104 protein-coding genes, 1 tRNA gene, 1 pseudogene and 1 riboswitch (1 of these 107 only partly in view) are annotated in these 102,218 nt (G+C 59.5%); of the genes and pseudogenes, 55 read left to right on the plus strand and 51 right to left on the minus strand.

Going from position 1 to position 102,218, the window contains the following annotated elements:
- Positions 1 to 3,953: the 3' portion of a DUF6543 domain-containing protein gene (locus M5B42_RS02545; RefSeq protein WP_248744937.1), read on the plus strand. The gene continues 1,102 nt to the left of window position 1, outside the view; 3,953 of the gene's 5,055 nt are visible here — the last part of the coding sequence; its start codon lies off the left edge, out of view; the stop codon is at positions 3,951 to 3,953.
- Between the two features lie 63 nt (positions 3,954 to 4,016).
- On the opposite strand, the gene M5B42_RS02550 is transcribed toward M5B42_RS02545, so the two are convergent.
- The gene (locus M5B42_RS02550) at positions 4,017 to 4,280 is read right to left on the minus strand and encodes a DUF4404 family protein (protein ID WP_152737431.1); all 264 of its coding nucleotides are present in this window, start codon (positions 4,278 to 4,280) and stop codon (positions 4,017 to 4,019) included.
- 124 nt (positions 4,281 to 4,404) lie between these two features.
- Positions 4,405 to 5,016 (minus strand): HAD family phosphatase, encoded by a 612-nt coding sequence (locus M5B42_RS02555; RefSeq protein WP_248744938.1) that lies wholly within the window; start codon positions 5,014 to 5,016, stop codon positions 4,405 to 4,407.
- 197 nt (positions 5,017 to 5,213) lie between these two features.
- Between M5B42_RS02555 and M5B42_RS02560 the strand changes: the two genes are divergently transcribed.
- Positions 5,214 to 5,900, plus strand: a complete 687-nt coding sequence (locus M5B42_RS02560) for a VacJ family lipoprotein (protein WP_152737433.1) — start codon at positions 5,214 to 5,216, stop codon at positions 5,898 to 5,900.
- Positions 5,901 to 5,963: 63 nt separating this feature from the next.
- Here the strand turns inward: M5B42_RS02560 and M5B42_RS02565 are convergent, their stop codons facing one another.
- The gene (locus tag M5B42_RS02565; protein ID WP_103495768.1) at positions 5,964 to 6,260 is read right to left on the minus strand and encodes a PilZ domain-containing protein; all 297 of its coding nucleotides are present in this window, start codon (positions 6,258 to 6,260) and stop codon (positions 5,964 to 5,966) included.
- Between the two features lie 277 nt (positions 6,261 to 6,537).
- Between M5B42_RS02565 and rssB the strand changes: the two genes are divergently transcribed.
- Both rssB and rssC read left to right on the plus strand, forming a co-directional pair.
- A complete protein-coding gene (gene rssB, locus M5B42_RS02570) occupies positions 6,538 to 7,719 on the plus strand; it encodes a two-component system response regulator RssB (protein WP_248744939.1) in 1,182 nt (393 codons plus the stop codon).
- Complete coding sequence (rssC, locus tag M5B42_RS02575) at positions 7,719 to 8,201, plus strand: anti-sigma factor antagonist RssC (RefSeq protein ID WP_103495766.1); 483 nt, start codon at positions 7,719 to 7,721, stop codon at positions 8,199 to 8,201. Before rssB ends, rssC begins: the two co-directional genes overlap by 1 nt.
- Before the next feature lie 182 nt (positions 8,202 to 8,383).
- Here the strand turns inward: rssC and dusA are convergent, their stop codons facing one another.
- Positions 8,384 to 9,385, minus strand: a complete 1,002-nt coding sequence (gene dusA, locus M5B42_RS02580; RefSeq protein WP_248744940.1) for a tRNA dihydrouridine(20/20a) synthase DusA — start codon at positions 9,383 to 9,385, stop codon at positions 8,384 to 8,386.
- Positions 9,386 to 9,740: 355 nt separating this feature from the next.
- On the opposite strand from dusA, the gene M5B42_RS02585 reads away from it, so the two are divergent.
- From M5B42_RS02585 to M5B42_RS02595, 3 genes are all read left to right on the plus strand, one after another.
- Positions 9,741 to 10,250: an antitoxin Xre/MbcA/ParS toxin-binding domain-containing protein gene (locus M5B42_RS02585; RefSeq protein WP_152737435.1), complete on the plus strand. Its 510-nt coding sequence runs from the start codon at positions 9,741 to 9,743 to the stop codon at positions 10,248 to 10,250.
- Entirely contained in the window at positions 10,247 to 10,735 is a 489-nt protein-coding gene (locus M5B42_RS02590; RefSeq protein ID WP_177102194.1) for an RES domain-containing protein, read from the plus strand. Before M5B42_RS02585 ends, M5B42_RS02590 begins: the two co-directional genes overlap by 4 nt.
- A 130-nt stretch (positions 10,736 to 10,865) precedes the next feature.
- Positions 10,866 to 11,921: a hypothetical protein gene (locus M5B42_RS02595; RefSeq protein ID WP_248744941.1), complete on the plus strand. Its 1,056-nt coding sequence runs from the start codon at positions 10,866 to 10,868 to the stop codon at positions 11,919 to 11,921.
- Positions 11,922 to 12,517: 596 nt separating this feature from the next.
- Here M5B42_RS02595 and M5B42_RS02600 read toward each other — a convergent pair.
- A complete protein-coding gene (locus M5B42_RS02600) occupies positions 12,518 to 12,829 on the minus strand; it encodes a helix-turn-helix domain-containing protein (protein WP_121138781.1) in 312 nt (103 codons plus the stop codon).
- Positions 12,816 to 13,136, minus strand: a complete 321-nt coding sequence (locus M5B42_RS02605) for a transcriptional regulator (protein WP_177103536.1) — start codon at positions 13,134 to 13,136, stop codon at positions 12,816 to 12,818. Before M5B42_RS02605 ends, M5B42_RS02600 begins: the two co-directional genes overlap by 14 nt.
- Positions 13,137 to 13,700: 564 nt before the next feature.
- Between M5B42_RS02605 and M5B42_RS02610 the strand changes: the two genes are divergently transcribed.
- The gene (locus tag M5B42_RS02610) at positions 13,701 to 13,988 is read left to right on the plus strand and encodes a hypothetical protein (RefSeq protein ID WP_248744942.1); all 288 of its coding nucleotides are present in this window, start codon (positions 13,701 to 13,703) and stop codon (positions 13,986 to 13,988) included.
- Positions 13,989 to 14,094: 106 nt separating this feature from the next.
- Here the strand turns inward: M5B42_RS02610 and M5B42_RS02615 are convergent, their stop codons facing one another.
- Positions 14,095 to 14,343, minus strand: a complete 249-nt coding sequence (locus M5B42_RS02615; RefSeq protein WP_177103534.1) for a plasmid stabilization protein — start codon at positions 14,341 to 14,343, stop codon at positions 14,095 to 14,097.
- 194 nt (positions 14,344 to 14,537) lie between these two features.
- On the opposite strand from M5B42_RS02615, the gene M5B42_RS02620 reads away from it, so the two are divergent.
- The gene (locus M5B42_RS02620) at positions 14,538 to 15,506 is read left to right on the plus strand and encodes a hypothetical protein (RefSeq protein WP_248744943.1); all 969 of its coding nucleotides are present in this window, start codon (positions 14,538 to 14,540) and stop codon (positions 15,504 to 15,506) included.
- The gene (locus M5B42_RS02625) at positions 15,506 to 15,880 is read left to right on the plus strand and encodes a hypothetical protein (RefSeq protein ID WP_248744944.1); all 375 of its coding nucleotides are present in this window, start codon (positions 15,506 to 15,508) and stop codon (positions 15,878 to 15,880) included. Before M5B42_RS02620 ends, M5B42_RS02625 begins: the two co-directional genes overlap by 1 nt.
- Positions 15,881 to 16,021: 141 nt before the next feature.
- Here the strand turns inward: M5B42_RS02625 and M5B42_RS02630 are convergent, their stop codons facing one another.
- Complete coding sequence (locus M5B42_RS02630) at positions 16,022 to 17,086, minus strand: carotenoid 1,2-hydratase (RefSeq protein ID WP_248744945.1); 1,065 nt, start codon at positions 17,084 to 17,086, stop codon at positions 16,022 to 16,024.
- Between the two features lie 487 nt (positions 17,087 to 17,573).
- On the opposite strand from M5B42_RS02630, the gene M5B42_RS02635 reads away from it, so the two are divergent.
- From M5B42_RS02635 to M5B42_RS02655, 5 genes are all read left to right on the plus strand, one after another.
- Complete coding sequence (locus M5B42_RS02635; RefSeq protein WP_103495755.1) at positions 17,574 to 17,876, plus strand: antibiotic biosynthesis monooxygenase family protein; 303 nt, start codon at positions 17,574 to 17,576, stop codon at positions 17,874 to 17,876.
- Positions 17,877 to 17,995: 119 nt separating this feature from the next.
- Positions 17,996 to 18,271, plus strand: coding sequence for a hypothetical protein (locus M5B42_RS02640; protein WP_248744946.1), 276 nt, complete (start codon positions 17,996 to 17,998; stop codon positions 18,269 to 18,271).
- Positions 18,272 to 18,704: 433 nt separating this feature from the next.
- Entirely contained in the window at positions 18,705 to 19,673 is a 969-nt protein-coding gene (locus M5B42_RS02645) for a hypothetical protein (protein ID WP_248744947.1), read from the plus strand.
- Positions 19,673 to 20,038 carry a hypothetical protein gene (locus tag M5B42_RS02650; RefSeq protein ID WP_177103532.1) on the plus strand — a complete coding sequence of 122 codons (366 nt, stop codon included), beginning with the start codon at positions 19,673 to 19,675 and terminating at the stop codon, positions 20,036 to 20,038. The genes M5B42_RS02645 and M5B42_RS02650 overlap by 1 nt, the downstream gene beginning before the upstream one ends.
- 303 nt (positions 20,039 to 20,341) lie before the next feature.
- Complete coding sequence (locus M5B42_RS02655; protein WP_103495754.1) at positions 20,342 to 20,860, plus strand: GNAT family N-acetyltransferase; 519 nt, start codon at positions 20,342 to 20,344, stop codon at positions 20,858 to 20,860.
- A 68-nt stretch (positions 20,861 to 20,928) separates the two neighbouring features.
- Here the strand turns inward: M5B42_RS02655 and M5B42_RS02660 are convergent, their stop codons facing one another.
- Positions 20,929 to 22,506: a sensor domain-containing diguanylate cyclase gene (locus M5B42_RS02660; RefSeq protein ID WP_248744948.1), complete on the minus strand. Its 1,578-nt coding sequence runs from the start codon at positions 22,504 to 22,506 to the stop codon at positions 20,929 to 20,931.
- A gap of 119 nt (positions 22,507 to 22,625) precedes the next feature.
- Positions 22,626 to 22,787, minus strand: coding sequence for a hypothetical protein (locus tag M5B42_RS02665; RefSeq protein WP_248745021.1), 162 nt, complete (start codon positions 22,785 to 22,787; stop codon positions 22,626 to 22,628).
- A 312-nt stretch (positions 22,788 to 23,099) separates the two neighbouring features.
- Between M5B42_RS02665 and M5B42_RS02670 the strand changes: the two genes are divergently transcribed.
- Both M5B42_RS02670 and M5B42_RS02675 read left to right on the plus strand, forming a co-directional pair.
- The gene (locus M5B42_RS02670; protein WP_248744949.1) at positions 23,100 to 23,762 is read left to right on the plus strand and encodes a hypothetical protein; all 663 of its coding nucleotides are present in this window, start codon (positions 23,100 to 23,102) and stop codon (positions 23,760 to 23,762) included.
- Between the two features lie 59 nt (positions 23,763 to 23,821).
- A complete protein-coding gene (locus tag M5B42_RS02675) occupies positions 23,822 to 24,763 on the plus strand; it encodes a 2-hydroxyacid dehydrogenase (RefSeq protein ID WP_248744950.1) in 942 nt (313 codons plus the stop codon).
- 39 nt (positions 24,764 to 24,802) lie between these two features.
- On the opposite strand, the gene M5B42_RS02680 is transcribed toward M5B42_RS02675, so the two are convergent.
- Entirely contained in the window at positions 24,803 to 25,615 is an 813-nt protein-coding gene (locus M5B42_RS02680) for a polysaccharide lyase family 7 protein (RefSeq protein ID WP_248744951.1), read from the minus strand.
- A gap of 178 nt (positions 25,616 to 25,793) precedes the next feature.
- On the opposite strand from M5B42_RS02680, the gene M5B42_RS02685 reads away from it, so the two are divergent.
- The 4 genes from M5B42_RS02685 (at position 25,794) to M5B42_RS02700 (ending at position 33,230) form a co-directional block, all read left to right on the plus strand.
- On the plus strand, positions 25,794 to 26,411 hold the full coding sequence (locus M5B42_RS02685; protein WP_248744952.1) for a LysE family transporter: 618 nt from the start codon (positions 25,794 to 25,796) through the stop codon (positions 26,409 to 26,411).
- Positions 26,412 to 26,501: 90 nt separating this feature from the next.
- On the plus strand, positions 26,502 to 26,750 hold the full coding sequence (locus M5B42_RS02690) for a plasmid stabilization protein (RefSeq protein WP_248744953.1): 249 nt from the start codon (positions 26,502 to 26,504) through the stop codon (positions 26,748 to 26,750).
- Positions 26,747 to 27,166 carry a type II toxin-antitoxin system VapC family toxin gene (locus M5B42_RS02695; protein WP_248744954.1) on the plus strand — a complete coding sequence of 140 codons (420 nt, stop codon included), beginning with the start codon at positions 26,747 to 26,749 and terminating at the stop codon, positions 27,164 to 27,166. The genes M5B42_RS02690 and M5B42_RS02695 overlap by 4 nt, the downstream gene beginning before the upstream one ends.
- A gap of 229 nt (positions 27,167 to 27,395) precedes the next feature.
- Entirely contained in the window at positions 27,396 to 33,230 is a 5,835-nt protein-coding gene (locus tag M5B42_RS02700) for a DUF3320 domain-containing protein (RefSeq protein ID WP_248744955.1), read from the plus strand.
- 67 nt (positions 33,231 to 33,297) lie between these two features.
- Here M5B42_RS02700 and M5B42_RS02705 read toward each other — a convergent pair whose 3' ends face one another.
- A complete protein-coding gene (locus M5B42_RS02705; RefSeq protein ID WP_218226754.1) occupies positions 33,298 to 33,474 on the minus strand; it encodes a DUF3606 domain-containing protein in 177 nt (58 codons plus the stop codon).
- A 235-nt stretch (positions 33,475 to 33,709) separates the two neighbouring features.
- Here M5B42_RS02705 and M5B42_RS02710 point away from each other — a divergent pair, with 235 nt between their 5' ends.
- Positions 33,710 to 34,078 (plus strand): hypothetical protein, encoded by a 369-nt coding sequence (locus M5B42_RS02710; protein ID WP_248744956.1) that lies wholly within the window; start codon positions 33,710 to 33,712, stop codon positions 34,076 to 34,078.
- 103 nt (positions 34,079 to 34,181) lie between these two features.
- On the opposite strand, the gene M5B42_RS02715 is transcribed toward M5B42_RS02710, so the two are convergent.
- A complete protein-coding gene (locus M5B42_RS02715) occupies positions 34,182 to 35,102 on the minus strand; it encodes a LysR family transcriptional regulator (protein WP_248744957.1) in 921 nt (306 codons plus the stop codon).
- Positions 35,103 to 35,344: 242 nt separating this feature from the next.
- Between M5B42_RS02715 and M5B42_RS02720 the strand changes: the two genes are divergently transcribed.
- Positions 35,345 to 35,560: a hypothetical protein gene (locus M5B42_RS02720; RefSeq protein WP_248745022.1), complete on the plus strand. Its 216-nt coding sequence runs from the start codon at positions 35,345 to 35,347 to the stop codon at positions 35,558 to 35,560.
- Between the two features lie 64 nt (positions 35,561 to 35,624).
- On the opposite strand, the gene M5B42_RS02725 is transcribed toward M5B42_RS02720, so the two are convergent.
- From M5B42_RS02725 to M5B42_RS02735, 3 genes are all read right to left on the minus strand, one after another.
- Positions 35,625 to 36,815, minus strand: a complete 1,191-nt coding sequence (locus M5B42_RS02725; RefSeq protein WP_248744958.1) for a cyanate transporter — start codon at positions 36,813 to 36,815, stop codon at positions 35,625 to 35,627.
- A gap of 85 nt (positions 36,816 to 36,900) precedes the next feature.
- Positions 36,901 to 37,440 carry a G/U mismatch-specific DNA glycosylase gene (mug, locus tag M5B42_RS02730; protein ID WP_248745018.1) on the minus strand — a complete coding sequence of 180 codons (540 nt, stop codon included), beginning with the start codon at positions 37,438 to 37,440 and terminating at the stop codon, positions 36,901 to 36,903.
- A gap of 45 nt (positions 37,441 to 37,485) precedes the next feature.
- Entirely contained in the window at positions 37,486 to 38,109 is a 624-nt protein-coding gene (locus M5B42_RS02735) for a TetR/AcrR family transcriptional regulator (protein ID WP_103494998.1), read from the minus strand.
- A gap of 219 nt (positions 38,110 to 38,328) precedes the next feature.
- On the opposite strand from M5B42_RS02735, the gene M5B42_RS02740 reads away from it, so the two are divergent.
- The 5 genes from M5B42_RS02740 (at position 38,329) to M5B42_RS02760 (ending at position 44,506) form a co-directional block, all read left to right on the plus strand.
- Positions 38,329 to 39,465, plus strand: coding sequence for an HlyD family secretion protein (locus M5B42_RS02740; RefSeq protein WP_248744959.1), 1,137 nt, complete (start codon positions 38,329 to 38,331; stop codon positions 39,463 to 39,465).
- Complete coding sequence (locus tag M5B42_RS02745) at positions 39,462 to 40,934, plus strand: DHA2 family efflux MFS transporter permease subunit (protein ID WP_248744960.1); 1,473 nt, start codon at positions 39,462 to 39,464, stop codon at positions 40,932 to 40,934. Before M5B42_RS02740 ends, M5B42_RS02745 begins: the two co-directional genes overlap by 4 nt.
- Positions 40,935 to 40,953: 19 nt before the next feature.
- Positions 40,954 to 42,402 carry an efflux transporter outer membrane subunit gene (locus M5B42_RS02750; protein ID WP_248744961.1) on the plus strand — a complete coding sequence of 483 codons (1,449 nt, stop codon included), beginning with the start codon at positions 40,954 to 40,956 and terminating at the stop codon, positions 42,400 to 42,402.
- Between the two features lie 132 nt (positions 42,403 to 42,534).
- Positions 42,535 to 43,476, plus strand: coding sequence for an aldo/keto reductase (locus M5B42_RS02755; RefSeq protein WP_248744962.1), 942 nt, complete (start codon positions 42,535 to 42,537; stop codon positions 43,474 to 43,476).
- A 100-nt stretch (positions 43,477 to 43,576) separates the two neighbouring features.
- The gene (locus M5B42_RS02760) at positions 43,577 to 44,506 is read left to right on the plus strand and encodes a LysR family transcriptional regulator (RefSeq protein WP_103494993.1); all 930 of its coding nucleotides are present in this window, start codon (positions 43,577 to 43,579) and stop codon (positions 44,504 to 44,506) included.
- A gap of 67 nt (positions 44,507 to 44,573) precedes the next feature.
- On the opposite strand, the gene M5B42_RS02765 is transcribed toward M5B42_RS02760, so the two are convergent.
- From M5B42_RS02765 to M5B42_RS02790, 6 genes are all read right to left on the minus strand, one after another.
- Positions 44,574 to 44,846 carry a DUF2790 domain-containing protein gene (locus tag M5B42_RS02765; protein ID WP_103494992.1) on the minus strand — a complete coding sequence of 91 codons (273 nt, stop codon included), beginning with the start codon at positions 44,844 to 44,846 and terminating at the stop codon, positions 44,574 to 44,576.
- A gap of 228 nt (positions 44,847 to 45,074) precedes the next feature.
- Complete coding sequence (locus M5B42_RS02770) at positions 45,075 to 45,866, minus strand: ATP-binding cassette domain-containing protein (RefSeq protein WP_152737459.1); 792 nt, start codon at positions 45,864 to 45,866, stop codon at positions 45,075 to 45,077.
- An 18-nt stretch (positions 45,867 to 45,884) separates the two neighbouring features.
- On the minus strand, positions 45,885 to 46,622 hold the full coding sequence (locus tag M5B42_RS02775) for an ABC transporter permease (protein ID WP_103494990.1): 738 nt from the start codon (positions 46,620 to 46,622) through the stop codon (positions 45,885 to 45,887).
- Between the two features lie 21 nt (positions 46,623 to 46,643).
- Positions 46,644 to 47,360, minus strand: a complete 717-nt coding sequence (locus tag M5B42_RS02780) for an ABC transporter permease subunit (RefSeq protein ID WP_100942876.1) — start codon at positions 47,358 to 47,360, stop codon at positions 46,644 to 46,646.
- A 67-nt stretch (positions 47,361 to 47,427) separates the two neighbouring features.
- On the minus strand, positions 47,428 to 48,285 hold the full coding sequence (locus M5B42_RS02785; protein ID WP_178129759.1) for a transporter substrate-binding domain-containing protein: 858 nt from the start codon (positions 48,283 to 48,285) through the stop codon (positions 47,428 to 47,430).
- A gap of 628 nt (positions 48,286 to 48,913) precedes the next feature.
- Positions 48,914 to 50,455 carry a histidine ammonia-lyase gene (locus M5B42_RS02790; protein WP_248744963.1) on the minus strand — a complete coding sequence of 514 codons (1,542 nt, stop codon included), beginning with the start codon at positions 50,453 to 50,455 and terminating at the stop codon, positions 48,914 to 48,916.
- A gap of 169 nt (positions 50,456 to 50,624) precedes the next feature.
- Here M5B42_RS02790 and M5B42_RS02795 point away from each other — a divergent pair, with 169 nt between their 5' ends.
- From M5B42_RS02795 to M5B42_RS02810, 4 genes are all read left to right on the plus strand, one after another.
- Complete coding sequence (locus tag M5B42_RS02795) at positions 50,625 to 51,569, plus strand: LysR substrate-binding domain-containing protein (protein ID WP_248744964.1); 945 nt, start codon at positions 50,625 to 50,627, stop codon at positions 51,567 to 51,569.
- Positions 51,570 to 51,683: 114 nt separating this feature from the next.
- Positions 51,684 to 52,736 carry a LacI family DNA-binding transcriptional regulator gene (locus M5B42_RS02800; RefSeq protein ID WP_103494987.1) on the plus strand — a complete coding sequence of 351 codons (1,053 nt, stop codon included), beginning with the start codon at positions 51,684 to 51,686 and terminating at the stop codon, positions 52,734 to 52,736.
- A 263-nt stretch (positions 52,737 to 52,999) separates the two neighbouring features.
- A complete protein-coding gene (locus M5B42_RS02805) occupies positions 53,000 to 54,316 on the plus strand; it encodes an MFS transporter (protein WP_103495016.1) in 1,317 nt (438 codons plus the stop codon).
- Positions 54,317 to 54,355: 39 nt separating this feature from the next.
- On the plus strand, positions 54,356 to 55,516 hold the full coding sequence (locus tag M5B42_RS02810) for a mandelate racemase/muconate lactonizing enzyme family protein (RefSeq protein ID WP_248744965.1): 1,161 nt from the start codon (positions 54,356 to 54,358) through the stop codon (positions 55,514 to 55,516).
- 66 nt (positions 55,517 to 55,582) lie between these two features.
- On the opposite strand, the gene M5B42_RS02815 is transcribed toward M5B42_RS02810, so the two are convergent.
- Both M5B42_RS02815 and M5B42_RS02820 read right to left on the minus strand, forming a co-directional pair.
- A complete protein-coding gene (locus M5B42_RS02815) occupies positions 55,583 to 56,179 on the minus strand; it encodes a plasmid pRiA4b ORF-3 family protein (RefSeq protein ID WP_248744966.1) in 597 nt (198 codons plus the stop codon).
- A gap of 255 nt (positions 56,180 to 56,434) precedes the next feature.
- A complete protein-coding gene (locus M5B42_RS02820; RefSeq protein ID WP_103494984.1) occupies positions 56,435 to 57,364 on the minus strand; it encodes a response regulator in 930 nt (309 codons plus the stop codon).
- Here M5B42_RS02820 and M5B42_RS02825 point away from each other — a divergent pair.
- The gene (locus tag M5B42_RS02825; RefSeq protein WP_103495015.1) at positions 57,341 to 57,868 is read left to right on the plus strand and encodes a winged helix DNA-binding protein; all 528 of its coding nucleotides are present in this window, start codon (positions 57,341 to 57,343) and stop codon (positions 57,866 to 57,868) included. The two genes, M5B42_RS02820 and M5B42_RS02825, sit on opposite strands and share 24 nt — an antisense overlap.
- Positions 57,869 to 58,002: 134 nt before the next feature.
- On the opposite strand, the gene M5B42_RS02830 is transcribed toward M5B42_RS02825, so the two are convergent.
- Positions 58,003 to 58,227, minus strand: a complete 225-nt coding sequence (locus tag M5B42_RS02830) for a hypothetical protein (protein WP_103494983.1) — start codon at positions 58,225 to 58,227, stop codon at positions 58,003 to 58,005.
- A 212-nt stretch (positions 58,228 to 58,439) separates the two neighbouring features.
- Here M5B42_RS02830 and M5B42_RS02835 point away from each other — a divergent pair, with 212 nt between their 5' ends.
- Positions 58,440 to 58,811 carry a hypothetical protein gene (locus M5B42_RS02835; protein WP_103494982.1) on the plus strand — a complete coding sequence of 124 codons (372 nt, stop codon included), beginning with the start codon at positions 58,440 to 58,442 and terminating at the stop codon, positions 58,809 to 58,811.
- A 3-nt stretch (positions 58,812 to 58,814) separates the two neighbouring features.
- On the plus strand, positions 58,815 to 58,997 hold the full coding sequence (locus M5B42_RS02840) for a DUF1289 domain-containing protein (protein ID WP_248744967.1): 183 nt from the start codon (positions 58,815 to 58,817) through the stop codon (positions 58,995 to 58,997).
- Here M5B42_RS02840 and M5B42_RS02845 read toward each other — a convergent pair.
- Positions 58,994 to 59,836, minus strand: a complete 843-nt coding sequence (locus M5B42_RS02845; RefSeq protein ID WP_248744968.1) for an oxidoreductase — start codon at positions 59,834 to 59,836, stop codon at positions 58,994 to 58,996. The genes M5B42_RS02840 and M5B42_RS02845 overlap by 4 nt on opposite strands.
- Before the next feature lie 252 nt (positions 59,837 to 60,088).
- Between M5B42_RS02845 and M5B42_RS02850 the strand changes: the two genes are divergently transcribed.
- Both M5B42_RS02850 and M5B42_RS02855 read left to right on the plus strand, forming a co-directional pair.
- Positions 60,089 to 60,994 (plus strand): AraC family transcriptional regulator, encoded by a 906-nt coding sequence (locus M5B42_RS02850; RefSeq protein WP_218171403.1) that lies wholly within the window; start codon positions 60,089 to 60,091, stop codon positions 60,992 to 60,994.
- Between the two features lie 215 nt (positions 60,995 to 61,209).
- On the plus strand, positions 61,210 to 62,523 hold the full coding sequence (locus tag M5B42_RS02855) for a PAS domain-containing methyl-accepting chemotaxis protein (protein WP_248744969.1): 1,314 nt from the start codon (positions 61,210 to 61,212) through the stop codon (positions 62,521 to 62,523).
- Between the two features lie 71 nt (positions 62,524 to 62,594).
- On the opposite strand, the gene M5B42_RS02860 is transcribed toward M5B42_RS02855, so the two are convergent.
- From M5B42_RS02860 to M5B42_RS02870, 3 genes are all read right to left on the minus strand, one after another.
- Entirely contained in the window at positions 62,595 to 63,008 is a 414-nt protein-coding gene (locus M5B42_RS02860) for a hypothetical protein (protein WP_248744970.1), read from the minus strand.
- Positions 63,009 to 63,221: 213 nt separating this feature from the next.
- Complete coding sequence (locus M5B42_RS02865; RefSeq protein ID WP_248744971.1) at positions 63,222 to 63,836, minus strand: LysE family transporter; 615 nt, start codon at positions 63,834 to 63,836, stop codon at positions 63,222 to 63,224.
- A 73-nt stretch (positions 63,837 to 63,909) separates the two neighbouring features.
- Complete coding sequence (locus M5B42_RS02870) at positions 63,910 to 64,701, minus strand: AraC family transcriptional regulator (protein ID WP_248744972.1); 792 nt, start codon at positions 64,699 to 64,701, stop codon at positions 63,910 to 63,912.
- A gap of 338 nt (positions 64,702 to 65,039) precedes the next feature.
- On the opposite strand from M5B42_RS02870, the gene M5B42_RS02875 reads away from it, so the two are divergent.
- Together M5B42_RS02875 and M5B42_RS02880 are read left to right on the plus strand one after the other, a co-directional pair.
- Positions 65,040 to 65,675, plus strand: coding sequence for a lytic polysaccharide monooxygenase auxiliary activity family 9 protein (locus tag M5B42_RS02875; protein WP_248744973.1), 636 nt, complete (start codon positions 65,040 to 65,042; stop codon positions 65,673 to 65,675).
- 106 nt (positions 65,676 to 65,781) lie between these two features.
- Positions 65,782 to 66,726 (plus strand): annotated as a pseudogene (locus tag M5B42_RS02880) (chitinase); the annotation flags it as partial.
- Positions 66,727 to 66,827: 101 nt separating this feature from the next.
- Here the strand turns inward: M5B42_RS02880 and M5B42_RS02885 are convergent.
- The 6 genes from M5B42_RS02885 to M5B42_RS02910 form a co-directional block, all read right to left on the minus strand.
- On the minus strand, positions 66,828 to 67,040 hold the full coding sequence (locus M5B42_RS02885) for a YXWGXW repeat-containing protein (protein WP_152737471.1): 213 nt from the start codon (positions 67,038 to 67,040) through the stop codon (positions 66,828 to 66,830).
- 86 nt (positions 67,041 to 67,126) lie between these two features.
- Positions 67,127 to 67,606 carry a periplasmic heavy metal sensor gene (locus tag M5B42_RS02890; RefSeq protein ID WP_103494974.1) on the minus strand — a complete coding sequence of 160 codons (480 nt, stop codon included), beginning with the start codon at positions 67,604 to 67,606 and terminating at the stop codon, positions 67,127 to 67,129.
- Positions 67,603 to 68,037 (minus strand): hypothetical protein, encoded by a 435-nt coding sequence (locus M5B42_RS02895; protein ID WP_103495013.1) that lies wholly within the window; start codon positions 68,035 to 68,037, stop codon positions 67,603 to 67,605. Before M5B42_RS02895 ends, M5B42_RS02890 begins: the two co-directional genes overlap by 4 nt.
- On the minus strand, positions 68,037 to 68,615 hold the full coding sequence (locus M5B42_RS02900) for an RNA polymerase sigma factor (RefSeq protein ID WP_248744974.1): 579 nt from the start codon (positions 68,613 to 68,615) through the stop codon (positions 68,037 to 68,039). Before M5B42_RS02900 ends, M5B42_RS02895 begins: the two co-directional genes overlap by 1 nt.
- 77 nt (positions 68,616 to 68,692) lie before the next feature.
- Entirely contained in the window at positions 68,693 to 69,016 is a 324-nt protein-coding gene (locus tag M5B42_RS02905) for a YXWGXW repeat-containing protein (RefSeq protein WP_103494972.1), read from the minus strand.
- A gap of 399 nt (positions 69,017 to 69,415) precedes the next feature.
- A complete protein-coding gene (locus M5B42_RS02910) occupies positions 69,416 to 69,655 on the minus strand; it encodes a hypothetical protein (protein WP_248745023.1) in 240 nt (79 codons plus the stop codon).
- An 83-nt stretch (positions 69,656 to 69,738) separates the two neighbouring features.
- On the opposite strand from M5B42_RS02910, the gene M5B42_RS02915 reads away from it, so the two are divergent.
- Positions 69,739 to 70,611: an undecaprenyl-diphosphate phosphatase gene (locus M5B42_RS02915; protein ID WP_152737474.1), complete on the plus strand. Its 873-nt coding sequence runs from the start codon at positions 69,739 to 69,741 to the stop codon at positions 70,609 to 70,611.
- Between the two features lie 33 nt (positions 70,612 to 70,644).
- Here the strand turns inward: M5B42_RS02915 and M5B42_RS02920 are convergent, their stop codons facing one another.
- The 5 genes from M5B42_RS02920 to M5B42_RS02940 form a co-directional block, all read right to left on the minus strand.
- On the minus strand, positions 70,645 to 71,835 hold the full coding sequence (locus M5B42_RS02920) for a DUF2252 family protein (RefSeq protein ID WP_248744975.1): 1,191 nt from the start codon (positions 71,833 to 71,835) through the stop codon (positions 70,645 to 70,647).
- 334 nt (positions 71,836 to 72,169) lie between these two features.
- On the minus strand, positions 72,170 to 72,742 hold the full coding sequence (locus tag M5B42_RS02925) for a GNAT family protein (RefSeq protein ID WP_248745019.1): 573 nt from the start codon (positions 72,740 to 72,742) through the stop codon (positions 72,170 to 72,172).
- A gap of 126 nt (positions 72,743 to 72,868) precedes the next feature.
- A complete protein-coding gene (locus M5B42_RS02930) occupies positions 72,869 to 73,348 on the minus strand; it encodes a YbaK/prolyl-tRNA synthetase associated domain-containing protein (protein WP_152737476.1) in 480 nt (159 codons plus the stop codon).
- 24 nt (positions 73,349 to 73,372) lie between these two features.
- A complete protein-coding gene (locus tag M5B42_RS02935) occupies positions 73,373 to 74,137 on the minus strand; it encodes a TSUP family transporter (RefSeq protein WP_248744976.1) in 765 nt (254 codons plus the stop codon).
- A 4-nt stretch (positions 74,138 to 74,141) separates the two neighbouring features.
- The gene (locus tag M5B42_RS02940; RefSeq protein ID WP_248744977.1) at positions 74,142 to 75,227 is read right to left on the minus strand and encodes a TauD/TfdA family dioxygenase; all 1,086 of its coding nucleotides are present in this window, start codon (positions 75,225 to 75,227) and stop codon (positions 74,142 to 74,144) included.
- 111 nt (positions 75,228 to 75,338) lie between these two features.
- On the opposite strand from M5B42_RS02940, the gene M5B42_RS02945 reads away from it, so the two are divergent.
- The gene (locus M5B42_RS02945; protein WP_248744978.1) at positions 75,339 to 76,268 is read left to right on the plus strand and encodes a LysR family transcriptional regulator; all 930 of its coding nucleotides are present in this window, start codon (positions 75,339 to 75,341) and stop codon (positions 76,266 to 76,268) included.
- Positions 76,269 to 76,275: 7 nt separating this feature from the next.
- Here M5B42_RS02945 and M5B42_RS02950 read toward each other — a convergent pair whose 3' ends face one another.
- The 4 genes from M5B42_RS02950 to M5B42_RS02965 all read right to left on the minus strand — a co-directional run bounded on the left by M5B42_RS02950 (position 76,276) and on the right by M5B42_RS02965 (position 80,686).
- Complete coding sequence (locus tag M5B42_RS02950; RefSeq protein ID WP_248744979.1) at positions 76,276 to 77,607, minus strand: MFS transporter; 1,332 nt, start codon at positions 77,605 to 77,607, stop codon at positions 76,276 to 76,278.
- A gap of 115 nt (positions 77,608 to 77,722) precedes the next feature.
- Positions 77,723 to 78,916, minus strand: coding sequence for an L-2-hydroxyglutarate oxidase (lhgO, locus tag M5B42_RS02955; protein ID WP_248744980.1), 1,194 nt, complete (start codon positions 78,914 to 78,916; stop codon positions 77,723 to 77,725).
- A 107-nt stretch (positions 78,917 to 79,023) separates the two neighbouring features.
- Entirely contained in the window at positions 79,024 to 79,734 is a 711-nt protein-coding gene (locus M5B42_RS02960) for a FadR/GntR family transcriptional regulator (protein WP_248744981.1), read from the minus strand.
- A gap of 46 nt (positions 79,735 to 79,780) precedes the next feature.
- Positions 79,781 to 80,686 carry a LysR family transcriptional regulator gene (locus M5B42_RS02965; protein ID WP_248744982.1) on the minus strand — a complete coding sequence of 302 codons (906 nt, stop codon included), beginning with the start codon at positions 80,684 to 80,686 and terminating at the stop codon, positions 79,781 to 79,783.
- 114 nt (positions 80,687 to 80,800) lie between these two features.
- Here M5B42_RS02965 and M5B42_RS02970 point away from each other — a divergent pair, with 114 nt between their 5' ends.
- Genes M5B42_RS02970 through M5B42_RS02980 form a run of 3 tightly spaced genes read left to right on the plus strand, consistent with a single transcriptional unit; the run spans position 80,801 to position 83,785 of the window.
- Entirely contained in the window at positions 80,801 to 82,093 is a 1,293-nt protein-coding gene (locus M5B42_RS02970) for a citrate:proton symporter (protein WP_248744983.1), read from the plus strand.
- Positions 82,094 to 82,109: 16 nt separating this feature from the next.
- A complete protein-coding gene (locus M5B42_RS02975; RefSeq protein ID WP_248744984.1) occupies positions 82,110 to 83,462 on the plus strand; it encodes an acyclic terpene utilization AtuA family protein in 1,353 nt (450 codons plus the stop codon).
- Positions 83,459 to 83,785 (plus strand): hypothetical protein, encoded by a 327-nt coding sequence (locus tag M5B42_RS02980; RefSeq protein WP_177103485.1) that lies wholly within the window; start codon positions 83,459 to 83,461, stop codon positions 83,783 to 83,785. The genes M5B42_RS02975 and M5B42_RS02980 overlap by 4 nt, the downstream gene beginning before the upstream one ends.
- On the opposite strand, the gene inhA is transcribed toward M5B42_RS02980, so the two are convergent.
- On the minus strand, positions 83,782 to 84,471 hold the full coding sequence (inhA, locus tag M5B42_RS02985) for an isonitrile hydratase (protein ID WP_152737485.1): 690 nt from the start codon (positions 84,469 to 84,471) through the stop codon (positions 83,782 to 83,784). The genes M5B42_RS02980 and inhA overlap by 4 nt on opposite strands.
- A 107-nt stretch (positions 84,472 to 84,578) precedes the next feature.
- Between inhA and M5B42_RS02990 the strand changes: the two genes are divergently transcribed.
- The 3 genes from M5B42_RS02990 (at position 84,579) to M5B42_RS03000 (ending at position 87,707) form a co-directional block, all read left to right on the plus strand.
- Complete coding sequence (locus M5B42_RS02990; protein ID WP_248745020.1) at positions 84,579 to 85,559, plus strand: GlxA family transcriptional regulator; 981 nt, start codon at positions 84,579 to 84,581, stop codon at positions 85,557 to 85,559.
- Positions 85,560 to 85,751: 192 nt separating this feature from the next.
- Complete coding sequence (locus tag M5B42_RS02995) at positions 85,752 to 86,750, plus strand: response regulator (RefSeq protein WP_103494958.1); 999 nt, start codon at positions 85,752 to 85,754, stop codon at positions 86,748 to 86,750.
- Between the two features lie 3 nt (positions 86,751 to 86,753).
- Positions 86,754 to 87,707 carry a diguanylate cyclase gene (locus M5B42_RS03000; protein WP_248744985.1) on the plus strand — a complete coding sequence of 318 codons (954 nt, stop codon included), beginning with the start codon at positions 86,754 to 86,756 and terminating at the stop codon, positions 87,705 to 87,707.
- A gap of 26 nt (positions 87,708 to 87,733) precedes the next feature.
- Here M5B42_RS03000 and M5B42_RS03005 read toward each other — a convergent pair whose 3' ends face one another.
- The 3 genes from M5B42_RS03005 to M5B42_RS03015 form a co-directional block, all read right to left on the minus strand.
- Positions 87,734 to 89,653 carry a methyl-accepting chemotaxis protein gene (locus M5B42_RS03005; RefSeq protein WP_248744986.1) on the minus strand — a complete coding sequence of 640 codons (1,920 nt, stop codon included), beginning with the start codon at positions 89,651 to 89,653 and terminating at the stop codon, positions 87,734 to 87,736.
- Positions 89,654 to 89,768: 115 nt separating this feature from the next.
- Positions 89,769 to 90,389 carry a LysE family translocator gene (locus M5B42_RS03010; protein ID WP_248744987.1) on the minus strand — a complete coding sequence of 207 codons (621 nt, stop codon included), beginning with the start codon at positions 90,387 to 90,389 and terminating at the stop codon, positions 89,769 to 89,771.
- A 176-nt stretch (positions 90,390 to 90,565) separates the two neighbouring features.
- Complete coding sequence (locus M5B42_RS03015; protein WP_248744988.1) at positions 90,566 to 91,204, minus strand: YebB family permuted papain-like enzyme; 639 nt, start codon at positions 91,202 to 91,204, stop codon at positions 90,566 to 90,568.
- A gap of 113 nt (positions 91,205 to 91,317) precedes the next feature.
- On the opposite strand from M5B42_RS03015, the gene M5B42_RS03020 reads away from it, so the two are divergent.
- Both M5B42_RS03020 and M5B42_RS03025 read left to right on the plus strand, forming a co-directional pair.
- Complete coding sequence (locus M5B42_RS03020) at positions 91,318 to 92,073, plus strand: helix-turn-helix transcriptional regulator (protein ID WP_248744989.1); 756 nt, start codon at positions 91,318 to 91,320, stop codon at positions 92,071 to 92,073.
- 149 nt (positions 92,074 to 92,222) lie between these two features.
- Positions 92,223 to 92,297: transfer RNA gene (locus M5B42_RS03025), tRNA-Gln, on the plus strand.
- A gap of 21 nt (positions 92,298 to 92,318) precedes the next feature.
- Here M5B42_RS03025 and M5B42_RS03030 read toward each other — a convergent pair.
- Positions 92,319 to 92,792: a helix-turn-helix domain-containing protein gene (locus M5B42_RS03030; protein ID WP_103499529.1), complete on the minus strand. Its 474-nt coding sequence runs from the start codon at positions 92,790 to 92,792 to the stop codon at positions 92,319 to 92,321.
- A 114-nt stretch (positions 92,793 to 92,906) separates the two neighbouring features.
- On the opposite strand from M5B42_RS03030, the gene fabF reads away from it, so the two are divergent.
- A complete protein-coding gene (gene fabF / locus M5B42_RS03035; protein WP_248744990.1) occupies positions 92,907 to 94,175 on the plus strand; it encodes a beta-ketoacyl-ACP synthase II in 1,269 nt (422 codons plus the stop codon).
- Between the two features lie 132 nt (positions 94,176 to 94,307).
- Here the strand turns inward: fabF and M5B42_RS03040 are convergent, their stop codons facing one another.
- Positions 94,308 to 95,204: a DMT family transporter gene (locus M5B42_RS03040; protein WP_248744991.1), complete on the minus strand. Its 897-nt coding sequence runs from the start codon at positions 95,202 to 95,204 to the stop codon at positions 94,308 to 94,310.
- 92 nt (positions 95,205 to 95,296) lie between these two features.
- On the opposite strand from M5B42_RS03040, the gene M5B42_RS03045 reads away from it, so the two are divergent.
- On the plus strand, positions 95,297 to 96,628 hold the full coding sequence (locus tag M5B42_RS03045) for a PLP-dependent aminotransferase family protein (protein ID WP_248744992.1): 1,332 nt from the start codon (positions 95,297 to 95,299) through the stop codon (positions 96,626 to 96,628).
- Between the two features lie 279 nt (positions 96,629 to 96,907).
- Here the strand turns inward: M5B42_RS03045 and yghX are convergent, their stop codons facing one another.
- A complete protein-coding gene (gene yghX / locus M5B42_RS03050) occupies positions 96,908 to 97,795 on the minus strand; it encodes a YghX family hydrolase (RefSeq protein WP_248744993.1) in 888 nt (295 codons plus the stop codon).
- A 204-nt stretch (positions 97,796 to 97,999) separates the two neighbouring features.
- On the opposite strand from yghX, the gene metE reads away from it, so the two are divergent.
- The 4 genes from metE to M5B42_RS03070 all read left to right on the plus strand — a co-directional run.
- On the plus strand, positions 98,000 to 100,288 hold the full coding sequence (metE, locus tag M5B42_RS03055) for a 5-methyltetrahydropteroyltriglutamate--homocysteine S-methyltransferase (protein ID WP_248744994.1): 2,289 nt from the start codon (positions 98,000 to 98,002) through the stop codon (positions 100,286 to 100,288).
- Positions 100,289 to 100,385: 97 nt separating this feature from the next.
- A riboswitch (cobalamin riboswitch) is annotated at positions 100,386 to 100,519 on the plus strand.
- A 33-nt stretch (positions 100,520 to 100,552) separates the two neighbouring features.
- Positions 100,553 to 100,765, plus strand: a complete 213-nt coding sequence (locus tag M5B42_RS03060) for a CbtB domain-containing protein (RefSeq protein WP_103499523.1) — start codon at positions 100,553 to 100,555, stop codon at positions 100,763 to 100,765.
- Between the two features lie 15 nt (positions 100,766 to 100,780).
- Entirely contained in the window at positions 100,781 to 101,512 is a 732-nt protein-coding gene (locus M5B42_RS03065) for a CbtA family protein (RefSeq protein ID WP_103499522.1), read from the plus strand.
- 223 nt (positions 101,513 to 101,735) lie between these two features.
- The coding region (locus M5B42_RS03070) for a POTRA domain-containing protein (protein WP_283099660.1) at positions 101,736 to 102,218 on the plus strand (483 nt) is incomplete at its 3' end.

Here is a 102,218-nt window from a genome sequence, read left to right on the forward strand (position 1 = left end):
CCGGAGATCCCTTCTTCGAGTTCTATGTGCAGCACACCGACAAGATGCTCGATGATGCCCGGATGCTGGCGGTGTCGACGGATGCGGAGGACAAGAAGAGCCGTAGCGCTCGCTGGCATGCCTTTCTGGATTGGGGCGTCAACCTGCTGTTTTTCGTGCCGGGCCTTGGCGAGGCGATGCTGGCGCTGGCCGGTGCCCAGATGCTCGTCCAGCTCTATGAGGGGGTCGAGGAGTGGGAACACGACGACAAGAAGCAGGCCGTGCTGGTGTTTCTCGGCGTGGTGCTGAACCTGGAGCTCGGGGCCTTCATGCAGGTCTTGGCGCGCGACGATGAAGCGGCGGCTTTTATTGACTCCCTCAAGCGGGTCAAGCTGCCGGATGGAGGAGAGCGGTTATGGAAAGCCGACCTGGCGCCCTATCGACATCAGCCGACCTTGCCCGCGGGACTCAAGCCCGACGAGTCAGGGCTGCATGTGCGCAATGGCAATACTTTCCTGGATCTGGACGGCGACTACTACAAGCTCAAGCCCAGCCGTGTCAGCCATGAGTTCCGCGCCGAGCATCCCGCCCGGGCGACCTATTCGCCCCTGTTCAGCCATAACGGCTCAGGTGCCTGGACCCATGAGTTGGAGGCACCGTTGCGCTGGGATGCATTCAAGCTGTTCAAACGCCTGGGGCCTGATCTGGCGGACTTCTCCCCGGAGCAGGCGACTCGAATCATGACCATCAGCGGCGTGGAGGCCGATCAGTTGCGTCCGGTCTACCTGGACCAGATAAGCCGGCCGGCGCTGCTGAGCGATACGGTGGAGCGCTTCAGGGTCGATGCCGATATCCAGCGGTTTATCGAGACCGGCACCACCAACGGCGGTGTTGTCGATTGGCGTATCCAGGAACAGTTGCTGGAGGCCTTGTGGCCGCCGACCAAGGTCTTGCGCTTCGTCAATGGCGAAGGGCGGGTGTTGAAGGAATACGGCCCGGTGGCTAACGCGGGGTTGCCGGTGGTGATCGTCAGCGAAGCCCAGATCCATGACGCCGAACTGTTGAACGTGGTGTTGCAGGGGCTTGATCATGACGACGTCAATCTATTGCTCGGGCGTCGGCCGGGTGAGGCGCGGTTGACCAGTACGGAACAACTGTCGGCGCTGAACCGGCGACTGGCCGTCGAGGCGCAGAACCAGCGCAGTGCGTTGTTCGAGGCCTATTACGAGTTTCGTACCCGTTCGCGAAATGCCTTTGTCGCCGTGTTCAAGCAAGATTTCCCCAGCTTGCCGACGGTGATTGCCGATGAGTTGGCCAGTGCGGCCAACAGCTATGAGGTCGCGTCGCTGGAGGCGGGGAGGGTGCCGCTGCGGTTGGCGGAGGAAAGCCGTTGGTATGCGCAACAGGTCCGTATCGCACGGGCCTATGAAGGGTTTTTCATCGAATCGTCGGTCAGTCTGGATGCTGATCGGTTGTTCCTGCACTCACTGGAAAACCTGCCGGGCTGGTCGAAAAAACTGCGCATCGAGCTGTATGAGCCTTCCGTACTGGCACCGGGCGGGCGCCGCCTGGTCGACAGCCTGGGGGCGACCTCATCCGAAGCACCGCTAGAGTTGCTGCGCAAGTCGGGGGGCTATGAGATCGAAGCGCAGGACTTGCCTGGCAACCTCCAGGTGACGCTATTGCAGGCTCTGCCGAATAACCAGCTCCGGGCACTTGGATTCTCGCGTACAACCCGCCCGGAGCTGTTCAAGCAGGCGGTGGTGAACCACCTGATGCTGTCCCGTCCGCGCATTCGCGCGTTGCTGAACATACAGGCGATCAAGCCCGGGTTCAGGTCGCCAATGCGTTTGAGCGATGGGCGATTCGGTTATACGCTGGGTGGGCAGCCGGGGGCGCAGGCGGTGTCGCCGAGTCATTTGTGGCTGCTGGTGGACAAGCTTTATCCCGGCAAGGATCTGGACACGGTTCGACAGTTCCTGTCGCTCGAAGGGCAGAATGACAAGGCGTTCCTGAAGGTCCTCAAGAAGCAGCAGGTCGAGTACCACAAGCTGAAACTGGCGCTCGAATACTGGCGCATCGACAGTGAGTATGAGCATGGCGGTAGCGGCACAGGCAGTTGGCTGGTCAGCCGGGCTTCCAAGTCACGGGTCGCGAGCCGGATAAAAAAGTGCTGGCGCCGGGAATCGCAGTTGCTGCTCGACGCCAGTGGCCAACCGTTGGGGTATGAGCTGGACCTGTCGAGTGAGCGCCTGCTGAAGTTGCCTGAACTGGAAGAAGGCCGCTTCGAGCATGTGGTCTCATTGAAGCTGACCTTGGTCGGACGTCGGGATCGGCGTGACTTCGATGCCTTTCTCAAGCGTTTTCCCAAGTTGCGTGAGTTGCAGATCACCGGGGGCAGGTTGACGCAGTTGCCTTCGAGCATGGGCGCGATGGGTGAGCTGCGCAGGTTGCAGCTCAACGACAACCGGATCGCCTGGACCTCGTTACTGGGGCAGCAATTGCGCAGTATGGCGCGCCTGAAGCGGCTGAACCTGAATGGCAACCCCCTGGGGCTGTTCAGTGCCAGGGGCATGCTCCAGTTGCAGGGGCTGCAGTTGCAGCGTACCGAATTGTCCGCCTGGCCGACCGGGGTACTGGAGCTGCTCGATCTGGCGGTGCTGGATTTGCAGGGCAACCAACTGACCTCCATCCCCTGGAGCTTTTTCAGCCTGAGCAGTCGCAGGATGCGAACGGTATTGCTCTACGGCAATCCGTTTGATAACACGACGCTCTATACGATTGCCCAGTTCATGGATCGACCCTCGATACGTTTCGCCTTGCCGGGGGACACCGACATCCCGGAGCAGGGGGTGCCGAAGCTGACGCCTTTCGTGGAAAGCTGGCTGGACAGCAGTTATTCGATTGAGGAGCAGGAGCGCAAAAGGGCGTTGTGGGAACTGGTCGCCCAGGAGCCTGGAAGCGAAACCTTCCTGGAGTCCATCGCCGCACTGCGCACCTCGGCGGACTATCGCGTCGAATACCGGGGCCAGTTGAGCCGACGTGTCTGGCGAATGATCGAGGCGGCGACTGCCAGCACCACCTTGCGTCAGATCCTGTTCGACTGGACGACCGACCTGGACACCTGTGCCGATGGCTTTACCGAGGTGTTCAGCCGGTTGGGCGGCGAGGTATTGCTCTACGAGGCGAATCAACTGGTGGGTGATGCCAGGGAAGCGGCGTACCTGGCGTTGGCCCGGGGACGCTCGCGGTTGGCGCGACTGAACGATATCTCCAAAGTCGAAACCTCCAGCCAGGAGATTGCCAGGGCCGCCCGCATCGACGACGCCAGGGCCCAGGCCATGGCCGCGGCGCGCGAGCGGCACCAGAGCGAGGCCGATATCGAGATGGCTGGGCGTGTGGCTGCCGAGGCCGCCGATGAACGCTGGCCCCATGTCGATGAGGTCGAAATCTATCTGGCCTACCGTGTCGATCTCGCGGTACGCCTGGCGCTCCCTTGGCAACCTTTGGCCATGCTGTATCGGGGTTCCAGCAATGTCACCCGGGATATGACCCAGGAAGCGGGTGATCGCATCCTGGCGGCCGAGAACATACCCGGCAAGCAGGTCGAGCTGCTGCTTGAGCAGCCGGTGTGGAAAGATTACCTGAAGACCCTGCCCGAGACGGAACGCCATGGGGTCGTTGCACAGGAGCAGTTGCAAACCCTGGAAGAACTGCGTGAGGCGCTGGAAGAGCTGGCACGCCAGCCACAAGCCTCGACGCGAGACATCACTCGTTGGACCGAGACGGTGCGGCAGGGGGCGAGTGCCTTGGGGATCGCCGAAGGGGACATTCCCATGGGCCGGGAAATGAGCGATACGGTGTATGAGCAGGCGCTCGAAAAGATCGATCGTGAGCGAAAGGCCGGAGAGGTGCGGATCACCCAGAGCGCGCTGGACCGTGCGCAGCAGGTGCCCGAGAGTTCAGACCTGTGAAGCCCGTCCCTTGAACACAGCCGCTGCTGCGTCGGAGGGGGACGGGCCGGTGCATGGCCCTGTTCAGATACCGATATTGCCCAGGGTTTGCACGATGTTGCGCAAGGTGCCGGCGATGGCGGGGTGTTTGATCTCGAAGCGCTCCACGGCGAGGTTGACGCCGTCCGCCAGGCTGGCGTCCTGGCTCAGGGTTTCCAGTTTGATTTGTGCTTCGATCTGCTGCATCAGCACGTGCAGGTGTTCACGCTCTTCCGGTGAGAGCGGTGGGTTCTGCTCCAGTTGCACGCGCAGGGTATTGAGTTGGTCTTGCAGTTCGCGGGCAGGCATTGTGGTACTTCCTCTTTGGATAATCTCTGGCACATAGACCGCCATGTGGCGATAAAGGTCTGTACCTGATGTCAGAGTAATCCACTCGCGCGCGGCCTGCATGACCTTGATCAAGATCGCCGCGTCAGGGCTTCTCGCCCTTGAGCCGGCGCAGGGCGATATCGTCCAGGCAGGTCGCCAGTTCCCCCAGGTGATCGATCACCGAGTGCACGCCCAGGCCGAACAGCTCGACGGTGGCCTTGCCGCGTTTGCGTTCCCGTTCCTTTTGCGGCAATGCCTGCCACTCCACGGGCGACAGGCCGCACAAGGGCCCGCAGGAGGCCAGGCCGATGGTCCAGAGCCCGGCATTCAGGCCCGATTGCAGCAGGCGCGGCTCACCGCTGACCAGCACACAGCCGTCCAGTTGACCCACGCCGAGGGTCATCAGCGCATGCCAGCAGGCGTTGGGCGCCGGCCATTGAACGCAATTGGCCGGGGGGCGGGAGGCTTTGACCCAGTGCGGCAGGGTTGCGGCAAGGGGGGCGCTGAGGCTGTGGGGCAATTCATCCAGCCAGGCGCAGGGTACGCCGCGTTGTTGAAGGCCTTGGAGTACTTCCAGGGCGCCCGGTGTCGCGTGGTTGTGCTCGCCCGGGTCCAGGTGAGGTCGGGCGCGGGCGCCGAAGTCCACCAGGCAACCGCTCAGGCCAAAGAGCAGGGCGGTGGGCGCGGGCAGCGGTACGGCGGCGGGTAATGGCATGGCAACGTCCCTGAAATGACTCCGCAGGTTAAGACACTGCCATGACAGTAGGATGACGGCGGCCTGCCCCCGTGTCATCTGTAAATCTTTGCAGGACTTGTCTCGAGCAGACTGCCTAATCGAAGTTATCCGCTTTATACTGGCCGCTTTTCGAGGGTGCGGTTGCCCAGCCCCGTGTTATCCAAGGAGTTCTTTTTATGCGCTGGATCAATCGTCTAGCTCAACTGTCCCTGTGTGCCGGCGTTGCGCTGGTGCCATTTGCCGCACAGGCGGCAGACGAAGATCCATGGGAGAGCGTCAACCGCCCCATCTTCAAGTTCAACGATGTGCTCGACACCTACGCACTGAAACCTTTGGCCCAGGGCTACCAGGCGGTGACGCCGCAGTTCGTGGTCGACGGCATCCACAACATGTACCGCAACATCGGCGATGTGCAGAACCTGGCCAACGACGTGCTGCAGCTCAAGCCGCACGCGGCGGGCGTCGATACTTCGCGGATCTTCTTCAACACCATCTTCGGTGTCGCGGGTTTCTTCGATGTCGGCACCAAAATGGGGCTGCAGCGTAACGACGAAGATTTCGGCCAGACCCTGGGGCACTGGGGCGTGGGCAGCGGTCCGTACGTGGTGATCCCGTTCTTCGGCCCGAGCACCCTGCGTGACGCGCCGTCCAAGTACGTCGACACCTACACCCAGCCCTGGCGCTACATGAACGACATTCCGGCGCGCAACATGGCGCTCGGCGCGGAAGTGATCGACACCCGCACCAGCCTGTTGTCCAGCGAGAAGCTGATCACCGGCGACAAGTACATCTTCATCCGCAACGCCTACCTGCAGAACCGCGAGTTCAAGGTCAAGGACGGCAAGGTTGTAGACGATTTCTAAGGGCTTGTCGGGTAAATGAAAAAGGCGACCTCACGAGGTCGCCTTTTTTGTGCCTGGCGGGCCTCAGTTCATCTTGAGGATATGCAACCCCAGCCGCTGGCCGCCGCCTTCGTCTTGGACCCAGACCACCTCCGTCTCGGCCTCCAGGCCCTTGAGCGCCGGATGGTCGGAATCAATACGCACCAGCAACGTGTCGCCGGCCTTGAAGGCCCGTGGCGCGGCGATCTGCATGCCGCTGCTCGACAGGTCCAGGCAGGTCGCGGAAATCTCCAGCCCGGCATGGATCAGCGTCACATCGGCGTCGACGCGCATACGGATGTAATCGCGCTTTTCACTATAGTCCTGATCGGTTCGGCTCATCACTTCTGTCCTTCGATTCCGTTGTGGTTTGCACTGTTCTTATAACTCCCGGTGATTTGAGGTGTAAAGACGTCAGGCGACCATCGGCATGAGCTTGAAACGCCCGGCGGATGGGAGTACCGTCTGCGCCTTAGAAGGGCACCTCTGATACCGATGCACCGGACGTGATCGTCCGACCCGATTCGGGGCAGAGAGGCTAGAAAGCGAATCCAGTAGTACGAGTCGGGCACGTTGCCTTGCTGTCTACGCCAACCTAATTCTGGCGCCGTTTGCCCACATGCAAAAAACCAGTGCCACGCTGCTGATAATTGATGACGACGAAGTAGTGCGTGCAAGCCTTGCGGCCTACTTGGAAGACAGCGGATTCAGCGTCCTGCAGGCCGGCAATGGCTTGCAGGGTCTTGAGGTATTCGAGCAGTCCAAGCCTGATCTGGTGATCTGCGACTTGCGCATGCCCCAGATGGGCGGCCTCGAGCTGATTCGTCAGGTGACCGACCTGTCGCCGCAGACGCCGGTTATCGTGGTGTCCGGCGCGGGCGTCATGAACGACGCTGTCGAAGCGTTGCGCCTGGGTGCCGCGGACTACCTCATCAAGCCCCTTGAGGACCTTGCCGTCCTGGAGCACTCCGTGCGCCGGGCGCTGGATCGTGCGCGGCTGCTGCTGGAGAACCAGCGCTACCGCGAGAAGCTGGAAACCGCCAACCGCGAGCTCGAAGCCAGCCTGCACCTGCTCCAGGAAGACCAGAACGCCGGTCGCCAGGTGCAGATGAACATGCTGCCGACCAGCCCGTGGAGCATCGACGACTTCCAGTTCGCGCACCAGATCATTCCGTCGTTGTACCTGTCGGGCGATTTTGTCGACTACTTCCGCGTCGATGAGCGCCGCGTGGCGTTCTACCTGGCGGACGTGTCCGGCCATGGTGCGTCATCGGCGTTCGTCACCGTGCTGCTGAAGTTCATGACCACGCGCCTGCTGTTCGAATCCAAGCGCAACGGCACCTTGCCGGAGTTCACCCCGTCGCAGGTGCTGGGCCATATCAACCGTGGCCTGATCAACTGCAAGCTGGGCAAGCACGTGACCATGGTCGGCGGCGTGATCGATGAAGAAACCGGATTGCTGACCTACAGCATTGGTGGGCATTTGCCGTTGCCGGTGCTCTACACCCCGGACAGCGTGCGTTACCTGGAAGGGCGTGGTTTGCCGGTGGGCTTGTTCAACGAAGCCACCTATGAAGATCACATCCTGGAACTGCCGCCGACGTTCAGCTTGACGCTAATGTCTGATGGCATTCTGGACCTTTTGAAGCAAGATACACTCAAAGAGAAAGAGGCTGCTTTACCTGAACTGGTAAAAACAGCCGGGGGCAGCCTGGATGGCTTGCGCCAGGTCTTTGGATTGGCCACGCTAGGGGAGATGCCGGATGATATCGCCCTGTTAGTGTTGAGCAGGAACATTTGATGAGTACCGGTAGAATCCAGTTCGCCGAGCAGGATGGCACCTTCGTTCTGAAGTTTGTCGGTGAAGTTCGCCTGACCCTCTGTTCAGCGTTGGATGCAACAATTGAAAGGATCTTCACGGCGCTGAACTTTTCGGCGATCGTGATCGACCTGACGGAAACCCGCAGCATCGACAGCACCACGCTGGGTTTGCTGGCCAAACTGTCGATCTTGTCGCGGCAGAAGGTGGGCTTGTTGCCGACCGTGGTCACCACCCACGAAGACATCACCCGGTTGTTGCAGTCCATGGGCTTTGACCAGGTCTTCAACATCGTCAACCATCCGATCCCGTGCACGGATTGCCTGACCGACCTGCCGTCGCAGGACCAGTCGGAAGAGGTGGTGCGGGTCAAGGTGCTGGAAGCGCACAAGATCCTGATGGGCCTGAACGACTCGAACCGCGAAGCCTTTCACGACCTGGTGAATGCGCTGGAGCGTTCCTGACCGATTGACGCCGAGCGCGTACAAAAAAGGGCGACACCCTCCCAGGTGCCGCCCTTTTTGCGCTTCTCTCGAACCTGGAGCCGGCTTGAACCGGCGATAAACGACAATACGGTCCTACGCGGTCCCCTGTGGGAGCGGAGCTTGCCCGCGAAGAACGATAACGCGGTCCCTAGCCGATCGCGTTACCGCCCCTCCAACAACTCCCCAGCCTGATCCAGCAAAGCCAGCGGATCCTTGGCCTTGTGAATATCCACCGACAGCAACTGCCGAAACCGCCGCGCCCCTGGAAACCCGGTACCCAGCCCCAGCACATGCCGGGTGATATGGTGCATCGCACCGCCATCGGCAATATGCGCCGCCACATAAGGCCGCAACTGCGCCAACGCTTCCGCCCGTGAAATCACCGGTGCTTCACTGCCAAACAACTGCTGATCCACCTCAGCCAGCAGATACGGGTTGTGATATGCCTCACGGCCCAGCATCACCCCATCAAACGTCTGCAAATGCTCGTGACACTGCTCCAGCGTCTTGATCCCGCCGTTAAGGATGATTTCCAGCCCTGGAAAGTCCCGCTTCAACTGAGCGGCCACGTCATACCGCAGCGGTGGAATATCCCGATTCTCCTTCGGCGACAGGCCTTCCAGAATCGCGATCCGCGCATGCACGGTGAAGCTGCGGCAACCGGCTTCCTGCACTTTACCCACGAAATCGCAGAGTTCGGCGTAGCTGTCACGGCCGTTGATGCCAATACGGTGTTTCACCGTGACCGGAATCGACACGGCATCGCGCATGGCTTTCACGCAATCGGCCACCAGCTCCGGATGCCCCATCAGACAGGCACCAATCATATTGTTCTGCACCCGGTCGCTGGGGCAGCCGACGTTGAGGTTCACTTCGTCGTAACCGGCGTCCTGGGCCATACGGGCGCAGGCGGCGAGATCAGCCGGCACACTGCCGCCCAATTGCAGGGCCAGTGGGTGCTCGGCTTCGTTGTGACGCAGGAACCGTTCATGGTCGCCATGAAGGATGGCGCCCGTGGTGATCATTTCGGTGTAGAGCAGGGTGTGCTTGGAGAGCAGGCGTAGGAAGAATCTGCAATGTCTATCAGTCCAGTCCATCATGGGGGCAACGCTAAAGCGTCGAGATGGCTCGGGGCGGGAAGGTGTAGCGTCGTTCAAAGGCATGGAAGGTCTGTCGCTGTAGGCGCAGCCGGCGCGGATGGGGCAGGGCGCGGGCTTGAGTGGCGTGAGGCTGAATGGGGCGCAGTTTATCAGGAAATGGGGTTGATCGCCGGGGTGGACAGGGGCAGCAGGCGTTTGAAATGTTTCGCTTCAAATGCTGGCTTGAGCGCTTCGAGTGCTCCACTACCCTTATTGCTGCTGCCCATTCTCCCTTCTGCTGTATTGCGCGAAAGCACTCTCCTTGGATGCCGCGCTGGAAGCAGATGAAGAACGCGCCGCTTAGGCGGATAAACTCAGCTGCTCGCATCGCGACATTTGGCGCTATGATTGTGCCAAATGTCGTAGGGAGGTCACCGCCATGTCCGCAGCGAAGCCAGCTAACAAGCCAACCGTTAAATCCACAGGAAAAACAGAGAGGGTGCCCGGGACAGCGAGCGTCACCAGAAAACCTACTGAGGTGCTATTACATGGCCGCAAAGGTGATGAGCGCATGCTGATTATCCGGTACACGCAGGAAGGCTTTGACCTGAGTGACGTCAGGGACATGCTTTCAACATCCGCTTTGTACATGGAGCACGACCTGGTTCAGCGCATTACAGGGAAGTCTGTCAGGACCGTCCAGCGTTTGGCGAAAGAGACCAAGCCGGTACGCCTGAACCAGCAGCAAAGTACGGTTGCGTTTCAGTATGCCCAGACCTTGGAGCACGCCACCAACGTGTTTGGCAGCCAGCAGTTGGCTGAGGATTGGCTGAAGAAACCCTGCAAGTACCTGGACGGTAATGTCCCGCTGGAACTGATCGAGAACTCGCTTGGCTTCCAGATGGTGGAGGATTACCTGACCCGGATTGAACACGGGGTCTACCAATGAATCCATTGCCCTGGGACGGGCGGTGGCACGCTTGGCGTCTCGACCGCGAGATCTACAAGGACACGTGGGACAGTGGCATTGGTGCGCAACGATCCGGTGGCCGATGGAACCCACCCGGCCGTCGGGTGATTTATGCGTCGTCCGACCCGTCCACGGCTATTCTGGAAGTTGCGGCCCACTTGGGGTTTGATGCACTGGATAGGGTGCCCCATGTGCTGACGTGCTTTGAGGTGCTGGATTCATCGCTTATCAAGGTTGTGCAGCCAGAAGATGTGCCGAACCCGAATTGGCTTGTCCCTTCGTTACCCTCGCCCAATCAGCGACAGTTTGCTGATGAGTTGTTGGCGCAGCATCCCTTCGTGCTGATCCCTTCGGCGGTGACTCGGCATTCCTGGAATTTGCTGGTGAGCTGCGATTTGGCGGCTGAGCAGTTCAGGCTTGTGTCGCAGGAGCAGTTTGGGCTGGATACTCGGTTGCTTAAGTAAGCAGTGTTTGGCAAGGGGGGGGAGGGGGATGCGTTATTTTAAGTTTGCTGGTTCGTTGGTCATACTGCAATTGTTTGGGTTGACAAGCTGTAACATAGGGGCGGCATGATGCAACTTGTTGGAGGAAGATATGCAGTGCATTTTTTGTTGTGAAGAAAAAGACATGCTCACCGACGAGCACATAATTCCTAAAGCTCTTGCCAGTAATTTTCTCTTGAAGCGCGCATCATGCCATGGATGTCAGACACGTTGTAACTCCTCTTTCGAACAGCAATTTTTGAAAGGATCGAATTTCATTTCGATGATACGGGCTCAACTAGGATTGCGAGGACGACGTAACGCTCCTATTTTTGGGTTCGACCAACATGGGCATCCGCTGAGTCTAGAGATTCAGCCTGGATTTCCACCGATCCGATTGGGGTTAGGGGCATCGGGACTTTATCGGCCGCCACAGGTGATTTTGACCAGTGCCGATAAAGCGCCGATCAGCTATTTTTTTCTTCCTGATACCCTCTCGCGCCCGCTCGCTCTAGACTTCTTTGATAAGGTCGTGAATGACGTACCAGAGACGGCGGTCGGCGTCGCGTTTTGGGCCGACGGCGACCTCATAACGGCTAACGGCTGGCGTGACCTTTTAGAAATGTTCGTAGCTTGGGCGAATCGGCGTCAGCTCTTAGCAATGGCAAGTTGCTTAGCTACAGGAAATGCTTCTATGAGTTTTTCTTTGGACTGGAGTGTCGGCTATCGTGATCGAGGATTATCGAAAATAGCGTTCACTTACTTGCTCAGCGTACTTGATGAAAGCCGCCGCTTTGGTGATGAGTTCGAGTCTATGAGGCAATATATTCTTAACGGGAAAATCGATTCGTCGATGGCGTGGAATGGGCCGATATTGCAGTTGAAATTGTTGCCTACCGCTTTCCCCGTAGAATTGAATTTTAGCTATCTTCTTGCAACAGTGTGCGTTGCAAGCGATGTTTATGTTCTCGTTCAGTTGCATATGATGGGGATGTTTTGTGTGAAAATAAATGTCGCTGATAGTGATCTTGTTGTTCCCGATACATTGATGACTTTTGATCTCGATAAAGTCGGCGATAATTATGTCATGCGCAGAACATCTCATGTTGGAGCAAGCCTGGAGGATCTCGCATCCGGTGTTCGTGAAAGTGTGGGCGCGTTGGGCTGATACAGCCTGAGTTAAATAAATCCGTCCCCATTTCCTATTTTCTTTCGACGGCTTGAATTTTCTTTAGATTGAGCCATCGTGTTTGATGCCAATGACGGCAGATAAGGGATTATGAATATGGCTAACGTGTATGTGGAGCCGCGTCCGAAGGGCAGGTCAGACGGCGCGGCAATCGACCATTATGTGCTTGAGCATGCCGGTGGAACGAGCGTTGATGGGATTCGTCACGGAACGCAGGAGGCCGCCATTAAAGCGGCTAAAGCCCTGGGGCACAGCCCCTTGGTAGGGCGTGTACGTGATACCAGCAAAGGTAACCCTGACCACTGGAGGTCAGCATAGCTGAATTGAGTGGTCAAAACGATTAGAGCAAAACTAGGGTAGATTCTAGCCCGGTAAGGGCTTATGGTTGAAAATGCCCATTTCGCCAGCCTGTGACGGTCTGGCGTAGCGTAAGGATGGGCTCGAAGTCCTGATTCACGACACGTTTTCCCTCATGCCAAAGCTCTGTTGTCCTCATCGGGCAACAGGGCTTCCTATATCTAGGGGCGTGGCGCACAGGCACCGCAATCTACTAGGCTACCGGGCTCGCTTTTAACTTAGCTTGCTAATACGTCCCGAAAAACATCAGGTCGAAGTGCCGCGATATGCAGCAATGATCTGGCAGCACCAGACGGAGAGCGTCGCCCTTGCTCCCATTCCTGAAGCGTTCGCACCGACACGCCTAGCAGTTCGGCAAATTTGGGTTGTGACAGCCCCGTCTTGCTGCGTGCTTCGGCGGCCTCGGTCACTTCTACCCGATGCACTTCACCATGGCGGCCGGCCTTCACATCAATGATGGCGGCTAACAGCTCTTCGCCTAGGTTGCGTTTGGCATCACGCGCCAAGAGTTCTTTTTCAGTCAGGACCATGATTCATCTCCTTTGCGATTTTGCGCAGGACATGCGCCGGTATGTTCTCGGTAGCACCTTTGCCGTAGATCAGCAGGGCAACCAATGCTCCGCTAGCGAGTTGCGTGGTATAGATCACCCTCACGGCACCGCTTTTGCCACGGCCATCCATGCTCCAGCGTACTTTTCGGCAACCTTCAGAACCGGGTATGACCGCTCCCGCATCCGGGTTGTTGGCCAGATAGGACATGAAGGCACCACGTTCTTCTTCAGTCCAGTAATCGGGCCAAAGCTTGCTAAACAGTGGGGATTCGATAATTGTCAGCATGCGCAGATCATACGTCTTTGACGTAGTTTTCTGCAAGGGCGTCTATTTTTGAGTGAAAGCCCTTGCTTAAAAATTGCTACATCAGACTTTTTCAGGCGGGAAAACATCAATAGGTATTGGGATGGCTAGGCTAGTCCGCCCAATCCATCATCGGGGTGATGCGGAAGCGTCGAGATGGCTCGGATTGGGGGGGGAGTTCAAAGGCATGAACGGCCCGTCGCTGTGGCACAGTCTGTACTCGGCACGGGCTTGCGTGGCGAATGAGGCTCAGGTTTTGAGTGTTGCCGAAGATTGCTGCTTCACCACTTTCGGTTGCATAGGCACACTCCGCGCCCTATAGTCGAACTTCGCAGCAAATTCTGCGAGCGACCTTGGCCGGTCGGAATTGCAGCAGGCGCACCAGCGCCCAACTCACCCTTGCAGGCGCTTTTTTTATGCCTGTGATGTGGTTTCATGGCGGCTGTGCGCGGGACACCTTCGGGTGTGCCGGGACCTGTTGCCCTGGTCGGCCAACCCGTGTACAGCTGCCACCCTCACTCGCTTGGCCGCGAATGGTGGTAGCTCTTGGTAATCAACAGGAGCTTTACCAAATGGACTACACCCCCCCTCGATTCATCCAAACCCACCGAACACACCATCCTTTTCATCGACAGACAAGCCCCACTGCATGATCTGCTGGCCTGTGCCGCCCAACGCATTACGTCTGCGCGGGATATGCTGGACAGCGTGTCGTGCATGAGCACTCATCACTCGGATGGTATCGATTTGATGCGTATTTCTGGCGTGGCCGCGCTGTTGCTACAAGATGGTTGTGATGTGCTGCGGGTCGTTGAGCAGCGCTTAATGGCCTGACCCTGTATCGGGTGGCGTGTCGCTCAACGAAATGATCAGGTGTTATCTGATGGCGATCGGGCAGGCACGCCCCCTTGGAAAACCGTCCTCTTTTCAGAGTTCCGGTTCATAGATCATCAAGGGAGATCTTTATGGTTGGCGCGTTCTCACGTTCATGGCAGATAGCGACCAGTTCCATGTCCTCCAAGAGCTCCATCATAGCCTCATACTCTGTATCGGGAACGCAGTAGAGTGCTGGCTCGTTGCGATTGATGGGGGACACAGGGACGTTGCCGTCAGCCGTCACGGAGTCAATTGGATTTTTCTTCAGGTTGGAGATTCTTGCGACCGTTTGTGACAGCAAAATATGAGTCACGAAAGAGCTCCTTGCGGATATTAACGGAGGATTGGCTACCATTCTTGTCAGCCTACGGGAGCTTAACTTTTCTAGTGTGTGGGATGTTTCTGGTGGTCGTCTAGGAACTGTCTCAAACAGCGGTATCGCTCTTCTTTTGGTGTTTATCTGCCTTTATATCTAGCGCTATTTTTCATACATCAAGGATGTGAAATATGGCGCACGGATTCATCAATGAAAAGACCACTCATTACCCCAGTATAAAAAGCCAGCTGCTGATACAGCGCGGCTCACATGCGCTCACCAAGTTCGACACGATCAATAGTCACCTGCGCCGCTCGATGGTGACCCCAGGGCAACTGGTGATCGTACCCGACGACAGCACGGCGTCCTGCACCTTTGAAGAGGCCTGGTTGATGACACGGGCCCGGGAAGTCGATCTGGCCCTGAGTCTCGACCCCAGGGCGGGTGTCGAGATCCTGAACAACTATGATTTGTTGCAGGGTTTGCTGGGTTACAGCTCGATCGGCATCGGTAGTTCCACTGCGGCCTGGGGGCGGCATTTGACCGGGGTTGAGGGCACCTTGAAGGAGATCGAAAAGCTGCATCAGCAGCATCTGAAAGGCGGCGCTTCGACCAGGTCCGAGTTCATCGCCAAGCGGCAGGCGTTGTTCCAGAAGTTGGACACACAACTCCAGGGCGTCGGCCATTACGGCACCAGCCTGCGGCACAACAAGTCGATCAAGAAAATGCTCGGTATTTCCACCCGACGCTATCTGCATCGCCAGGACATCGACGGATATGCGCAGCGGATTAACAAGATTGCCAATACCTCCCGTGTTCTGAGCAAAGGCGGCTATGTAGGTATGGCGCTTGACGTGGGGGCTGCAGGATTGGCCATTCAAGAGGCGTGTTCGATGGGGCGGGAGGAGCAGTGTAGAAAAGCCTGGTATGTGGAGGGCGGTAAAGCGGCGGGAGGGATTGCGGGGTCTTATGCCGGAGGCAGGTTTGGAGCCCATGTCGGGGGTATTGTATGCGCCGTTGGGTTGGGTGTCGTTTCGGGAGGATGGGGCGCTTTGAGTTGCGGGATTATTGGCGGAGCTGTCGGTAGCTATGCCCTCGGGACGATGAGTGGCGGTTGGGGGGAGCGTGCCGGTGATTTAATTTATGAGGGAGCACGCTAATGATGACATTGAAGAACGTGGCCGCTGTTCTGTTCCTGTTTTTGAATTTTTTTAGTATTGGTTTGTTGGCCTATCTTGCCAAAACCAAACTGGATGTAGCCGAGGCATACTTCAAGGATAATGCCTGGATGACCGGTCATCACCGATGGTGGGGAGGCAACTCCTATGACAGTCGAATTATGAGGGTGCTTTTTGTCGGGTCGTTCTTCATGTTTCCGAAGCTTTATATACGGCGAGGATGGCTCACCGAACAAGAACTTGAGCCTGTTCCAATAGCCTTGCAGAGATGGTTCAAACTCCCCCAGTACTTGGGGATACTATTTGTTTTGCTCTGCATCTTTCATCTGGTGGTGCCCGTCACCGATGAATTGTGATGAGGGAAAAGGGGGCGCCGTTAGCATTCTTGCCGGCCAGCCGGATGCAAAACAGACTCCAGACGCCCGACAGTTTTTCGCCTTGCAGGTGTAGGCAAGACCGGCCCCAATGTCTGAAACAAAGACATCAGGGCCATCCCCCTATGACTGTTGCTCGTTCCAGGCCGTACCCTGCACCGGCTTGCCTTTGAAGGTACCGCTGGCCTTGGCCACGCCTTCATAGGTATCACTGGGCTTTGTGCCAGGAAGCGTGGGGAAGGGAAAGTCTTGCGCATCCACCAAACTGACCACATGGAGCACGGCATCGAACGATGGAATCTCGACCTTGAACTCCATGAAGAACACCACGCCGGTCGGACCGGTCCAGGTTCTTCCGGTCGGCGTCATCGTGCAATCCGTCTGGAAGTAGGTGGTTCCATCGGGGAACTCGATCGTTGCCTTGCTCGGCACCGGCACATCGAGCTTTGGCGCAGGAGCACTCTTGCTGAATGTCGTGTAGTGCGAGATGTGCACTCCGTTGTCCAACTGCATGGCCTGCAGGAACCACATGACCGGGTGGGCAGCGTCTCCGAAGTTGCCATACTCGTGGTCCATCCACGTAAGCCCCTCCACAGCAAACTTATCGTCACCGACGGTCAGTGTCCCCTCCGTGTGTATCCGTGTCAGCGAGTAGTAGTAGTTGTTCTGCTTCAGGCCGCCCGGTTTTTCCGGGTAGTCCCGCACACCATGGCCCCATACAAACAGCGGACGTCCTTCCTGTGACATCTTCAACGAAAACTTCACGACCGTCTTGGTGTCCGTGTCCACGATCACGGCTTCTACCTGCATGTTTTTGGTCGGGTCAGCCTGCGGGGCTTTCATCGTCACATAGGACACGCCGTCGAGGCCTGTCTGTTTCACCCACCAGTCCTTGCTCGGGTCGCTTTCCGCCCAATCCTTGATACCCGGAATCAAGGAGGTCAGTTGATAGTGCTTCTGGTTCTCTACATCCGTCAGCATCACCTGGAAGAATCCCAGGGGATAGAACGCCGCCGTGTTGATCTCAAAGCCGAAGACACGCTCGCCTGCCTTGAGCGTGCCGGTGTGCCACCACCATTCAGTCGGTGCGCCGACGTGCAGGTACTGGTCCTTGGGAAGGTGGAGGACCACTTCGGACGGGGGAATGGGAACAGGAACAGGAGGATGCGCAAGCTGCGATAACTTCATGATGTCGCCTCTCTCTATGGAAACCAGATGGTGGGTGTCGACCGCGCCTGTACCCGCGCACTGCTGTGCGCCTGTGCAGGAGAAAGAAATCTACTGTCAGCGAAGGCCGGGGCAACCCGGCTCGGCAGGGGAAGGGCTGTCAGGGCGAAGGAGGGGTGTCGCACACTCGAGGTGACACCTGGGCTGGTCATGTCTTCTTCCATGAAAGAGGAGCATCGTTATGGGCCGGCTATTGGGGCCGAGGTTTCAAACGTCCTGGCCGATAAGGCTAGCTGACAATTCTGAAGCTGCAATATCAATTTGATGTCATTGGTTATTCAGGGCTGGATGCCGAAAAGACATTGCCAGCATGGCCCCCAAGGGCAAGTGCTACTCCGACCCGGCTTGCTGTACGGGCGCCAATCATGCTTTCCTGCCATGTCCGTGGGATCGGTGGCATTACCGCAATGTGCAATCAAACTTCTGAATACCAGCATGGGGCCTGTTTATGTCGAGTGAAGTGAAGCTGGTTGTTTTGATTTCCACCCAGGCAGGGCGAGGGCAGGCGCAGATTGATGCATTTGAAAAGCTTGCCCCACTGGTCAGAAATGAAGAGGGATGCCTGCAATACGATCTTCATCGGGTTGCTGGCAATGATGACCAGTTTGTTTTGATGGAGCGATGGGCATCGACATCAGCCCTGGCGGCTCATGACCTTACGCCTCATATGATTGCGGCGGGTACACACAACCCTACCTTCAGGGCTGGTCCCGCAACCGTTTTGCACCTTGGTCCAACGATTCCAGCCTAGCTGACTCTGTATTGGTGTCAGCGGAAAGCGCTATGTAACGCCTCGAAACGAAAGGCTCCAACCCATCTAGTTCTCAGGCGTTATTCTGGTGGCAATCAGCATTGTCCCATTGGTTTTACATGTCTAAAAATCGTGGAAATGGATACCGCTACCAGATCCTCCGACCGGCCGCCTTGTTATTGCCGTTGAGCAGTAATGCTATTCCATCAAATCTCATGACCCGTGAGGTGTCTATGAAAAAGCCTAGGCATGAACCCAAGCCGATGATGGCCGCTCGCTTCCAGGCTGAGGCCCGTGCCGCATTGGTCAAGCGCTCTGACAAGCGCAACCGTTTCCTTGACGTTGCCCTTGCTCAGGGTGCCGAATTCGAGCCTGTCGGCCGCCTTGCCGGCTGAAGTACCTTTGAATCAGCAAAAGCTGCCCTAATCGGCGGTTTTTTTGTACACCCTGACATAGGAACGCCAATGCTTTGGGGACACTACAGATCTCCGAGGGTAGGGCTTTGGTGTTCAGTCCCGGAGTGAGGGGGGGATTTGAAACGATCCAGGATTGAGTCTGCAAGCTGGTTGTGATGTGTTGTGGTTTGTTGAATCGCGCATAAGGCCCTGACGCGGCATGGCGTGGCGTTCAACGAAATGATCACGGGCTATTTGATCGCGGTCGAGCGAGCACGCTCCTATTTTGTAAGGTATTATCAGTATTGGCTGATTAGTAGGATTTTTCTGATAATTAGTTAGGATCTGTATTAAGCAGCGAAGCTGCTCTTTTTTTCAGTGTTTATCTGCCCTTATATCCATCGTCATCTTTCACACATCAAGGATGTGGAGCATGGCGCACGGATTCATCAATGAAAAGACCACCCATTACCCCAGTCTAAAAAGCCAGTTGCTGATACAGCGCGGCTCACATGCGTTCACCAAGTTTGACACGACCAATAGTCACCTGCGCCGCTCGATGGTCACCCCAGGGCAACTGGTGATCGTACCCGACGACAGCACGGCCTCCTGCACCTTTGAAGAAGCCTGGTTGATGACCCGGGCCCGGGAAGTCGATCTGGCCCTGAGCCTCGAACCCAGGGCAGGTGTCGAGATCCTGAACAACTATGATTTGTTGCAGGGGTTGCTGGGTTATAGCTCGATTGGCATCGGCAGCACCACGGCGGCCTGGGGACGGCATTTGAGTGGGGTTGAGGACACCTTGAAGGAAATCGAAAAACTGCATCAGCAGCATTTGAAAGGCGCTGCTTCAGCCAGGGCTGAGTTCATCGCCAAGCGGCAGGTACTGTTCCAGAAGTTGGACACGCAACTCCAGGGCGTCGGCCATTACGGAACCAGCCTGCGGCATAACAAGTCGATCAAGAAGATGCTCGGTATTTCTACCCGACGCTACCTGCATCGCCAGGATATCGACGGGTACGCGCAGCGGATCAATAAGATTGCCAGTACTTCTCGTTTCTTGAGCAAAGGCGGCTATGTAGGCATGGCGCTGGATGTGGGGGCGGCGGGGTTGGCGATTCAGGAGGCGTGTTCGATGGGGCGGGAGGAACAGTGCAGGAAGGCGCGCTATGTGGAAGGGGCCAAAGCGGCGGGCGGGATTACGGGCTCTTACTACGGAGGAAAATTTGGAGCACGTGCGGGGCTGCTGGTTTGCGGCCTTGGATTGGGCATCGTATCAGGGGGATGGGGAGCGTTGAGTTGCCGAATCATTGCTGGAGCCGCAGGTGGCTATATCGGCGGACTGCTCGGGGGAGGAGCGGGAGAGTTTACAGGGGATGTGATTTATGAGAGGGCACATTGATGATGACGTTAGAGATCGCGGGTGCTTTTCTAGTTCTGCTCCTGAATTTCTTTGGTCTCGGTCTTTCGGCCTATGTCGCTAAAACCAAGCTGGATCTGGCTGAGGTTTACCTCAAGGATAATGTGGTGGTGATGGCGGAACGCCGATACTGGAGAGGTAACTCCTATAACGACCGAATGGCGAGGACGTTTGCCATCGGTGGGCTTTTCGTGTTTTCAACGCGTTGCATACGACGTGGGTGGCTTACCGAGCAAGAGTTGGAGTCCATTCCAATAACCCTCAGGCGCTGGTTCGTCGTCCCTTTTTACTTAGGGATGCTGTTTTTATCGATTGCTATCATTTATTGGGGATGGCAACAGTTTTAATAAATGCCTTCTTATGGAGGTGTATCAAATTGTAGCTATTTTTGACACATTTTTTCATGTTCCCTGGTGTCGATTTGTGCATGCTTGAGCAACTTCCATAAGCTTCTCCTGAGCGACTGATCGGTCCTTTCGCCTGCTCGAAAAGTTTCATGTTCGAAAGCTTGAGGTGTTTCAACGCATCAGCGAATATCGCCGGTCTCAGCTATACCCCTATATAGAGTCCTCAGACTCAACAGCCAGGCACCCGGCCTGACACAGCATGCCGGAACTTGACTTTCAATTCGCAGAAGAGGTTTCGCGTCTATGCAAGACAGCCATATCATTATCAGGCCGCTGTCGGAGATTGATGCGCAACCGTACAGGGAAATCCGCCTTCGCGCGATTGTCGATGCCCCCTCCACCATGTGGCCAACGGCCGAGGAAGAGCTGGCGTGGCCGGTGGCGCAAACCGAGGCCCTGCTTCATGCCACTGTGCATGAGATTGTGTTCGGGGCCTTTGCCGGAGAACACCTGATAGGGGTCACCAGCCTGCACCGTGAGCCTGTTCGACAGGCCGAGCACACCGGCTTTGTATGGGGCGTCTTTGTTGATTCGGCTTATCGTCGACAAGGCGTCGCGCGCAAACTCTTCGAAGCCGTCGTCGCGCAGGCCAGGGCGACTGGCGTCATTCAGCTCCATCTGTCCGTCAATACCGAGAACTTCGCCGCCAGCAACTTCTATCGCTCGCTTGGCTTCGAGTCCTTCGGCATCAAGCCCCGCGTGCTGTGGGTCGGCGGACGCTTTTATGATGAAGAGCAAATGGGGCTGCGCCTGGACGACTGACGCAGAGATGTACCCTGATGGCGGCCAAGTGTGCCGAGCAACGATCACGTGGTCGGCCCGGCGCCAGTCTAGGTTTTCTCGGGTAGCTCCGCTTCTTCCACCATCACGCAGTTGCGGCCGTTCTGCTTGGCCCGGTACAGCAGCTTGTCCGCCTTCTCGAATACGGCGGCGACGGATTCCCTCTCTGGCGTCCAGAGGGCAACGCCGAACGAAACCGTGATGTGTCCGACGGTATCGATGGCTTTGCTTTCGATCGAGGCCCGAAGCCGTTCGGCCACTTCGGCCGCCGTCTTGAGCGAGCTGTCCGGGAGCAGCAGCACAAACTCTTCACCGCCCACCCGGCAGGGCAAGTCGTTCGCCCGTGAGTTCTGTTTCATCAGGTCGGCGACGATTCGAAGGGTTTCATCGCCCGCACCATGACCGAAGGTGTCGTTTACCCGCTTGAAGTGATCGATGTCCAGGGACACAACGGCAAATGAATGACCGGTTTCCTCCCAGAGCGTCAGCGCATCTTGCATGGCCCGGCGATTGGCCAGCCCGGTCAGCGCATCGCTCTGGGCCTGCCGGTTCAGCCGGCTGATCTTTTCCTGCAGCAGGCCGACGCTGAACAGCAGGGCCCGACGGATTTGCCAGGCTTCGTTGAAAAAGGCTGAAACCGCACTGATGCGCTTGTAGCTGTCAGGCGCATCCAGGCGTTTCGCATACCTGGCCAGCAGGGAAAGGGGGCTGGCTATCTTCGTCCCCGACCACCAGATGAGCACGAGGCCGAGCAGTCCCAGGGGGGCGATTCCCTTGCCGACTTTGATCATCAGGTGATTCAGCGTCGCCAGGGTATTGTTGAGCGGCTGTTGTGAAACCACGCCCCAGCCGCTGCTGGACACGGTTTCGAAGCCGGCAAGCATTTCGATGCCGTTGGCATCGTGGGACTGGAGGCTACCGTTCCTGTTTTGCAAGGCGGCATCCACGATGGGGTCATCTCCCACGATGGTGCCGATGTTGTCGGGTCGAGGGTGATAGAGCACGCGACGTGTTTTGTCGACCAGATAAACATAGGCCCCGTCATGGCGGACATGCTGATCGACCAGGGTGTGCAGGGCGTTTTCCTGGTCGAGCCGGACGGTCCCGCCGATAAGGCCCAGGTATTCTCCCCTGGCGCCGAATACGGGATAAGAGATGAAGATCACGAGATTGCCGGCGATCGACTTGAATGCGTTGCTGATCTTCGGCTCGCGGCTTTGCAGGGGCTCTGTGTTGCGCAGCGCCTGGCCATTGATGTTCAGACTCTCTGGCGCCGATGCCACGACCGTGCCGGAGGCGTTGGCCATCAGGATGGAATTGAAACTGTTGTCCTGATTCAGCAATCGCAGGGCTTCGTCACCCAGGCGTCCCTGGTCGTTAAAACCCTTGCCGATAACACTGGCGCTGTATTTGAGCTTGTCGATGTCGGAGCTGAGGACTTGCTCGATACCCGCGGCGATTCTTGAGGCATAGTCCTTGTTGTTATCGAGTGCGTGGGTAATCAGTTCCTGTTTCTGAACCTTGTAGATAACCCAGAAACTGTTGGCCAGGGTGGTGACTGCGGAGAGTAGTGCAATCAGCAGGATGAGAGTGCGCAGGTTAAGCGTTGGCTTTGGCCGGGTGGGCATTTGATGAGATCCGGATAGACATGGGAATACCTGTAGCGTGGGTGAAGCACGGGGACGATGGGCGCGCGTGGCTTACGCGGCCCTATCGTTCCCGGGGTCTGCTATTGCTGGGGGGGCCTTCAACCGCGGCGTGTCAGCCCCGTTAGTGTATCGGCAATTGTCTTGGTCCGCCGAGAGGTCCCTTCGGTCATCTGGCCGGAGTCTTCCAGGGCATCGAGCAAGCTGCGCAGGGTGCCCGACGACGAGGGGTGGGCCCGGTTGAGCAAATGAGAGAGATTCATCAAGCACTACCTCAGGATAAACCGCGGATTGTTATTGTGGATAACAGCGGTCCTTTGCCGTAGGGGTGGCTTGCAGGGCTTGGCGATGCTGATTGGAGCGTTGCCCCGGCGGAACCCCTGCTGTTCAGCGTGATATCAATGTGATTTCAGATGTTGATTTTGGTCAATGAAACCGCTCAGGGGGCTTTTGCTGGTTGCCTCTGCGGGCATGGTCAAACTGGCGTCATTGTGGGATTGAGGAAGACAGAGAAAGGCCAAGGTTGGTAGCATTCGGCCACTGTTGACTCTTTGATCGCATAGAGATGTGAATTGATGAAAAAGAAGCTACTGGCAGGCCTGTTCGTGGGTATGGGGATGGCGGCCTGTTCGTTGAGTGCCATGGCCGGCGACAACCTCTTCAAAAGTTATGTGTATGGAACGCCAATGGCCGATTACAAAGCGGCTGATGGTTACTACGATTGCTCTGCCGAGATTGGAGCAACAGCGCTTTGCCTTGATAATGTCGACTTCATTGAACACAAGTTTATGGCAGCGTTGGTGTTTTCCGGCGCCAAGTTGATCATGGTTTCCCTGGTCAGTCCTTTTGATCAGGATTTATATGCGAGTGTTGCCGGGACGCTGGGCAAGACGTTCAAATTGTCTGCCCTGTCGGATGGTAAGTCGCAGTTGGATGTGATTCAGCTGGCCGCGACCGCCCCCAGTCGAGATGTGTTTGCGTCCAAACTTCAAAGTTATGAGTCTGGAGGCCTGAGTGGCGGCACGTTGAGCTATACCTTTATCGAAGGTGTGGATCGAGAGAAGAAGTTTTCCAATATTGCCGCGCAGTTGGCGGCGTTGCCAGACAACGTTCGCTCGGCGGAGCTTATGTTGACAGGGGAGGGCGCTGACTCGGCACTGATTATCAGATTCAGCTTCCCAAAGCTTGAAGCTAATAAGGTGGCTGAGGCCGCCAAAAAGCCAGTCGAATCCTTCTAGGAACAAGAGGGACGGGGGGCACCCCAAACCCGCACAGGCTAGGCCGAGAGGAGCTGTCCATGGTCCGAGATCTCCTGGTTCTGATCGAGCTGGCCCCCGAGAGTCTGGCTCGACTGGAAACCGCCGGCTTCAAAACCCATGTGGCGTTGTCGGCTGAAGCGAAGGCCGGCACGCTCAAGGCGCTCGGCCCTCAGATTCAAGCCGTTCTGACAAACGGGTCTACGGGACTCTCGGCCGACGAAATGGCCTCCCTGCCTCAACTCAAGATCATCTGCGCCCAGGGCGCGGGCTACGAAAAGGTCGATCTGGTTGCGGCTCGTGCACGCGATATCGTCGTGACACACGGTCCTGGCACCAATGATGCCTCGGTCGCTGACCATGCGATCGCCCTGTTGATGGCCATTGTCAGAGGCATACCACAGGCCGACGCCGCCGTTCGTCACGGCCAATGGGCCCACTCCAGACAGCCACGTCCCATGCTCTCGAAAAAGAAACTGGGGATCCTGGGGTTGGGCAATATCGGGCAGCAGATTGCCCGGCGCGGCGTCGGCGGATTCGAGATGTCGGTGGGGTATCACAGCCGTCATCCGCGACACGACTCGCCCTTCACCTATTTTGATACGCCGGTGGCCTTGGCAAGCTGGGCCGATTTCCTGATCGTGGCCACGCCCGGTGGTGCGGGGACATTTCATCTGGTCGACACCACGGTACTGAAAGCCCTTGGCCCCGACGGCTATCTGGTCAATATCGCCCGAGGCAGCGTTGTGGATACCGCTGCACTTATCTCGGCACTGACAAACAGGGAAATCGCCGGGGCGGCACTGGATGTCGTGGAAGGCGAGCCTGAGGTGCCGGCGGCATTTGCCAACCTGAATAACTTGATCCTGACGCCGCATATAGCGGGGCGCTCACCGGAAGCGGTCACCGCCACGCTGCAACTGGTCATTGAAAACCTGACGGCGTATTTCTCAGGAAGCCCCGTCCTGACACCGGTGCCCTGATACTGGCCGCTGTGCCAATGTTTGCGCTTCTTCCATTTTTTATTCGTAATTAATATTCAGGGCGCTGTACGCCACAATAGCTACATCCCCGGTGGTGTCAGAGGTTTGATTGTAATTCCCGGCTTTGAAATACAAATTTACGCCGTCCCATCCTGACTTCGGAAAGATGAACGTCTTGCTTGATGTTTGACCCGCCGCTGTCACCTTAACCCGCAAGGTCATTTCATTGTCAGAGCCTTTGGCTTCTATCGTGTAATCTATTTTGTCGTTAAGGCTGATGCCGGATAACAAGGTTGATCGGCTCTCTTTGTCGCCATAGTGCGTTTTTGTTCCCGCAATAATGGCGCCGTCCTTCCAGCGGAGCTTGAGCAGCTCCGATCCACCTGGTTTATCCCCATGAATCTGCGCGAAGATAATGGACTTGGTGTGTGGGTTCTGCACGATATAGGCTTCACCGGATTGGCTGGCATTCAGTGGGCCGCCGATGGTGAATTCTCTCTTGGCTCTCAGCTCAACGCGGGGGTAGTCGCTGTGGGCGGTGGCTTTGAGTCCTGAGGGTGTGCTGAAAATGATGGCGCCCTCAGGCACGCCTTTGTGGCAATTGTTTGATGTGTAGCAGTTTGTGTAGAAATATGAATTCTGCAAGTTGTCGGTTATCGATATTTCTTCTGGCAGGTTGGCGTCATTGAAATCCTGGAGAAGGTACGAGCTGGTCAGCGTTGGAAAGTTATGGCCTGGTGCTTTGCTGGCATCGAGTGAAAAGGCGTAGGTGCAACTGAGTGTCATGGTGATAGCGGCTGTGAAGTTGATAATGGATTTGGTGCTGATCAGTTTGTATGGGCTCGCCATCATCTTCTGTTACTCCAAGTGTTGATTTGGATTGGATCACTTTAAAAGAGCAGGGCTTTAGAGCGCTACGATAGCGTGTCGGGTCCCGGCCACCCAATGAAATATGAGTCATCAGCGTTTCTGGTCCGCAGGCTATTCGTTTATGATCACGCTAACTTTTACGTTTTCCAGAGGATTGGCCATGGCGGAACTCTTGGCGGTGATCTCCATTACCCTGTTGGCTGTCATCAGCCCTGGCCCCGATTTCGCCATGGTGACGCGTAACAGCCTGATGTTGTCCCGCCGAGCGGGCGTGCTCACGGCCCTGGGCATCGGGCTGGGCGTGCTGGTCCACGTCAGCTACACCCTGATTGGCCTGGGACTGCTGATCCAGCAGTCGCTGTGGCTGTTCAACACCATCAAGCTGGCGGGGGCTGCGTACCTCATCTGGCTGGGGGGGAAGATGTTGCGGACCCAGCCCAGTGGAACGCTGGCCGAGAGCGCTGTTGCACCGCTGTCGGATTTTGCCGCGCTGCGCACGGGTTTCCTGACCAATGTCCTGAATCCGAAGACGACGATCTTTATCATCAGCCTGTTCATGCAGGTGGTTCGTCCCGATACGCCGATGGCCGTGCAGATCGGTTATGGGGCTTTTATCTCGGGTGCGCATATGGCCTGGTTCAGTGTGGTGGCCTTGTGCTTTTCGGCGAGCGCCGTGCGTGAACGGTTGATGGCGGTGCGTCACTGGATCGACCGCGCGTTCGGCGGGTTGCTGGTGGGTTTTGGTGTTTTGCTGGCTGTTGCCAGAGGGGTGCGCTGACGGTGCATTCAAGGTCGCCGGACCTTAAAGGAATTGCCCTGATTGCAATCAATGCTTAAAATGCAATCATTGATGAATGGGAGGTGTGTCATGGCCAGCATGACGATTCGTAATGTTGATGAGCAGTTAAAGGCGCGCTTGAGAGTACAAGCGGCACTACATGGTCGCTCCATGGAGGAGGAGGCTCGCGATATCCTGCGTTCGGCATTGTCAGCAGTGTCCGGGCGCTCCGGCTCGCTAGTCGAGACCATTCGTGCACGGATTGAACCTTTAGGCGGCATGGAGTTGGACATTGCGCCACGCGAGACTATGCGTGAACCACCGGATTTCGATGCATGATCATTCTGGATACCAATGTCCTGTCCGAAATCATGCGACCTGTTCCTGCAACTGGGGTCGTGGGATGGCTACTGAAGCAGCCTCGCGCCTCATTGTTTACCACCACGATTACTCGTGGTGAGATTCTTTATGGTTTGCGCCTGATGCCCGAAGGACAGCGACGTGACCGTTTGTGGGGCGTGGCTTTGGATATTTTCAATATCGACTTTTCCGGTCGATTGCTTGGGTTCGACAGTGATGCGGCGGATGCCTTTGCCGAAATATCCGCATTACGCCGCCTTGCAGGCGCTCCCATCAGTCAGTTTGATGCCATGATCGCTGCGATGGCATGCTCGCGGGGGGCGATATTGGCAACCCGCAACGTCAAGGATTTTGTCGGTTGTGGCGTCGATGTCGTGAACCCTTGGGATTGTTAGCGATTGCTTTGAGTCCTCACGGCTTCAACCATGGATAGCTTGGCCGCCCTGCTGATTGTATGCACGGGCTGGGGTCGGATATGAAGTAAGGTCGAAATAACGTTAGTTACGATTTCCTTTGCCCCTGTCGATAAAGCAATTCCAAATCCATGAGCACTCATGGACTATAGGCGTCATTTACTCGCCCCCTTCGCTTGGGGCGTGCGCATGCCGCTCAAGGAGTCCATGGATGAGCATCAAGATCGAGGCAGTGATTGCCCGCAAGATTGGCTTCGCCTCTCACCAGAACTCCGTGCCTCTGGTGCGTGAACTGAGTGTCTGGAATCAGGGCGAACAACCCTTTCAAGACTTGGTGCTGACCCTCGGCACCGACCCCGCTTTCGTTGAAGCTCGGACCTGGCGTCTCGATCGCCTCAATCCTGGCGATAACCTGCGTATCACCGAACGCGACATAAAACTCAATGCAGGCTATCTCGCGGGTCTCAGTGAGAGTCTTTGCGCCGACGTGGTGTTGCGCCTGACTCATGGCGACATTCTGCTGGTCGAGCAGCGTTTTGCCACAGAACTTTTGGCGCGCACGGAGTGGGGCGGTCTGAGCGCTATGCCTGAGTTGCTGGCTGCGTTCTGTATGCCGAATGATCCTGCGGTCGACCGCGTACTCAAGGCCGCGTCACAGGTTTTACGTCGGGCCGGCAAGAAAGATGGTATCGATGGTTACGAAAGCAAGTCACGTACACGTAGCTGGGAGTTGACCTCAGCCATCTGGTCGGCGGTTTGCAGTTTGAAGCTGAGCTATGCGCTACCGCCTGCCAGTTTCGAGCAACAAGGTCAAAAGGTCCGGCCCCCAAGCTTGGTGCTTGAGAACGGAGTTGCAACCTGCCTGGATACGGCATTGCTGTTTGCCGCAGCGCTGGAGCAGGCGGGGTTGAATGCCTTGTTGATCATGACCAAGGGACACGCCTTCACTGGGGTCTGGTTGCAGCCCCAGGAATTTTCTCAGTTACTCACCGACGAGGCGTCGGCGGTACGCAAGCGCCAGGATCTCAAGGAAATGGTGGTGTTCGAAACCACCCTGGCGACTCAGGCGCCAGTCCCAGGCTTCAACCAGGCGGTAGCTGCCGCCGAGCGGCAGTTGGTTGACGAACAGTTCATCATGGCCATCGATCTGCACCGTGCACGGATGCAGAAAATTCGCCCGTTGGCGCTAGCAGCCGGATTGCCGGCGGGTGATGTGCCAGACGAAGTGCCACAGTCCGAAGAAGGTCTGGAAGAGGCACCGGCGCTACCTGGCTTCGATGTGGAGATAAGCTTGGGCAGTGAGGGGCCGGCTGGCAAGCTGACCTTATGGCAGCGCAAGCTGCTCGATCTCACCACTCGCAACCGCCTGTTGCACTTGCCTGATAGTGCCAAAGGGGTGCGCTTGCTCTGTGCCGATCCGGCGGTGCTAGAGGACGTGCTCGCCAGCGGCCAGAAAATTCGCGTGGTTCCAGTGCCTGACCTGGAGAGCGGCGGGCGTGACCCTGCCCTCTATGAGCAGCAAAATCGTGAAAGCCTGGTGGATGAAGTCGCCCGCCAAGCACTGGGCCGTGGAGAAGTGCTTGCAAGTCTGGAGAAGGTCAAACTTGAAGCGACGTTGATCGACCTCTACCGCAAAGCACGTAGCGATTTGGAAGAGGGTGGGGCGAACACGCTCTTTCTGGCGATTGGCTTTCTCAAATGGAAGAAAAGTATCGATGACCCCAAGTCTTACTCGGCACCCCTGATCCTGCTGCCAGTCAAACTTGAACGCAAAAGCGCGTTGTCAGGCGTGACCCTGAGCTTGCTGGACGAGGAGGCGCGCTTCAACCTAACTCTTCTGGAGCTTTTGCGGCACGACTTCGAACTCGTTATTCCAGGGCTGGAAGGCGAGTTACCCAGTGATGAAAGTGGCATCGATGTGCCTGAAATCTGGAACATGGTGCGCCGCGCGGTTCGTGATGTACCAGGATTCGAAGTCAGCACCGAAGTCGTATTGGGTACCTTCTCTTTTGCCAAATACCTGATGTGGAAGGACCTCGCCGCAAACGCTGAGCAACTGCTGAAAAGCCCTCTGGTCAAACACTTGCTTGAGCGTGACCCGGGAGGCGAAAGTTTTGTTGGCTCTGATGATTTTCCCCGTCCGGAGCAACTCGATGCCACCGTCACACCGGCACAATTGTTCACCCCGTTACCGGCAGACTCTTCTCAGCTGTCCGCAGTAGTTGCCTCGGCGGGCCATCACAGTTTCGTGCTCGACGGTCCGCCTGGTACCGGGAAATCGCAAACCATCGCCAATATGATCGCCCACAACCTCGCCCTTGGCCGGCGCGTGCTGTTTGTGGCTGAGAAGCGTGCGGCGCTTGATGTGGTTTATCGGCGACTGGCTGAAAAAGGTCTTGGCGAATTTTGCCTTGAACTGCATTCCAACAAGGCTTCCAAGGTCGAGGTGCTTAAGCAACTCGACCGGGCCTGGGACGTTCGCGATGGTTTGAGCGCCGAGGACTGGGAGCGCGAGGCGCACAAGTTGCAGATGCTACGTGTACGGCTCAACCAGATGGTTGAGGTGCTGCATCGACGCTGGCATAACGGTTTGTCATTGCATCAGGCTATCGGTCGTGTGGTGCGCGACCATGTTCCGTCGACGCCGCGGCTGGTATGGCCGGCAGGTACGGAACATGATCGGGCCGAGTACAACGCGTTGCTGGATATTGCCCGGCGTCTGGGTCTTAACGGCGAGGCCGCTCGGGACTTGTCGAGCGGATTTGGGGTGTTGGCTCAAACTCAATGGTCCAACGCCTGGCAGGCGCAGATCGCGAGCAGTGCCCGCGAAGTCCCCCAAGCCCTTGATGCCTTGAATATTGCTAGCGAACGGCTGCTCACCCTGACACATTTGCCCTTGCCTGTGACGGAAGTGGCTCAGATCCAGCAGCTAAGCGAGCTGGTGAGCTTGCTCGGCGAATGCCATGGCCTGAACTTGGCCTTTGCCTTTGCCCCTGATGCCAGTACTCGCATAGACGCTGCTCGACGCGCGTGCCAACTGATCGAGGGTTACCGCGAATTGCAGCAAAGCCTCTCGGTGAGTTATGCCGAAGAAGCTTGCCGCCGCATTCCCTTCGAAGCTATGCGCCAGGAGTGGCAGGAGGCCGAGGGTAAATTCTGGTTTTTTGCCAGCTTGGCGAAGAAAAAGGTAGCCAAGCGTTTAGCCTCTGCCGGTGGTGCCACGGGGCTACCGGATCCCTTGAGCGATCTCGCCACCTTGGAGCGCTTACACACCCAATTGCTAGAGCTGGACAGCCTCGCGGGTGATCTGCAATCGATTCCCGGTTGGCAGGGGCTTGCCAGTGACAGCGCACGTCTGCTGCAGGTCATCACACTGGCTGAGCGTCTGCGCAACAAGCTCAGTGTGCTGGCCGAGTCACCCGATCACTTGATCACCCTGCGCAGCGCAGTGGCGCGGTTAGTCGTCGAGGCTAACGACATGCTGGGTGCTGACGGTCAGATAGGCGTCGCCCTGGTGACGTTACAACAGGCTATGACCCATTACGACGAGGTGGCTCGGCTGTTCGCTGGTCTGTCGGTGACGAGCGGCGAAACGCCTCTCGCTGTGTCCACTTTGCGCACCACATCGGCCTCGATCCAACGTCAGGAGGAACAACTCAAGGCCTGGTGTGACTGGTGTCGAGTGCGAGAGCAAGCTCGCGCGGCAGGTCTTGCCCCCTTGGCCCAGGCGTTAGAAGAGGGGGGATTGATACCTTCGGCCACCGAAGAAACGTTTGTCACCGCCTACTCCCACTGGTTCGCCACTCAGGGTATCGACGGCGAACCGTTGCTGCGCACTTTCGTCGCTGCCGAACATATGAGTGATATTGCCGCCTTTAATCGTTTGGACGACGAACTGGCGAAACTCACCGTTCGCTACATCCGCGCACGGCTCTGCGGGCTGATTCCCTCGAAGAACGACATCGCCAAGAACAGCGGTTTTGCCATCCTTAAACATGAGTTGCAGAAATCACGTCGGCACAAGCCGGTCCGCCAATTAGCGATTGAGATGGGTGATGCACTGAATCGTCTGGCTCCATGCATGCTCATGAGTCCGTTGTCGATTGCTCAGTTCCTTCCTGCTGATCAACCATTGTTCGATTTGGTGATTTTCGACGAGGCGTCGCAGATTGCGCCCTGGGACGCTATCGGCTCGATTGCCCGTGGTAAGCAGGTAGTGATTGCCGGTGACCCTCGACAGATGCCGCCGACCAACTTCTTCAATCGTGGTGCGAATGCGGGTGACGACGACACTGCTGAAGACATGGAAAGCATCCTCGATGAATGCCTTGGTGCTGGCGTGCCCAGTCATAGCCTCAGTTGGCACTACCGCAGTCGTCATGAAAGCTTGATCGCATTCTCCAACCACCGCTACTACGACAGTAATCTCATTACGTTTCCGGCCTCCGAGACTCGCGCCAGCGCGGTCGAATGGCGCCGTGTCGAAGGTGTTTATGCCAAGGGAAAAGGGCGTTACAACCAGGCGGAAGCTGAAGCAATCGTCAAGGAAACCGTCAAACGCCTGACTGATCCCGCATTCGTTGCAGCCGGTCATTCCATCGGCATCATCACTCTGAACTCCGATCAGCAGAAGCTCATCAATGACCTGTTGGACGCGGCTCGCCAACAATATCCTCAGATTGAACCGTTCTTTCAGGACAGCCAGGCTGAGCCGGTGGTGGTGAAAAACCTGGAAACCGTACAGGGCGACGAACGCGACCTGATTATGCTCGGCATCGGCTATGGACCTACCGAAGCCGGAGCACCAGTGATGTCGATGAACTTCGGACCGCTCAACAAGGACGGTGGCTGGCGTAGACTGAACGTCGCCATTACCCGTTCGCGTCGGGAGATGTTGGTGTTCTCCTCTTTCGATCCGTCGATGATCGATCTCAACCGTACCAATGCTCGTGCCGTGCGTGACCTCAAGCATTTCATCGAATTTGCTCAGCGCGGTCCCAGGGCCTTGGCCGAGGCCGTGCAGGGATCGGTGGGTGGCTACGACTCACCCTTTGAGGAAGCCGTGGCCCAAGGGCTGAGAAGTCTGGGATGGCAAGTTGTACCGCAGATCGGTGTGTCGCGTTTTCGTATCGATCTGGGCATCGTCCATCCGGACCGGCCAGGTGATTACTTGGCGGGTGTCGAGTGTGACGGTGCGACCTACCACAGCGCAGCGACTGCACGCGATCGCGACAAGGTCCGCGGAATGATTTTGCGTGGTCTCGGCTGGGATCTGGTACGGCTGTGGTCCACTGAGTGGTGGGTCGATAAGGACGGAGCGCTGCAGCGTCTGGACGGTGCGTTGAACCGTCTTTTGCTGCAATCACGTGCTACGCCGCTGCCCGAGCCTGTTGCTGAACCGGTGGTGGCGTCGACGGTGATCGACTTTCCTCAGCGCACTGATGTGGAGGAGAGATCACCCGAGGTTCCGGTAACGCCTCCGGCCGAGGTGTTGCTTGAGGCATCCGATCTCCGTATCGCACGCGCCTATAGCACTGATGCTGGTTCGACCGTGCAGCGCGGCGAGTACCGTATTGCCGACCTTTCGGCTCTCGAGTCGGTGATTGACGCCGAGCAGTTCCATCTGCCGACGTACACTCCGGTATTGCGCGATATCATCGCAGAAGTATTGCGCCAGGAAGCGCCAATGCTTGACGCGCTTCTGGTTCAGCGGATTGCTCGATCCCACGGTTTCCAGCGCTCTGGCCGGCTGATTCGTGATCGAGTGCTCGAACTTGCTGAACAGCATCACCATGTGCAACAGGCGGCGGGCGACGAGGCCTTCGTCTGGCAGACCAAGGATGATGTGTTGGGCTGGTCGACCTATCGGGTTCCAGTGTCGGCTAATGACGCGCGCTCGATTGAGGAAATTTGTGCTGAAGAGCTGCGTGTTGCGGCAGGGATCATCGATGCAGCGGATCCGGCGCTGGAGGTGGCGCGATTGTTGGGCGTCAAGCGTCTTACGGGGATGGCACGCGAGCGTATCGAGCGGATTTTGCAAGGGTAGCGACATAGCGGAGTTATGAAGAAATGCGTGCTTTACCCATGAGCAGGTAGAGCACGCAATCATTCACTTACTTCCCGAGGTGCTTCTTGACGTCATCTGCATAAACGCCTGCGGTTTTAACTGCGGATTTGAGTTGTTCCTCGGTTACGCCAAATTTCTTGGACCAGTCGCGAACTTCGTACGCTTCGTGAACGTTGATCTTTTTTCGATCAGGGTTGCCAGTTTTCTTGAGGTCGTCTGACATTTCTTCTGCTCCGTTTTGTCAGATTGAATCTGACGGGGTTTGGCCTGCATCAGCCAGAAACGTTGATCAAAGCAGAACTTCAGGTTTCGTCAATTTTGGGAGGGGGATTCATTCGGATAAAGTGATACTAAAAGTTTCTTTGAGCATGAAGGCGACTCAAAGGTCAGTTATGGTTGTCCTCAAGATCCTCCTGCCCTAGAGTAAATAAGGTGTTTATTGATATAAGGAGTAGGTAATGATTTTCTTTACCCTATTAGCTGCTGTGGCATCGGTTTCGGCAATTTTCGGAAGCTATGTTAATTGGATCGATAAAAGTGAAGAGACAAAAAATAGAGTCAAGACGCAACTCAAAAAACTTGGCTCAACCGCATATATGTCTTTGGCGATAATCGCTGGATTGGGAGCGTCAGCTGCCAACATTAGCCAGATCGTCGACTTTGCTACAAGCTCTGCTCCGCTCACGCGACCAGACGTATTGAATCTCCTGATGTATGTCTGGAACTCTTTTGCCTATGGTTTCTTTGGCCTGATTGCCCTGGGCGTTTGGATCAAAGACATGCTAGATAAGAAAAAATCCGCAATCGAAACAAACGCAAAAACCTAGCGGAAGGCAAAAGAGGGGCGGTGGTCCCTTGCTGATGCTGAATGGCTGTCTGTAGGGTTAAATAAAAAAATCTCTATTCTGTGTTTCGATCCTTACATTATAGCTAGGCACAGACCTTGGCAATCTGCTCGCGCAGCCAGGTATTGGCAGTGTTTTGCTCGGCTTTCCTGTCCCACAACATGTCGATGGTGAAACTGGGCAAACCCGCCGGCGGCTTGCAAAACGCGAACTTGGTTTCGTCACAGATCCGCTTCTGGAGACGGCGAGGCAACATCAGAACGAGATCGGTTCCACTGAGCATTTCAAGTGCCGCCACATAACTGTTGGCGCGGGCGACTATCTGCCGGGTATAGCCCTGTTTGCCGAGCCAGCCGTCCACCATGTTGGTGTCTGAGGTCCAGGGCGTCGGAAAGATATGCTGGCGCGCGACAAAGGTGTCCAGGTTGAACCTGTTCTCTGGCGGCGTGAAATGCTTGTCGACCACGCACACCAGATCGTCGTCCAGCAGGATCTTTGATTTGAAGGGCTTGGCGTCACGATGAAAGTTCGGACCGGCACAAATCACCAGGTCAATACGACCGTCGACCAATTGTTCGACCGGAACATCCTTGTGGAACTTGTGGGTGTTCACAATGATCGGCAGGCGGCTCTTGATAAAACTTTTCAGCAGGTCGGGGAGGATCAGGAGTTCGAAGTACTCCGGTGCGCAAATATTAAAAGTGATCTCTTTTTCGGTCGGGTCAAATACGTTGACTCCGGAATGACACAGGTTGATGTTTTTTATAATGTTGACCACATGGCTGTACATGCTGGTGGCCTTGCTGGTCGGCCACATGGCATTACGGGTGTGGATGAACAACTCGTCCTTGAAGCTGGTCCGCAGCTTTTTCAGGCAGTAGCTGACGGTGGACTGACTGACGCAAAGGGTTTCGGAAACCTCGGTGACGCTGCTCTGCTCATAAACCGCGACGAATACCATCAGGTCCTGCATGTCCAGCTTTCTGAGCAAATTGCTATTGAGCATAAAATCCGTCTCGGTCAGGTTCCATAGGCGTTACTTTTGCTCATGTTTGTAGACAAGCAGCCGATTGACATATTAGGGGATGGAATTTGCTTTTTAAATAGCCTGTGGGCGACCCCTTCACTATAAAGGCCTGGCCCTCGCGTTATCCTTGCCAAGAAGAAAATCGCCATGATTCATGATTGTATCTCCCTCTTTGTGGTCGTCAGCGACGCCTCGGTCCTTCAGGCCCACGCGGGATGAACATGAATATTGCCAACTGGCGGGACGCCGCCGGCCAGCATTGCCCGGGGCTACCGGCCTTGTTCGAAGGGCAACGGCAAGTCGCCAACTATGGCGCCTTTGCCGCCCTGGTCCGCTACCGCGCTGACGGCGCGCCCCTGTACCTGTCGGATCGGGTGGATCCGACAGCGCTGCGCCCGTGGTTGAAGGCAGGGGCAAATGACTCCTTTGTTCCCTGAAGGACGTTTCCACGGAACCCCATTTCCAATGGCAGGCTGATCAGCCAGGAAAGGACCGCGACGACTAGTGGATGTGCTGTGCGTAGTGCTTCGGATTGAAGCGCAGGACCATCACGATCATCACGGCCATCACCGCCGTCAGTGACCACCAGGCCCACTCGAAGCTGCCCAACTGGTCACGAATCACCCCGGCAATCAGCGGCGAGAGCCCGGCGATCAGATAACCGATGCCTTGCACGAAGGCGGTCAGGCCGCCGGCACGACGCGGGTTGTCCAGGTGGTCGAGGGAAACGATCAGGCTCATCGGGAACAACCCGCCGATACCCAGGCCCAGCAGGCATGGCCAGAGCAGGGTGAAGCGTTCCGGGCTGAGGATCAGGCCGCAGAAGCCGGCGATGATCAACGCCAGCAAGACCGCCAGCACCAGGCGTCGGTCCTGGCTGCGGTTGGCGATTGCCGGGGTGACCAGGCCGGACACCACTTCCATGGCGGTCAGCAGGCCCAGCAGCAAGCCGGCGCTTTGTTCGCTCCAGCCTTTTTCCACGTAGTAGGGCGCCAGCCAGGCCAGCACGCAGGTGTAGGACGCCGTGCCCAGGCCGAAGAAGATCGCCAGCAGCCAGGCCCTCGAATTGCTGAAGAATGACTCCTGTTGGTGGCTCGTCGAGGCCTGCGGCAAGTGCGGAACCGCCGAGCGCTGGGCGAACCAGACCACCAGGCCGACCAGCGCCAGCAGCGCCCAGATGGCGAGGCTGATCCGCCAGCTTCCAGTCTGTGCCAGGACGAACGGCGAGAACGACGCCGCGAGCGCCGCGCCGCCCATGATCGAGGTCACATAGATCCCCATGAACAGCGAGACGTTGTGGCTGAAGCGCGACTTGATCAGCGCCGGCATCACCGCTTGGATCAGGGCGATCCCGAGACCCGCGAGTACCGCACTGAGGATCAGCTCGACGGTGCTGTCCAGGTAGAGTCGCGAAGCCGTCGCCAGGCCGATGACCAGCAAGGACAGGACGATGGTGCGGTGTTCGCCGAAGCGCTGGGCGATGCGCATGCCGAGGAACATGGCCAGTCCCATTGCCATGACCGGCAGCATGGTCAGTAACGACGCGGCGCTGAAACTCAAGGGGATATCCCCGCGAATCGCCGACAGCAAGGGCCCGACCGCGGCCATCGACGGCCGCAGATTGAGGGCGACCAATACCACACTGACCATCAACCCTGCGGCGTGGGTGCTTGAAGCTCGTATATGTTCCATGCGGGAGCCTTGGTTAACAAAGCTCTAATTAGGCCGTCGCGGATGGGCAGGCGCAATTTGATAAGTAGGCCGGGATATCGAGAAATTAGGATTCAGCCACTTCCAGGACCGAAAGGTGCCCGAGTGCCGCCAGATGCAATTGGCGGTACGCCGCCACCAATTGATCGAGGCTGAACGCACGATTACGCCCACTGGGATTGGGCAGCACCCAGACCGCCGCATGGCCGAAGGTCTGTGGCTGAAGTCCCCAGGCGATGTCTCGTTGGCCGGACAAGCCGCAGTACCCCGCCTTGCCGAGAAAGGCCACGAAGCGCGGGGCGTAGCGGGCGATCTTGTGCTCAAAGTCCCTGGCGATGGCGGTGAATTCAGCGGGAGACAGCTGATCCGCGCGCGCCGTGGGCCGTTCAACCACGGCGGTCAATCCACACCCATGCTGCAAGATTGTCCGGTCGTTTTCCGGGCGGATTTCCTCAGGGGTAAAGCCGGCCAGATGCAGCGTGCGCCAGAAACGATTGCTTCTGCCGGCAAAGTGATGCCCCTGGGCGGCGGCCAGTAGTCCCGGATTGATACCGCAGAAAATCACCGCAAGGTCTTCATCAAGAATGTCTTCGAGTCTTTCAGCCACCCCACACCTCGCAAGCCCGGCGGGTGCCGAGTACTTCATTCGAGTTCATCCGCAGATCACCTTGACCGCATTGCGTGCCAGCTCCGTCAATTCGGCGCGGGGTTTGCCCGCTCGAGCCCGTATCGAAAGGCTGTGCAGCAGGGAGGAGGCGAGTACGGCAAGGGCGGCCGGGTCGGCATCGCTTTTCAATTCGCCAGCGGCGACGGCCAGGCGCAGGCGCGCTTCGAGATCGGCGTCGAGCTGGCTCAGGCGATCCGCAAGCAGGTCGCGTATTTCACGGTCTTCGGCAGCCTCGGTGGTGGCCGTGCCGATTACAAAGCAGCCCCGTGGCTGACCGTCACCCGAGAAATAGATCGACAACTGCCCCTCGTAGAAACCCAGCAACGCCTCGCGCAAGGTCAGCGTGCTGTCCGTCAGGGCCTCGTGCACGGCGGCGCAGGCCTGCGCCCAATACTGCTCGAACGCCTTGATATAGAGGGCGTGCTTGTCGCCGAACGCCGCATAGAGACTGGGACGGTTCATGCCCGCCGCCGTGGCGATGCTGTCCAGCGACGCGCCGGCATATCCGGTGCTCCAGAACACCCCAAGCGCTTGCTGCAGCGCGGTCTGCGGGTCATACGCACGAGGCCGGCCGCGGCCTTTGGCTTCGGTGACTTTATTTTGTGCCATGTTGTATAAAAATCCTTGAGTGAAGACTTGCGTGAGGATATTCTTACACCATCGCACAAAATTAAGGAGCCAGAAGTTCCTGAATCTCGGATTTGTTGTGGCGGAGCTCGAACCGGGTGGTGCTGCGATGAAACAGGTGCGCTGGAGACACCCTCCAGGCCGCGCATGGACTGCTTTCTCACAGCGACCCCGATTTCCCGGTTAAAGGTGCATTCGATCATGACCCAACAGTTCGACATCCCCGCTTCGCAGACCTTCGAGCATCCAGGGCCGAACCCGGCTGGTACGCTTGTCCGCAAACCGTTCAAGGAGCGGTTGCGGCCATGGCTGGTGGTGGGCGTTCCAGTGCTTTTCGCGGCCGTCGGGTATGCCCGCTATCTGGCCGGCGAACCCTATGTCTCGACCGATAATGCCTACGCCCGGGTGGCGAAGGCCTCGGTCAATGCCCGGGTTTCCGGGCAGGTGGTGGACATCGCCGTTGAGGACAATCAGCCGGTGCGCAAGGGCCAGGTGCTGTTTCGGATCAATCCGGAGCCATTCCAGATCGCGGTCAACCGCGCCGAAGCCCAACTGAGCGTGGCGCGGCTGCGTATCCAGGGACTCAAGGCCAGCTATCGCCAGCAACAGGCCGACTTGCAATCGGCCAAGGAGTCGGCCGGCTTCGACCAGAAGGAGTTCACCCGCAAGCAGGCGTTGGTGGCGACCGAGTTTGTCTCGCGCTCTGTTTATGAGCGCGCGGACACCGACCTTAAAATGGCGCGGCAGCACGTGGCGTCTATCGAACAACAGATCGCCAGCACGGTGGTTGCGCTGAACGGCAATCCGGATATCGACGTCGACAGCCACCCGGCGATTCGTGAGGCCAAGGCGCAGCTGGATGAGGCGCAGCTCTATCTTTCCTACGCGACGGTGTATGCGCCGGACGATGGCATCGTCGCCAAGGTCGACGATTTGCAGGTGGGCAACTATGTCAGCAATGGGGCGCCAGCTTTTGCCCTGCTGTCTCGGCGGGTTTGGGTCGAGGCCAACTTCCGCGAAACGGAGGTGACCCATATGCATCCGGGCCAGGCCGCGATGATCCGTATTGACACCTATCCGGGGCACGCCTTCAAGGCCCACGTGATCAGCATGAGCCCGGGGGCCGGCGCGGACTTCGCCCTGTTGCCGCCGGAAAATGCCACCGGCAACTGGGTCAAGGTGGTCCAGCGGGTTCCGGTTCGACTTGAACTCGATCAAGCCGATCCGGATCTGCCGTTGTTCTCCGGCACCAGTGCCACGGTCCAGGTCGATACCGGCTATCGCTCGTCCTGGTGGAAGCCGATCGCGGCGCTGTTGAGCGCGGGGACTGACCAATGAACGCCAAGCCCGGAGGGGAGGGCGCGCTTACGCTCAGGTTTGCCGCGCTGTTCGTGACCTATATGCAGTCCGCCAGCCTGCCGCTGCCGAACGCGGTGCTCCGGTTTATCCAGGGGGCGATGTCGATGAGTGATGACCAGGCGGGTTGGGTCTTCACTTCGTATCTGGCGGCGAGCGCGATCACCCTGCCGCTGGCGCAGTGGCTTGCCGGGAGATTCGGTTTGAAGCGGGTGTATCAAGCCGCGATAGCCGGCTTTGTCCTGGGTTTGTTGCTCGCGACCCAGGCAACGACGCCGCTGGAGTTCGTCGGTGCACGGATTATCCAGGGCGCCGCGAGTGGCGTGCTGGCACCGCTGTCGATGGCGATTGCCATGGAGACTTTACCGCCCGCACGGCGCGGGACCTTTGGCCCGATATGGACGGCCATTGTGCTGCTGGGCATCGTCAGTGGCCCGAGTCTCGGTGGCTGGCTTGGCGAGCTTTACGGTTGGCGTTCGATCTTCTACATCAGCGTTCCGTTGTCGCTGTTCATCTTCCTCGTGGTGACATTTTTGTTGCCGGAGAAAAAGGCCGAGAAACGTCCGCCCTTTGACTTCTTCGGTTTCGGTAGCTTCACGCTCGGCATGATCGGCCTGCAAATGCTGCTCGACCGTGGGGAGCGCCTGGAGTGGTTCGACTCGCTGGAAATCTGGCTGGAAGCCCTGGCCTGTGCGCTGGGGCTCTACCTGTTCGTGGTGCATGTGCTGACCGCCAAGGTGCATTTCCTCAGCAAGGGCTTGTTCCGGGATCGCAACTTCGTGCTGTCGACCGTGATGTTTTTCGCCCTCGGTTTTGTGCTGCTGTCGACCATGGCGCTGACCTCGCCGATGCTGGATGAACTGCTCGGTTTTCCGCCTGACACCACGGGCTACCTGACGATACCGCGGGGTGTCGGGTTGGTCGGTGCGTTCCTGCTGATGGGCCGTGTTCCCGAACGTTTCGACCGCCGGCCCTTCGTGGCGGGGGGCATCGCCATGGTGATCTATGCCAACTGGCTGATGCTCGGTTATTCACCCTTGATGGACGGCTGGCCGGTGGCGGTTGCCGGTTCGCTCCAGGGCGCCGGTCTCGGGGTATTGATGCCGGCGCTGAGCAAGGTGGCGTTCAGCACCCTGGACCCGAAGCTGCGCCCGGAAGGGACGGGTTTTTTCAATCTGGCCCGTGTCTATGGCAGTACCCTCGGCGTGGCGGTGGTGCAGGCCTGCTTCTTCAACAACACGCAGGCGATGCATCAGGCGCTGGCCAGTCATCTGACCGCGTATCGCATGGCCGCCTCGACGTCCTTGCCGGCGCTGGGCGCGCTCAACGAAATGATCACCGGCCAGGCGGCCTTCATCGCCATCGTCGACCAATTCAAGATTTTGCTATGGGTGATGCTGCTGGTGAGTCCGCTGGTGGTGTTGCTTCGCAAACCCGTTCCGACCAACTAGTTTTCGTGGAGTCTGGCAAATGAAACCCAATGCATTCGTCCTCAACAGACACCTCTTCCCTACGATGGTCGGTGCGGTGTCGGCGGCTTTTTTCCTGTCCGCCTGTACCGTCGGCCCTGACTACAAGGCACCCTCGGAAAGCGCGTCGCAGCACTATGACCAGCAGGCCGAGCAGGGCCTCGGTCAGAAGGGCCGGATTGACCTGGGCCAGAAGATCAACGGTGACTGGTGGTCGGCCTTTCAATCACCCAAGCTCGACCGGGTTGTCCGTCGGGCAATCGAGGGCAATCTTGAGTTGGTGGCGGTTGACGCGACGCTCCGGCAGGCGGCTTCGTCCGTGGTTGCGGCGCAAGGCGCGCTCTATCCGCGGGTCGATTTTGCCGCCCAGGCCGGTCGCCAGCGGGTCCATACTGCCGCCGACCCCACGGTGGCCAATTTCTACAGCATCGGGCCTCAAGTCAGCTTCGACCTGGATGCGTTCGGTGGTAACAAGCGGCGGGTCGAACAACAAGCGGCTTTGGTTGATCTTCAGACGCATCGCTACGAGGCGGCGTATCTGAGCCTGACCGGCAACGTCGCCAGCCAGGCGCTGCTGGTGGCCTCTGCCAACGCGCAAATGGCGGCGGTCGAGAAACTGCTGGCCGATGACACCCGGAATCTTGAGCTGGTGCGCATGGCCCACCTCAATGGCAGCACCACGCAGGTCGATGTTGCGCTGGCCGAGACACACTTGGCGCAGGATCGCACGCTGTTGCCGTCCCTGGCCCAGCAGCGGGATGCGGCACGTCATGCGCTGTCGATTCTGACCGGGAAGGGGCCGGCCGACTGGATTGCGCCGGACTTCGACCTGGCCGAATTTGCCTTGCCCTCCGGTGTGCCGGTCAGCCTGCCCTCGGAAATGGCCCACGACCGGCCCGATGTCCGGCAAGCCGAGGCTGACTTGCAGATGGCCATTGCCGCCGTGGGGATCGCGACCGCGAACCTGTATCCGCATGTCGAGCTTTCCGCATCGTTGACGCAGGCCGCTTCCGGCAATGGCGGCGCGGCGCTCTGGGGCTTTGCGGCGGGACTGGCGGGGCCGATCTTCGATGGCGGAACGCTCAAGGCTGAACGCCAGGCAGCCGTCGACGGCTACAAGGCGTCTCTCGCCGGCTACCAGCAGACGCTCATCCAATCCTTCGGTCAGGTCGCTGACACGTTGCAGGCCATCAACCATGACGAGCAGGAAAACCTCGCCCAAGGGGACGCGCTGCGCGCCGCCGAAACCAGTTTGCGCTTGAACCAACAGGCCTATGCGCAAGGCGAGAACAGTGTTCTTCAAGTGCTGGAGGCCGAGCGTGCGTATCAACAGGCGCTGCTGGGACAGATCCGCGTGAAGACCGCGCGGTATCTCGACACGGTGCGCTTGTTCGTGGCGCTGGGCGGTAACTCCGTCGGTGTACTTGGGCAAAAAGTGGCGGGTCGCTGACAGCGGCAAGGCCGAACCCATAGCCGAGCCATGTCTTGGCGGACCGTTTCCGCGAACTGGCCGGCCTCCCGAAATTTTATGAACGGTCACTGCCGTGGTTGCGGTAGTGGCCCCAGGCAATGGAGTAAAGGCATGACTTATCACGATGCGCTTCGCGACACCAAATTCCCTATTGCCCACGGAACTGGCGAGATGCCGGCCGTTGGTTTTGGCACGCTGTTTCGAGACCTCTCGGTGACCACGCAAGCGGTCAAGGCCGCGTTGGAAACGGGCTTTCGTCATTTCGATTGTGCGGAGCGCTATCGCAACGAAGAAGGTGTCGGTGTTGCTCTGCAGGAGGTTTTACAGGCCGGCAAGGTTCGGCGAGAAGAGCTGTTCATTACCACCAAGCTGTGGAATACCAACCATCGTCCCGAGCGCGTCGAGCCGGCATTTGCCGCCAGCTGCCGCCGACTTCAGGTGGATTACATCGATTGCTACCTGATCCATACGCCGTTTGCCTTTCAGCCCGGCGATGACCAGGACCCGAGGGATTTTCAGGGGCATGTCATCTACGATTCGGGTGTCACCCTGATCGAGACCTGGAGGGCCCTTGAGCGCCTGGTGGATGAAGGCCGGTGCAGGTCCATCGGTTTGTCTGATATCACCCTGGACGCGTTGAAAGCGCTGGTGGCCGTGGCGCGGATAAAACCCGCCGTCGTGCAGGTTGAATCCCACCCTTATCTGCCTGAATGGGAACTGCTCGAGTTCTGCCAGGAGCACGGGATTATCCTCCTGGCATTTGCGCCACTGGGGCATGGCATGGAACCCAATGTGCTGGAAGAACCGGTGATGACTGGAATCGCCCAGTGCTTGCAGAAAACCCCGGCGCAAGTCGCATTGGCCTGGGCGGTACAGCGGGGAACCGCTTTTCTGACCACCAGCGCAACACCGAGCCATATCCAGGAAAACTTCGATATTGCCACCTTGCCGCACCGGGCCATGGCTGAAATCCGGGACGATATCACCACCCGGATACGCTTCAACTCGGTAGTGGAAACCGGCGTGCCCGGGTTTATTCCGCGCAAGAAATAACGCGTAAGCAGGGGGCGGCTTTTGCAGGGTCGCCCTTTTTTTACGAGCCATTCTCCAGACCGGGCTATGGTATTTTTGCTGATTTCCCGAGGTGGAAACGATGGACGTCTTCCAGACCATGCGTTTTTTCACGGTGGTCGCTCAAAGCGGCAGCTTTACCGGGGCCGCCGAGATCCTGAACAGTACCACCGCCAACGTCTCCAAAGCCGTCTCCAGCCTTGAAGCCAGACTGCAAACCCGCCTGATCAATCGGACGACCCGGCGCCTGGCCCTCACCGAAGCCGGTGTGCGTTATTTGCAGCGCTGCGAGAAAATCCTTGATGAGGTGCGTGAAGCGGAAGAAGAGGCCGGTACGGCTCAGGTCATGCCGGCTGGCCGGCTGAAGATTCACGCCATGTCGGCCATCGGCAATCACTATGTGATCCAGGCCATTGCCAGGTATCGAGAGACCCATCCCTCGGTGATGTTTGATCTGGTCCTGACCAATCGGCTGCCTGACTTGCTGGAGGAGGGCTATGACATGTCGATTGTGCTGGCGCGGGATTTGCCCGATTCAGGCTTTGTCGCCCAGCGGCTCGGTAGCACCTACAGCATTCTGTGTGCGTCGCCCGCCTACCTGGAAAAACGCGGGCATCCCGAGTCTCCGGGGGATCTTTGTTCACACGACTGCCTGAGAATCGTGAACACGGTGATGCCGGCTGAAAACTGGATATTCGAAGGGCCCGAAGGCCTGGAGAGCGTCACGACACCCCTGTCTCCCTTGCACATCAATACCGCCGACGGCATGACCGTTGCGATAAAAAGCGGAATGGGGATCGGGATACAGCCGATTGCTTCGGCTGTCGAGGGACTGAGGAACGGAACATTGGTGCGGGTACTGCCCAACCATCATCTTGAAGAGTTGAATCTGTTTGCAATCTATCCCTCGCGAAAGTTCGTCGATGCCAAGATAAAAACCTGGGTCGAGTTTCTCAAAGGCGCGATTCCGGAGTTGTTGGCATCCAATAAGGAAATTGTCGGTTCACAATAACGATAATGGCTTTTTCATCTGGCCGTGCGGGGAAGGAGTGTCGACCCTCCATCGTCCACAAAGGCACTCAGCCGTTCGAGCAGCCGCTACCCATGACATCGTATTGCAGGATATGGCGTTGGCCGTGGGAGTCGTCATAGGTCATCTGCACGGGCACCGGCGCGCATTGGTCGGCGGCCTCGGTGATAGCAATGACTTTCTCGATATCGGGTTTTGCTGCAGCGGTGTAAGTTTCAACCGGGAGCTGGCTGGTGGCGGCTGTTGAATAGCCGTCGTCGGCAAATGCCTGCGCCGCTGCACTGCCAAGAATAAGAACCAATGCCATTTTTGCGAAGTTCATGATGTTCACCGTATCGTCTGGAGTTTCGAGTGTTTACCTCGTGAGGGGTTAATGCTTATTGCATTGGCTCACTGGGTAGAGACGATATTAGGTGTTTGTTATTCCCCCATATAGCGGCTCACTGGACAAACACTGTTGCCAGATTCCACATCAATGACCGACTGGAAAAGACAACGGCCCCAAATCAGGGGCCGTTGTCGTTCCGCGAGGTAGTGGCGCCGAGCGGCTTTATTCGGTGGTGCGCTCATGATGGCTGGAGACGAATTGCTTGAAGCGTTCGGTAGGCAAGCCTTCGAACAGTTCCGTCGGCGTGCCCTGGACGTCGATCAAGCCGCCGTGCATGAATACCACCCGGTTTGACACGTGGCGGGCAAAGCCCATTTCGTGAGTGACCACCAGCATGGTGCGACCTTCTTCGGCCAGGGAGCGCATCACCCGCAACACTTCGCCCACCAGTTCAGGGTCAAGGGCCGAGGTCGGTTCGTCAAACAGCATCACCTGCGGGTTCATCGCCAGTGCACGGGCAATCGCCACGCGCTGTTGCTGACCACCGGACAGGTGCGCCGGGTAATAGTCGCGGCGATCGTACAGGCCGACCTTGTGCAGCAGGGCCTCGGCTTCCTCGACGCACTCGGCACGGGAGCGCTTGAGCACCCGCATCGGGCCTTCAATGACGTTTTGCAGCACGGTCATGTGCGACCACAGGTTGAAGCTCTGGAACACCATGCCCAGGCAGCTGCGCATGCGCTCGACCTGGCGGGCGTTGCTCGGGGTCTGGCGGCCGTCGGCGTGCTGCTTCATTTCGATCATTTCACCGTTGACGGTGATGATGCCCTGATCGGGGGTCTCCAGCAGGTTGATGCAGCGCAGGAAGGTACTTTTCCCGGACCCACTGGCACCGAGGATCGAGATCACGTCGCCCTTGTGGGCTTCAAGGGAAATGCCCTTGAGGACATGGGCGCTGCCGAAGGACTTCTGAATATTAGTCACCGACAGGGCAGAGGCGGACTGAGTGCTCATGGCAGGCTCCGTATCAAATCAGGAATGGGTAGGCAGCGAAGGGCTGGCTTTTTTGATGGCGTCGACTGGTCGCTCACGCAAGTGCGGCGAGAGGCGATACTCAAGCCAGGCGACTGCACGGACGACCAGGAAATTCAGCACCAGGTAGATCATGGCCGCGCAAATGAACACTTCCATCGTGCGATAGGTGCGCTGGATGATCTGTTGCGCGACCCCCGTCACGTCCCACACCGTCACCAGGCTGGCCAGCGCCGTGGACTTGACCAGCAGAATGGCTTCGGTGGAGTAGGCCGGCAGGGCCTGGCGCAAGGTGACCGGCGCAATGATCCGGCGCAGCAATTCCCACGGCGACATGCCCACGGCCTTGCCGGCTTCGATCTGCCCCTGGGGTACGCTGAGCAGCCCGCCACGAATGATCTCGGCGGTATAACCGGCGGTACACAGGGCCAGTGAAACCACCGCGCAGCCATAGGGCGACTTGAGCAGGACCCAGGCGAAGCTGTCGCGGATGGCCGGGAACTGGCCCAGCCCGTAGTAGATCAGGAACATCTGGATCAGCAGCGGCGTGCCGCGAAACAGCATGATGTAGAAACGCGCCGGGTAGCTGAAGAACCACCAGCGGCTGACCCGCAGGCTGACAATGCCGACGGAGAGGGTAAGGCCGATCACCAATGAGCAGAAAAACAGCGTCAGCGTGGTGGGCAACGCGGCCAACAGCTTGAGCATGGTGTCAGCGAGGAACGGAAAATCGATCATAAGTAGTCCTTCCGACTCTGACTAGACTGGGCTGCGCTGCTGCGTGCGACGCACGCGAGCCTCGGCCATGTTGAAAAGCCGACCGGAGAGGCCAGTGAGAACCAGGTACACGATGCCCCCGATGATGTAGAAGGTGAAATATTGCCGGGTCGATCCGGCCGCGACCTGACTGGCCCGCATCAACTCCACCAGGCCGATCACGGAAATCAGCGCGGAGTCTTTCAAGCTCATTTGCCAGACATTGCCCAGCCCGGGCAGCGCGAAGCGCAGTACCTGGGGGATCAAGATCCGTTTGAAACGCATGGCCCGGCTCATGCCGATGGCCAATCCGGCTTCCAGCTCGCCCTTGGAGACGGCGAGAAAAGCGCCACGGTAGACCTCGGCCTGATAGGAGCCGGAAATCAGCCCGACCGCCAGCGCGCCCACCAGGAAAGGCGGCACGTCGATATAGCCTTCGCCGCCGAACCAGTGGCCCACCGCGGTGACCACACTGGCGCCGCCAAAGTAGAACAGGTAGATCACCAGCAGCTCAGGGATGCCCCTGAACAGAATCGAATACAGGTCCCCGAGCCAGCGCAGGGTGCGCCGACGGGATAGCTTGGCCGCCGCGACCAGGCTGCCAAATACCGCACCCACCAGCAGCGCCGCCAGGGTCAATATCACGGTCATGCCTGCTGCCTTGAGCAGCGCCATTCCCCAGCCTGAGTCACCAAAACTGAGTAGCTGCAAGAGGTTCATAGAAGGTCCCACTTATGATGAAGGTTCAAGCAACCCGGCAACTGTTACGTTGCCGGGCCATTCAGAATCACTGCTTAGGGGTAAGGTCTGCCTTGAACCACTTCTCGCTCAGTTTCTTGATGGTGCCGTCAGCCATGGCTTCCTTGAGGGCGGCGTCGAACTTGGCTTTGAGCTCCGGGTCTTTCTGACGGAAGCCCAGTGCTTCGCCTTCACCCCAGATCGGGCCTTTGATGACCGGGCCGGTAAAGACCAGCGGTTTGTTCTCTGGCTTGTCCATGACCGAGTTGAAGAAGGTCACGTCATCGAAAGCGACGTCGATACGGCCAGCCAGCAGGTCGAGGATGGCTTCGGCCGAGCTGCCGTACTCGCGAATGGTCGCGACATCCTTGAAGTTCTCATCAATGAACGATGTGTAGATGGTGCCGGAGGCGATACCGATGGTCTTGCCTTTGAGGGCCTTGCGCAGCTCTTCAACGCCGGCGCGGACTTGCTTGGCATCGGTGCCCAGGGTGATGGCGGCGGCGTCACCGGTCTTGCCCGGCAGCAGATCGGCTTTCAGCGAGACGAAGCTGGCCGGGGTCTGGGCGTAAGGCGTCGAGAAGGCCATGACCTTCTGGCGTTCCTCGTTGATGACGATGGCGTCCATCAGCACGTCGAATTTGCCGGCATTGAGGCTGGCGATCATCCCGTCCCAGTTCTGTACCACGACGTTGCACTTGAGCTTCATGCGCGGGCAGATGATATCCATCAACTCCGGTTCGAAGCCGCCGATCTTTCCACCTGGGAGCGTCAGGTTCCAGGGCTCATAGGCGCCCTCGGTGGCGATATTCACCGAGGTCCACTCTTTGGCCTGCAGTGCCGGGGCACAGGCCAGAACCATTGCACTGAGCGCTACAGAACCCAACCAGCTTGATTTCTTCGACATCTTGATAATTTCCTGCCTAATCAATGGAGTGTTGCGAACTGATCCGGCTCAGGCCGAATCTCCAATGCTTGCCTGCGCAACGGTTCTTGTGCAGACAAGACAAAACCATAAACAGCCAACCCGCCAGTCAAGCCGGTTAATTCGCACCCCTGATGGTTTCAGCCTGGCTGGCCGTCCCCTCTCCATGTGCCCCTGATCGATCGATCAAGACGTGATCATCGGCAGGTTTGTGGCCTTGCTCTCGAACGTAAACCGGTGCTGTGCACAGATCGTGCTGGCAACTTATACGCACACACATTTACTTGTACATACAAGCATATGCAATCAAGCGGCCAACTTGCCGGGTCGCCATGCAATAAAACCTGGGATTTTGCTGCAGCGCTTGTAGGACAAGGCTTTGCTGGGCGGCGTTTTTTTTCTGGAAGCTTTGCCGAGGAGGTAACGGTTGTTACCTGAGCTGGGAATTGCGCCACGTTGGGGCGCTCGGTGACAGTTTGAGAGATGTTAGTGCGCGATGGGGAACGTTTTGGGGAGGGCTTGTATAGCGAAAAAGGCCGTCCTTCAGCCGTCGAGAGGTAGCCAAAACACCTACCTTGACGGCCAAAGGACGGCCCCGGGGTCAACCTGTTTACTTGAGGTTTTTCTGCACCGTGGCCAGCACCTCACCACTGCGTACCTGCTCGGTAACACTCACCATGTCCAGATAGAAGGCACGATCATGGTCGGCGACCGGTACGCGACTGCGCACCAGGTCGTAAACCGCCTTGGTCACGCTGGAAGCTTTGTGCACGTCATGGAAGTCCAACGCCTGGCAACCCACCAGCAGTTCAATCGCCAGCACCGACTCGAGCTTTTCGGAAACCTTGTAGGCCTTGATCGCGGCGTTGTACGCCAGGCTGACCAGGTCCTCCTGGTTGGCGCAGGTCGAGAAACTGTCGACCGTGGAGGGGAATGACAGCGCCTTCATTTCCGCATACAGGCCCGCCGCGGTGTATTGCAGGATCATATAGCCGCTGTTGAGTCCCGGGTTGCGCACCAGGAAGGCCGGCATTTCGCTGAAGTGCGAGTTGACCATGCGGTCGATGCGGCGTTCGGAAATCTTCGCCAGGCTGGCCAGCGCCACGCACAGCGAATCCGCCGACATGCCGATATAGCTGCCGTCGAAGTTGGCGCCGGAAATGGCAATGCCGTCACCGTCCTCCAGCGGGTAGATGATCGGGTTGTCGCCCGAGGAGTGGATTTCGTTCTCGATATTTTCCCGGGCGTGCTCGATAAAGCGCTTCGACGCACCATGCACCTGGGGAATGGCCCGCAGGCTGTAGGCGTCCTGCAACCGGTAGTCGATGTTTTCGGCGATCAACTGGCTGTCGTGCAGCATCGCCTTGATCTCCCGGGCGGTTTGCGCCTGCTCCTTGTGGGCCTTGATCGAGTGGTAACGCGGATCGAAGGCCCGAATCGTGCCCTTCAGTGCTTCCAGGGAAAGGGCGGCGGCGACGTCGGCCAGGGCGGCGCTCTGCATGGCATTGTAGAGGGCCAGAATCGCGATGGCGGTCACCGACATGGTGCCGTTGAGCATGGCCAGGCCTTCCTTGCACTGCAGGTCCGTCGGTTGCAGGCCGACCTGTTGCAGGGCGGTGGCGCCATCCACCCATTCGCCGCCATTGACCCGGGCCTTGCCCTCGCCGAGCAGGACCAGGGCCAGGTGCCCTTCGACGGCCAGATAACCCACCGACCCCTCGCCGGGCGCAAACGGCACGACGTCATGGTTGAGCAGGCCGGCAATCAGCTCCAGCAACTCCAGGCGTACCCCGGAAAAGCCTTTGCCCAGGCTGATCAATACCATCAACTGGATGGCCCGAACCTGTTCACGCTTGAGCGGCTCGCCGACGGCGACGGCATGGGAGCGCACGATATTGACCTGAAGCTCCTTGGCATTCTGTGGCGAAATCACATGCCGGACGTTGTCGCCGAAGCCGGTGGTCACCCCATAGACCAGGCGATTTTCATCGAGGAAACGCTCGACCAGACCCCGGGACCGGTTTACGCGATTCTTGTAGGTCTCGGAAAACGACACCTTGGCGGAGTAACGGGCTACCGCGACGAACTCTTCGATGGAAGGTTCCCTGTCGCCAAGCACGACTTGAGTGATCTGCTGAGGATGAGCTGTCATTGCGAACTCCCGAGAAACGAAATGATTGAGGACCCGGCCCGGCCGGGCCATCGCTCGATTGAGCGTGGGAGAAGGCTAAAGCGATTTATCGATGAAGAAAATATGGCAATTTCTGTTAGTTTTAATAGAATTTCTAAACTTAAAATGCCTTCGAGAGCTTTGTACCGCCATGAGCCGTCTACCGCCTTTACGAGCCCTCCAGGTGTTTGAAACCGTCGGTCACTGCGGCGGTATCTCCCAGGCGGCCAAACGCCTGAACCTCTCCGTGGGCGCGGTAAGCCAGCAGATGAAGTTGCTGGAGGAGGCGCTGGGCATGAGCCTGACGGTCAAGGAGGGACAGCGCCTGCGGCTGAACGCCATTGGCCTGCGTTTTCATGGGCGCTGTTCCACGGCCTTTGAAGAGTTGAGGGCCGCCGTTTCCGAAGTCGAGCGTTCGAAAAATCCCAACAATCTGTATGTCAGTGGCCTGCCTTCACTCATGACCCGGTGGTTGGCGCCCCTGACCTACGAATGGCAGCATGAGCATGGGGACCTCGACATCTATCTGGACAGCACGCTGGCGGATACCTCGGAGGAGGAAAACGCCGATTTTCGGATCGGTTATGGCGAGCCAGGCCAATATGCCGAGCACAGCGTCGTGCTGTTTCGCGATTGTGTGGTGCCGGCCTGCTCACCGAAGCTGTTGAGCCTTGCGGGCTATCCGGGCCGGGTGGAGCGGGCCGCTGACCTGCTCCAATACCCGCTGATCCGTATCGATTCGCGGCCGAAATTCGACTCGCCGCCCTCATGGGCCGAATGGTTCGAGCACGAAGGTGTGGCGGTCGAGCAGGCGATTGTCATCCGTCGCAGTTTTTCTTCGTCGAGCATGGCGATTCAAGCCGCGATCGATCACCAGGGGGTGGTGCTGGCGCAGTTTTCGATGATTTCCCGCGATATTGATGAAGGGCGCCTGGTCATTCCCTGGGGCCGCGCCATGCCGCTGCCTTCGCCGTATTACCTGAGCTGGCACCCCAACACCCTGCAGAAATCCCAATGCCGGGCCTTTCAGCGCTGGTTGATTGGCCGGGGCAGGGCACAAGAGGAAATTACCGCTGGCTTGATCGCTACCCTCTGAGTGAGCCAAAACCAAGTATCGTGAATGTTGCGCGGGGTTTTGGTAGATTCCCCGCGCTTACAGCCTGCCTTGCACGGCAGCTTCAGAGACTGAGCTTCAGATTCGGAAAGGTTCATGGCTAAGAAACCAGCGGCGTCCTCCACTGACACATCGATCACCGCGCCCAGGAAGGGCGCCAGCCTGACCTTGATTGATGTGGCGAAGGTGGCCGGCGTTTCGCCGATGACAGTTTCCCGGGCCTTGCATCGACCGGAGCTGGTGACCGAGGAGACTCGGGAAAAGGTCCGTGAAGCGGTGCGCAAGACCGGCTATGTTTCAAATATGCTGGCTGGTGGCCTGGCGAGTAACAAAAGCCGCCTGGTGGCGATTTTCCTCCCGACCATTGCCAACTCCATTTTTGCCGATACCGTGCAATCGCTGATGGATCGCCTGACCCAGGCCGGCTATCAAACCCTGCTGGGGCTGACCGGCTACTCCGCCGAGCAGGAAGAAAAGCTGCTGGAAGCGGTCCTCGGCCGTCGGCCGGACGGTATTGTCCTGACTGGCACGCTGCATACCGAATCCAGTCGTCTGCGACTCGCCCAGGCGGGTATTCCGGTGGTGGAGTCCTGGGACTTGAGCGAAGATCCCCTGGATATGCTGGTGGGCTTCTCCCATGAGAAAGTCGGGGAGGAGACCGCACGGCATTTGCTGAAAAAGGGCTACAAGCGTTTCTCGGTAGTGACCATCAGCGATCCTCGCGGTCTGCGTCGCTGCAACAGCCTGATCGCCGAGCTCAAGCGCCAGGGTATCGAAGAGGTGCCGATGGAGATCCTGGCACCGCCGGCCACCCTCGAAGTGGGCAGGGAAGGGCTGCGACGCCTGCTTGAACAGCCCGTGCCGCCGGACATCGTGGTGTGCAGCTCCGACACCGTGGCTCAGGGTGTCCTAGCCGAAGCCGCCAGTCGCGGGATGAAGGTACCGTCGGATCTGGCGGTGATGGGCTTCGGCGATCTGAGCAGCGCGGCGCAGGTGCACCCGGCCTTGTCGACCGTCAGCGTCGATGGCAGGAACATTGGCCTGCAAGTGGCCCAGGCGCTGCTTGAGCGCTTCGAATATCCCGCCGGCAGTCATCATCCCGTGCGAATCGACACCGGTTTCACCCTGATCGACCGCGCCAGTACCTGATCCTGAAAACAGCTTTTTTCCGATAATCGCAGGGTTGAATGATTGCGCAATCAGTGTAGTATCGGCGCAAAGGTCATCTGTTCTGTCGGGCGGGACCTTTTTTTGAATCTTTCAATGATTGCGCAATCATTTGCCGATCATGCTGTTATCAGGAGCCGTAAGGGCCACATGGATTCGCCGCTGCACTCACAATAAGGAAAATAATAGTGATCACGCCCACGCCATCGGTCGCGAAGACCAACGTCCGCTATCTCATCCTCGTGATGATCTTCATCGTCACCGTGTTCAACTACGTTGACCGCGCCACGCTGTCCATTGCCGCCCCGAGCATGCGCACCGACCTTGGCTTCGATGCCATGACCATGGGCATCGCTTTCTCGGCCTTCGGCTGGGCCTACACCTGGATGCAGCTGCCCGGCGGCATCGTTCTCGACCGTTTCGGCTCGCGTCTGGTGCTTGGCATGAGCCTGATCATCTGGTCGGTGTTTACCTTCCTGCAGGGCTACGTCGACCTGTTCAGTTCGGCCTTTCTGGTGCTGTTTGTCCTGCGCTTCATGATGGGGGTGGCCGAAGCACCGGCGTTTCCGGCCAACAACCGCCTGACGGTGATGTGGTTCCCGCGCCATGAACGGGGCCTGGCCACGGCGGTGTTCCAGTCCGCGCAATATTTTGCCCTGGCGGCGTTCACCCCGGTGATGGTCTGGCTGGTCAGTACCTGGGGCTGGCAGCACGTGTTCTGGGTCACCGGTGTGGCCGGTATCCTGATCGGCTTGCTGTGGTTTCGCATGGTTCAGGAGCCGCGCAAGGACAAACGTACCAACCAGGCTGAAATCGACTACATCGAAGCGGGCGGGGGCTTGCCCACCCTCGGCGACGTGAAGACACCCTTCAGTTGGAAAAGAATGAAGGCCATCGGCGGCAACCGCATGATGCTGGGCATCTACCTGGGCCAGTTCTGCCTGACCTCGATCACCTGGTTTTTCCTGACCTGGTTCCCGACCTACCTGATCGAAGCCAAGGGCATGACTCTGTTAAAGGTCGGGCTGGTGGCCGCCATTCCCCCCATCGCCGGTTGCCTGGGCGGCATGATCGGCGGTGTCTGGTCGGACTGGATGCTGCGCAAGAACTTCAGCCTGACCGCGGCCCGCAAGACACCGATCATCTGTGGCCTGTTGCTGTCGAGCAGCATCATGGTCGCCAACTACACCCAGTCGATCCCCCTGGTGATCCTGGTGATGTCCATTGCCTTCTTCGCCAAAGGGGTCGGCAACCTGGGCTGGTGCATCGTCGGTGACGTTTCGCCGGCCCGGGCCATGGGCGTCAGCGGGGCCATGTTCAACTTCTGCGGCAACCTCGCGAGCATCGTCACCCCCATCGCCATCGGCGTGATGATCAACCAGTTGGGCTCTTTCGATGTCGCGTTGATCTACGTGGCCGGCATGGGGTTGCTGGGGGCGTTTTCCTATCTGTTTATCGTCGGGCCGCTCAAGCGCCTGGAATTCGATGATTTCGAGGATCCACCGGCCAAGCCTGTCGAAGAGGGCGCGCTGAACAGCGAACTGACACCGCACCGTACCTGATCTCTTTTCAAGACCTCATCACCGTTCAAGGAGAGCGCCATGCTCGCAGCACAACACACCATCAAATCCTCCGACGACGACCGTATTGCCTGGGTGCGTGTGTCTTCGGTGATCCTGCCGCTGGCCAATCCGATCAGTGATGCCAAGGTGCTGACCGGCCGGCAAAAGCCGATGACCGAAATCGTCATCTTGTTCGCTGAAATCGAAACCATCGATGGTCATCGTGGGCTCGGCTTCAGTTACTCGAAGCGGGCCGGTGGGCCGGGGCAATTCGCCCATGCCCAGGAAATCGCCCCGGCGCTGATCGGCGAAAATCCGAGTGACATTGCCAAGCTGTGGACCAAGCTGTGCTGGGCCGGCGCCTCGGTGGGGCGTAGCGGCCTGTCGACCCAGGCCATCGGTGCCTTCGACGTGGCCTTGTGGGACTTGAAAGCCAAGCGCGCCAATCTTTCCCTGGCGCGCCTGCTCGGTGCCCAACGTGATTCCGTGCGTTGCTACAACACCTCCGGTGGTTTCCTGCACACGCCGCTGGATCAACTGATGAAGAACACCGACCTGTCTCGTGAAAAGGGCATCGGCGGCATAAAGCTGAAAGTCGGCCAGCCGGATTGCGCCATCGACATCCAGCGCGTCAGCACGGTTCGCAAGCACCTGGGTGACGACTTCCCCTTGATGGTGGATGCCAATCAGCAATGGGATCGCCCGACGGCCCAGCGCATGTGCCGCCAGTTTGAACAATACAACCTGATCTGGATCGAAGAGCCGCTGGACTGCTATGACGTTGAAGGCCATGCCGCCCTGGCCCAGCAATTCGATACGCCGATTGCTACCGGTGAAATGCTTACCAGCGTTGCCGAACACGCCGAGTTCATCAAGCTGCGCGGTGCCGATTTCCTGATGCCCGACGCACCGCGGGTGGGGGGGATTACGCCTTACCTGAAGGTGGCGGCCATGGCTGAGCAGGCGGGCCTGATGCTGGCGCCGCACTTCGCCATGGAGCTGCACGTTCATCTGGCGGCGGCTTACCCGACCGAGCCTTGGGTCGAGCATTTCGAATGGCTTGAGCCGCTGTTCAACGAGCGTCTGGAAACCCGTGACGGTCGCATGCTCGTGCCTACCCGTCCCGGTCTGGGGCTGACGCTCAGCGAGCAGGTCAAAGCCTGGACAGCGCAGGTTGCCGAGGTCGGTGTTCGTCCATAACCCCGTTCGAGGTCGTGTGTGACGCCTATGAGCACCTCGCCAAAGGTGCCGTTGGCAACGTCGTTATCAAGGTCGCTGGAGCCTGATCTGTTTCAACGACCGATTGATACGCACACAATCAAAGGTCGTCGGATCAAAGTCGTTATCGCCGAACCACTCCAGTACGCTCTCATGCTCGGGGTGGCTGGCGTCATTCAGGGCCGTCAGGAACTCGTCATAGCCCAGCATGCCGCCGATATCCTCGGGGGGCCGGGCGTTGGCTCCGTCGATGCAGTAGGGCAGTTGCGGGCAAACGTCGGCGGGGATGATTTTTTCCAGCCGGATCAAGTGCTCCCAGCCATCCCTGAAATCATAGACATAACGGAAGGTGCGGTTCCCCCGCAGGGCGCTGATCAGTGTCGTGTGTTTCTCCGCAACGATCGGAGGTTTCCAGCCGGTGCTGGAGTCGGAAACACCGTAGCTGTCACCGGCAATTTCAAATTCGTGCAGGTGCGTGTCCGTCCAGCCCATCGTCGCCTGGATAACCTGGTGCAGGTTGCCCAGGGTGATGCTTTCGGGGACCGCCACCTGGCGCCAGATCGTGGGGGTTATCCACTTCAACTCAATGCGTAGAATCAGCACTCGGTCGGTTTGGGGTGTCGGCAGTTGGGCAATCTGGGTCATGGGTCAGGCAGCCTCTCGAGGGTCAATGGACAAGGAGCGAGATCAGGGATCGCTCTGGGCTTCATCGGTCATCCACTTCAAGTGTTCAGTCTCTGGAGGGTCTGTTGTAGGAACTTGATTGATGGACGGTCTACTTCGATGGTAGCGACGTTGTTCATCGGCGAAAATCAGACTGCAAGGACAAGTTTGGTACGAATCAGCCTACAGTAATAGGGTTGTATTTAAACGTTACGGGCTGGGAGACGCCATTCAGTCTTATCGGGTTGTCAGCGTTTCGAGTGTTTTTTGGAGTTTGTTGATATCCATTGGCTTTTGTATGCACTCATTGAATATGGATGCCTGGCATTTTCTTCGAACTTCCTCCAGTGGGTTGGCGGTAATGGCGATGATGGGGGTGGTCTGCGGATCAAACCCTTGCTGGCGAATCTTCATGGCGGTCTCAATACCGTCCATTCCGGGCATTTGAATATCCATCAGGATGGCGTCATAGGATTTGCACAGCATGCCCAGGGCTTCATATCCATTACTGGCTATGTTGACGCTGCAATTAAGGCTTTTCAGGATTTTGCAGTGAAACTCGCGCACTCGTTCATCATCGTCGACGATCAAGATGGAGAGCCAGGCACTTGGCTTGGGTTGGCTGTCGGTAGAGGTCGTTTCCTTGGCTTGCTCTGCAATACATTGAAAAAATTTAAGCATATCGGCACCTGACAGCTCAAGGTCGGAGCAACTTCTTTCGAAATGGGCCATAAACTGTTTCATTTGTTCCAAGGTCATGCTGTCCGTCTTCCTGGCTCCGGACTTGAGCTTCCGGAAGGTCTCCATGATGTCAGTCAATGGCTCAAACAAATGACGGCTGAGGGTTTGCTTGCTGATCGGGAGCCTGATGCTGTTCGGATGTGTATTTTGGCACATAGAAGCTCCCTCTGTTCCCCGGGGCGATTTGCTTTGTGGTTCGCTTTGAAATTTATAAAACGAATGGACTTGTCGTTCAATAGGGGGATATATCGTTTGTTGCTGATGTTTTTGTAGGTCGAATCTTGTTGGTGTGTAGGGTGGAGGATCGTTTTGTGCTGCTAGGTTGATTTTTTGGTGTATCCATTGCCAAGTTAGGCAAAGTATGTAGAAAATTGATTGAATCAAGGACTGAAGGTTCACCTCATGCAGATTGATAAAACGTGGCATCTGGCTACCACTGATGGTGAAGTGAGTTGGACTGAGTTCGAATTGCAGCTTTGGAGGGCGTTTAATGCCTTCAAGCGTTGGCAGTTGGAGTGCGAAAAGATGGCCAACGATAATAAAATATCAGTTGATGAGCTTGCGGTGCTTCACGTTATTCGGATGAATGATCGACCTAAAACCATTGCGGAGGTGGGGCAGCTGTTGAATCGCTCTGATTATTTTAATATCAATTACAGTGTTACAAAGCTCAGTGAACGAGGGTTGGTAAAAAAATATCAACCGTTCAAGAATAGACCGGTGCAACTCAGCGTTACCGAGGCAGGTCGCGAGAATACGGAAAAATATACAGAGGCACGCAAAAATATATTGTTCGGGGAATTTTCACGCGAAATCAGTGGTATCAACCTCAAGGAGGTCGTCCTTGGACTCAGACAAATCAAGGGTGTGTATGAAGAAGCTCATCGGGCGGCTTCGACTTATAGGTCTGTCACTACGGATTCTGGTTGAACTCAGTTTGAGTTCTCGAGGGGCGTTTTTACGATGAAGAGCACCTGTTCAAGCGGCTGGATGATCGGGCATGTGTAAGCGACCACACTCCGTGACGGGAGAGTGATTCCTGGCGCATTGAGTGTGTGCGTTGCTCAGCTCGGCCCTTCCGCACGCGCAACCTCGCTGCGCAGGGCATTGGCCAACTCTTCGCAGCATCGGTAATAGGTGCGCTCGGCGATCTTGACGGCTTTGAACCCTTCTTCCAGCGTGTCTTTGGGCGACTTGCTCAAGGCGGCGACCGTCGTGCGCCATGCCGCGCGGGCGTTGTCTGCTTCGATCAGGTAGGGCTTCAAGAGAGCTACGTCAATCATCGTCATGGAGGGTGATTCCTGTCTCTGTTTTTTTCTACGGCAGGCCGGCGACCGAATGCCCACCACCCCTGTCTTTTTCTTCGCTCAGCTTAGGGGGCAGCGAATGAACTGTCGAATCTTCGCGCGCCCGCCTGACCACCCACCTGTCATCCTGTCGATACCGGGCTTTGCCGACGATCAGGCATACTCTGCGCCGTCGAGATGAAAAGGATCAAACCATGTTGTTGAGTAAACGCGAGCAGGCGCAGATCGAGCGTCGCCTGGTTGCCGCCCTGACCGAGGCCTGCGAGACGGCGAAGGCCAGGATCGTCGGGTTTGCCTGGCTGACCCACGAGGTGGACTTCGCGCACTTTCCCGCCAGCCTGCGGGTGACCTGGGTTTTCGACACCCGGGCCAACCGTGACCAGGCGATGTCCGGCGAGTCGGCCCAGATGCTTGAACTGACCGCCGAAGCCCTGCGCGAAGCGGACGTTGAGGTCAAGCAGGTCGCAGCTCATCTGGCGTTCGACAGCGAGGAGCACTGCCAGCAGGTGAGCGCCGGTAACTGGCAACAGCACCTTGCCCGCAGTCCACGCCCGGGACGCCACTGAATCATGGCCAAGGACATCGACAATCCCTGTATTTCCGTGTGCCAGCTCAACAGCGAGATGTGCCTGAGCTGTGGCCGCTCCAAGGAAGAGATCAAGCAGTGGAAGCGCATGAAGCGCCCGGAAAAAATGGCCACGGTGCAACGGGCGACGCTACGTCTGAAAAGCCTGCAGAAAAAGAAGCGTTAATCCGCGTCAAAGTCCGTGGAACGGGTCAGCTTCTCCCAGGCGTCGAGTTCCGCGGCATAGCTGGCGAGCTTTTCCCGAACCAGCGTGAGCGCGTCACTGCCCAGCAGCAGATGAGCCGGCGGCTGGTCGCTGGCGATCAGGCTGAGCATGGCCCTGGCCGCCTTGACGGGATCGCCCAGCTGTTTGCCGCTCTTGGCTTCGCGGGCCGTCCGGATGGGATCGAACAGGGCGTCATAGTCGGCGATGCTGCGCGGCGAACGGACCATGGAGCGGCCCGCCCAATCGGTACGAAACGATCCCGGGGCCACGGCGGTGACGGCGATATTGAATGGCTTGAGTTCCTTGCCCAACGCTTCGGATATCCCTTCCAGGGCGAATTTGCTGCCGCAGTAGTCAGTGATGCCGGGCATTGTGATGAACCCGCCCATGGAGGTGATATTGATGATATGGCCGCGACGACGCTGACGCAGATAAGGCAGCAGTGCCTTGGTCACGGCCACGGCGCCAAAGACATTGACCTCGAACTGCTGTCGTATTTCCTCGAGTGATGATTCTTCGAAGATCCCTTCGTGACCATAACCTGCGTTATTGACCAGGACATCGATCGGTCCCAGGGAGGACTCCATCTCGGCTACCGCCGCATCGATCCGGCCGAAATCGGTGACATCGAGCAGGCGCCCGAAGGCTTGGGACGGGCCCAGGGCTTCAAAGGCCTGCCTGGCCGATTCGTTGCGCACCGTACCGATCACGCGATGGCCGGCGGCAATCGCCTCCAGGGCGAGTGCTCGCCCGAAGCCGCTGCTGACGCCGGTGACAAGCAGGGTTTTGACTGACGACATGCTGATTTCTCTCATGGCAAGGGGATGGAGTCGACAACGGGATGTTCCGCTGTACGAATGCCGCAACTTTAGTCCTCGTGCGCCGCGAGGGAGAGCTCGCTTCCTCTGAATGTCTAGCCTATTCCTATGAGCGGTCTGTTATTCCGGGCCGGCCTTGAGCACAATCGACGACAGGGTCAGTGAGGGCGGGGGAATCAGGTGAACGGCGAGACGTGGGACCCCAGCGACGTGCGCAAGCGCATGATTGCGCTGATGGACAAGCTGACACCCCGGGAAGGCTACAACCTTACGGTGTTGCCGCAGGTGCGTTTCCTGCGTTCCAATCGGCCGCTGAGCCTGACCCCGGTGTTTTACCAGCCCGGTATCGTCATTGTCTGCCAGGGCAGCAAGCGCGGTTTCTTCGGCGACCAGGTCTACCTCTACGATGAACAGCACTACCTGGCCGTTTCAGTGCCGGTGCCGTTCACCATGCAAACCCAGGCCACCGAGCAGGCGCCGCTGCTCGCCATCTATCTGTACCTGGATTTCAATGTTGTCGCGGATCTGATCCTGCAAATCGACCAGCTGGGTGGCGTCGCGGCGTCCAAGCCCCAGGGCATGTTCTCGACCCCCATGGACCGGGCGATGAGCGAATCGGTCCTGCGTTTTGTCGAGGTCATGGACCGGCCTCTGGAGGCGGAGATCCTCGGCCCTTCACTGGTTCGTGAGATCTACTTTCGGGCGTTGACGGGGGAGCAGGGCGGCGCCATGCGCGCGGCACTCACCCAGCAAGGCCGGTTCGGCAAGATAGCCAGGGCCATTCGCCGGATTCACGGGGCCTTCAGCCAACCGCTGAGCGTGGAGCAATTGGCCGCTGAAGCGGGCATGAGCGTTCCTTCGTTCCATGGTCATTTCAAGTCGGTCACCCAGACTTCACCGCTGCAATACCTCAAGTCGATCCGGCTGCACCAGGCACGGCTGCTGATGGTCAGGAACGAGGTGAGCGCCGCCAGCGCTGCTTTGGAAGTGGGTTACGAAAGCGCTTCGCAATTTGGCCGTGAGTTCAAGCGGCTGTTCGGCAACAGCCCGGTTGAGGAGGTCAAGCGCATGAAGGCCAGTTTCGTGGTGCCGCCGCCGGGGTGGCCTGCCAGCGCAGGCCCGGCAATGAACCGACAATAAACCCCCGCCCGTCGCCCCGCGTGGGCCTTTCAACACGACTCCGTTACCTGAACTATGTTGTTAATAACCATGCCTGCACCTTGCGGCCTGGGGGACGAGTGGCTCTTGGCGTTCAAGCAATCTGCGGCGTCAGTTCGAGGCGACTGATGGTCTCAGTGATTGCCCAGGTACACCGATAGTCTTGGAATAACACGGCAAAAGGGATTCTTGCAGTCATGTTCAATACTCATCTGAAGAAGAGATTAGAGAGCAAAGAAGAAGAGCTTTTCAAGTTGCACCAGTTGTTCCATGGCATGACGGCGGAAATGGTTTCACTGGTGCTCGACCCGCAGTTCCGCATCATCGACTTCAATCAACGCTTTCTCGACCTGCTGGGGTATACCGCCGAGCAGGTGCGGGATCGACAGTTGGAGCAGATCGTTCCGGCCTATGTCAAAACCCTGGACTGTTACCGTAACCTCAAGGCTGCGGTGGCCAAGGGCGAGTCGGTCAGCGATAACTACCGCTTCCTGCGGGCTGATGGCAGCCTGGCCTGGTTGCAGGGCAGTTGGCAGCCGGTCCGGAACGAGAAGGGCGAGTTGTTGCATATCCGGTGTTTCGCTCGCGATGTCAGCCAGACCGTCGAGACCATGAAGGAGAACGAGGCCTTTATTCGGGCACTGCTGCGTTCCACGGCGGTGATCGAGTTCAATCTCAAGGGCGAAGTGATCACCGCCAATGACCAGTTCCTGCGGGCCATGGGCTACTCGCTGGCGCAGATCGTCGGCAAGCATCACCGTATTTTCTGTGCTCCCGAAGAAGCGGCGTCCAGTCAGTACCAGGCCTTTTGGGCGACCCTCAATCGTGGGGAGTTCGTCGCGGATCGGTTCAGGCGCATCGACAGCCAGGGGCGCGATGTCTGGCTGGAGGCCACTTATAACCCGGTCCATGATGCCCAGGGCCAACTCTACAAAGTGGTCAAGTTCGCCAGCCTGGTGACCGACCAGGTGGAGCGCGAGAAAGAGGTCAGCGAGGCGGCGGGGATTGCCTACGACATCTCCTTGCAGACCGACACGACCGCGCAGCGCGGGGCCACGGTGGTCAAGGACACGGTGATGACCATGCAGGCCATTTCCGAGGAAATGCAGTCGGCGTCGGAGGGCATCGAGGCGTTGGGCAAGCAGTCGATGTTGATTACCTCGATGGTCCAGACCATTGGCGGCATCGCTGCGCAAACCAACCTGCTTGCGCTCAATGCCGCCATCGAGGCGGCCCGGGCCGGGGAGCAGGGCCGTGGTTTCGCGGTGGTGGCCGACGAGGTCCGGCAACTGGCGGGACGCACCAGTGCCGCCACCGAGGAAATCGTCACCCTGGTTCAGCAGAACCAGAAGCTGGTGGACGAGGCGGTGCGGGACGTGTCCACCAGCCGGCACAAGGCCGAGCAGGGCGTGTCCCTGGCCAACCAGGCCGGTGAGGTGATCATCGAGATCCAGGATGGGGCCAAGCAGGTGGTGGGCGCGGTGGGGCGGTTTGCCAATCAGCTGAAGTAAGTGGCAGATTGGAATGGGATCGGGCGGCCTGGGGATTTCCTGATCCGCCCGAGTGTTCTGGTTGTCGGATGTTAAATCCGGGTTTCAAGTGCGAGCATCAGAAGCGAGTCCACCGTCGCCTTGGCCATTTCCACTGACTGCATGACAGTCAAAAGTTGATGGTGAGCTGTTTCGTGATTGCCCAGGTTGATGTTGTCGGCAGTATCTTCGGCGGTTTCAAGTATCTGCGAAACGTTAGCCAGCACGTTCAGTAGGCCGATGTCTTCGCGAATCGCCAATAGCGAGGGGATCTGAGAGTGGGCTGTTTCAAAGGGTATTGGCGGGTGTGCTTCGGCAGTACCTGAACGCAGTGTTTCATTGGCCGATGGTTCTGAATCCAGTCGTGAAAAAATGACGTTGATGCTTTGGCGAATGAAAGCTGCTTTATCTTCGCCGGTCGGATTAATCGGAAGGTAGGGCGAGTCAGGCGTAATTTTCTTCATCATTTGTGTAGCTCCTGGACGCTCCTATATCTTTATTTCGGTCTGTCAAAACCGGTCGTCGATGGGCGGCGACCCTGAAACGTTATCGACGTGGATACATTGGCTCAAGCAGAGGCTTCTTACAGGTGTGTAGGCTTTGTCGGTGAGTTGGGTGAGGGGCTTGTCAGCCTGTTGCGTAAGTAACAAAAGCCATCCGATGCCCAGGCGCCCCTCGCTTTAGAAAACCGCCCGCAACGCCAGTATCGCCAGGTAGATCAGGGCCACTCCGCACAGCCCATGGCTGAGCCGCTGCCAACCCGGTGATGCGGCTTTCCTGAGTACGTTGACCAAGGCCGCGATGACAAAGCAGCAGGCTACCGAGGCAAACATGAAGCCGGCAAAGAACATCAGGGTTTGCCCGTGGCTCGGGGTCTGGCCGACGATGCCGGAGAGGGCGCTGCCCAGCGCGCCCCAGTAGACGACATTTTTCGGGTTGGCGATGGAAATGGTCGCGCCGACCATCAGGGCGTTTGTCCCCGGCCGTTCGGTCGCGCTTTCGGCCTCGGGCAGTTGCCAGGCATCCTTCAGGCTGCGGATACCCAGCCACGCCAGATAGGCCGCGCAAGCGCTTGTGAGCGGAATCCGTACCTGCTCGTGTTCCAGCAGCAGCGAAAGCCCCGTCAGCCCGATCACCGCCCAGAGCGCGTCCCCCACCAACGAGCCGATTTGCACCAGCAGCGCTGGCTTGAAACCATGAAGCAAGCCGCGGCGCAAGGTTTCCGCCAGGACAGCCCCCGGCGACAGGCAGAACACCACGCCGAAGATCAGCGCGGAGAAGAAGATCGTGAGCATGCAGGCCTCCAATAACCGTTTGGCGGCATTGTCGACGCAGACCTGAAAACGATCTTGTACCGGATTGCGCTTTTCAGCGTTTCACGGCGCTTTGATAACGGCCGGGTGTCAATCCATAGGCCGCCTTGAAATGCCGGTTCAGATGGCTCTGGTCGGTAAACCCCAGGGTGTAGGCAATGTCGCCAGGCGCTGCGCCTTTGCGCAACAGCCCCTGGGCGCGTCGGGTTCGCAGTTGCATGGCCCACTGTCGCGGGCTGAGTCCGGTTTCGCGCTGGAAGGCTCGCAGGAGATGGAATTTCGACAGGCTGAACTCGTCGCTCAACTCTTCCAGGCTTTGCGGTGCCTGCAAGCGCTCGGCGATGATTTCCTGGGCCCGGTTCACCAAGCCGCGTCCCACTGAGGTGGTGCCCGGCAGGCACAGCCCGCTCAGTGCCACGATCTCGCCCAGCAGCACGACCAGCGTCTCCTCGGCGATGGCCCGGAGCAATGGGTCCGGCAGCAACGACTGTTCCACCGCATGGGCAAACTTTTCCGCGAGCTGCGGCTGGTAGCAGAGCGCCCGACCAAACTCCAGATGGTTCAGCCCCAGGTCCGTCGCCAGTTGCCCGGCACTGACGTAGAGGCTTACGAAACGCCAGGGTGTACCGGGCGCAGCGCCTCCACCCTGGATCTGGCCGGGATTGTAGAGGGTGATATTGCCCGCGCCGGCGCCGAAAGTCCGCCGGTCAAGCCAGACCTTTTCCTCGCCCAGCAGATTGACCCCGATCACGCACTCATCGTGGCTGTGCCTGGCGAAGTTCAGGCCGGTGCAGGCGGTGCTGGAAATCTCGTACTTGTCCAACCAGGCATAACGTATGGAGTTCAAAGGGAGGGCCCGCCATTGCACTGTGGCGCTCAGGATACCCAGCCTTTGGGGTGTGATCCATGGGGGTTTAAAAATATCTTGTTACGTTTTATGAGTGTTTGTGGGTAATTTTTTCATGAGCGGTATGACCAGAGTTTATTGCGAGTAGGGCATGTAATCTATTCGCTGTGTTGTGCGTAAGTATTGTCGTTTATTTTTTAAAAAACTCAATTTATTCATAGGGTTATAGATTAGCGATTAAGTTCATTGTTTCAGCGTTAGATGGACATTCTTGTTGTTTGAGCTAGGTTGAAAGTTCTCCCTGAGTTGGAGAGATTTCTTTCAAAGGAGTGAGAAAAATGAACAAGCCTTTATCTAAACCCGAACTTAAACATGGCCGTGTCGTTTCGCCGTCCAGCCGTGGATCGGTGGCCGTGGAACTGGGGTTGCTCGGTACCTGGCAGGTCAATGAAATGGAAGGCGGGAAGAATTTTCCGGCGCTCACCGCCGGGCCTTTCCCCCAGCCGTTTGAAACCGATGACCAGAGCGTCGCCCCACCCGCTGACGGTTACATCCTCAGTGGCGGGAAAAATGATGCCCGTGACTGCATCAACTTCACCGACGAGGAATTGAGCAAGAAGCTCAATCGCCCTTATGCCTGGCCACTGCTGAACGTCAACCCTGGGCAGGCCTTCCAGGTGCAGTGGGAATACACCGCCGCCCACGTCACCCGGGGCTATCGCTGGTTTATCACCAAGGACGGCTGGGACCCGAAACAACGCATCAGCCGTGGGCAACTGGAAGCCAAGCCGTTTTACGAGGACTTCTACACCCAGGTGCCTTACTACCAGCACAGCGATGAGTTGAAGGCCAAGGTGGAGCACGAGGTGAAACTGCCGGCGGGCAAGAAAGGCCATCACGTCATCGTCCTGTTGTGGATCGTCGCCAATACCGGCAACGCCTTCTACCAGGCGTTTGACGTGGACTTCAAATGACCTTGCCTCTGGGCAATCGATCTCATGTAAATTTCTAAAGGACTGGAATGTGACCACAATCGACTTCTCACTGCTCAAATCCAAGGCCAGCGATGCGGCGTTGGCGATGCCGAGCCTTGCCGGCAAGAAAATCCTCATGGGCTTCTGGCACAACTGGGCCGCGGGGCCGAACGATGGCTACCAGGGCGGCAAGTTCGCCAACCTGGCGCTGACGGATGTGCCCACGGAGTACAACGTGGTGGCCGTGGCCTTTATGAAAGGCAACGGCATCCCGACGTTCAAGCCGTATAACCTGTCTGACGCCGAGTTCCGCCGCCAGGTCGGTGTCCTCAACGGTCAGGGCCGTGCCGTGCTGATTTCACTGGGCGGTGCCGATGCCCATATCGAACTGCACAAGGGCTCCGAGCAGCCACTGGCCAACGAAATCATCCGCCTGGTGGAAACCTATGGTTTCGATGGGCTGGATATCGACCTGGAACAGAGTGCCATCGACTATGCCGACAACAAGGCGGTGTTGCCCGCGGCCCTGAAACTGGTGCGCAACCACTACAAGGCCGAGGGCAAGCACTTCATTATCAGCATGGCCCCCGAGTTCCCCTATCTCACCACCAACGGCAAGTACATCGATTACATCACCGCCCTCGACGGCTACTACGACTTTATCGCGCCGCAGTATTACAACCAGGGCGGCGATGGCGTCTGGGTGCCGGAAGCCAACGGTGGCAGCGGAGCCTGGATCGCGCAGAACAACGATGCGATGAAGGAGGATTTCCTCTACTACCTGACCGATAGCCTGGTCACGGGAACGCGGGGCTTTACCAAGATTGCGCCGGACAAGTTCGTCATTGGCTTGCCGACCAATAACGATGCGGCTGCCACGGGTTATGTGATCGATCCGGCGGCGGTGGTCAATGCCTTCAAGCGACTGGATGCCGCCGGTCATTCGATCAAGGGGTTGATGACCTGGTCCATCAACTGGGACCAGGGGCTCAGCCGGCAGCAGGTGCCTTACAACTGGGAATTCCGCAATCGCTACGCGCCGCTGATTCATGGCGCGCTGGCGGCGGCTGAAGTGCCAGCGGGCAAGCGGCAGGCCTAAGCAGAAAAACGAAACCCGGCGCTTGCGCCGGGTTTTGTCTTATCGCTGTTCCACTACTGGTAGCGCCAATGCCCAGGCACCCAGAGCCACTGATTATGCCCCCAGCGATAGTGCCCGGCGACCCAGTGATAACCCGGTCCGGGCATGACCGGTACGACTTCGACAATGGGCGGTGGTCGACGCGGATGCACCGGCTCGACAATACAGCCAGCCAGTGACGCGGCCATCAGGGTGGCAATCAGCGCGGTCTTGAATATTCGCAGCATTGCGTGACTCCTTGCAGAGCATTTGTCGTTGCCTGGTGGGCGGGCTTGTAAGGGTTAAACGTCACAACAGGGAAAATCCGTCGCCCTCACAGCTTTTTTTGCATCGACTTGCCTTTGGCTTGCGTGCGGAAATACAGGGAGTCGACCAGTTTGCGACGTTCCTCCTGGGGCAGGGTCTCGGCGAATTCCGCCAGGGTGTTGTCCACCAGCGCCCTGAGCGCGACATCCGCCTCACGGGCTTTGCCCAGATCCGCCAGCAAGGCCGGCCGATCCAGTGTCGGCGCCTCAAGCTGCTTGATCACATCCTGACGCGCCTGGCGGCCTGCCATGATCAGCGGCTGGCTGTCGGCTCGATTGCGGCGTAGCAGTTGGCGCAACTCATGCTGTCGCGCCTCCGGCAACTGCACCATGGCCTGGCGCAAGCCGTGCTGGTTGACGGCGGCCATGGCCGGTTTCGCATTGACCAACCAGTGGTAGACGCCACCACCGATGCCACAGATCAGGAAGACATTGAGCATCAACGACATCAGGAGGAAGTTCTTGATGGTCTTGGACGGTTGACTCATTGCTCGCTTTCCTCGGCGTTTACGGTGAAGACGATATCGGCATCGCCCTGGTCGAAGACACTCGGCAGCGCTTCGGATGCAGTGGACAATGGCAGGCTCAGCGAGACCACCAGGATACCGGTGGCAATCCCCGCCAGGCCCACGCCGACGAAGCCGACACTGGACAGCCAGTCGGCATAACGGCTCCAGAACGACACCGGCTTGGTCATGACTGCTGAAGCGGCGATACGCCGGGCCAGGGCCGGGTCGGGAGGCGCCAGTTGATAGCTGTCGAGTAGGCTGTCGAGTTGCCGGGCCTGTTGCAGCACCTGGAGCAACGCGGCATCGCCACGCTCAAGCAACCCCAGGGCGGCGCCGCGTTCGGCGGCCGGCCAGCGTTGCAGGTCCGCGCCGTAGGCGTCGGCCAGGTAAGCAAATCGTTCGGGCGTCATCATCTTCCCCTTCCTAGGCTATCTGGGCCGTGCGTTTCGGCGAGGTAGCTGCGCAGGTTGCGCCTGGCCCGCGAGAGCAGGCTTTCCAGTGCATCGACGCTGATATTCATCAGCGCCGCCGCTTCGATGTTCGACAGCTCCTGGTAGTACTGCAACACGATGGCTTCGCGCTGACGATCAGGCAACGCGGCCAGGGCCGCGGCCATCTGTTCACTGCGCGCCGTCGCCTCCAGCTGTTCATCGGGGCGGGGCGCGCTGTCGACCAATTCAATGCCGGACTCGTCGTCCTCCAACGGGCGCTCCTTGCGCTTGCGCAGGCGGTCGTGACAGAGGTTCAGCACCACCCGGTGCAGCCAGGTGTCGAAACGCGCCTCGCCACTGCGCCAGTTCGCCGCCTGTCTCCAGATGCGCAGAAAGCTTTCTTGCGCCACATCCTTGGCCTCATCGGCATCGCCCAGTATCCGGCTGGCAAGGGCGAGCAAACGGGGCAGCTTGCGCGACACCATCTCGTTGACGGCGGCCGGCTCCTTGTTGCCAATACGGGCCAGCAGCTCAACGTCCGGATCAATCTCTTTCAATCGGGCAAGTCTCGGTCCGGTGATGGGTTCGGGTATGACAAGGCCGGACGGCGCAGTAGCGTCGTCCGGCCCGCAGGTCAGCGGATCCAGTGTCCTTCGACCCAGCGCCAGTTAGGTCCACGGGGTTCCCAGTGGCCCGGTTCCCAGCGCGCATTGCGCATCACGGGCTGCCAGTGGCCAGGGAACCAGACGTAACCCCGACCTTCCCAGCGCCAGTGCCCACGGTCCCAGACGTAGCCGGGGCGCCCCATGGGCTCGGCCTCGACGCGCATCGGTGGTGGCGCTTCACGAATGATGACTTCGGTCTGAGCAAAGCTCGGCGTACTGGTCAGCGCGGCGAACGCCAGCGGGATCAGCAGGAGGGCATGGCGCAATTTGGCCAGGGGTCGTGTAGGTTTCATGACAACTCCTTCAGGCTGCGTACGAAAGTGAACGCTGCTGATGAGTTGAACGATAGGTGCCGGGAAAATCCGTCGCGAGAAAAAATCATTTTTTTATCGATACATTCCGAGGGGGCGAGGGCAGTATTGCGTAGGGAAGGCGGGCACTTGATGAAATTGTTCGAGGGCAGCGACGGATTGGTCATCGTCATCACGTTCAACCGGTAACCGTAGCAATCGGCAGGTGCCTTGACCCTGTGGGTTGAGCGGCTTTACCTATTGAACCTCCTGAGGAAACCACCATGTCACGTCGCCTTTCACTGTTGGGTGCAGCTGTGTTGCTGCTGAGTCTGAGCGGTTGTGTGATCTTGCCGGGTCATCGGGATCATTGCTGCTGGCGATACGGGTATGTGGCGCCGGTCACCGCGCCCACGGCGGCGACCGTTTAAGCAGCGGCGCCTCGAACACACCACAGACCCCGTAGGAGCCGGCTTGCCGGCGATTCAGGTGACGCGGTTTGACCGGAGACCGCGTCGATACCATCGCCAGCAAGCTGGCTTCTACGGGGTGCTCTGTTGGCTTGTCATAAAATGAAGTAATTCCCAGCTTGCGTTTTAGGTTTTGCTGAGACTGGAAAATCATAAAAAACAGGGCCATCATTCCCGCAGCTGTCTAAGCTTCACAGGTCTGCGCCGCGCTTCTTGGAGAGCGGTGGGAAATTAGCCTTATTCCGGGAAATTATTTTGTCTAACGTCTGCTCCAGCGGCCTCGATATTGGCTTCGCTTCGCTGAATTATCTGCAAATCGGCATCCTGGGTATCATCCAGGGCATCACGGAATTGCTCCCTATCTCCTCCACGGCGCATATGCGCATCGTGCCGGCGGTGCTCGGTTGGCAGGATCCGGGCTCGGCTTTTTCGGCCGCGATGCAATTGGCCGCGCTGGCGGCAGTGGTCAGTTATTTCTGGCGTGATGTGCGCGATGTGGTCGGTGGCAGTATCGGCGCCGTGCGCCAGGGCGACTACAACAGCCCGTGGTTCAAGCTGGCGGTGGCGATCATCCTGGCGACCATCCCCATCGGGATCGCCGGCCTGGCCTTGTCGTCGACACTCAATGCCTGCGACTCGCCCCTGCGCGGGCTGACAGTGATCGGTATTTCCTGCCTGGTGATGGCGGTGTTGATGGCTGTGTCCGAGTTCAGTGCCCGCCATCAGCGGGTGGTGGGCCAGATGCGCCTGCGGGATGCGCTGATCGTCGGTATCGCCCAGGTCGGCGCCCTGATCCCGGGTGTTTCCCGTTCCGGCTCGACACTGACCGCGGCCCTGTTCCTCAACTTCAAGCGTGAAGAGGCCGCGCGGTTCTCCTTCCTGCTGGGCTTGCCGGCGATTGCGCTGGCCGGGCTCAAGGAGTTGCTGACGTTGCACCATGCGCAGATCCCGGCGGAGGCCTGGAGCCATCTGCTGTTCGGCTTGGTGGTCGCCAGTGTCTCGGCGTTCTGCGCGATCTGGGGCCTGATGCGCTTCCTGGAACGCTTCTCCACCTGGCCGTTCGTGATCTATCGCGCGGCGCTGGGGATTTTCCTCCTCGTCGGCGTCAGCACCGGCTTTCTGTCGTAATCGACCCTCCCGAGCGTAGCCTGCGGGCTACGCTCATTTCGCCGTGCCCAGCGCATAGCGTCGGCAATGTTCCAGATACCCCTGCTCATGGCTGCCCACCAATTGCACGACGCTGGTCCATAACCAGGACGGCGCATCGAGGGTTTTCGAGCGATTGAGTTGCAGCTCCGCCCGCCAGCTTTTGCGCGTCGCCTCATCCATCTGCCGGGCATGGGCGATACCGATCACCCGGGCCAGATAACCCGCTGCGTGCATGGCGTCGGTTTCATTGAGGGTGTCCAGTTCGAGCTTGAGGTCCTGGGGCAGCAGCTCACGAATGAACATCCCATGGTCGAGAAAACGGGTGGCGATCATCCGCTCGCCCAGACCGGGTGAAAGGTGGCGTGCTCCCTCGACCACCCGCCGCGCATTGTCCCGTGGCATCTGCACGTGGGCACCACGGGGGGCCGCGGCCGCAACGGCCTCCTTGACGTCGATCAGGCAATAATCCTGCTCGTCATGCCCGCCGACACCCAGCAGCACGGCGTAGCGCAGCAGCCCCAGCGAACTGCAACCCTTGACCCAATAGGCACAGTCGAGCAGTTCGACACTGGCATCATTGGGACGCCCCTTGAGCGAGGTCACCAGCGTCTGGATCTCTTCGCCGGCACACAAGGCCTCGATCTCGGCTTTTTCGTTGCGGGACATCGGCCAGAAATGCCGGCCCATCGGCAGCGTCAGCTTGGTGTTCTCCATGCGCTCACGGGCCAGGTTTTTCCAGGTACGCTTGACCGCGTCCCGCAGGCCGGCCTTGACCTGTGACGGGCGTTCGGGCGTATGGTCGGTCTCGTCCAGCAGGGCCTGTTCGTAGCCCACCATCATTTCTTCGAGCATGCGCGCGGTGGTCACGCCGGGCAGGTCCGAACCGCGCGCGGCGGTCGCCAGGGACAGGGCCAGGCGCACCAGGTCGTGGGCGGGATTGCCGATCACCGTCTGGTCCAGGTCGCGGATATGGATATCGATACCACCACGACGGTCACCCGTGGGGCCCAGGTTGCCGGCGTGGCAATCGCCGCAGATCCACACGTTGGGGCCATGGGGCAAGCGTCTGCCGCGCTGGCTGTGCAACCACTCATAGAACTGGACCGTACTGCCACGGACATAGGCGTGGGCCGAGCGGGCCATTTTTTCGTTACGCAGGTTGGAGAGCAGGGTGGTGCGGTCGGCAGGGCGAGGTGGTTTCAAGGGCGGGCTCTTCGTGCTGGTGAGAAGGCGATACTCATTTCGTATAAAGCCTAGACCGCTGCGTTGAGGCGTTCGATCCCTGCCCCGATGATTTTCCTCGTTTTTCAGGCAAAAAAAGGCCCGCAAAGAGCGCGGGCCAATAAGAGGTTTCACCAAAGAAGCAGGTAGAAATATAAACAGCCCGGGCCTTGTTCACAGTGAAAGAAGTTTTATTCGTTAAAGAATAAAATCTAATATTTTCAATGGGTTGTATGTGAATAACGGGCTGTTTTTTCGGCCGCCCCTGAAAATTTTTTCATTATCGTCCCGGGCTCCGTGGAAGGCCGCGAAAGGGCTATCGATGCAGGTTTTTTTCCAGCCCCAGGCGAACATCGGGCCACTCTTCGTCAATGATGCTAAAGCGTACGGAATTGCGCTTGCGTCCGTCCGGCATGATCCGTTCATTACGTACGATGCCTTCCTGCTTGGCGCCCAGGCGCAGGATTGCCGCGCGGGATTTTTCGTTGATCTCGTCGGTGGTGAACTGCACGCGCACGCAATCGAGCACCTCGAAGGCGTGGCGCAGCATCAGGTACTTGGCCTCGGTATTGACGAAGCTTCTCTGCCAGCGGGTCGAGATCCAGGAACTGCCGATTTCCAGCTTGCGGTACTGGCGATCGATCTTCCAGAAGCGCGTCGAGCCGATCACTTCGCCGGTGGCCTTGATCACGATGACAAAGGGCATCACGGTCCCGGCTTCCCGACCCGTGAGGGCTTTGTGCAGGTAGGACTCGACGGTGTCAGGCCCTGGTATGACGGTAAAGGGCAGGTTCCACAGTTCGCCGTCCCGGGCGGCCGCCACCAGGGCGTCGGCGTCGTCGGCCTGGAGTGGGCGCAGCAGCAAGCGCTCGCCTTCAAGGGATTGCAGCAATTGCAGGTTTTTCACGGGGCAGGCGCTCGCGGTGCGGGTTTCAGCGAGCATTACAAGGTAGCCGGGATCGGGTTTGCAAGGGCCATTGCGGGTTAAAACGGGCAGACCAATGCCGCCGTGGGCTCAGGCTTGGCTCACATCGAGCAACTGCGGCTGGGCAATCGCCAGGTAGTCTTGCGTATCGAGCACCATCGAGGCATCCAGGCGGCCGGCATTAAAGGCGATCTCGCCGTAGCGGGTGGTCAGGGCCGGATCGACGATCAATTGAATCCGCTCATCGAAGACGAAAGGCGGAATGGCACCGATCCGGCAGCCGGTCAGTTCCATGGCGGTTTCGGCTTTCACCAGTTCAGCTTTTTTTCCGCCCAGGGCCGCCCCGACTTTCTTCATATCGAGCTTCTGGTCCCCCGGCAATATCACCAGGGCATAGGGCTCGGCCTGGCCCTTCAGCGAGCAGAGCATGGCCTTGGCACCCTGGCCCGGCTCGGTGCCACGGATTTCGGCGACCCGCGCCGACTGGCCCTCGGCATCGTGCATCAACACCCGGTAGGAGGCGGCGCGGGCATCGAGTAGCGCCACCAGGCGATCGAACATCGGATACATGGAGTTTTCCTCGGGTTTACAGGATCAGGTTTGCAGAATCAGGTCGTAGGACAGTTTGCTGATCAGGATCACCAGCAACACCAGGAACAGCGCCCGGACAAAGGGTACGCCTTTATGCACCGCCAGCCAGGTGCCGGTCAGCGCACCGAGGATGTTGAAGACGGCCATGGGGATGGCGATCAGGTAGAGCACGTTGCCGGTTGGAATGAAGAAGATCAGCGCCGCGACGTTGGTCGCGATGTTCACCAGCTTGGCCGACGCCGAGGCGTGCAGGAAGTCGAAGGCGAAACAACGGATAAACAGGAAGATCAGGAAACTGCCGGTCCCGGGGCCGAACAACCCGTCGTAGAAGCCGATGGCCCCGCCGATAACGATCGCCAGCAGCTTTTCCTTGGTGCCGATGCGCATGGGCTTGTGCAGGGCGCCGAAGTCCTTTTTCCAGAAGGTGTAGATGGCCATCAGCACGATCAATACCAGCACCGCCGGGCGAATCACCGACTGGGGCACGGCCGACACCGTGGCCGCGCCAAAGAAGGCCATGACAAAGGCCGCGCCGGCGGCGGGGACCACCAGGCTCCAGTCGATCACCACCTTGCGTACGAAGGACCGGGCCGCAAATGTGGTGCCGCAAGCGGCCGCGACCTTGTTGGTGCCCAGCAGCGCTGCCGGTGATGCCGTGGGCAGCACGTTGAACAGCGCGGGTATCTGGATCAGTCCGCCGCCGCCCACCGCTGCATCGATCAGGCCGGCGGCGAAGGCGAACACGCAAAGGATGACAATATCGACCATGAAATCAGGCTCTGACGATGAAAGGTTGGTGAGGGTCCAGCGGCACCACGCGCGCCGGATCGTTGACCCCGAAGACGCGCAGCATCCAGCGATCGCGGCCGTCGTAGCGGGGGGCGAAACCGTCCCGGGCATGCAGGGTTTGCTGGTTCTTGAAGATCAGCATGTCCCCCGGCTGCAGCAGAATCTGGTGCATGACATCGGGATGGTTGGCGGCCGCGGCGAACAGTTGCAGGGCAAACTGCGCGTTGGCGCAGGTTGCCGCGACGCTGGCCTTGTTGTAGCGGCAATACAGGTCACCGTTGGCATTTCTGTACAGCAGGGGGACGTTTTCCAGCACATTACCCTGTTTGCCGAAGGAGGCCGGTCGGCGGATGGCGAAGTGCGGCCGCGATAATTCTTCTTCGACCGAGGCCGGCAGCATGGCCAACACGTCGGCAATGGCGACGATGCGCGTCGGCACGTCGAGCTCGCAGCGCAGGCCGGTCAGGGACAGGTACTCCGGGCAGGCCGACAGGTGTGCGACGGGTTCGCAGGTCAGCGGCAGGTGCGGGTTGTCGACATGCATGCCCAGGTCCATGCGCGAGCCATAGGAGCTTTTTTCACTTTCGCGCTGCTGCTTGGGTGAAACATGACGGAATACCGTGTCGTCGCTTTCACCTTCGTAGGCCACCGGACGGGTTTGCAGGGTCTGCAGTACGGACAGGATCGCCCCGGCCAACACCGGCAGGTTCTCGATGCCCGGCTCCATGTCGTAAGGGGTCGGCGGTAGCTGCAGGTCCACCGGCAGCCCCCGGACGATCATCGCCACCTCACGGCTCTTGGGGAAGTCGCGCAACTGCTGGATTTTCTCGGCGCACAGGGTGCTCTCCAGCAACTGGCCCAGGGCCGGCATGCGGTTGATGCCCGAAGCGCTGTCGGCCACGGCCAGTGTCGCCAGGCCGGCGTGCAGGCTACGCTGCTCTTCGAACGATACATGAATCTGCGCTATCCCCTGTCGGGTTGAGGTCGCGGACTTTTTCCCCAACCATTCGCGAATTTCTTCACCGATCAGCGCCGCGGATTTCCCGACTATTTCATCCAGCTTTGACACGTCCGTTTGCTCCTGTTTGCCTACGTCCCTGTGGGTTGAACGGGAAGGCTAACGGAAGGGCCTTTTTTGTGTTGCAATGCCGCATTGTGAAAAGTGCAATGAGGTGGGGAAATGGCCCTGGATATGTTGGGGGAGCTGGAAGCCTTCGCGACGGTGGCACGCAAGCGTAGCTTCGTTGCCGCGGCCCGTACCCTGGGGCGCTCGCCTAGCTCGTTGACCCGTGCTGTGCAGGCTTTGGAGGAAAGTGCCGGGGTCAAGCTGTTCAATCGTTCGTCGAATGCCGTGAGTCTGACCGAGGCGGGTGAACGTTTCCTACCTCACGCTTACAAAATGCTGGATCTGCAACGTGAGGCGGATGAAGACCTGGCCGGTCTCAGCGGCCTGGCCCACGGCTGGATTCGGTTTTCCGCCCCCGAATTTCTCGGGCACGGGGTCTTGCCCCGGCTGATCGCGCAGTACTGCGAGCATTATCCGGACGTGAACGTCGATGTGATTTTCACCGATGAGACCATCGACCCGGCCAAGAGCAAGCTGGACTTCTCGATTCGCGGTGCGTTTCCGCAATCCAGTGACCTGATCGGCTTTCCGCTGTGGAGTTATTCACGTTACCTGTACGCCAGCCCCGGGTATCTGGAGCGACGCGGGATGCCGGATTCCATCGAGGCGCTGGAGGCCCATTCGCTGATCCTGCATACCGCGCCGCGGATCCTCAAGGAGTGGAATTTTCGCAGTGATGAGCAGGCCATCAGCTTTCGGGTGCACCCGAAGTTTCGTTTCAGCTCCGGTGCCGCGGTGTTCCACGCGGCCCTGGCGGGTGTCGGCATTGCCCGCCTGGCGGACTGGCTGGCGGAGCCGGAAGTGGAGGCGGGGCGCCTGGTCCGGGTCTGCCCCGAATACAAGCTCACCTCCAGCAGTGGCGAGAGTCCGCAGATGCACGCGGTGTATCCGGCGGGGAGTCTGCCGCTACGGGTGAAGTCGCTGCTGGAGGTGATTCGCGGCTTTGGCGAAAGCCTGGATCGCAAGCATTCACTGACGTTCTAGGCGGCCGTCAGTTCTTGAAGGCCGAATGCTTCCGGCCTTGGTCGCACAAGGCGAAGACCACCACGCAGACCGCCGCGATCGCCAGGATCAGCGCCACGCCGTCGGTGGAGTGGGTCGCCGAGGCCGAGACCAGTGACAGGGCGCCCAGGGGCGCCAGCCCGCCGGCCACCGCCGTGCCGATTTCCCGTCCGGTGCCAAAGCCCGAGGAGCGGGTCTGGGTCGGGAACTGACGACTGAGGAATGAACCCTGCGGGGCAAACATCATCGGTGCCAGGACCCCGGTGCCGATGCCGATTGCCAGGTAGATCTGCCCGTTTTCACCGCTGCCCAGCAGCATCAGGAAGGGGTAGGCGAACAGCAGCGAAAGCGCCCCGCCGAGAATCAGGACCGCTTTGCTGCTCCAGCGATCGCACAACCAGCCGAAAAACGGCACGGCGACGATGGCCACCAGGCTGGCAAGGGTCACCGACAAAGACGTCACGTGCACATCGACGCCTTTGTACTGGGTGAGGTAGGCCAGGGAAAAAGTCTTGAAGATATAACTCAGGGCGTTGTAGCCGACGGCGACAAAAAACACCACGGCGAGGCCCTTGAGGTCGTTCTTCAGCAGCGCTTTCAACGGCGAGACCTTGGGTTGTGCGCGCTTCTGCTGGTTCAGTTCCTTGAACTCCGGGGTTTCTGGAATGCTGTTGCGTACCCACAGGCCGACACCGACCAGGGCGATGCTGCAGACGAAGGGGATGCGCCAGCCGCCTTCGAGCAGGAACTCATTGCCGTTGAGGGTCAGCAGGTAAATGGTCAGTGATGACAGGAGCAGGCCGAGGTTCAGCCCCAGCGCCGGCCAGGCTCCCTGGCTGCCGCGCTTGCCCTGGGCGGCGTGTTCGTAGGAGGTCACAGCGGCGCCCGAGAGTTCGGCGCCGGCACCCAGGCCCTGGATGATGCGGATTACCACCAGCAGGACCGGTGCCCAGAGGCCGATGGCCGCGTAGCTGGGAATCAGCCCGATAAGCGTGGTGCAGACGCCCATCATGCAGAAGGTCAGGACCAGCACCTGTTTGCGTCCGAACTTGTCGCCCAGGTAGCCGAACAGGATGCCGCCGAAGGGGCGGGCGATAAAGCCGATGGCAAAGGTCGAGAAGGCCAGCAGCGAGGCGGTCTGCGGGTTGCTGGCGTCGAAGAAGATCTTCGAGAAGACAATCGCCGCCATGGTTGCGTAGAGGTAGAAGTCATACCACTCCAGCATCGAGCCGAAGATGGTGGCGGCGGCGACTTTGCGCAGGCGCTTGCGGGTCTGTTGCGGGGTTTCGACGGGGGATCGGGACGCTTCGTATACCGACATCAGTGGTTTCCTTGCAGGTCTTTATAGTTATTTTCAAGTGATCGCTGGTGCGCCCCGTCTGCCTTGGCCGGGCAAACGGAGAGAGCGTACTGCCGTACGCGGGAGGGGTTGCGGGTTAACGGGGGGCGAGCAGGCGGTCGGCAATCATCTCGCCGATCGGCATGGCCGAGGTGGCGGCCGGCGACGGTGCGTTGCAGACGTGGACCATGCGCGGCGTTTCGGCGAACAGGAAGTCATGCACCAGGGTGCCGTCGCGCATTACCGCCTGGGCGCGGATTCCGGCCTCATAGGGCAGCAGGTCATCGAGGACCAGGGACGGGCAGTACTTGCGGCACTGTTCCAGGTAGCCGCGCTTGAACAATGAGTTCTTCATTTCCAGGCTGCCGGAGCCCAGGTTCTGCCACAGGGTTTTCCAGAAACCGGGGAAGCTGGCATATTGCGCGACGTCCCGCCAGTTGACGGAGAACTTCCGGTAGTTCTCCCGGCCCAGCCCCAGCACGGCGTTCGGGCCGACCGTGACGCTGCCGTCGATCATCCGGGTCAGGTGCACACCAAGAAACGGCAGGTCCGGATCGGGAATCGGGTAGATCAGGTGGTTGACGATGTTGTTCTTCGCCGCCGGCAGGCGGAAGTATTCGCCGCGGAAGGGAATGATCTGATGGTCGATGCGGATGCCGGCCAGGCTGGCCAGGCGGTCGGACTGCAAGCCGGCACAGGCCACCAGTTTGCGGGCCTGCCAGACGCGGTCGTGGCTGCTGACGGTGACGTTGTCAGCGTCTTCCTGGATGGCCGTGACCGTGGTGTCGAGCTGGATCTCGCCGTCGGCGGCGCGAATCACCCGGGCCATGGCCTGGCAGACTTCGCGGTAGTCGACGATGCCCGTGGCATCGAGGAACAGTCCGCCGAGGCCGACGATATTCGGTTCGCGCCGCCGCAGTTCGTCAGCATCGAGACGCTCGACGCGCATGCCATTGAGTTGCGAGCGCTCGTACAGGGCTTGCATACGCTGCACTTCCAGGGCCGTGGAGGCCACCAGTAACTTGCCGCAGACCTCGAAGCGGATCCCGTGCTCGCGGCAGAAGTCTTTCGTGGCCTGGGCTCCGCGCTTGCACAGGTCGGCCTTGAGGCTGCCCGGCGCGTAGTAGATGCCGGCATGGATCACGCCGCTGTTGTGGCCGGTCTGGTGACGGGCGAGGGTGGCTTCCTTTTCCAGGATCAGTAGCGAGGCACCGGGCTGGCGCTTGAGCAACTCCATGGCGGTGGCCAGGCCGACGATGCCGCCGCCGATGATGCAGAAGTCATAAATCATGGAGGGAATTCACCTTGTTATTGTTCATGTCTAGTTATCAGGTTGTCAGACTAATGTGGGTAAGCCAAATGGGCCGTGCCGGCCCGTTCGCCGCAGGGCTGATCGGCTCAGTTCATGGGTGGCAGTTCCAACTGCAGGCGTTTGGCCGAAGCCCGCAGGTGCGACTCGGCGCAGGCGGCCGCCGCCTGGCGATTGCCATCGGCGATGGCTTGGTACAGGGCCTGGTGTTCGCGTCCGGCATCCGCCGAGCCGCCGACGGAACGGCTGGCGGAGTTTTCCCAGGCGGTGCGGCGCGCTTCGGCCAACTGACCGCGCAGAAAGTCATGGAAGGCGACGAAATACTCGTTCTTGCTGGCCTCGGCGATGGCCCGGTGAAACGCCACATCGGCCGCGGCCGCCGCATCGAAGTTGGTGCGCTTGTCGTGCATTTCCCGCAGGGCTTGCCGCATGCGTTGCAGGTCCGCCTCGTCGCGTCGTTGGGCGGCAATCGAGGCGGCCTGGGTTTCGATCCACAGGCGCATTTCGAACATCTGCGCCAGATCGGTCTTGCGCCCCTCGCTCTTGGGAAAGCGAAACACCGTGCCGGTCGGGGTCTGGGAAATATACGAGCCGAGCCCGCGCCGGGCGATCAGCACACCATCGGCCTTGAGCTGGGCAATGGCTTCGCGGACCACCGAGCGGCTGACATTCAACTGTTCCGCCAACTGCTGCTCGGTGGGCAGACGCGATTCTGCCGCGAGGCGCCCGGCATCGATTTCCGCGCGAATGGCACTGACCACTCGTTCAACCAGGGAATCAGGGCGTTGAAGTTCCAGCATGAAGGCTAAGCTCGGTAGTCAGGTTGTCAGACAATGCCGGAATGATTCAGGTTTTGTCAAGAACCCGGGTCGGGGCCAGACGTTCCCGGATCAGGGCCACGAAGCACTCGGCGGCGGGGGACAGGGGCTGGCCGCTGCGGCTGATCAGGCCGATCTCGCGGCTGACGCCGGGGTGTTCCACGGGGCGTTTTTGCAGGCCGCTGAGGCCGTCATCCGCCGATTCCGGCAACAGCGCCATGCCCAACCCCTGGCGCACCAACGCCAGGACCGTGGACATGTAGTTGGCTTCCAGCCCCGGGACCAGTGTCAAACCTTGTTCGTCGAACAGTTGCTCGACCCGTTCGCGCACGCTGCTGTCGCGTCCGGTGAGGATCATCGGCTGGCCGCTCAAGTCCGGCAGACTGACGCTTGTCTTGTGCGCCAGCAGGTGTTCGTCGGGCAGGAACAGGCACAAGCGATCGACCATGACCACTTCGAAGTCCAGGCCATGATTGAGCCGGGCCCGTACGCCCAGTCCGAAGTCCACTTCGTTCTCCCGTACCAGGCTGTCGATACGCTGGGCGACCACGTCCCGCAGGCGGATTTCGATACCGGGATAAGCCTGGCGAAACTGTTTGAGCAGCGGCGGCAGGGCGCCCGAGCAGATCGACGGCAAGGCGGCCAGGGTCACCACGCCCCGTTGCAGGCTGGCCAGGTCGCGGGAGCCACTGACGATATTGTCCAAATCCAGCAGCAGTTTCTCCATGGGGCCACGGGCCTGCTGGCCGGCGCCGGTCAGGCTGACCTGGCGCGGGCTGCGTTCCAGCAGGGTGACGCCGAGCCACTCTTCCAACTGCTGGACCTGCACCGTCAGCGCCGAGGGCGACAGGTGCAGCAAGGTGGCGGCGCGGGCGAAGCTACCGGTCTGGGCGACCGTCAGAAAGGCGCGGATATGCTGGACGGCGTTTTTCATTCTGTTTTTCCGAATGCATGGCGGTGAACATTCCAATTTACAAAGCTTAACCGCGTTCCAATACTCTGGGGAAAACAATAACTGTCCGCCCTTGAGCGGTCCCGGAGTCTTCCCATGCTCGCCACCTTGGGTGTCATCACCATCGTCTGTCTGCTTGCGGCTGTCATGAGCAAGCGTCTCTCGCCCCTGGTCGCGCTGATTGCCTTGCCGATCATTGCCGCGCTGCTCGGTGGTTTCGGTCTGCAAACCAGTGCCTTTATCGTCACCGGCATCAAGAACGTCGCCCCGGTGGTGGGCATGTTCGTGTTCGCCATCCTGTTTTTCGGCGTGATGACGGATGCCGGCATGCTCGACCCGATCATCGATCGCATCCTGCGCACGGTGGGCACGCGGCCCACGCGGATTGTCATGGGCACGGCCTTGCTGGCGCTGCTGGTGCACCTCGACGGTTCCGGGGCGGTGACCTTTCTGGTGACCATCCCGGCGATGTTGCCGCTCTATACGCGATTGGGCATCGATCGGCGGATCCTGGCCTGTGTCGCGGCGATGGCCGCCGGGGTGAATTTCCTGCCCTGGACCGGCCCGGTGCTGCGTTCGTCGGCAGCCTTGCACGTGCCGGTGGCGGACCTGTTCCAGCCGTTGATTCCGGTGCAGATCGTCGGTCTGCTGTTTGTCTTCGCCTGTGCCTGGTGGTTGGGCCGGCGTGAAGAGCGGCGTCTGGGCCTGGGCGTGGGTCTGGCCACGGGCCGCGTGCCGAGCCGGGTGATCAGCCAGGAGGCAGAAGCCTTGCGCCGCCCGCGCCTGTTCTGGGCCAACCTGTTGCTGACGGTGCTGGTGATGGCGGTGATGATCGCCGGTTGGGTCGACCCGGTGGTGATGTTCATGCTCGGCACCGTGGTTGCGTTGTGCCTCAACTATCCGAATGTCGACGCCCAGCGTGCTCGCATCGACGCCCATGCCAAGACCGCCCTGACCATGGCCAGCATCCTCCTGGCGGCTGGGGTCTTTACCGGCATCATGCAGGGCACCGGCATGCTCAAGGCCATGGCCGAAGTGGCGGTGGCGCAGATCCCGGCCGGCCACGGCAAGCTGATTCCGGCAGTGGTGGGTTTCCTGTCGATGCCGCTGAGCCTGTTGTTCGATCCGGACTCCTTTTATTTCGGCGTGATGCCGGTGATCGCCGAGGTCGGCAAGGCCTTGGGGGTGGAGCCGTTGCAGGTGGCCCAGGCGTCCTTGCTGGGGGTGCATACCACCGGTTTTCCGGTCAGCCCGCTGACCCCCGCGACCTTTCTGCTGGTGGGGTTGTGCAAGATCGAACTGGCCGATCACCAGCGTTTCACCATTCCTTTCCTGCTCGCCGCCTCGGTGTTGATGACCCTGACGGCGTTGCTTCTGGGCATCTTTTGATAGGAGGGACCTTGCGATGAAAACCTTGCGTATAGGCTCCGGTGCCGGCTATTCGGGCGACCGCATTGAACCGGCGGTGGAACTGGCGGCCAGGGGCGAGCTGGATTACCTGGTGTTCGAGTGCCTGGCCGAACGGACCATTGCCCTGGCACAACAGGCCCGGCTCAGTGATCCCGAGGGCGGTTACGACCCCTTGTTGCGTGAGCGGATGGAGCGCGTGCTGCCCTTCGTCGGCGGCGCTGGGCGGCGCCTGCGGATCATCACCAATATGGGCGCGGCCAATCCCCTGGCCGCCGCGCGGGAGGTCCGGCGGATCGCCATCGAGCTGGGTTTGCCCGAGCTCAAGATTGCCGCGGTGACCGGTGACGACGTGCTTGAGGTGCTGCGTGCCGAACCGAGCCGTTGGCTGGACAACGGCTTACGGGTCGAGCAGTTGGGCGAGCGACTGGTCTGCGCCAATGCCTATCTGGGGGCGGAAGGCATTGTCCAGGCCCTTGCGGCCGATGCCGATGTGGTGATCACCGGCCGCGTGGCCGATCCATCGTTGTTTCTCGCGCCGCAGTGCTTCGAGTTCGGCTGGGCGGCGGACGATTGGCCGCGCCTGGGCCGTGGCACCCTGGTCGGCCATCTGCTGGAGTGCGCGGGGCAGATCACCGGCGGTTACTTTGCCGACCCGGGCGTCAAGGAGGTGCCGGACCTGGCGCGCCTGGGCTTTCCCCTGGCGGAAGTGGATGCCGAGGGCCGGGCGACCATTACCAAGGTTGTGGGTAGCGGCGGCCGGGTGGACGTGGCGACTTGCACGGAGCAGTTGCTCTATGAGGTGCATGACCCGGCGGCCTACCTGACGCCGGATGTCACGGCGGATTTTCAGGGCGTGAGTTTTGTCGAAGAGGGCGCGGACCGGGTCGGCGTGCAGGGGGCGAGCGGGCGCCAGCGTCCGGAGATGTTGAAGGTCTCGGTCGGTTACCTGGACGGTTGGATCGGTGAAGGGCAGATGTCCTACGGTGGTCCGGGCGCCTTGTCCCGGGCACGGCTGGCGCGGGAGATTGTCTTGCAGCGCCTGGAAATCATCGGTGTGAAAACTGAAGAGGTCCGTGCGGAGCTGATCGGCGTTGATGCCCTGTATGGCGAAGCGCTGAGTGCGCGAGGGCAGGGTGAACCCTGGGAAGTGCGCTTGCGGGTGGCGGCGCGTTGTGTCGATCGGGCCGATGCGCTGCGTGTCGGTAATGAAGTAGAGACGCTGTACACCAACGGTCCGTCCGGCGGTGGCGGTGCGAGCAAGAGTGTGCGGCAGGTGGTAGCGGTGGCGTCGCTGCTGCTGCCACGGGAAAACCTGATGGCTACGGTACATCTGGAGGAACGCTCATGAGTGGTCTTGAATTGCGCGCCTTTGCCCATTCGCGCACCGGCGACAAAGGCGACACCTCGAATATCTCGGTGATCGCTTATCGGGCCGAGGACTACCCCGGGTTATGCGAATGGCTGACGGCCGAACGGGTGGCGGACTACTTTGCGCCCTTGCTCGATCCGGCAGCCGGACCGGTACGGCGTTATGCAGTACCGGGCGTGCGGGCCTTGAATTTCGTCTTGCCGGGCATCCTCCGTGGCGGAGTGACCCGCTCCCTGGCGCTGGATGCCCACGGCAAGAGCCTGGGCTCGGCGTTGCTGGATCTGCCGTGGGAGCGCGATTAACCCGCTTGTTGCAAACGCCGGGCGACACGTTCGGTGATCAGAGCGCGCTGCTTTTGCGGTTCCGCCACCCGCTGCAGGGCAATGGCCAGCACGTCCGCGGGCGCCGTCTCCGGGCTGCCGGCGTTGAACGGCGGTGCCGGTGCGTATTCCAGCTGCAACTGGATCGCCTGGGCCTCTTGTGCCCCCACCAGTTCGGCGACCAGGGTCAGGGCAAAATCGATCCCGGCGGTGATGCCGCCGCCGGTCAGCAGGTTGCCGTCACGTACCACACGGTCTTTCACGGGGATGGCACCGAGAGGCGCCAGCAGGTCGTGATAGGCCCAGTGCGTGGTGGCCTTGCGACCTTGCAACAGCCCGGCGGCACCCAGTACCAGGGAACCGGTGCAGACCGAGGTGATATAGCGTGCCTGGGCGGCCTGTCGGACGATGAACGAGAGGGTCTCGGCATCTTCCATCAAGGGGCCTACCCCGGCACCGCCCGGAATGCAGATCACGTCCAGGGGCGGACAGTCTTCGAACGTCGTCGTCGGCGTAAAGACCAGGCCGGTACTGGAGGTGACGGGGGCCAGGTCTTTCCAGATCAGGTGGATCCGCGCATCCGGCAGCGAGAACAGGACGTCGTAGGGGCCGGTAAGGTCCAGCTGTTGGACTTTGGGGAACAACAGAAAGCCGATATGCAGCGTCATGGCGATAGCTCCTTGGAAGTGGATAAACGGGTCCGGCGAGGCTGGACGAACCTACTTTAGTTTCGTAGGCTTTGGCGTATCCGCCATTGACCCCACGTTTCACGCCAATCCCCATGAATACCCCCAGAACGATCCGTATCCTGGCTTTTCCCAATGTGCAGGTGCTCGATGTCACGGGGCCGTTGCAGGTCTTTGCCTCGGCCAACGACCTGGCCCGTGCCGAGGGCCTGCCGCCACCTTATGCCGTGAGCGTCATTGCCGACCAACGCGAACCGGTGATGAGTTCGGCGGGGCTGGCCCTGGTGGCTGATCCTTTGCCGGCGACGGGGGTGTCGTGCGACACCCTGATCATCTCCGGTGGTTGGGGGACTTACGCGGCCGCCGAGGACCCGGCGCTGGTGGCCTGGGTACGCCAGCAGGCCAGTTGCGCACGCCGGGTCGCTTCGGTCTGCACCGGGGCTTTCCTGCTGGCGGCCAGTGGCTGGCTGGACGGGCGGCGGGTGGCCACCCACTGGACCCGCTGCGAACAGTTGGCCGCGCAGTACCCGCGGGTGCGGGTCGAGCCCAATCCGATTTTTATCAACGACGGCCCGGTCTGGACGTCGGCGGGGGTGACGGCAGGCATCGATTTGTCCCTGGCCCTGGTTGAAGCGGACCTGGGGCGCCCCGTGGCGCTGGAGGTCGCCCGGCATCTGGTGGTGTTCCTGAAGCGTCCGGGCGGGCAGTCGCAATTCAGCGCCACCTTGTCCTTGCAGAAGGCCGGCAGCCGCTTTGGCGACTTGCAGGCCTGGATCGTCGAGCACCTGGCGCAGGACCTGTCGATCCCGATCCTGGCGCAGCAGGCGGGCATGAGCGAACGCAGTTTTGTCCGTCACTACCGCGCCGAAACCGGGCAGACGCCGGCCCGGGCCATCGAGCAGATCCGCGTGGAAAGCGCTCGGCGCCTGCTGGGGGACACCGCGATGCCGATCAAGCGGATTGCTACCCGCTGCGGTTTCGGCAGCGAGGAAACCCTGCGCCGCAGCTTTCTGCGGGCCATGAGCATCACGCCGCAGGCCTATCGCGAGCGCTTTTCGCTGCGGCCATAAAACGCCCGTTGGGTGACACCGTCGATCCACTTAGTTGACCTAAGCCATCCCCTGAGGCTCGATTGCGCCTAAGCTGTTGGAATATCGGACGTAGTTCTCAATAAAACCTATACGCTGAGCATGTTTTGTAAAACTTATGGCATCATGCCATTAATGCTTTCCCTGATACCCCAATAAGATGAGCACCGGTCTGTGTCAGTGATTCCCCTACTTGTGTGTGATGACTCCAACATGGCCCGTAAGCAGGTTTTACGGGCGCTGCCGGCAGAGTGGCAGGTCTCGATTACCCAGGCCAGTGATGGCCGGCAGGGGATGGAGGCCATCCGCAAGGGTCTGGGGCAAGTGGTGCTGCTCGACCTGACCATGCCGGAAATGGATGGCTATCAGGTGCTCTCGGCGATTCGTGCCGAAGGGTTGCAGGCACAGGTGATCGTGATCTCCGGTGACGTCCAGGAAGAGGCCGTGCGCCGGGTGCACGAATTGGGGGCGCTGGCGTTCCTGAAAAAGCCTTTCGACCAGGACGAGCTGCGCGAGACCCTCGACGGACTGGGGCTGCTCAATGCCCCCGGTCCGGCGCCGTTGGCCGCTCGCCCTGAACCGACGGCCGAAATCAGCTTTCGCGACGCCTTTCGCGAAACGGTCAACGTGGCCATCGGTCGTGCGGCGGCGCTGATCGCCAAGGTGCTGGGGGTGTTCGTGCACTTGCCGGTGCCGAACGTGAATATCCTCGAAGTGGGCGAGTTGCACATGGCGCTGATGGATGCCGGCAACGGCAACCAGCTCACCGCCATTTGCCAGGGCTTTATCGGCAGCGGCATTGCCGGCGAAGCCCTGCTGATGTTCCATGACTCGGAAATCGCCGACATGGCGCAGTTGATGCAGCGTCAGGGCACCGAGTATTCGGATCTGGAAATGTTGCTGGACCTCTCCAGCGTGCTGATCGGCGCCTGCCTGAGCAGTATTGCCGAGCAGATCGACGTGGTGTTTTCCCAGGGCCACCCACAGATTCTCGGGCAGCACGCGGCCATCGACGAACTGATCCGGGTCAACCAGCAGCGCTGGAAAAAGACCTTGGCGGTAGAAATCAGCTACAGCCTGGAAGGGCACGATATTCATTTCGACTTGCTGTTGTTGTTCACGGAAGACTCCATCCAGCGGTTGACCGACAAACTCGCCTACCTGATGAGCTGAGCCATGAACGACACTCTCGATCTGAACGAGTTTCACTGGTTGCTGGCGATTGTCCAGAGCATCGACGTCGGCGTGGTGGTACTGGACCGCGACTATTGCGTGCAGGTCTGGAACACCTTTATGGAAAACCGTTCCGGGGTGCAGCCCAAGGACGCCAGCGGTCAGTCCTTCTTCAGCCTGTTTCCCGAAGTCGATCGCGAATGGTTCAGCCGCAAGGTGGAGAGTGTCGCGACCCTGGGCACGCCGGCGTTCACCATCTGGGAGCAGCGGCCTTACCTGGTGCGGTTCAAGAACTACCAGCCGATCACCGGCCAGGAAGACTTCATGTACCAGAACACCACGTTGCTGCCGTTGCGTTCCACCAACAGCACCATCACCCATATCTGCCTGGTGATCTATGACGTCACCGACGTGGCCACCAACCGCCATCAGCTCCAGGCGGCCAATGCCAAGTTGCAGAAACTCTCCAGCACCGACCGCCTGACGGGCCTGTACAACCGTGGGCACTGGGAGGAAAGCCTCAAGGCCGCCTATGCCCGGAACCAGCGCTATGGCAATGCCACGAGCCTGGTGATGTTCGATATCGACCACTTCAAGCGGGTCAACGACACCTATGGCCACCAGGCCGGGGACAAGGTCATCGAGCACGTGGCCGATCTGGTCCGCGAGCATGTGCGCGACAGCGACGTGGCCGGACGTTATGGCGGTGAGGAGTTTGGCGTGGTGCTGTCGGACACCGACAAGGCCGGCGCACGCTTTTTTGCCGAGCGTTTGCGCAAGGCCATCGAAGCCCTGGAAGTCGTGCACGAAGGCCAGAGCATCCGCTTCACCATCAGCCTAGGGGTGGCCGACCTGAGCCAACCTTCAATCAGTCATGCCGACCTGATCGCCTGGGCGGACCAGGCCTTGTATGCGTCGAAGAAGGGCGGGCGTAATCGGGTGACGGTCTACGAGTAAACCGACCCGATCCGCTCTGCCATTTCTCAGAGTGTGAATTTTCCTACCAGCGTCTGCAGGTGAACCCCCAGCCGGGCGAGTTCGATGCTGGACGCTGCTGTTTCCTCACTGGCTGCCGAGGTCTGTTCGGAAATCTGGCGGACGTTGGTCACGCTACGGTTGATCTCTTCCGCCACCGCGCTCTGCTGCTCGGCGGCAGTGGCGATCTGATGGTTCATCGATTCGATGGCCTGGACCGACTGGGTGATACCGTCCAGCGAAACGCCGGCCCGACGCGTGAATTCGACACTGCTTTGCGCCAGTGTGCGGCTGCTCTCGAGGCTGCTGGCGACCTTTTCGGTACCGTTGTGCAGCCCGCTGATCAGTTGTTCGATTTCTTCGGTCGAGGTCTGGGTCCGTTGTGCCAGGCTACGCACTTCATCGGCCACCACCGCGAAGCCGCGCCCGGCTTCTCCGGCCCGCGCCGCTTCGATCGCGGCGTTCAAGGCCAGCAGATTGGTCTGCTGGGCGACGGACTTGATGACATCGAGAACGCTACCGATCTTGTCGCTTTCCTGCTTGAGGTCGCCCATGGCCGTAGTCGAGTGATTGACCTCGTGGGCCAGTTTGTCGATCTGGTTCATGGCCTGGCCAAGCACTTCGCCACCTTCGCGGGCTTCGCGGGTTGCGCTGACGGCGGCCGTGGAGGCCTGTTCGGCGTTGCGCGCGACTTCCTGGACGGTTGCGGCCATTTCGTTCATGGCCGTGGCGACCTGGTCGGTTTCCTGTCGCTGGTTGTTCACACCGGCACTGGTTTGCTCGGTGACTGCCGACAGTTCCTCGGCGGCACTGGCAATCTGTATGACGCCTTCACGCAGGCCGCCGATCAATTCCCGCAGGTTGAGCGTCATACGCTGCATGCTCAGTTGCAGTGCACCCAGTTCGTCGCGACGTGACACCGTGACGTTGGCGCTCAGGTTGCCGGCGGCGACCTGCTCGGCCCGACGCAGGGTTTCCGCCAGCGGGCCGACGATCAGGCGGGTGATGGTCCAGGCGGCGATGATGCCGAGCAGCAAGGCGGCGAGAAAGGCACCTGCCAGCCAATTGCGGGCGTTGAGGACGTCAGCGAGACTCTGTTCGGCCTGGTTCTGCGCCAATTGCTTGTTCGCCGCGAAGAGAGTGGCGATGTCATCGTTGAGCAGCGCCTGGATTTTTTCCGCCCTGACCTGGGCCTCGGCGAACTGGCCGACGGTGGCGCGATAGCCGGCCATTGATTGTTGCAGGCGCTGCAGGCTTTCAGGCGGGGCCGATGGCAGCAACTCGTTGAGGGTCTTTATATAAGCGCCGGCCTGGTCGATGGCCTCTTTGGCCGGTTGTTCAAGCTCGGCTTTCAGGCTGTAGCTGTAGCCTCGGAGTTGAAACCTTGCCTGCTGGACCAGCATCTGCGCGTTGACCACGGCGTCGATCTGGGCCTGATTGCCGCTCGCCGAGGCGGCGCTGTCCTTGAGCTTTTGCAGTTCGGCCACGGCGGCGTCGGCATGATTGCCAAACACGGCGCGCGTCGCATCGCGGGCCTGGATGGCCTGGCTGAAATCGTTGAAGTGAGTGCGATAGCGTTTGACCGATTCGCCGGCAGATTCGATCTGCGCAAGATCTCGCGGGGCCACGAAGGTCGAGCGGTTCTCGGCAAGGTGGCTGTCGAGACTGTCCAGGAGCTTGACCACGTTCGCGGCATGCTGTGGGTCGGCGGTCAGTGTGTAGGACAGGCGCCCGATGCGCACGTCCTTGGCCAGATCGTTCAGCTTGGCGATATCCAGGATTCGGTCACTGCGGTTGCTGAGTGACTGGATACCCAACCAACCGGTGATTGCAATCAACAGGGTCAGCAGTATGACCACGCCGAATCCTATGGCGAGCTTGGTCCTGACGCTGATGTTTTCCAGCATCCTGTTGATGGGTGCAAGCATTGAGCAATCTCCTCCATATCAAACCGCAAATATGAGGGCTTTTCCGCCCTCTAACAGGTTAGATCGGCCGGAACACTCAAAGCTTGATGTGTGGAGGCGGGGCGCTCGGGAATGCTCAGGCTCTGCGCGCCATCAGCAGCACCGAAGCCGCCCCTGACAACAGCACCGCGCAACCTCGGTTGAACAGGCGTTTGCCCTTGGGTTCGGCGAACCAGCGACGCATATGCACACCCATATAGGCGTAGGCGCTGATGGCGATCAATTCCAGCATCAGGAACAGGGCGCCGAGTACGGCGAACTGGGCGGAGATGCCCTGGGTCGGGTCGATGAACTGGGGGAGGAAGGCGGTGAAGATAAGGATGGCTTTTGGGTTACCGGCCGCGACCAGGAACTCCTGGCGGGCGAGGGCGCGCAGGCTGGCGGGGGCGCTTTGGGCGCGGATGTCGGCATCGGGGTTGGCGCGCCAGAGCTGGATGGCGAGGTAGATCAGATAGGCCGCGCCGAGAATCTTGATGCCATAGAACAGCAGCTCCGAGGTCTGCAGCACCACCGCCAGGCCCGCGGAGGCCAGGGCGATCATGCCGGCAAATGCCAGCAAGCGGCCGAAGCCCGCCAGGCAAGAGGTGCGAAAGCCATAACGGGTCGAGTTGCTCACCGAGAGCAGGTTGTTCGGGCCAGGAGCCATGTTCAGGGCGAAGCACGCCGGTATAAACAGGATCAGTGTCGGCAGGTTCATGGCAGGCTCCGGGATCGAGAGGCGGGAAAGCTCGACAATAACGTCAAGCCTTGGCCGGATGCCAGTGCGCCAAAGGCTTTCCTGATCTGTACCTGAGACTTGTCACGCAGGTGTACGGCAGGTCGGCATTAACAACCCCGTTTTGCGCAAGGTTGCGCTGCTCCCAAGGCATCTCCTTATGCGTCGAAAATGACGCGTAAATGCGGGCTTCGCAGTACGCTTGCCGGCGTCACGGTATGCCGTTGCCATGGAATCCGGCCGAAGTACCAGAAGCGCCAGAAGGCAAGCTTCGGATCGGGGTTGTCCCGTAATAACGTGGCGAACGTCTCCACGTCGCCGAGCTGGATGGCCGTCGCTTCCTGGATGACTTCACGCACGAAGCGGGAGCAGAACTGGCGTCGTGAGCCGATATTGAAACCGGTGTCGTAGAAGGTCCCCATCCGGCTCTCGGCCGCGCTCACCAGCTCGCTGCGCTGCCGCTCATTGAGCGGCGCGGTCAGCCTCGCGACTGCGCAGCGTCGGTGCTCGGAGCGCTCCAGGAAACGCGTCATCGGCGTGGTTCGGGCAAAAGGAAAAGTGCTCTCCGCAATCAGGGGATCATCGCCACGGTTACCGACGACGATGCCTACATGGTTGGTCCATGAGTTCGTGGCGTTGGCCACTTCGAGGAAGGGGCGCGCGGTGACGCGGATAAAAACCAGGTCGCCGATTTGCAGATCACCCACCGGTGGTCCTGCGACAGGCAACTCGACGTGCGCACTTCCTTGCACCCCCTTCGAACGTATGACGCTGTTCATTGCGCTGCTAATGGACATGCTGGCCTCCTTGTTCTCTTGAAGGGCCAGTATGGGGGGAGGGTGCATATTTCACACCTTTATCCTTTGCATTTCCTTATGCTGATACCTTCAGTATCGGATTCCAATACTTAATGACTCCAATTACCCAGCTCATCGCGACGATCAAGCAGCGCCTCAAGTCAGCGGGAATGACCTATCGCGACGTTGCCCAGGCGCTGGACCTCTCGGAACCCAGCGTGAAACGGCTGTTGGCCAGCGGACGGCTGACGGTCGAGCGCCTTGCCCAGTTCTGTGACCTGCTGGGGCTGACGATGGCGGAACTGCTTCAGGAGTCCGAAGCATCGGCACCGCGTCTGCAAATGCTGACCCATGAACAGGAAGCGCAACTGGTCTCAAATGAGAAGCTGCTGTTGGTGGCCGTGTGTGCGTTGAACCAATGGTCACTGGAGGACATGGTGTCGGCCTATCACCTGTCGAAGGCCGAGTGCATCAAGCACTTGCTGGTGCTGGAGCGGATGGGGCTTGCGGATCTGAAGCCGGGCAACCGTATCCGGCTGCTTGTCGCACGAGATTTTGACTGGCTGCCGGACGGACCTATCCGGCACTTCTTTGTGCAACAGGGGCTACCCGATTTTATGGCCAGCCGCTTCGACCTTGCTGACGAGACCCTGGACTTTGCCCATGGCATGTTGACGAAGGCGGCGTACGCCCAGTTGCAGGTCGAAATGCACAGGTTGCGCGGCAAGCTGGCAGCGCTTCACGGCGAATCCCTGAGCGCACCCTTGTCCGAGAAGCGCGGCACGGCGCTGCTGCTGGCCATGCGTGTCTGGGAGCCACAGGCGTTCAGAAAGCTCAAACGGCGAGTACCCGACCGCGCTCAAGAATAAGTGGCTGTTTTAAAACAAATTTGTTTACCTTGGGGCTTCCCAGGCGAGGCGAAAGTTGATAAATTTCCGCGCACTCCTGCAGTGACCCTTCTCGGGTTCGCAAGCTGCAAGATCAAAAGCGAGTGTCAAGCATTCGTCGCAACAGCTACAGGGGCGTCGCCAAGCGGTAAGGCAGCAGGTTTTGATCCTGCCATGCGTTGGTTCGAATCCAGCCGCCCCTGCCATTTTCCTTCTCGTACCTAAGATCATGCCAGCCGCTGGCGCATCTGCTCACTGGCAGCCGGCCCGGCCTGTACTGTGCTACGGTCCAACGGCACCGGACGTCCATCGGCGATATCCGCCATCATCAATTGCAACGGTCGTCCGCTCCCGCGTTCGACGATCTGCACGCTTTCGCCTTCCGGCGCGTAATGGCGATTGCCCCATTCGACAAACGCCATCAGCACCACGCGAAAATCCTCGCCCTTGGCCGTCGGCACATATTCATGGCGCAGCGGACGCTGGCTGTAGGGCTGACGTTCGAGCAGGCCCGCATCCACCAGCCCATTCAGGCGCCGGGTCAGCATATTCGGGGCAATCTCCAGGCTACGGGAGAATTCGTCGAAGCGTTTCAGGCCATGCAGGGCATCGCGCATGATCAGGATATTCCACCACTCGCCCACGCGCTCAAGGCTGCGGGCTACCGGGCATTCGGCATGGCTCAGGGTCTTGCGTTGCATGGGGGCTCCTGTCGGGGCGCGCGGATATTTGTGAGGCGGGTATGTTACTTTCATGATGATAGTAGCGTCCACAAGCCATTACCTCACTCAAGAAACGGAAGGAGTTGGATCGTCATGAGCAAACGCATTGTCGTCACGGGCATGGGCGCACTGACCCCGTTGGGCTGTGGAGTCGAACAGGTCTGGCAGCGCCTGCTGGCCGGCCAGTCCGGTATCCGACAGTTGCCGGCGGAGTTGATCGGCGACCTGTCGATCAGTATCGGCGGCCAGGTCCAGGACCGTGCCCAGGACCCGGAAGCCGGCTTCGATCCGGATCAACTGCTGGCGGCCAAGGAGCAGCGCAAGATGGACCGTTTCATCCTGTTCGCCCTGGCGGCGGCGGATGAGGCCCTGGCCCAGGCCGGCTGGGCTCCCGATTCCCCGGAGGCGCAGGAACGCACGGCAACCATCATTGCTTCCGGTGTCGGCGGTTTTCCCGCCATCGCCGAAGCGGTGCGCACCACGGACAGCAAGGGACCGAGGCGTCTGTCGCCGTTCACCATCCCTTCGTTTCTCAGCAATATGGCGGCCGGTCACGTCTCGATCCGCTACGGTCTCAAGGGGCCATTGGGTGCTCCGGTGACCGCCTGTGCCGCCGGCGTCCAGGCCATCGGCGATGCGGCCCGGATGATCCGTGCGGGGGAGATCGACGTGGCGGTCTGCGGTGGTGCGGAAGCGTGCATCCACAGGGTCAGCCTGGCCGGGTTCGCGGCGGCCCGGGCACTTTCAAGTGATTACAACGAGACGCCGCAGCTCGCCTCCCGGCCCTTCGATCAGGCCCGCGATGGTTTTGTCATGGGAGAGGGCGCCGGCCTGCTGGTGATCGAGGAGTTGGAGCATGCCCTGGCCCGCGGTGCCAAACCCCTCGCCGAGTTGGTGGGTTACGGCACCAGTTCCGATGCCTACCATATGACCGCCGGACCGGAAGATGGCGACGGTGCTCGCCGTGCCATGCAGCAGGCATTGCGCCAGGCCGGTATCGAGCCGTCCCAGGTCCAGCACCTGAATGCACACGCCACCTCGACCCCAGTGGGCGACAAGGGCGAGTTGGCGGCCATCAAGGCGGTGTTCGGGACAGCGGGTGGTCCGGCCATCAGTTCGACCAAATCCGCCACGGGGCATCTGTTGGGGGCTGCGGGTGGGATCGAGGCGATCTTCACGGTTCTGGCATTGCGTGATCAGGTGGCACCGGCAACGCTCAATCTGGATAACCCCGATGAGCTCGCCGAAGGTCTTGATCTGATTCGTGGTCAGGCCCGGCAGTTGCCCATGGAGTACGCGCTCTCCAATGGCTTCGGTTTTGGTGGGGTCAATGCCAGCGTGTTGTTCAAGCGCTGGGTGTAGGGCGGGAGATACCGTCTTCAGGTCAACGCGGTCAATGTAGGAGCCCGGCTTGCCGGCGATGGCAGCCGGATGATCGATGCAGGGCTTGAGGGCCTTATCGCTGGCAAGCCAGGCTCCTACAAGGGACTGCGTTTATTTGGAGAATTTTCTCGCGCCGGCCACGCAAAGAATCACCGCCACCGTGACCCCCAGCATGCCCAGGCTGACGTGCTCGTGGAGTAAAGTCGCCGCCAGGGCCAAGCCGAAAAACGGCTGCAAAAGCTGCAACTGTCCCACGGCGGCAATCCCGCCCTGGGCCAGCCCGCGATACCAGAACACAAAACCGATCAGCATGCTGAACAGCGAGACATACGCCAGGCTCAACCAGGCCGGTGGGCTGATCCCCGTGAACGAGGCGGGTGTGAGCAATCCCGTCAGCACGAGCATCACCGGCAGCGACAATACCAGCGCCCAGGAAATCACCTGCCAGCCTCCCAGCGTCCGTGAGAGTTTCGCCCCTTCGGCATAACCCAGACCGCAGACCAGCACCGCCAGCAGCATCAGGATATCGCCCCGGGGCGAGGCGTTCAGTCCCTGGGACACGGCGAACCCCACCACCAGCAGACTCCCCAGCACGGAAAAGAACCAGAACACCGGCCGGGGCCGCTCGCCGCCGCGCAGTACACCGAAGACCGCGGTTGCCAGCGGCAACAAACCGAGGAAAACAATGGAGTGCGCCGAGGTCACGTACTGCAAGGCCAGTGCCGTCAATAACGGAAAGCCGAGCACCACGCCGATGGCTACCACCAGCAGGGACAGCAGTTGGCTGCGGTCAGGGCGCTTCTCCCTGAACAGCAACAGCAGGCACAGCGCCAGAACCCCGGCGATGCTCGCCCGGGCCACGGTCAGAAACACCGGGTCGAACTCCAGCACCGCCACCCGTGTCGCGGGTAGCGAGCCGCTGAAGATCAACACACCGATAAATCCATTGAGCCAGCCGCTGGTATTTTTGGCCAGCGCCGGGGTGTTCAGGGGCGAGGTTCGTTCCATTTTCGCTTCACGCTCAAGGTTCGGGTTGCTTGAGGCGCATGCTATGACTGAATATTGATACAATCAAAATATTGTCATGGATACATCTGCCGATGCCCCGTTCCCGGTATAAGTCACTGGTTGACGTTTTTGCCGCCGATATCCGCTCGGGGCGCTTGCCGCCTGGCGCTCGGCTGCCCACCCATCGCCAGTTGGCCGCCACCCACGGTCTGGCCCTGGTGACGGCCAGTCGGGTCTATGGGGAGCTTGAAGCCATGGGCCTGGTCAGCGGGGAAACGGGGCGCGGCACCTTTGTCCGGGAGACGTCCCTGCCTTCCGGCCTGGGCATCGACCAGCCCGACGTTACCCAGGGGATGGTCGATCTCAACTTCAACTATCCCTCGTCGCCGGGGCAGGCCGAGCAGTTGCGCACGGCCTTGCGCCAGTTGGCGTTGTCCGGCGACCTGGAGTCCTTGCTGCGCTACCATCCCCATGCCGGGCGCCTGCACGAGCGGGCAGCGGTCGCCCGTCACCTGGCGGCGCGTGGGTTGAGGGTGACGGCCGAGCAGGTGCTGATTGTCAGCGGTGCCCAGCATGGTTTGACGGTGATCCTGATGGCGTTTCTGCAACCCGGGGATGTGATCGCCGCGGACGCCTTGACCTATCCCGGATTCAAGGTGTTGGCGCAGGCCCTGCACCTTGAGATCGTGCCGATTCCCGTTTCCGACCAGGGGCCGGATCTCGATGCCCTGGAGCAGCTCTGCCGCAGCCGTCCGGTACGTGCCGTCTACAGCATGCCGACCCTGCACAACCCGATGGGCTGGGTGATGGCGGCCGATCAGCGCGAACAGTTGGTGTCGATTGCACGTCAGCATGATCTGTTGATTATCGAGGATGCGGCCTATGCCTACCTGGCGGAGAAAGCGCCGCCGCCGTTAGCCGAGCTGGCGCCGGAAAGGACGCTCTACGTTTCCGGTCTGTCCAAGAGCGTGGCCGCCGGTTTGCGGGTGGGGTTTGTCGCGGCACCGATATCGCGGGTGGCGGCGTTGGAGCGCACCATCCGGGTGACCACCTGGAACACGCCGGGGGTGTTGACGGCGATTGCCACCGCCTGGATCGAGGATGGCACCGTTGCCCGGCTCGAGGTGCAAAAGCGCAAGGATGCCCAGGCCAGGCAGGCCATGGCCGACGAGTTGTTGGGCGGTCTGCACACCGTTCGCCATCGGTCTTCGTTCTTTCTCTGGCTGCCCCTGCCGGAAGAGGTACGGGCTGATCAGATCGCCATGGCGCTGATGCGCGAACAGATTTCGGTGTCCACCGCCGAGCCTTTTGCGACCTCCGTGCAGGTGCCGCATGCGATTCGCCTGGCCTTGGGTTCCGTGGACATGGAGACCCTTCGGGTGGCGCTGGTGAAAGTGCAGCGGGTGCTCGGCCCGCTGTTCTGATCCGTATTTTTCATCGTCATCTGCCTCTGTAATGTATTCGGCCCACGACCGACAATGAACCTACGGATCAGCCTTGTGCATATGCCCGGGGCTACAGCCTGTGATGCCGGGCCACGACCTCTGTTTGCTCTGCTCCGTAAACTCATTACGCACTCCGCGTTATGCGCTGACCTTATAGTTGAGGAGGCCTTATGGCCAAGATGGCGATGTTCCTGGGTGGATTTCTCATACTGACAATTGCGATTGGCCTCCTGGCCACGATTTCTCCGACATAACCCCCTAGACCAGATAGCGCCGGAACCACCCCAGGGTCCTGTCCCAGGCCAGCTTGGCGGCCGCCTCGTCGTATCTCGGTGTGGAGTCGTTGTGAAAACCGTGGTTAACCCCGGCGTAGATATGCGCCTCATAGACCTTGCCGGCGGCTTTTAATGCCTGCTCATAGGCCGGCCAGCCGTCGGTGATCGCCTTGTCCAGTTCGGCGTAGTGCAACAGCAGGGGCGCCTGGATCCGTACCACTTCCTCGGCCTTTGGCTGACGGCCATAGAAGGGCACGGCGGCGCTGAGTTCCGGATAGGCCACGGCGGCGGCATTGGCGACCCCACCGCCATAGCAGAAGCCGGTGATGCCGACTTTGCCGGTGGTGCTGTCGTGGTGCATCAGCCATTCGATGGCGGCGAAAAAGTCATTCATGAGCTTTTCCGGGTCGACGGTCAGTTGCAGCTCCCGGCCTTTTTCGTCATTGCCGGGATAGCCGCCGACCGATGACAGGCCATCCGGGGCCAGGGCGATAAATCCGGCCTTGGCCACCCGCCGGGCAACGTCTTCGATATAGGGATTGAGCCCACGGTTTTCATGCACGACCACCACAGCGGGCACCTTGCCGCTGGCCTTGGCCGGACGCACCTGATAAGCCCGCACCTGCCCATTGCCCTTGGGGGAGGGGTAGGTGATGTATTCGGCGACGATGTCCGGGTCGGTAAACGACACCTGTTCGGCCAGCGCATAGTTCGGGCTCAACGCCGCCAGCAGGCTGCTGGCGGCGAGGCCACCGAGGGTGAACTTTGCCGAACGATCAAGAAACTCCCGGCGGTTGATCTTGCCGTGGACATAGTAGTCGTACAGCTCAAGCAGTTCAGGGGCAAAGTCTTTCGCGGTGAGACGTTCCATCTGGGCGCTACCTTTCGAGTGGTCCGGGTTACGGCCCAGTGTAGAACCTAAAGGCGGGTATTCGGGCTTGAGCGGCTTTCATATGGGTAATATTGATTTATGATCATGAGTGAAACTTGTGATCATCAATATTAAAATGAGTTTGTCTCAGTATGTGCTGAATGTCGACAATGGCTCCCATCGAACATATTGGAGTTTTTTGTCATGGCACTGGCCCATTCCCTAGGATTTCCGCGCATTGGCCGCGACCGCGAGCTGAAGAAAGCTCAAGAAGCCTTCTGGAAAGGCGAACTGAACGAAGCGGGTCTGCGTGCCGTGGGCAGCGAGCTGCGCAAGGCCCACTGGGACCTGCAGAAGAAAGCCGGTGTCGAGCTGCTGCCGGTCGGCGACTTCGCCTGGTACGACCAGGTGCTGACCCACTCGCTGATGTTCGGTGTGATCCCGGAGCGTTTCCGTCCGCACGACGGCAAGATCTCCCTGCAAACCCTGTTCGGCATGGCCCGTGGCGTCAGCGACAGCTGCTGCGGCGGTGCCCATGCCCAGGAAATGACCAAGTGGTTTGACACCAACTACCACTACCTGGTGCCGGAGTTCAGCGCCGACCAGCAGTTCCAGCTTGGCTGGGACCAACTGTTTGAAGAGGTCGAAGAGGCACTGGCACTGGGTCACAACGTCAAGCCGGTGGTGATCGGTCCGCTGACTTACCTATGGTTGGGCAAGGCCAAAGGTGGCGATTTCGACAAGCTCGATCTGCTAGATCGCCTGTTGCCGCTGTACGGTCAGATCTTCCAGCGCCTGGCGGCCCAAGGCGTCGAGTGGGTGCAGATCGACGAGCCGATCCTGGTCCTGGACCTGCCGCAGGAATGGAAAAACGCCTTTGAGCGGGCCTATAACCTGATTCAGCGCGATCCACTGAAGAAGCTGGTTGCCACCTACTTCGGCGGCCTGGAAGAGAACCTCGGCCTGGCGGCCAATCTGCCGGTCGACGGTCTGCACATCGACCTGGTTCGTGCCCCTGAGCAATACCCGACCATCCTCGATCGTCTGCCTGCTTACAAGGTACTGTCGCTGGGCCTGGTCAACGGCCGTAACGTCTGGGGTTGCGACCTGGAAAAAGCCCTGGCGGTCTTGCAACACGCCAATGAGCGCCTGGGCGATCGCCTGTGGGTCGCGCCTTCCTGTTCGTTGCTGCACAGTCCGGTCGACCTGGGCCGTGAAGACAAGCTGGACGCCGAACTGAAGAGCTGGCTGGCCTTTGCCGTGCAGAAGTGTGAAGAGGTGGCGATTCTGGCCCGTGCCATCAACGAACCCGAAGCGGCTCCAGTCCTGGAAGCACTGGCCAGGAGCCGTGCGGTTCAAGCCAGCCGTGCCGCCTCGCCGCGCATCCACAAGCCGGCTGTGCAGGCTCGCGTTGCCGCGATCACCGCCAAGGACAGCCAGCGTCACTCGGTGTTCGCTACCCGTATCGAGAAGCAGCGCGCCGGCCTGGACCTGCCGCTGTTTCCGACCACGACCATCGGTTCGTTCCCGCAAACGGCGGCCATCCGCCTGGCGCGTCAGTCGTTCAAGCAAGGCAAGTTGAGCGAAGCCGAATACACCGAAGCGATGCAGAGCGAGATTCGCCACGCTGTCGAGTTCCAGGAGCGCCTGGGCCTGGACGTGTTGGTGCACGGTGAAGCCGAGCGTAACGACATGGTCGAGTACTTCGCCGAGCAACTCGAGGGTTATGTCTTCAGCCGCTTTGGCTGGGTCCAGAGCTACGGTTCCCGTTGTGTGAAACCGGCGGTGATCTTCGGCGACCTGAGCCGTCCGAAAGCCATGACCGTGGAGTGGATCCGCTACGCCCAGGGCCTCACCGACAAAGTGATGAAGGGCATGCTGACCGGCCCCGTGACCATGCTGATGTGGTCCTTCCCCCGCGAGGATGTGTCCCGTGAAGTGCAGGCTCGTCAACTGGCCCTGGCCATTCGTGACGAAGTGGTGGACCTGGAAACCGCTGGCATCAAGATCGTGCAGATCGACGAAGCGGCGTTCCGCGAAGGTCTGCCGCTACGCCGGGCGCAATGGCAGCACTACCTGGACTGGGCCACCGAGGTCTTCCGTCTGTGCGCGTCCGGTGTGCGTGACGAAACCCAGATCCATACCCACATGTGCTACAGCGAGTTCAACGATGTGATCGAGTCCATTGCGGCCATGGATGCCGACGTCATCACTATTGAAACCTCGCGTTCGGACATGGAACTGTTGGAGGCGTTCGAAGCCTTCGCTTACCCGAATGAAATCGGGCCGGGCGTCTACGACATCCACTCGCCACGGGTTCCGGATGCTTCGGAAATGGCCAACCTGCTGCGCAAGGCCGCCCAGCGTATTCCCGCCGAGCGTCTGTGGGTCAACCCTGATTGCGGTCTGAAAACCCGCGGCTGGCCGGAAACCGAGGCTGCCCTGGTGCATATGGTCAGCGCCGCCCGCCAACTGCGTGCAGAACTGGGGTGATGCGCTAAGCCCTGCGCCTGAAGTACCTGCCGGAGTCTGTCAGCGTGCTCCGGCTTTTTTATGGCTGCTGTCAGCCGGAGTGCGTACACTGCCGGGGTTCTATCGCTTTTTCACTAGAGCGTTTTACAACTCGTTCAGAAACAGGAAGCCGGTTGAAATCCGGCGCGGTCGCGCCACTGTATTCGTCTGTTTATCAGGCGTAAGCCAGACCCTGTTTCTCCAATCCGTAATCCGTACTGGGACGCGTCTTCCCTGGAGGTTCATATGGCTTATAACGCTGCTACGCAGACCGATGTTTCCCTGCCCACCATTCCGTTGGGCGAAATCCTTCCCTGGGCCATTTTTGGCGGCCTGCTGTTGATGCTGGCGATTTATTTCGTCGGTGCGGAGCAGGGCGCGACGGCTTTGTTCAAGGGTATGTATGTCCACGAATTCGTGCACGACGGACGCCACCTGCTTGGTTTCCCCTGCCACTGATTCAAGGAACATGACATGACCGGTCAATTATTGATTCGCGGCATGCTGGTGGGCTTGCTCGCCGGCATTCTTGCCTTTGGCTTTGCCAAAGTGTTTGGCGAGCCGCAAATCGACAAGGCGATTGCCTTCGAAGAACACATGGCGCACATGCACGGTGATGCTCCGGAAGAAGAGGAGCTGGTGAGCCGCGAGGTGCAGAGCACTTTCGGTTTGTTCACCGGTGTGGTGGTGTACAGCGTTTCCCTGGGCGGGATCTTCGCCCTGGTGTTTGCCTATTCCCTCGGGCGTGTCGGCAAGATCGGCCCGCGTGGCCTGGCTGCGCTACTGGCGCTGGCGGCCTTCGTCACGCTGATTCTGGTACCCGGGCTGAAATACCCGTCCAATCCGCCGTCAATTGGCGATCCGGAAACCATCGCGCAGCGCACCAAGCTGTTCTTCCTGATGTTGCTGGTGTCGGTGATTGCGGCGGTGATTGCGATCAATGCCGCGCGTAAGCTGATCCCGGCCCTCGGCATCTGGAGCGGCTCGATCCTGGCGGTAGGGTTGTACATTCTGATCATGGCGGTTGCCGGTGCTCTGTTTCCGACCATCAATGAAGTGCCGCAGGCTTTCTCGGCGGTCCTGCTGTGGAAGTTCCGCGTGGCCTCCCTGGGCATCCAGCTGGTGCTCTGGACCACCGTAGGCCTGACGTTTGGCTGGTTGGCCGAGCGCAAGCTGAATCTGCCCGGGTTCTCCACCCGCGCTTGAAGTTGAAGAGCGGTGCCGTGCAAACGGCACTGCTTGAACCCTGTCATCCCTCTGTTCCGCCCCTTCCAGAGCCTTGCCAATCAATGCGCCAGCGGCTTTTGCTTGTTTGGCGCCAGTTGTGTCGAAAATGAAATAATTCGCAACAATTCGTTGACGTCATGATTTTGCCTGTCTAGCATCGCGACATTATTTTGATATCAAGCTCTGCTTCGAGGGATCGAACATGTCTCAACTCGTCTTCGGGACGAGGCTGTGTCTTGCGTTGTTGTGCATTTGTGCCCTGAATACCGCTCACGCTGCCCCCCTTACACCCGGTGATACGGACCTGATCCGTGATCGTCAGGACCGCCTGCTCGAAGAGCAGCGCCGCCGTCTCGAAGAGCTCAAGGACCTGCCCGGTAAAGCGGCGGCTCCGGTAGCACCAACGGCCCCAGCCGATACCCGCTGTTTCCCGATCAAGAGCGTTGACCTGCAAGGGGCGAATGCCCTGTCCGCGGGCGAGCGCGAACGCCTGCTCAAACCTTACATTGGCCAGTGCCTGGGCGTGCCGCAGCTCAATGAGTTGCTCAAGGTCATCACCGATCGCTATATCGAAAAAGGCCTGGTCACCAGCCGCGCCTACTTGCCGCAACAGGACCTGTCCACGGGCAACCTGAAAGTGCTGGTGGTCGAGGGCAAACTCGAAGGTTTGAAAGGCGCCGACGGT

It is taken from the genome of Pseudomonas sp. MWU12-2037 (assembly GCF_023242345.1).
Classification (GTDB): domain Bacteria; phylum Pseudomonadota; class Gammaproteobacteria; order Pseudomonadales; family Pseudomonadaceae; genus Aquipseudomonas; species Aquipseudomonas gingeri_D.

Coding starts and splice junctions, on each gene's coding strand:
- M5B42_RS02830 (WP_103494983.1), bottom strand. CDS start 58,227: ATGACGATGATTGACGTAGCTCTCTTGAAGCCCTACCTGATCGAAGCA.
- M5B42_RS02790 (WP_248744963.1), bottom strand. CDS start 50,455: ATGACAGCTCATCCTCAGCAGATCACTCAAGTCGTGCTTGGCGACAGG.
- M5B42_RS02715 (WP_248744957.1), bottom strand. CDS start 35,102: ATGCTCAATAGCAATTTGCTCAGAAAGCTGGACATGCAGGACCTGATG.
- M5B42_RS02840 (WP_248744967.1), top strand. CDS start 58,815: ATGGCCAAGGACATCGACAATCCCTGTATTTCCGTGTGCCAGCTCAAC.
- M5B42_RS02645 (WP_248744947.1), top strand. CDS start 18,705: ATGGCGCACGGATTCATCAATGAAAAGACCACCCATTACCCCAGTCTA.
- M5B42_RS02800 (WP_103494987.1), top strand. CDS start 51,684: ATGGCTAAGAAACCAGCGGCGTCCTCCACTGACACATCGATCACCGCG.
- M5B42_RS02660 (WP_248744948.1), bottom strand. CDS start 22,506: ATGCCCACCCGGCCAAAGCCAACGCTTAACCTGCGCACTCTCATCCTG.
- M5B42_RS02695 (WP_248744954.1), top strand. CDS start 26,747: ATGATCATTCTGGATACCAATGTCCTGTCCGAAATCATGCGACCTGTT.
- M5B42_RS02750 (WP_248744961.1), top strand. CDS start 40,954: ATGAAACCCAATGCATTCGTCCTCAACAGACACCTCTTCCCTACGATG.
- M5B42_RS02975 (WP_248744984.1), top strand. CDS start 82,110: ATGAAAACCTTGCGTATAGGCTCCGGTGCCGGCTATTCGGGCGACCGC.
- M5B42_RS02620 (WP_248744943.1), top strand. CDS start 14,538: ATGGCGCACGGATTCATCAATGAAAAGACCACTCATTACCCCAGTATA.
- M5B42_RS02980 (WP_177103485.1), top strand. CDS start 83,459: ATGAGTGGTCTTGAATTGCGCGCCTTTGCCCATTCGCGCACCGGCGAC.
- M5B42_RS02850 (WP_218171403.1), top strand. CDS start 60,089: ATGGACAAGCTGACACCCCGGGAAGGCTACAACCTTACGGTGTTGCCG.
- M5B42_RS03060 (WP_103499523.1), top strand. CDS start 100,553: ATGGCTTATAACGCTGCTACGCAGACCGATGTTTCCCTGCCCACCATT.
- M5B42_RS02935 (WP_248744976.1), bottom strand. CDS start 74,137: ATGGTCGATATTGTCATCCTTTGCGTGTTCGCCTTCGCCGCCGGCCTG.
- M5B42_RS02775 (WP_103494990.1), bottom strand. CDS start 46,622: ATGATCGATTTTCCGTTCCTCGCTGACACCATGCTCAAGCTGTTGGCC.
- M5B42_RS02655 (WP_103495754.1), top strand. CDS start 20,342: ATGCAAGACAGCCATATCATTATCAGGCCGCTGTCGGAGATTGATGCG.
- M5B42_RS02650 (WP_177103532.1), top strand. CDS start 19,673: ATGATGACGTTAGAGATCGCGGGTGCTTTTCTAGTTCTGCTCCTGAAT.
- M5B42_RS02970 (WP_248744983.1), top strand. CDS start 80,801: ATGCTCGCCACCTTGGGTGTCATCACCATCGTCTGTCTGCTTGCGGCT.
- M5B42_RS02945 (WP_248744978.1), top strand. CDS start 75,339: ATGGCCCTGGATATGTTGGGGGAGCTGGAAGCCTTCGCGACGGTGGCA.
- M5B42_RS02560 (WP_152737433.1), top strand. CDS start 5,214: ATGCGCTGGATCAATCGTCTAGCTCAACTGTCCCTGTGTGCCGGCGTT.
- M5B42_RS02855 (WP_248744969.1), top strand. CDS start 61,210: ATGTTCAATACTCATCTGAAGAAGAGATTAGAGAGCAAAGAAGAAGAG.
- M5B42_RS02665 (WP_248745021.1), bottom strand. CDS start 22,787: ATGAATCTCTCTCATTTGCTCAACCGGGCCCACCCCTCGTCGTCGGGC.
- M5B42_RS02685 (WP_248744952.1), top strand. CDS start 25,794: ATGGCGGAACTCTTGGCGGTGATCTCCATTACCCTGTTGGCTGTCATC.
- M5B42_RS02825 (WP_103495015.1), top strand. CDS start 57,341: ATGCAGATTGATAAAACGTGGCATCTGGCTACCACTGATGGTGAAGTG.
- M5B42_RS02725 (WP_248744958.1), bottom strand. CDS start 36,815: ATGGAACATATACGAGCTTCAAGCACCCACGCCGCAGGGTTGATGGTC.
- fabF (WP_248744990.1), top strand. CDS start 92,907: ATGAGCAAACGCATTGTCGTCACGGGCATGGGCGCACTGACCCCGTTG.
- inhA (WP_152737485.1), bottom strand. CDS start 84,471: ATGACGCTGCATATCGGCTTTCTGTTGTTCCCCAAAGTCCAACAGCTG.
- rssB (WP_248744939.1), top strand. CDS start 6,538: ATGCAAAAAACCAGTGCCACGCTGCTGATAATTGATGACGACGAAGTA.
- lhgO (WP_248744980.1), bottom strand. CDS start 78,916: ATGATTTATGACTTCTGCATCATCGGCGGCGGCATCGTCGGCCTGGCC.
- M5B42_RS03010 (WP_248744987.1), bottom strand. CDS start 90,389: ATGAACCTGCCGACACTGATCCTGTTTATACCGGCGTGCTTCGCCCTG.
- M5B42_RS02625 (WP_248744944.1), top strand. CDS start 15,506: ATGATGACATTGAAGAACGTGGCCGCTGTTCTGTTCCTGTTTTTGAAT.
- M5B42_RS02890 (WP_103494974.1), bottom strand. CDS start 67,606: ATGAGTCAACCGTCCAAGACCATCAAGAACTTCCTCCTGATGTCGTTG.
- M5B42_RS02605 (WP_177103536.1), bottom strand. CDS start 13,136: ATGCTGACAATTATCGAATCCCCACTGTTTAGCAAGCTTTGGCCCGAT.
- M5B42_RS02690 (WP_248744953.1), top strand. CDS start 26,502: ATGGCCAGCATGACGATTCGTAATGTTGATGAGCAGTTAAAGGCGCGC.
- M5B42_RS02910 (WP_248745023.1), bottom strand. CDS start 69,655: ATGATGGCCCTGTTTTTTATGATTTTCCAGTCTCAGCAAAACCTAAAA.
- M5B42_RS02765 (WP_103494992.1), bottom strand. CDS start 44,846: ATGAACTTCGCAAAAATGGCATTGGTTCTTATTCTTGGCAGTGCAGCG.
- M5B42_RS02585 (WP_152737435.1), top strand. CDS start 9,741: ATGTCCGCAGCGAAGCCAGCTAACAAGCCAACCGTTAAATCCACAGGA.
- M5B42_RS02595 (WP_248744941.1), top strand. CDS start 10,866: ATGCAGTGCATTTTTTGTTGTGAAGAAAAAGACATGCTCACCGACGAG.
- M5B42_RS02600 (WP_121138781.1), bottom strand. CDS start 12,829: ATGGTCCTGACTGAAAAAGAACTCTTGGCGCGTGATGCCAAACGCAAC.
- M5B42_RS02795 (WP_248744964.1), top strand. CDS start 50,625: ATGAGCCGTCTACCGCCTTTACGAGCCCTCCAGGTGTTTGAAACCGTC.
- M5B42_RS02810 (WP_248744965.1), top strand. CDS start 54,356: ATGCTCGCAGCACAACACACCATCAAATCCTCCGACGACGACCGTATT.
- M5B42_RS02815 (WP_248744966.1), bottom strand. CDS start 56,179: ATGACCCAGATTGCCCAACTGCCGACACCCCAAACCGACCGAGTGCTG.
- M5B42_RS02895 (WP_103495013.1), bottom strand. CDS start 68,037: ATGACGCCCGAACGATTTGCTTACCTGGCCGACGCCTACGGCGCGGAC.
- M5B42_RS02805 (WP_103495016.1), top strand. CDS start 53,000: ATGATCTTCATCGTCACCGTGTTCAACTACGTTGACCGCGCCACGCTG.
- M5B42_RS02630 (WP_248744945.1), bottom strand. CDS start 17,086: ATGAAGTTATCGCAGCTTGCGCATCCTCCTGTTCCTGTTCCCATTCCC.
- M5B42_RS02950 (WP_248744979.1), bottom strand. CDS start 77,607: ATGTCGGTATACGAAGCGTCCCGATCCCCCGTCGAAACCCCGCAACAG.
- M5B42_RS02590 (WP_177102194.1), top strand. CDS start 10,247: ATGAATCCATTGCCCTGGGACGGGCGGTGGCACGCTTGGCGTCTCGAC.
- M5B42_RS02740 (WP_248744959.1), top strand. CDS start 38,329: ATGACCCAACAGTTCGACATCCCCGCTTCGCAGACCTTCGAGCATCCA.
- M5B42_RS03030 (WP_103499529.1), bottom strand. CDS start 92,792: ATGCAACGCAAGACCCTGAGCCATGCCGAATGCCCGGTAGCCCGCAGC.
- M5B42_RS03040 (WP_248744991.1), bottom strand. CDS start 95,204: ATGGAACGAACCTCGCCCCTGAACACCCCGGCGCTGGCCAAAAATACC.
- M5B42_RS02875 (WP_248744973.1), top strand. CDS start 65,040: ATGAACAAGCCTTTATCTAAACCCGAACTTAAACATGGCCGTGTCGTT.
- M5B42_RS02735 (WP_103494998.1), bottom strand. CDS start 38,109: ATGGCACAAAATAAAGTCACCGAAGCCAAAGGCCGCGGCCGGCCTCGT.
- M5B42_RS03000 (WP_248744985.1), top strand. CDS start 86,754: ATGAACGACACTCTCGATCTGAACGAGTTTCACTGGTTGCTGGCGATT.
- M5B42_RS02965 (WP_248744982.1), bottom strand. CDS start 80,686: ATGAAAAACGCCGTCCAGCATATCCGCGCCTTTCTGACGGTCGCCCAG.
- M5B42_RS02865 (WP_248744971.1), bottom strand. CDS start 63,836: ATGCTCACGATCTTCTTCTCCGCGCTGATCTTCGGCGTGGTGTTCTGC.
- M5B42_RS02565 (WP_103495768.1), bottom strand. CDS start 6,260: ATGAGCCGAACCGATCAGGACTATAGTGAAAAGCGCGATTACATCCGT.
- M5B42_RS03015 (WP_248744988.1), bottom strand. CDS start 91,204: ATGTCCATTAGCAGCGCAATGAACAGCGTCATACGTTCGAAGGGGGTG.
- M5B42_RS02720 (WP_248745022.1), top strand. CDS start 35,345: ATGAATATTGCCAACTGGCGGGACGCCGCCGGCCAGCATTGCCCGGGG.
- M5B42_RS02675 (WP_248744950.1), top strand. CDS start 23,822: ATGGTCCGAGATCTCCTGGTTCTGATCGAGCTGGCCCCCGAGAGTCTG.
- M5B42_RS03005 (WP_248744986.1), bottom strand. CDS start 89,653: ATGCTTGCACCCATCAACAGGATGCTGGAAAACATCAGCGTCAGGACC.
- M5B42_RS02550 (WP_152737431.1), bottom strand. CDS start 4,280: ATGCCTGCCCGCGAACTGCAAGACCAACTCAATACCCTGCGCGTGCAA.
- M5B42_RS02960 (WP_248744981.1), bottom strand. CDS start 79,734: ATGCTGGAACTTCAACGCCCTGATTCCCTGGTTGAACGAGTGGTCAGT.
- M5B42_RS03020 (WP_248744989.1), top strand. CDS start 91,318: ATGACTCCAATTACCCAGCTCATCGCGACGATCAAGCAGCGCCTCAAG.
- M5B42_RS02745 (WP_248744960.1), top strand. CDS start 39,462: ATGAACGCCAAGCCCGGAGGGGAGGGCGCGCTTACGCTCAGGTTTGCC.
- M5B42_RS02760 (WP_103494993.1), top strand. CDS start 43,577: ATGGACGTCTTCCAGACCATGCGTTTTTTCACGGTGGTCGCTCAAAGC.
- M5B42_RS02785 (WP_178129759.1), bottom strand. CDS start 48,285: ATGTCGAAGAAATCAAGCTGGTTGGGTTCTGTAGCGCTCAGTGCAATG.
- M5B42_RS02860 (WP_248744970.1), bottom strand. CDS start 63,008: ATGATGAAGAAAATTACGCCTGACTCGCCCTACCTTCCGATTAATCCG.
- M5B42_RS02770 (WP_152737459.1), bottom strand. CDS start 45,866: ATGAGCACTCAGTCCGCCTCTGCCCTGTCGGTGACTAATATTCAGAAG.
- rssC (WP_103495766.1), top strand. CDS start 7,719: ATGAGTACCGGTAGAATCCAGTTCGCCGAGCAGGATGGCACCTTCGTT.
- M5B42_RS02755 (WP_248744962.1), top strand. CDS start 42,535: ATGACTTATCACGATGCGCTTCGCGACACCAAATTCCCTATTGCCCAC.
- M5B42_RS02640 (WP_248744946.1), top strand. CDS start 17,996: ATGTCTAAAAATCGTGGAAATGGATACCGCTACCAGATCCTCCGACCG.
- M5B42_RS02635 (WP_103495755.1), top strand. CDS start 17,574: ATGTCGAGTGAAGTGAAGCTGGTTGTTTTGATTTCCACCCAGGCAGGG.
- M5B42_RS02835 (WP_103494982.1), top strand. CDS start 58,440: ATGTTGTTGAGTAAACGCGAGCAGGCGCAGATCGAGCGTCGCCTGGTT.
- M5B42_RS02820 (WP_103494984.1), bottom strand. CDS start 57,364: ATGCCACGTTTTATCAATCTGCATGAGGTGAACCTTCAGTCCTTGATT.
- M5B42_RS02885 (WP_152737471.1), bottom strand. CDS start 67,040: ATGCTGCGAATATTCAAGACCGCGCTGATTGCCACCCTGATGGCCGCG.
- M5B42_RS02705 (WP_218226754.1), bottom strand. CDS start 33,474: ATGTCAGACGACCTCAAGAAAACTGGCAACCCTGATCGAAAAAAGATC.
- M5B42_RS02700 (WP_248744955.1), top strand. CDS start 27,396: ATGAGCATCAAGATCGAGGCAGTGATTGCCCGCAAGATTGGCTTCGCC.
- M5B42_RS02930 (WP_152737476.1), bottom strand. CDS start 73,348: ATGTATCCGATGTTCGATCGCCTGGTGGCGCTACTCGATGCCCGCGCC.
- M5B42_RS03065 (WP_103499522.1), top strand. CDS start 100,781: ATGACCGGTCAATTATTGATTCGCGGCATGCTGGTGGGCTTGCTCGCC.
- yghX (WP_248744993.1), bottom strand. CDS start 97,795: ATGGAACGTCTCACCGCGAAAGACTTTGCCCCTGAACTGCTTGAGCTG.
- dusA (WP_248744940.1), bottom strand. CDS start 9,385: ATGCCTTTGAACGACGCTACACCTTCCCGCCCCGAGCCATCTCGACGC.
- M5B42_RS02670 (WP_248744949.1), top strand. CDS start 23,100: ATGAAAAAGAAGCTACTGGCAGGCCTGTTCGTGGGTATGGGGATGGCG.
- M5B42_RS02680 (WP_248744951.1), bottom strand. CDS start 25,615: ATGATGGCGAGCCCATACAAACTGATCAGCACCAAATCCATTATCAAC.
- M5B42_RS02845 (WP_248744968.1), bottom strand. CDS start 59,836: ATGTCGTCAGTCAAAACCCTGCTTGTCACCGGCGTCAGCAGCGGCTTC.
- M5B42_RS02780 (WP_100942876.1), bottom strand. CDS start 47,360: ATGAACCTCTTGCAGCTACTCAGTTTTGGTGACTCAGGCTGGGGAATG.
- M5B42_RS03045 (WP_248744992.1), top strand. CDS start 95,297: ATGCCCCGTTCCCGGTATAAGTCACTGGTTGACGTTTTTGCCGCCGAT.
- M5B42_RS02905 (WP_103494972.1), bottom strand. CDS start 69,016: ATGAAACCTACACGACCCCTGGCCAAATTGCGCCATGCCCTCCTGCTG.
- metE (WP_248744994.1), top strand. CDS start 98,000: ATGGCACTGGCCCATTCCCTAGGATTTCCGCGCATTGGCCGCGACCGC.
- M5B42_RS02710 (WP_248744956.1), top strand. CDS start 33,710: ATGATTTTCTTTACCCTATTAGCTGCTGTGGCATCGGTTTCGGCAATT.
- M5B42_RS02555 (WP_248744938.1), bottom strand. CDS start 5,016: ATGCCATTACCCGCCGCCGTACCGCTGCCCGCGCCCACCGCCCTGCTC.